At 60.8% G+C, this 111609-nt stretch carries 120 protein-coding genes and 4 pseudogenes (2 of these 124 only partly in view); 30 read left to right on the top strand and 94 right to left on the bottom strand.

Annotated elements, in window-relative coordinates:
- The 4 genes from OEG84_RS01180 to OEG84_RS01165 form a co-directional block, all read right to left on the bottom strand.
- Window positions 1-428, bottom strand: partial view of a methyl-accepting chemotaxis protein gene (locus OEG84_RS01180; protein WP_267652040.1) — the start only. The gene continues 1390 nt to the left of window position 1, outside the view; 428 of the gene's 1818 nt are visible here — the first part of the coding sequence; its start codon is at window positions 426-428; its stop codon lies off the left edge, out of view.
- A 217-nt stretch (window positions 429-645) separates the two neighbouring features.
- Window positions 646-1014 carry a SpoIIAA family protein gene (locus OEG84_RS01175; protein WP_267652039.1) on the bottom strand — a complete coding sequence of 123 codons (369 nt, stop codon included), beginning with the start codon at window positions 1012-1014 and terminating at the stop codon, window positions 646-648.
- Entirely contained in the window at window positions 1014-2183 is a 1170-nt protein-coding gene (locus tag OEG84_RS01170; RefSeq protein ID WP_267652038.1) for an alpha/beta fold hydrolase, read from the bottom strand. Before OEG84_RS01170 ends, OEG84_RS01175 begins: the two co-directional genes overlap by 1 nt.
- 269 nt (window positions 2184-2452) lie before the next feature.
- Complete coding sequence (locus OEG84_RS01165) at window positions 2453-2812, bottom strand: response regulator (protein WP_267652037.1); 360 nt, start codon at window positions 2810-2812, stop codon at window positions 2453-2455.
- 257 nt (window positions 2813-3069) lie between these two features.
- On the opposite strand from OEG84_RS01165, the gene OEG84_RS01160 reads away from it, so the two are divergent.
- Window positions 3070-4158 carry an ATP-binding protein gene (locus OEG84_RS01160; RefSeq protein ID WP_267652036.1) on the top strand — a complete coding sequence of 363 codons (1089 nt, stop codon included), beginning with the start codon at window positions 3070-3072 and terminating at the stop codon, window positions 4156-4158.
- A gap of 27 nt (window positions 4159-4185) precedes the next feature.
- On the opposite strand, the gene OEG84_RS01155 is transcribed toward OEG84_RS01160, so the two are convergent.
- The 34 genes and pseudogenes from OEG84_RS01155 to OEG84_RS00990 all read right to left on the bottom strand — a co-directional run bounded on the left by OEG84_RS01155 (window position 4186) and on the right by OEG84_RS00990 (window position 38464).
- The gene (locus OEG84_RS01155) at window positions 4186-4584 is read right to left on the bottom strand and encodes a response regulator (protein WP_267652035.1); all 399 of its coding nucleotides are present in this window, start codon (window positions 4582-4584) and stop codon (window positions 4186-4188) included.
- A gap of 286 nt (window positions 4585-4870) precedes the next feature.
- Window positions 4871-7921 carry a bifunctional [glutamine synthetase] adenylyltransferase/[glutamine synthetase]-adenylyl-L-tyrosine phosphorylase gene (locus OEG84_RS01150; RefSeq protein ID WP_267652034.1) on the bottom strand — a complete coding sequence of 1017 codons (3051 nt, stop codon included), beginning with the start codon at window positions 7919-7921 and terminating at the stop codon, window positions 4871-4873.
- A complete protein-coding gene (locus OEG84_RS01145) occupies window positions 7918-9321 on the bottom strand; it encodes a sensor histidine kinase (protein WP_267656044.1) in 1404 nt (467 codons plus the stop codon). The genes OEG84_RS01150 and OEG84_RS01145 overlap by 4 nt, the downstream gene beginning before the upstream one ends.
- A gap of 9 nt (window positions 9322-9330) precedes the next feature.
- Window positions 9331-10004 (bottom strand): annotated as a pseudogene (locus OEG84_RS01140) (response regulator transcription factor); the annotation flags it as partial.
- Between the two features lie 206 nt (window positions 10005-10210).
- On the bottom strand, window positions 10211-11776 hold the full coding sequence (locus OEG84_RS01135; RefSeq protein ID WP_267652033.1) for a Do family serine endopeptidase: 1566 nt from the start codon (window positions 11774-11776) through the stop codon (window positions 10211-10213).
- Window positions 11777-12019: 243 nt separating this feature from the next.
- Entirely contained in the window at window positions 12020-13249 is a 1230-nt protein-coding gene (locus tag OEG84_RS01130; RefSeq protein WP_267652032.1) for a bifunctional alpha/beta hydrolase/OsmC family protein, read from the bottom strand.
- A gap of 35 nt (window positions 13250-13284) precedes the next feature.
- Window positions 13285-13773: a cytochrome c-type biogenesis protein gene (locus OEG84_RS01125; protein ID WP_267652031.1), complete on the bottom strand. Its 489-nt coding sequence runs from the start codon at window positions 13771-13773 to the stop codon at window positions 13285-13287.
- Window positions 13770-15752, bottom strand: coding sequence for a heme lyase CcmF/NrfE family subunit (locus OEG84_RS01120; protein WP_267652030.1), 1983 nt, complete (start codon window positions 15750-15752; stop codon window positions 13770-13772). Before OEG84_RS01120 ends, OEG84_RS01125 begins: the two co-directional genes overlap by 4 nt.
- Before the next feature lie 36 nt (window positions 15753-15788).
- Window positions 15789-16268 (bottom strand): cytochrome c maturation protein CcmE, encoded by a 480-nt coding sequence (gene ccmE, locus OEG84_RS01115; protein WP_267652029.1) that lies wholly within the window; start codon window positions 16266-16268, stop codon window positions 15789-15791.
- Entirely contained in the window at window positions 16265-17857 is a 1593-nt protein-coding gene (gene ccmI / locus OEG84_RS01110) for a c-type cytochrome biogenesis protein CcmI (RefSeq protein ID WP_267652028.1), read from the bottom strand. Before ccmI ends, ccmE begins: the two co-directional genes overlap by 4 nt.
- Window positions 17858-18000: 143 nt before the next feature.
- The gene (locus OEG84_RS01105) at window positions 18001-18480 is read right to left on the bottom strand and encodes a hypothetical protein (RefSeq protein ID WP_267652027.1); all 480 of its coding nucleotides are present in this window, start codon (window positions 18478-18480) and stop codon (window positions 18001-18003) included.
- A gap of 153 nt (window positions 18481-18633) precedes the next feature.
- Window positions 18634-20014 (bottom strand): annotated as a pseudogene (locus tag OEG84_RS01100) (sensor histidine kinase).
- Window positions 20011-20697 carry a response regulator transcription factor gene (locus tag OEG84_RS01095; RefSeq protein ID WP_267652026.1) on the bottom strand — a complete coding sequence of 229 codons (687 nt, stop codon included), beginning with the start codon at window positions 20695-20697 and terminating at the stop codon, window positions 20011-20013. Before OEG84_RS01095 ends, OEG84_RS01100 begins: the two are co-directional and overlap by 4 nt.
- 140 nt (window positions 20698-20837) lie before the next feature.
- Window positions 20838-21131: a hypothetical protein gene (locus OEG84_RS01090; RefSeq protein WP_425602808.1), complete on the bottom strand. Its 294-nt coding sequence runs from the start codon at window positions 21129-21131 to the stop codon at window positions 20838-20840.
- Between the two features lie 103 nt (window positions 21132-21234).
- Window positions 21235-21441 carry a hypothetical protein gene (locus OEG84_RS01085; RefSeq protein ID WP_267652025.1) on the bottom strand — a complete coding sequence of 69 codons (207 nt, stop codon included), beginning with the start codon at window positions 21439-21441 and terminating at the stop codon, window positions 21235-21237.
- 29 nt (window positions 21442-21470) lie between these two features.
- Window positions 21471-25319 carry a baseplate multidomain protein megatron gene (locus tag OEG84_RS01080; protein WP_267652024.1) on the bottom strand — a complete coding sequence of 1283 codons (3849 nt, stop codon included), beginning with the start codon at window positions 25317-25319 and terminating at the stop codon, window positions 21471-21473.
- A gap of 39 nt (window positions 25320-25358) precedes the next feature.
- Window positions 25359-25802 (bottom strand): NlpC/P60 family protein, encoded by a 444-nt coding sequence (locus OEG84_RS01075; RefSeq protein ID WP_267652023.1) that lies wholly within the window; start codon window positions 25800-25802, stop codon window positions 25359-25361.
- Window positions 25799-26689, bottom strand: coding sequence for a DUF2163 domain-containing protein (locus OEG84_RS01070; protein WP_267652022.1), 891 nt, complete (start codon window positions 26687-26689; stop codon window positions 25799-25801). The genes OEG84_RS01075 and OEG84_RS01070 overlap by 4 nt, the downstream gene beginning before the upstream one ends.
- Window positions 26686-27327: a DUF2460 domain-containing protein gene (locus OEG84_RS01065; protein ID WP_267652021.1), complete on the bottom strand. Its 642-nt coding sequence runs from the start codon at window positions 27325-27327 to the stop codon at window positions 26686-26688. The genes OEG84_RS01070 and OEG84_RS01065 overlap by 4 nt, the downstream gene beginning before the upstream one ends.
- Before the next feature lie 15 nt (window positions 27328-27342).
- A complete protein-coding gene (locus OEG84_RS01060; RefSeq protein ID WP_267656043.1) occupies window positions 27343-27921 on the bottom strand; it encodes a phage tail tape measure protein in 579 nt (192 codons plus the stop codon).
- The gene (locus tag OEG84_RS01055) at window positions 27914-28141 is read right to left on the bottom strand and encodes a rcc01693 family protein (RefSeq protein ID WP_267652020.1); all 228 of its coding nucleotides are present in this window, start codon (window positions 28139-28141) and stop codon (window positions 27914-27916) included. Before OEG84_RS01055 ends, OEG84_RS01060 begins: the two co-directional genes overlap by 8 nt.
- The gene (locus OEG84_RS01050; protein ID WP_425602807.1) at window positions 28135-28563 is read right to left on the bottom strand and encodes a gene transfer agent family protein; all 429 of its coding nucleotides are present in this window, start codon (window positions 28561-28563) and stop codon (window positions 28135-28137) included. Before OEG84_RS01050 ends, OEG84_RS01055 begins: the two co-directional genes overlap by 7 nt.
- A gap of 7 nt (window positions 28564-28570) precedes the next feature.
- Complete coding sequence (locus OEG84_RS01045) at window positions 28571-28978, bottom strand: phage major tail protein, TP901-1 family (protein WP_267652019.1); 408 nt, start codon at window positions 28976-28978, stop codon at window positions 28571-28573.
- A gap of 62 nt (window positions 28979-29040) precedes the next feature.
- Entirely contained in the window at window positions 29041-29439 is a 399-nt protein-coding gene (locus OEG84_RS01040) for a DUF3168 domain-containing protein (protein WP_267652018.1), read from the bottom strand.
- Window positions 29436-29771 (bottom strand): phage head closure protein, encoded by a 336-nt coding sequence (locus tag OEG84_RS01035; protein WP_267652017.1) that lies wholly within the window; start codon window positions 29769-29771, stop codon window positions 29436-29438. Before OEG84_RS01035 ends, OEG84_RS01040 begins: the two co-directional genes overlap by 4 nt.
- On the bottom strand, window positions 29771-30337 hold the full coding sequence (locus OEG84_RS01030; RefSeq protein WP_267652016.1) for a head-tail connector protein: 567 nt from the start codon (window positions 30335-30337) through the stop codon (window positions 29771-29773). The genes OEG84_RS01035 and OEG84_RS01030 overlap by 1 nt, the downstream gene beginning before the upstream one ends.
- Window positions 30338-30424: 87 nt before the next feature.
- On the bottom strand, window positions 30425-31666 hold the full coding sequence (locus tag OEG84_RS01025; RefSeq protein WP_267652015.1) for a phage major capsid protein: 1242 nt from the start codon (window positions 31664-31666) through the stop codon (window positions 30425-30427).
- An 11-nt stretch (window positions 31667-31677) separates the two neighbouring features.
- Complete coding sequence (locus tag OEG84_RS01020; protein WP_267652014.1) at window positions 31678-32382, bottom strand: HK97 family phage prohead protease; 705 nt, start codon at window positions 32380-32382, stop codon at window positions 31678-31680.
- Window positions 32383-32456: 74 nt separating this feature from the next.
- Complete coding sequence (locus OEG84_RS01015) at window positions 32457-32783, bottom strand: DUF6107 family protein (protein WP_267652013.1); 327 nt, start codon at window positions 32781-32783, stop codon at window positions 32457-32459.
- Window positions 32784-32856: 73 nt separating this feature from the next.
- Window positions 32857-34035 carry a phage portal protein gene (locus OEG84_RS01010; RefSeq protein ID WP_267652012.1) on the bottom strand — a complete coding sequence of 393 codons (1179 nt, stop codon included), beginning with the start codon at window positions 34033-34035 and terminating at the stop codon, window positions 32857-32859.
- Between the two features lie 119 nt (window positions 34036-34154).
- The gene (locus tag OEG84_RS01005; protein ID WP_267652011.1) at window positions 34155-34460 is read right to left on the bottom strand and encodes a Dabb family protein; all 306 of its coding nucleotides are present in this window, start codon (window positions 34458-34460) and stop codon (window positions 34155-34157) included.
- A gap of 80 nt (window positions 34461-34540) precedes the next feature.
- Window positions 34541-35813: pseudogene (locus tag OEG84_RS01000) on the bottom strand (DNA-packaging protein).
- Between the two features lie 946 nt (window positions 35814-36759).
- Window positions 36760-37392, bottom strand: a complete 633-nt coding sequence (locus OEG84_RS00995) for a hypothetical protein (RefSeq protein ID WP_267652010.1) — start codon at window positions 37390-37392, stop codon at window positions 36760-36762.
- A 412-nt stretch (window positions 37393-37804) separates the two neighbouring features.
- Entirely contained in the window at window positions 37805-38464 is a 660-nt protein-coding gene (locus OEG84_RS00990; RefSeq protein ID WP_267652009.1) for a hypothetical protein, read from the bottom strand.
- On the opposite strand from OEG84_RS00990, the gene OEG84_RS00985 reads away from it, so the two are divergent.
- Window positions 38463-38597: a hypothetical protein gene (locus OEG84_RS00985; protein ID WP_267652008.1), complete on the top strand. Its 135-nt coding sequence runs from the start codon at window positions 38463-38465 to the stop codon at window positions 38595-38597. The genes OEG84_RS00990 and OEG84_RS00985 overlap by 2 nt on opposite strands.
- A 113-nt stretch (window positions 38598-38710) precedes the next feature.
- Here the strand turns inward: OEG84_RS00985 and OEG84_RS00980 are convergent, their stop codons facing one another.
- Complete coding sequence (locus OEG84_RS00980) at window positions 38711-38905, bottom strand: DUF3892 domain-containing protein (protein WP_267652007.1); 195 nt, start codon at window positions 38903-38905, stop codon at window positions 38711-38713.
- A 333-nt stretch (window positions 38906-39238) separates the two neighbouring features.
- Entirely contained in the window at window positions 39239-40222 is a 984-nt protein-coding gene (locus tag OEG84_RS00975) for an IS1595 family transposase (protein ID WP_267652006.1), read from the bottom strand.
- Between the two features lie 268 nt (window positions 40223-40490).
- On the opposite strand from OEG84_RS00975, the gene OEG84_RS00970 reads away from it, so the two are divergent.
- The 3 genes from OEG84_RS00970 (at window position 40491) to OEG84_RS00960 (ending at window position 41557) form a co-directional block, all read left to right on the top strand.
- Window positions 40491-40745, top strand: a complete 255-nt coding sequence (locus OEG84_RS00970; RefSeq protein ID WP_267652005.1) for a type II toxin-antitoxin system ParD family antitoxin — start codon at window positions 40491-40493, stop codon at window positions 40743-40745.
- On the top strand, window positions 40738-41025 hold the full coding sequence (locus OEG84_RS00965) for a type II toxin-antitoxin system RelE/ParE family toxin (RefSeq protein ID WP_267652004.1): 288 nt from the start codon (window positions 40738-40740) through the stop codon (window positions 41023-41025). Before OEG84_RS00970 ends, OEG84_RS00965 begins: the two co-directional genes overlap by 8 nt.
- 139 nt (window positions 41026-41164) lie before the next feature.
- Window positions 41165-41557, top strand: a complete 393-nt coding sequence (locus tag OEG84_RS00960; protein ID WP_267652003.1) for a GFA family protein — start codon at window positions 41165-41167, stop codon at window positions 41555-41557.
- A 109-nt stretch (window positions 41558-41666) separates the two neighbouring features.
- Here the strand turns inward: OEG84_RS00960 and OEG84_RS00955 are convergent, their stop codons facing one another.
- Both OEG84_RS00955 and OEG84_RS00950 read right to left on the bottom strand, forming a co-directional pair.
- The gene (locus OEG84_RS00955; protein ID WP_267652002.1) at window positions 41667-41828 is read right to left on the bottom strand and encodes a DUF1328 family protein; all 162 of its coding nucleotides are present in this window, start codon (window positions 41826-41828) and stop codon (window positions 41667-41669) included.
- Between the two features lie 349 nt (window positions 41829-42177).
- Window positions 42178-42630, bottom strand: a complete 453-nt coding sequence (locus OEG84_RS00950) for a YcgN family cysteine cluster protein (RefSeq protein ID WP_267652001.1) — start codon at window positions 42628-42630, stop codon at window positions 42178-42180.
- Between the two features lie 173 nt (window positions 42631-42803).
- Here OEG84_RS00950 and OEG84_RS00945 point away from each other — a divergent pair, with 173 nt between their 5' ends.
- The 6 genes from OEG84_RS00945 to OEG84_RS00920 all read left to right on the top strand — a co-directional run bounded on the left by OEG84_RS00945 (window position 42804) and on the right by OEG84_RS00920 (window position 48651).
- A complete protein-coding gene (locus OEG84_RS00945; protein WP_267652000.1) occupies window positions 42804-44990 on the top strand; it encodes a transglycosylase domain-containing protein in 2187 nt (728 codons plus the stop codon).
- A gap of 138 nt (window positions 44991-45128) precedes the next feature.
- Window positions 45129-45716, top strand: coding sequence for a DUF1214 domain-containing protein (locus OEG84_RS00940; RefSeq protein WP_267651999.1), 588 nt, complete (start codon window positions 45129-45131; stop codon window positions 45714-45716).
- Window positions 45709-46263: a DUF1254 domain-containing protein gene (locus tag OEG84_RS00935; protein WP_267651998.1), complete on the top strand. Its 555-nt coding sequence runs from the start codon at window positions 45709-45711 to the stop codon at window positions 46261-46263. The genes OEG84_RS00940 and OEG84_RS00935 overlap by 8 nt, the downstream gene beginning before the upstream one ends.
- A gap of 242 nt (window positions 46264-46505) precedes the next feature.
- Window positions 46506-47039 carry a type 2 periplasmic-binding domain-containing protein gene (locus OEG84_RS00930; protein WP_267651997.1) on the top strand — a complete coding sequence of 178 codons (534 nt, stop codon included), beginning with the start codon at window positions 46506-46508 and terminating at the stop codon, window positions 47037-47039.
- A 73-nt stretch (window positions 47040-47112) separates the two neighbouring features.
- Window positions 47113-47280, top strand: coding sequence for a hypothetical protein (locus OEG84_RS00925; RefSeq protein WP_267651996.1), 168 nt, complete (start codon window positions 47113-47115; stop codon window positions 47278-47280).
- Between the two features lie 96 nt (window positions 47281-47376).
- On the top strand, window positions 47377-48651 hold the full coding sequence (locus tag OEG84_RS00920; protein WP_267651995.1) for an NAD(P)/FAD-dependent oxidoreductase: 1275 nt from the start codon (window positions 47377-47379) through the stop codon (window positions 48649-48651).
- A 244-nt stretch (window positions 48652-48895) separates the two neighbouring features.
- Here the strand turns inward: OEG84_RS00920 and OEG84_RS00915 are convergent, their stop codons facing one another.
- Complete coding sequence (locus tag OEG84_RS00915) at window positions 48896-49081, bottom strand: hypothetical protein (RefSeq protein WP_267651994.1); 186 nt, start codon at window positions 49079-49081, stop codon at window positions 48896-48898.
- A 198-nt stretch (window positions 49082-49279) separates the two neighbouring features.
- On the opposite strand from OEG84_RS00915, the gene OEG84_RS00910 reads away from it, so the two are divergent.
- Window positions 49280-50416: a hypothetical protein gene (locus OEG84_RS00910; RefSeq protein ID WP_267651993.1), complete on the top strand. Its 1137-nt coding sequence runs from the start codon at window positions 49280-49282 to the stop codon at window positions 50414-50416.
- Window positions 50417-50513: 97 nt separating this feature from the next.
- Here the strand turns inward: OEG84_RS00910 and OEG84_RS00905 are convergent, their stop codons facing one another.
- The 4 genes from OEG84_RS00905 to OEG84_RS00890 form a co-directional block, all read right to left on the bottom strand.
- Window positions 50514-50795: a sunset domain-containing protein gene (locus OEG84_RS00905; protein WP_267651992.1), complete on the bottom strand. Its 282-nt coding sequence runs from the start codon at window positions 50793-50795 to the stop codon at window positions 50514-50516.
- Between the two features lie 87 nt (window positions 50796-50882).
- The gene (locus OEG84_RS00900; protein WP_267651991.1) at window positions 50883-51224 is read right to left on the bottom strand and encodes a DUF1491 family protein; all 342 of its coding nucleotides are present in this window, start codon (window positions 51222-51224) and stop codon (window positions 50883-50885) included.
- Window positions 51221-52150 (bottom strand): peptidoglycan-binding domain-containing protein, encoded by a 930-nt coding sequence (locus OEG84_RS00895; protein ID WP_267651990.1) that lies wholly within the window; start codon window positions 52148-52150, stop codon window positions 51221-51223. The genes OEG84_RS00900 and OEG84_RS00895 overlap by 4 nt, the downstream gene beginning before the upstream one ends.
- Window positions 52125-53975, bottom strand: coding sequence for a sensor histidine kinase (locus OEG84_RS00890; protein ID WP_267651989.1), 1851 nt, complete (start codon window positions 53973-53975; stop codon window positions 52125-52127). Before OEG84_RS00890 ends, OEG84_RS00895 begins: the two co-directional genes overlap by 26 nt.
- A 323-nt stretch (window positions 53976-54298) precedes the next feature.
- Between OEG84_RS00890 and OEG84_RS00885 the strand changes: the two genes are divergently transcribed.
- Window positions 54299-54673: a DUF5330 domain-containing protein gene (locus OEG84_RS00885; protein ID WP_267651988.1), complete on the top strand. Its 375-nt coding sequence runs from the start codon at window positions 54299-54301 to the stop codon at window positions 54671-54673.
- 414 nt (window positions 54674-55087) lie between these two features.
- Window positions 55088-55516, top strand: a complete 429-nt coding sequence (locus OEG84_RS00880) for a SufE family protein (RefSeq protein ID WP_267651987.1) — start codon at window positions 55088-55090, stop codon at window positions 55514-55516.
- 29 nt (window positions 55517-55545) lie between these two features.
- Here OEG84_RS00880 and OEG84_RS00875 read toward each other — a convergent pair whose 3' ends face one another.
- The 10 genes from OEG84_RS00875 to OEG84_RS00830 form a co-directional block, all read right to left on the bottom strand.
- The gene (locus OEG84_RS00875) at window positions 55546-56319 is read right to left on the bottom strand and encodes a DUF6456 domain-containing protein (RefSeq protein WP_267651986.1); all 774 of its coding nucleotides are present in this window, start codon (window positions 56317-56319) and stop codon (window positions 55546-55548) included.
- Entirely contained in the window at window positions 56306-56761 is a 456-nt protein-coding gene (locus tag OEG84_RS00870; RefSeq protein ID WP_267651985.1) for a helix-turn-helix domain-containing protein, read from the bottom strand. The genes OEG84_RS00875 and OEG84_RS00870 overlap by 14 nt, the downstream gene beginning before the upstream one ends.
- A 633-nt stretch (window positions 56762-57394) precedes the next feature.
- Window positions 57395-57820 carry a Ros/MucR family transcriptional regulator gene (locus OEG84_RS00865; protein ID WP_267651984.1) on the bottom strand — a complete coding sequence of 142 codons (426 nt, stop codon included), beginning with the start codon at window positions 57818-57820 and terminating at the stop codon, window positions 57395-57397.
- A gap of 260 nt (window positions 57821-58080) precedes the next feature.
- Window positions 58081-58419, bottom strand: a complete 339-nt coding sequence (gene mnhG / locus OEG84_RS00860; protein WP_267651983.1) for a monovalent cation/H(+) antiporter subunit G — start codon at window positions 58417-58419, stop codon at window positions 58081-58083.
- Window positions 58412-58846, bottom strand: a complete 435-nt coding sequence (locus OEG84_RS00855) for a cation:proton antiporter (protein WP_267651982.1) — start codon at window positions 58844-58846, stop codon at window positions 58412-58414. The genes mnhG and OEG84_RS00855 overlap by 8 nt, the downstream gene beginning before the upstream one ends.
- On the bottom strand, window positions 58843-59316 hold the full coding sequence (locus tag OEG84_RS00850) for a Na+/H+ antiporter subunit E (protein ID WP_267651981.1): 474 nt from the start codon (window positions 59314-59316) through the stop codon (window positions 58843-58845). The genes OEG84_RS00855 and OEG84_RS00850 overlap by 4 nt, the downstream gene beginning before the upstream one ends.
- Window positions 59313-60881, bottom strand: a complete 1569-nt coding sequence (locus OEG84_RS00845) for a Na+/H+ antiporter subunit D (protein WP_267651980.1) — start codon at window positions 60879-60881, stop codon at window positions 59313-59315. The genes OEG84_RS00850 and OEG84_RS00845 overlap by 4 nt, the downstream gene beginning before the upstream one ends.
- A 12-nt stretch (window positions 60882-60893) precedes the next feature.
- On the bottom strand, window positions 60894-61271 hold the full coding sequence (locus OEG84_RS00840) for a Na+/H+ antiporter subunit C (RefSeq protein WP_267651979.1): 378 nt from the start codon (window positions 61269-61271) through the stop codon (window positions 60894-60896).
- The gene (locus tag OEG84_RS00835; RefSeq protein WP_267651978.1) at window positions 61271-61690 is read right to left on the bottom strand and encodes a Na(+)/H(+) antiporter subunit B; all 420 of its coding nucleotides are present in this window, start codon (window positions 61688-61690) and stop codon (window positions 61271-61273) included. Before OEG84_RS00835 ends, OEG84_RS00840 begins: the two co-directional genes overlap by 1 nt.
- Window position 61691: 1 nt before the next feature.
- Complete coding sequence (locus tag OEG84_RS00830) at window positions 61692-64058, bottom strand: putative monovalent cation/H+ antiporter subunit A (protein ID WP_267651977.1); 2367 nt, start codon at window positions 64056-64058, stop codon at window positions 61692-61694.
- A 376-nt stretch (window positions 64059-64434) separates the two neighbouring features.
- Here OEG84_RS00830 and OEG84_RS00825 point away from each other — a divergent pair, with 376 nt between their 5' ends.
- Window positions 64435-65673: an aminotransferase-like domain-containing protein gene (locus tag OEG84_RS00825; RefSeq protein WP_267656042.1), complete on the top strand. Its 1239-nt coding sequence runs from the start codon at window positions 64435-64437 to the stop codon at window positions 65671-65673.
- On the opposite strand, the gene OEG84_RS00820 is transcribed toward OEG84_RS00825, so the two are convergent.
- The gene (locus OEG84_RS00820) at window positions 65670-66551 is read right to left on the bottom strand and encodes a LysR substrate-binding domain-containing protein (RefSeq protein WP_267651976.1); all 882 of its coding nucleotides are present in this window, start codon (window positions 66549-66551) and stop codon (window positions 65670-65672) included. The genes OEG84_RS00825 and OEG84_RS00820 overlap by 4 nt on opposite strands.
- 109 nt (window positions 66552-66660) lie before the next feature.
- Between OEG84_RS00820 and OEG84_RS00815 the strand changes: the two genes are divergently transcribed.
- Window positions 66661-67365, top strand: coding sequence for an SDR family oxidoreductase (locus tag OEG84_RS00815; RefSeq protein WP_267651975.1), 705 nt, complete (start codon window positions 66661-66663; stop codon window positions 67363-67365).
- Between the two features lie 75 nt (window positions 67366-67440).
- Window positions 67441-67701, top strand: coding sequence for a DUF6552 family protein (locus tag OEG84_RS00810; RefSeq protein ID WP_267651974.1), 261 nt, complete (start codon window positions 67441-67443; stop codon window positions 67699-67701).
- A gap of 19 nt (window positions 67702-67720) precedes the next feature.
- On the opposite strand, the gene OEG84_RS00805 is transcribed toward OEG84_RS00810, so the two are convergent.
- The 6 genes from OEG84_RS00805 to OEG84_RS00780 all read right to left on the bottom strand — a co-directional run bounded on the left by OEG84_RS00805 (window position 67721) and on the right by OEG84_RS00780 (window position 72225).
- Window positions 67721-68938: an acyltransferase family protein gene (locus OEG84_RS00805; RefSeq protein WP_267651973.1), complete on the bottom strand. Its 1218-nt coding sequence runs from the start codon at window positions 68936-68938 to the stop codon at window positions 67721-67723.
- Window positions 68939-69218: 280 nt separating this feature from the next.
- Entirely contained in the window at window positions 69219-69524 is a 306-nt protein-coding gene (locus tag OEG84_RS00800) for a hypothetical protein (protein ID WP_267651972.1), read from the bottom strand.
- 235 nt (window positions 69525-69759) lie between these two features.
- Window positions 69760-70779, bottom strand: coding sequence for a ketol-acid reductoisomerase (gene ilvC, locus OEG84_RS00795; RefSeq protein WP_267651971.1), 1020 nt, complete (start codon window positions 70777-70779; stop codon window positions 69760-69762).
- Window positions 70780-70856: 77 nt separating this feature from the next.
- Complete coding sequence (locus OEG84_RS00790) at window positions 70857-71534, bottom strand: TetR/AcrR family transcriptional regulator C-terminal domain-containing protein (RefSeq protein WP_425602806.1); 678 nt, start codon at window positions 71532-71534, stop codon at window positions 70857-70859.
- Window positions 71535-71646: 112 nt separating this feature from the next.
- Window positions 71647-71937 carry a type II toxin-antitoxin system RelE/ParE family toxin gene (locus OEG84_RS00785; RefSeq protein ID WP_267651969.1) on the bottom strand — a complete coding sequence of 97 codons (291 nt, stop codon included), beginning with the start codon at window positions 71935-71937 and terminating at the stop codon, window positions 71647-71649.
- A 3-nt stretch (window positions 71938-71940) separates the two neighbouring features.
- The gene (locus OEG84_RS00780) at window positions 71941-72225 is read right to left on the bottom strand and encodes a CopG family ribbon-helix-helix protein (RefSeq protein ID WP_267651968.1); all 285 of its coding nucleotides are present in this window, start codon (window positions 72223-72225) and stop codon (window positions 71941-71943) included.
- A gap of 221 nt (window positions 72226-72446) precedes the next feature.
- Between OEG84_RS00780 and OEG84_RS00775 the strand changes: the two genes are divergently transcribed.
- Window positions 72447-73250, top strand: a complete 804-nt coding sequence (locus tag OEG84_RS00775) for a lipid II flippase Amj family protein (protein ID WP_267651967.1) — start codon at window positions 72447-72449, stop codon at window positions 73248-73250.
- Window positions 73251-73263: 13 nt separating this feature from the next.
- Here OEG84_RS00775 and OEG84_RS00770 read toward each other — a convergent pair whose 3' ends face one another.
- Together OEG84_RS00770 and OEG84_RS00765 are read right to left on the bottom strand one after the other, a co-directional pair.
- Window positions 73264-73758: a hypothetical protein gene (locus OEG84_RS00770; protein WP_267651966.1), complete on the bottom strand. Its 495-nt coding sequence runs from the start codon at window positions 73756-73758 to the stop codon at window positions 73264-73266.
- 150 nt (window positions 73759-73908) lie between these two features.
- Window positions 73909-74310, bottom strand: coding sequence for a winged helix-turn-helix transcriptional regulator (locus OEG84_RS00765; RefSeq protein ID WP_267651965.1), 402 nt, complete (start codon window positions 74308-74310; stop codon window positions 73909-73911).
- Window positions 74311-74456: 146 nt separating this feature from the next.
- Here OEG84_RS00765 and OEG84_RS00760 point away from each other — a divergent pair, with 146 nt between their 5' ends.
- A complete protein-coding gene (locus tag OEG84_RS00760; protein WP_267651964.1) occupies window positions 74457-75344 on the top strand; it encodes an SDR family oxidoreductase in 888 nt (295 codons plus the stop codon).
- 70 nt (window positions 75345-75414) lie between these two features.
- Here OEG84_RS00760 and OEG84_RS00755 read toward each other — a convergent pair whose 3' ends face one another.
- Window positions 75415-76158 carry a pyridoxine 5'-phosphate synthase gene (locus OEG84_RS00755; RefSeq protein WP_267651963.1) on the bottom strand — a complete coding sequence of 248 codons (744 nt, stop codon included), beginning with the start codon at window positions 76156-76158 and terminating at the stop codon, window positions 75415-75417.
- Window positions 76159-76245: 87 nt separating this feature from the next.
- A complete protein-coding gene (locus OEG84_RS00750; protein ID WP_267651962.1) occupies window positions 76246-76524 on the bottom strand; it encodes a hypothetical protein in 279 nt (92 codons plus the stop codon).
- Window positions 76525-76854: 330 nt separating this feature from the next.
- Here OEG84_RS00750 and OEG84_RS00745 point away from each other — a divergent pair, with 330 nt between their 5' ends.
- Together OEG84_RS00745 and OEG84_RS00740 are read left to right on the top strand one after the other, a co-directional pair.
- Complete coding sequence (locus tag OEG84_RS00745; RefSeq protein WP_267651961.1) at window positions 76855-78240, top strand: diguanylate cyclase; 1386 nt, start codon at window positions 76855-76857, stop codon at window positions 78238-78240.
- Between the two features lie 140 nt (window positions 78241-78380).
- The gene (locus tag OEG84_RS00740) at window positions 78381-79568 is read left to right on the top strand and encodes an alkane 1-monooxygenase (protein ID WP_267651960.1); all 1188 of its coding nucleotides are present in this window, start codon (window positions 78381-78383) and stop codon (window positions 79566-79568) included.
- Window positions 79569-79675: 107 nt separating this feature from the next.
- On the opposite strand, the gene OEG84_RS00735 is transcribed toward OEG84_RS00740, so the two are convergent.
- The 7 genes from OEG84_RS00735 to OEG84_RS00705 form a co-directional block, all read right to left on the bottom strand.
- On the bottom strand, window positions 79676-81184 hold the full coding sequence (locus tag OEG84_RS00735; protein WP_267651959.1) for a methyl-accepting chemotaxis protein: 1509 nt from the start codon (window positions 81182-81184) through the stop codon (window positions 79676-79678).
- 256 nt (window positions 81185-81440) lie between these two features.
- Window positions 81441-81830, bottom strand: a complete 390-nt coding sequence (locus OEG84_RS00730) for a hypothetical protein (RefSeq protein ID WP_267651958.1) — start codon at window positions 81828-81830, stop codon at window positions 81441-81443.
- Entirely contained in the window at window positions 81827-82903 is a 1077-nt protein-coding gene (locus OEG84_RS00725) for a tellurite resistance/C4-dicarboxylate transporter family protein (protein ID WP_267651957.1), read from the bottom strand. The genes OEG84_RS00730 and OEG84_RS00725 overlap by 4 nt, the downstream gene beginning before the upstream one ends.
- A 344-nt stretch (window positions 82904-83247) precedes the next feature.
- Complete coding sequence (locus OEG84_RS00720; protein ID WP_267651956.1) at window positions 83248-83880, bottom strand: LysE family translocator; 633 nt, start codon at window positions 83878-83880, stop codon at window positions 83248-83250.
- 35 nt (window positions 83881-83915) lie between these two features.
- A complete protein-coding gene (locus OEG84_RS00715) occupies window positions 83916-84581 on the bottom strand; it encodes a DNA-3-methyladenine glycosylase I (RefSeq protein ID WP_267651955.1) in 666 nt (221 codons plus the stop codon).
- Between the two features lie 112 nt (window positions 84582-84693).
- Window positions 84694-85368 (bottom strand): spermidine synthase, encoded by a 675-nt coding sequence (locus OEG84_RS00710; protein WP_267651954.1) that lies wholly within the window; start codon window positions 85366-85368, stop codon window positions 84694-84696.
- A gap of 290 nt (window positions 85369-85658) precedes the next feature.
- The gene (locus OEG84_RS00705; protein ID WP_267651953.1) at window positions 85659-86351 is read right to left on the bottom strand and encodes a hemerythrin domain-containing protein; all 693 of its coding nucleotides are present in this window, start codon (window positions 86349-86351) and stop codon (window positions 85659-85661) included.
- 122 nt (window positions 86352-86473) lie between these two features.
- Here OEG84_RS00705 and OEG84_RS00700 point away from each other — a divergent pair, with 122 nt between their 5' ends.
- The gene (locus tag OEG84_RS00700) at window positions 86474-87397 is read left to right on the top strand and encodes a LysR family transcriptional regulator (RefSeq protein ID WP_267651952.1); all 924 of its coding nucleotides are present in this window, start codon (window positions 86474-86476) and stop codon (window positions 87395-87397) included.
- 175 nt (window positions 87398-87572) lie between these two features.
- The gene (locus tag OEG84_RS00695) at window positions 87573-88979 is read left to right on the top strand and encodes a putative bifunctional diguanylate cyclase/phosphodiesterase (protein WP_267651951.1); all 1407 of its coding nucleotides are present in this window, start codon (window positions 87573-87575) and stop codon (window positions 88977-88979) included.
- On the opposite strand, the gene OEG84_RS00690 is transcribed toward OEG84_RS00695, so the two are convergent.
- The 3 genes from OEG84_RS00690 to OEG84_RS00680 are packed head-to-tail and all read right to left on the bottom strand — an operon-like array spanning window position 88980 to window position 90805.
- Window positions 88980-89840 (bottom strand): SDR family oxidoreductase, encoded by an 861-nt coding sequence (locus tag OEG84_RS00690; protein ID WP_267651950.1) that lies wholly within the window; start codon window positions 89838-89840, stop codon window positions 88980-88982.
- A gap of 22 nt (window positions 89841-89862) precedes the next feature.
- Window positions 89863-90474: a protein-methionine-sulfoxide reductase heme-binding subunit MsrQ gene (locus tag OEG84_RS00685; RefSeq protein ID WP_267651949.1), complete on the bottom strand. Its 612-nt coding sequence runs from the start codon at window positions 90472-90474 to the stop codon at window positions 89863-89865.
- A gap of 46 nt (window positions 90475-90520) precedes the next feature.
- A complete protein-coding gene (locus OEG84_RS00680) occupies window positions 90521-90805 on the bottom strand; it encodes a DUF2218 domain-containing protein (RefSeq protein ID WP_267651948.1) in 285 nt (94 codons plus the stop codon).
- Window positions 90806-90908: 103 nt separating this feature from the next.
- Here OEG84_RS00680 and OEG84_RS00675 point away from each other — a divergent pair, with 103 nt between their 5' ends.
- Together OEG84_RS00675 and OEG84_RS00670 are read left to right on the top strand one after the other, a co-directional pair.
- Window positions 90909-91784 carry a LysR family transcriptional regulator gene (locus tag OEG84_RS00675; RefSeq protein WP_267651947.1) on the top strand — a complete coding sequence of 292 codons (876 nt, stop codon included), beginning with the start codon at window positions 90909-90911 and terminating at the stop codon, window positions 91782-91784.
- A 197-nt stretch (window positions 91785-91981) separates the two neighbouring features.
- Window positions 91982-93226: a cation:proton antiporter gene (locus OEG84_RS00670; protein ID WP_267651946.1), complete on the top strand. Its 1245-nt coding sequence runs from the start codon at window positions 91982-91984 to the stop codon at window positions 93224-93226.
- Window positions 93227-93248: 22 nt separating this feature from the next.
- Here OEG84_RS00670 and OEG84_RS00665 read toward each other — a convergent pair whose 3' ends face one another.
- Together OEG84_RS00665 and OEG84_RS00660 are read right to left on the bottom strand one after the other, a co-directional pair.
- A complete protein-coding gene (locus tag OEG84_RS00665) occupies window positions 93249-94376 on the bottom strand; it encodes an ATP-dependent DNA helicase (protein WP_267651945.1) in 1128 nt (375 codons plus the stop codon).
- A gap of 79 nt (window positions 94377-94455) precedes the next feature.
- A complete protein-coding gene (locus OEG84_RS00660; protein WP_267651944.1) occupies window positions 94456-94845 on the bottom strand; it encodes an Rrf2 family transcriptional regulator in 390 nt (129 codons plus the stop codon).
- Between the two features lie 86 nt (window positions 94846-94931).
- Here OEG84_RS00660 and OEG84_RS00655 point away from each other — a divergent pair, with 86 nt between their 5' ends.
- On the top strand, window positions 94932-95087 hold the full coding sequence (locus OEG84_RS00655; protein WP_267651943.1) for a hypothetical protein: 156 nt from the start codon (window positions 94932-94934) through the stop codon (window positions 95085-95087).
- Window positions 95080-95529, top strand: coding sequence for a group III truncated hemoglobin (locus tag OEG84_RS00650; RefSeq protein WP_267651942.1), 450 nt, complete (start codon window positions 95080-95082; stop codon window positions 95527-95529). Before OEG84_RS00655 ends, OEG84_RS00650 begins: the two co-directional genes overlap by 8 nt.
- Window positions 95530-95632: 103 nt before the next feature.
- On the opposite strand, the pseudogene OEG84_RS00645 reads toward OEG84_RS00650, so the two are convergent.
- The 6 genes and pseudogenes from OEG84_RS00645 to OEG84_RS00620 form a co-directional block, all read right to left on the bottom strand.
- Window positions 95633-96023, bottom strand: a pseudogene (locus OEG84_RS00645) (nitrile hydratase accessory protein).
- Complete coding sequence (gene nthB, locus OEG84_RS00640; protein ID WP_267651941.1) at window positions 95992-96651, bottom strand: nitrile hydratase subunit beta; 660 nt, start codon at window positions 96649-96651, stop codon at window positions 95992-95994. The pseudogene OEG84_RS00645 and the gene nthB overlap by 32 nt, the downstream one beginning before the upstream one ends.
- Complete coding sequence (gene nthA, locus OEG84_RS00635; protein ID WP_267651940.1) at window positions 96651-97271, bottom strand: nitrile hydratase subunit alpha; 621 nt, start codon at window positions 97269-97271, stop codon at window positions 96651-96653. Before nthA ends, nthB begins: the two co-directional genes overlap by 1 nt.
- Before the next feature lie 61 nt (window positions 97272-97332).
- The gene (locus OEG84_RS00630; RefSeq protein ID WP_267651939.1) at window positions 97333-97926 is read right to left on the bottom strand and encodes a LysE family translocator; all 594 of its coding nucleotides are present in this window, start codon (window positions 97924-97926) and stop codon (window positions 97333-97335) included.
- A 104-nt stretch (window positions 97927-98030) separates the two neighbouring features.
- Window positions 98031-98603 carry an acetolactate synthase small subunit gene (gene ilvN / locus OEG84_RS00625; RefSeq protein ID WP_267651938.1) on the bottom strand — a complete coding sequence of 191 codons (573 nt, stop codon included), beginning with the start codon at window positions 98601-98603 and terminating at the stop codon, window positions 98031-98033.
- A gap of 27 nt (window positions 98604-98630) precedes the next feature.
- On the bottom strand, window positions 98631-100406 hold the full coding sequence (locus OEG84_RS00620) for an acetolactate synthase 3 large subunit (RefSeq protein WP_267651937.1): 1776 nt from the start codon (window positions 100404-100406) through the stop codon (window positions 98631-98633).
- 310 nt (window positions 100407-100716) lie between these two features.
- Between OEG84_RS00620 and OEG84_RS00615 the strand changes: the two genes are divergently transcribed.
- The gene (locus tag OEG84_RS00615; protein ID WP_267651936.1) at window positions 100717-102786 is read left to right on the top strand and encodes a helicase HerA domain-containing protein; all 2070 of its coding nucleotides are present in this window, start codon (window positions 100717-100719) and stop codon (window positions 102784-102786) included.
- Window positions 102787-103003: 217 nt separating this feature from the next.
- Here the strand turns inward: OEG84_RS00615 and OEG84_RS00610 are convergent, their stop codons facing one another.
- Entirely contained in the window at window positions 103004-103777 is a 774-nt protein-coding gene (locus tag OEG84_RS00610) for a GGDEF domain-containing protein (protein WP_267651935.1), read from the bottom strand.
- Between the two features lie 107 nt (window positions 103778-103884).
- Window positions 103885-104784: a tRNA (adenosine(37)-N6)-dimethylallyltransferase MiaA gene (gene miaA, locus OEG84_RS00605; protein WP_267651934.1), complete on the bottom strand. Its 900-nt coding sequence runs from the start codon at window positions 104782-104784 to the stop codon at window positions 103885-103887.
- Here miaA and serB point away from each other — a divergent pair.
- Together serB and OEG84_RS00595 are read left to right on the top strand one after the other, a co-directional pair.
- Entirely contained in the window at window positions 104783-105673 is an 891-nt protein-coding gene (serB, locus tag OEG84_RS00600) for a phosphoserine phosphatase SerB (protein WP_267651933.1), read from the top strand. The genes miaA and serB overlap by 2 nt on opposite strands.
- Complete coding sequence (locus OEG84_RS00595) at window positions 105670-106236, top strand: GNAT family N-acetyltransferase (protein ID WP_267651932.1); 567 nt, start codon at window positions 105670-105672, stop codon at window positions 106234-106236. Before serB ends, OEG84_RS00595 begins: the two co-directional genes overlap by 4 nt.
- Before the next feature lie 81 nt (window positions 106237-106317).
- On the opposite strand, the gene OEG84_RS00590 is transcribed toward OEG84_RS00595, so the two are convergent.
- The 6 genes from OEG84_RS00590 to OEG84_RS00565 form a co-directional block, all read right to left on the bottom strand.
- A complete protein-coding gene (locus tag OEG84_RS00590) occupies window positions 106318-107796 on the bottom strand; it encodes a DegQ family serine endoprotease (RefSeq protein ID WP_425602805.1) in 1479 nt (492 codons plus the stop codon).
- 104 nt (window positions 107797-107900) lie between these two features.
- A complete protein-coding gene (locus tag OEG84_RS00585) occupies window positions 107901-108089 on the bottom strand; it encodes a DUF2065 domain-containing protein (protein ID WP_267651931.1) in 189 nt (62 codons plus the stop codon).
- Window positions 108090-108106: 17 nt separating this feature from the next.
- Window positions 108107-109042: a protease modulator HflC gene (gene hflC, locus OEG84_RS00580; protein ID WP_267651930.1), complete on the bottom strand. Its 936-nt coding sequence runs from the start codon at window positions 109040-109042 to the stop codon at window positions 108107-108109.
- Window positions 109042-110148 carry an FtsH protease activity modulator HflK gene (hflK, locus tag OEG84_RS00575; RefSeq protein WP_267651929.1) on the bottom strand — a complete coding sequence of 369 codons (1107 nt, stop codon included), beginning with the start codon at window positions 110146-110148 and terminating at the stop codon, window positions 109042-109044. Before hflK ends, hflC begins: the two co-directional genes overlap by 1 nt.
- Window positions 110149-110292: 144 nt before the next feature.
- Window positions 110293-110820 (bottom strand): dihydrofolate reductase, encoded by a 528-nt coding sequence (locus OEG84_RS00570; protein ID WP_267651928.1) that lies wholly within the window; start codon window positions 110818-110820, stop codon window positions 110293-110295.
- A gap of 8 nt (window positions 110821-110828) precedes the next feature.
- A protein-coding gene (locus tag OEG84_RS00565) for a thymidylate synthase (protein WP_267651927.1) crosses the window boundary here: on the bottom strand, window positions 110829-111609 show its 3' portion. Its footprint extends 14 nt past the window's final position; only the last 781 of its 795 coding nucleotides appear in the window; its start codon lies off the right edge, out of view; its stop codon occupies window positions 110829-110831.

The following is a 111609-nucleotide window of genomic DNA, read 5'->3' as shown; positions in this document are numbered from 1 at the left end:
TAGTCGACGAAGCCCTGGCCGTCGGCCTTGACCACCTTGATGAATTCGCGGAAGAAATACTTGCCGGTCGGGTCTTTGAAACCAGCCAGATCGGTGCCCTCGAGTTCGGGCTTGATCGGATGCATGACCATGAAATTGGCCATGTTGTTGATCCAGAAATAACCGTTGCCCTCATAGCGGATCGGCCGAACCGCATCGAGCGCGCGGGTTTGGGCCTCTTCGCGGGTCAACTCGCCGGAGGTTTCCATGGCATAAAAATGCTCTAGCATGGTGGTGACATTCTCATTGAGCGCGCTCAGCTTGGCCTTGCGCTCGGTCACCATCGAATCGTGGGAATCGTAAAGCTTGTAAACTGCTGCGGTGGTGAACACCGCCAAGGCTAGACCGACAAGCACGTAAAGTCTCGTCGATATCCTGAAATTGCTCATCATAGTACTGGCCCAACCCATTCTGGATGTGTTTCTTGTTGGGACGGTTATCGTAAGGCAGAATTAAATTTTGCATAAACCTGATAGGCGAGAATTGACGCATGAGCCGAATTGACACACTTGTCTCTGCCCCCTCAGGCACCTAGTTGGATGCCGGGTTTTTGCCCCAAAAACCTGGCGCGTGCAGCTCCATCCGTGAGGCCAGCGTGATGAAAGGCTACTTGCCTTCCAGCACCCAGGCGCGGGCTTGCGCAAACTCGGCATTGGCAAATGTGCGCACTGGATAGTGCAGGACCGGCGCAAAGATCATGATCGCATCGCGCAACCAGCCGACGTCGCTGACAAAAGCCAGCCGTTCGAAATCCGACCAGCGCGACAGGCCGAGCTTGGTATCTGACCACATAGCACCAGGCGCCATCGCTTCAAATTCCGGACCCATCTGGCAAAGCAGGCGGATGGTGCCATGTTGGTCGACGCGCCAGCGGGTCTCCGGAACCAGCACGGTTTCATAATCGCTGGCCGTCACCGTGCCGCTAAACGAAACCGCCAGCACGTCATCGGGATAGCCTTCAAGAACCGCAATCATCAGTTCGCTGCTCCTCTGTGCTGGCCCTCATTCGCCGCTGTGGTGGTCCGTTCCCCCTTGGTGAGAATCCACTCAGCGATGCCGGGCCACACGTCCTTGAGCGTGCGCGATCCCATGAACAAGCCGATATGGCCACCAGGCACCAGTTGCTTGACAATGTCGGTCTGCGGCGTGCCCAAGAGATCGGCAGCAGCAAACACCTGTTCCCGCGTGGTGATGTCGTCCTCCGCTCCCGCCAGCAGATAAGCAGGGCATGTCACGTCCTTCAAATTGAGCTTGCGGCCAAGTCCGGTGAATTCCCCCTTTGCAAAGCGATTCTGCTTGAACAGAAGCTCGATAGCCTGAAGATAATAGACACCCGGCAGGTCGAGTGGATTTTCGTACCAGCGCTCGAACCGTTCGGTGCGGTTGATATAGCTTCGGCTTTCGATATGGGCATAGAGATCGAGGAACTTGCCCAGATACTGCTCACCCGGATGCATGTTCTTCCACCCCGCCAGCATGTATTTTCCGAGCATCCGGCCATGTCCAGCCGCAACCATCTCCTGATAGAGGCTGAGCGGCATGGCATGCGCCAGTTTCTTGATCGGGCCGTCGCCGGCATCGGTGTCAATCGGCGCCCCAGCCAGCACCAGTGACGCGACCTTGCCTGGGAATCGGCAGGCATACATCGCCGACAGCCAGCCACCCTGGCACAGGCCGACAAGCGCGACCCGACCGCCGAGGTGATCGACGGCCCGGTCGAGATCGGCCAGATAGGTATCGATATCATAATCACTCATCGCCTCGGTGGCCGCTTTCCAGTCGGTGACCAACACCCGTGACAATCCCGATTGCATCAGGGTTTCGACCAGGCTCTGCCCCTTGGCATAGTCAGCTATGGTGGCGGAATGACCGGCATAGGGGGCGTCGATGATCACCGGCAGCGTATCGCTGTCGCCGGTGGAAAAATCGCGAATCCGCATCGTATCCAGTTCCAGCGCGATCCGGTTTTCAGAGGCCCATTCCGGCGGCTGCGGGGATTGTATCTTCTCTGCTTCGGCCACAAAGCGAAGATTGTCACGAAACAGCTTCATGCCCGCCTGTTCCATTTCGATGGCGGCGGCCATCGGCCAGAACCACGGTACGGAGTGCTCATGGCGCGGGGCGGTGCAGGACTGGTCGGACATGCTTTTTTCCTTGTCAGTATATGTAAACCAGCGTCATCGGGTTTGCCGATCACACCGTCGATAAGACAGAAGATTCATAGACCTGCATTGTGCATCAAATTTGACATACGGCAGACCACTGTCGCAATTGCGATTGCGGAGCACTGCCCGCTTGCCGCGCTATCCCAGGATCGGAACCGGTTGGCGGGTCAAGCATCACCACCCATTCGCAGCACCGAGCGTTATCACTGGGCAGCGCTGACTGCGCGAAGCGCAATCCAGATCGTAGTTTAACTCAGCAGGCCGTTGGAAATCGATTCTCGAAGCTCGAACTTGTCAATCACACCGAGAATGCCGCGCGTTTGGTAGTCACCGAATTTTTCGTGGTCGCGCGCGGCCGAAATCAGATAGATCAAGCTGTCGCGGCTGACAGCTTTGATCCTGTCGATGGTATGGGTGTAGTCCTTGTAGGGAGCCAGACGGTTGTCGAGAAAGATCACGTCAAAAGACTGCTGCTCAAGATGATCGATCGCTTCTTCGAGATCGAACGCAGACGTGAAATCGGAATCTTCACCGAAACTCGATTTGAGAAAAAACGACAGAATCTTGTGCTGGACGGGATCGTCGTCGATCAGCAAAACACTTTTCATGGAACCCCCTGCATGCTCTGTCAGCGCGCTGGCTTATTCGAACACGCGGTTACCTGAGTCGGGCCCACACGGCTCCGATGGTGAGCAACATGTCAGTACCGACTTGCTCGAAACTTGTGTGAACCGATTGATGAATTTGTCCGTATAACTATCATTGAGCAATTCCCCACCCTTTCGAATAACCCATGACCGTTGTATTAATTGATACTTGGATCTTCTCCGCAAGACTTGTCCACCAGGATCCGAAATGAGGACCCATGACCGACATCAGACTGCAATTCGAGCAATTGATGGATCATTTGCAGGTGCCGGCCTTCATCCTTGACGTCGAAACGGATGGCAGTTTCATTTTCCGGGGTGTCAACGCGCTTCTCGCCTCGGCTATCGGCATGAGCAACAATCAACTCAAGGCCCAGAACGTCTACGACGTGCTGCCAAAACGGTTTGCCGACACCGTGACGGCGAACTACGCCAGATGCGTAGAGCTTCGAGCGGCCCATAAATATGAAGAGGTGCTCGGCTTTGAAACCGGCGAAATCTGGTGGCTGACAACACTGTCCCCGCTGTTCGACCACGAAGACCGGGTGATAGGCATCGTCGGCCTGGCGGAAAATATCACCGAATACAAGCACCGCCAGTTCGAAGCCCTCGAGTCGCTGGTCGAAATGCAGAAACTGAGTGAGAAGGTCAGCGCCTTTACCGGTCTGGCGGCCCATGACCTGCGCGGTCCGCTCAGACAGATCCGTCTGGTCACCGAAATAGCAGAAGACGGCTTCATCGATCAGGGAGACGGCAAAAAGGAACTGCTGACGATGATCAAGGATGTGGCTGCTCGCGCCCTTGAGAAGGTCGACGAGGTGCTACTGCATGCGCAATCGTTCATCGATGAGACCGACAACACCAGCGAAGTCGATTTCGCGCATCTGTGTGCCGATCTGATGGCATTGCTCGATCCAATGTCACGTTTCGAAGTGAGCTACCCGGCACTGACGCTCAAGACAGAACCTGTGGCCTTGCAACTGGTCTTGCGCAACCTGATGGACAATGCGCTCAAGCACGCAACATCCAGAGTGGAGATCGAAGTGGAGCGATCGAAGGAAAGCGACGAACTGGTTGAGATACGTGTTTCCGACGACGGTCCGGGCTTTGCTGACCCCAAAACCGCGCTAGAGCAGATCAAGGATCTGGCTTCCAATAATAAAAGAGGTTTCGGCCTGTCGACGGTCGCGCGACTGGTTGCCTCACGGGGCGGTCATCTTTGGATTGGCGAACCGAAACTCCACCCCGGTGCCACCATTTGCTGGACCGCCAATGCCCGGCTGCTGATCAGTCCGGACGCTTCGTAGGCAAGACGCCAAGCCAGAACGGCCGATCTATTCCAGGCGCGGTGCGGCGGCGGCAAACTCACTTATTTCTGCAGCCAACAAGCGATAGCCGTGGAGTGTTTCAGGCTTGACCCTGTACCAGTTCGCGCCAAGCTGATGAGCCTTCCGCTCGTCATGAACGCTGGTCGAACCAGACAGAATCAGCGCCTTAATATGCGAAATATGAACATCCGCGCGAACTTCGGCCAGTACGACAAAGCCGTTCGGGTGCGGCATGCTGAGGTCAACAACGGCAAGATCGGGATTTTCGTCTCGAATCACGCGCACTGCGCTGCGACTATCGATGACAGAGACCACGTCGATCTCGATCTCAGCAGCCTCCAATCCGCGCCGCAGCATGGAAATGTCAAACTGGTCGTCATCAATCACGACGATCTTCTTGTTCATGTCAGCTCCGATGGCTGGTGCAGGCAATTGAGCACTGTCACTCCCCGATCTTGTCGCCACCGCGCACTTCACTGTTTGATGCCACGATGCCCAACCAAAAACCAGATCCGCTTTACGCGATTCCTTCATATAACAGGATCACGGATTCGCACGGAAACATCAGCAAGACAAGGACGCGGACGTCGAATCCGACGCCCGCCAAACGCGAACCCAGCCCCTGCAGGGCCCGGCATGACCGGCCGGGCCGCGAATGGCCGAGAACTCGGTGCAACGCCTGACGCGGCTACTATCCGGTGATCTTCCTGAACAAAGCACGCACGCGTTTGGAAGTGGTCTTGAAATCGGCCTCCAGGCTGGCAATATCCGGCGCCTCGCCGGTTCGGGTGACGAGCTCGATCAGGCCGGCAGGTGCTTCGCTGGGTGCAAACGCGCCCTCTGTGCACAACCGCACGATCTGTGCATGGCCGCTCCATAACGCCAACGCCCGGCGTAGATCTTCGGTTGTTTCCTGCCCAAGTGCCTGCGGCCCAAGAGTCTTTAGAGTTATGTCAGTGCCGGTGCACTCGCCGGGATCAGGTCTGGGGGCTGCCTGCCCGGTGGCGGGATCGACAGCGGCAACGACCTCATTGCCGGCCTGATCGTCAGGCAGCCAGCCGCTGGCGCGCGCGTGCAAAGAGAGATATTGGGCGATGAACTCGATGTCGATCAACCCGCCGGGAATCAGCTTGACGTCCCAGATATCGCGTGGTGGTTTTTCCTGCTCGATCAGTTCGCGCATTTCAACAAGATCCGACTTGAGCTTGCGCTCCTCGCGCGGTCGCGCCAGCGCCTCGTCGATCAGCGCCCGCGCCTGGTCGCACAGACTGGTCTCGCCAGCCACCGTGCGCGCGCGGGTGAGCGCCATGTGCTCCCAGGTCCATGCCTCCTCGGCCTGATATTTGGCAAAGGCGCGGATCGAGGTCGCCACAGGGCCCTTGTTGCCCGAAGGCCGCAGCCTGAGGTCCACCTCATAAAGAATGCCCTCCGCGGTCGGCGCCGAAAGCGCGGCCACCAGCCGCTGTGTCAGACGGGTGTAATAGCGCACAGGATCAAGCGGCTTGGGGCCGTCGGATTCATCGGCATCCGGATCGTGGTCATAGAGCAGGATGATGTCGATGTCGGAGCCGGCCGTCAGTTCACGGCTGCCGAGCTTGCCCATGCCGATCACCGCGGCACGGCCGCCGGGCACACGGCCATGGGCTTCCTCCATGCCCTGGTGGACAGCATCAAGCGCCGCTCCAATGATCAGATCGGCCAGGTGGGAAAAGGCGCGTGCAGCCCGCTCCGGTGTAATCGCTCCGGTCAGCAGCCGCACCCCGATCAGGAATTTCTGTTCGAGCGCAACGATTCTGAGTCGATCGAGAATGTCCTCATAAACGCTGGCGCCTTGCAGGAACGCTTCCAACCGCTCTGCCAGATAGTCCCGGGTTGGCAGTTCCGCCATCAACCCCGGATCGAGCATGCCGTCAAACACATGCGGTTTGCGGGCGATTACCTCGGCCAACCGCGGCGCCGACGCCATAATCGTCACCATCAGCGACATCAGCGCCGGATTACTGCCGATCAGCGAGAACAACTGAATGCCCGCCGGCAGCCCGGCGATGAAGGCGTCAAACCGCAGCAGCGCCTCGTCGGCGCGCTTGGTGGCGCCGAACACCCTGAGTAGTTCAGGTGTCAGTTCGGTCAGCCGCTCGCGCGCCTCGACCGATTGCGTGGCACGATAGCGGCCATAATGCCAGGTGCGGATGGTGCGGGCGATGTCGGCAGGACGTTCAAACCCCAGTTCAGCCAGCGTCTTGAGCGTGCCGGGGTCGTCATCCTCGCCTGTAAACACCAGATTGCCGACCGCCCCCGACAGCCCCGCCTCCTTCTCGAACAGCGCCGCGTAGCATTCCTCGACGCGCTTGAGGACCGCGACATAGGTCTGGCCGAATGCCGCGGTATCAGCCTCACCCATCATCAGCGCAATGCGGGCAAGTTCAGCCTCGGTTTCAGGCAAAGTATGGCTCTGCTCATCATGCACCATCTGGATGCGATGTTCGACGTCGCGCAGGTACCAATAGCTTTCGGCCAGCGTGCGTGCGGTGACTGTGTCGATCCACCGGGCGCGGGCCAGCGCCACCAGCATCTCGTCGGTGCGGCGGCGTCTGAGCTTGGGCATGCGGCCGCCAGCGATCAGCTGCTGGGTCTGGACAAAAAACTCGATTTCGCGAATGCCGCCACGGCCGAGTTTGACATTATGGCCCTTGACCGCAATGTCGCCAAAGCCGCGATGGGCGTGGATCTGCCGCTTGATCGAATGAATGTCGGAAATGGCGGCAAAATCGAGATATTTGCGAAACACGAACGGCACAAGTTCGTCCAGGAACCGTTCGCCGGCGGACTGGTCGCCTGCCACGGCACGGGCCTTGATGAAGGCTGCACGCTCCCAGTTCTGGCCGCGGCTTTCATAGTAATTGAGCGCCGCTTCCATCGGGAACGCCAGCGGCGTCGAACCCGGATCAGGCCGCAGCCGCAGGTCGGTGCGGAAGACGTAACCGTCGCCGGTGCGCTCCTGCATGATTCGCACGAGCCGCCGGACAAGGCGGGCAAAAGTGTCGGTTGCCTCTTCGCGGTCGACGACGATTCCGGCATCCGGATCGAAGAAGATGACAATATCGATATCGGAGGAATAGTTGAGCTCACCGGCACCATGCTTGCCCATGCCGAGCACGATCAGGCCAGAATCGGTGCTGGGGCGATCCGGGTCCGGAAGCTTGAGCTTGCCAGAATTGTGAGCGCCGCGCAGCAGGTGGTCGAACGCAGCCCCCAGCGCCGCATCCGCAAGCATGCTCAGCGACAAGGTGGTCATGCGGCAATCGATCAGCCGCGCCAGATCATTGAGCGCCAATGTGAACGCAACCCGACGCTTGGCGCGGCGCAAATCGCGCATCAGTTCGGATTCGCTGGCCAGCCTTCCGTCGCTGTTGCGCCAGCAGTCCCTGGCGCCGGCAATGGTTTCGGAGACAAGTTCCGCCGCGGGTTGGGTCAGCGCCAGGCTCAGTGTTTGCGGGTCGGCAAGCGCGAGTTCGCGCAGATAGGGCGACAGAGCCAAGGCCGCCAGCACAAACTCGCGCGCGGCACCATTAGCGGCAAGCAACTCGGCAATCGCGGGATGTTCGGCGCCCAGCGATTTGAGATCGGCAGCCACGGATTTGGCGGCAGTGGCCGATTGCGCCCGGATCGGGCTTTCGGCGAGATCGATCAATCGGTCCTGAGCGCTGTCCTGGTGTCGGTCTTGGGCTTGCGGTTCGGTCATGTTTTCCCTGGCAAGGCCATGGTCGCGGCCAGGCCGGGGTTGATCTCGGCACCGGGCGTTGCGTCAGTGAGTTCCAATGACCCACCATGCAGCGCGGCCACCGCCTGGACAAGGCTCAATCCAAGTCCGGTGCCTGGTTTTGAACGGCTTTCATCGAGCCGCACAAAGCGCTTGACCACATCCTCACGGCGGTCGGCGGGGATCCCGGGACCATTGTCGATCACCGAAAGCCGCAGCATTCCCTTTTCCCGCGCCAGCCTGATGTTGATGGTTGGAGCATCGCCATCACCCACATACTTGATGGCGTTGTCGATCAGGTTCGACAAAGCCTGTGCCAGCAATTCGCGGTTGCCGGAAATCGTCAGCCCCGATGCGATATCCGAGGTCAGGCTGATCCCCTCTTCTTCGGCCACCGGCTCGTAAAGTTCGGCGGCGTCAGATGCCAGGCCCGACAGATCCACCTGGCTCATCCGCGCGGTGGAAGATCCGGCCTCCACCCGGCTGATCATCAGCAATGCATTGAAGGTGCGGATCAACTGGTCACTGTCGGCTATCATCTGTTCGAGCGCCTGCTGCTGGGCTTCCGGCCCACCATCGCTGGCAAGCGCTGCCTCGGCACGGTTTCTGAGCCTAGTCAGCGGGGTCTTGAGATCGTGGGCAATGTTGTCGGAGACCTGGCGCAGCCCTTCATTGAGCCGTTCGATCCGGCCCAGCATGGTGTTGAGCGAAAGGCTCAGACGGTCAAACTCATCGCCCGACCCGTTCACCGGCAGCCTTTGCGACAGATCGCCGGCCAGAATTTTCTTGCTTGCTTCGGACATGTGATCGATGCGCTTGAGCGCGCGGCGGCCGACAAAAAACCAGATCCCCAGTGCGCCGGCAAACATGATCGCCAGCGCGGTGACGAGCGCCTGGCGAACCAATCCGCGCGCTTGTTCACGTTCGCCGATGTCGCGGCCCACCATGAGCCTCATGCCGTTGGGCAAAAACACCACCTGGGCCAGCGCCTGGTGGTCGTCGCTGGCAGTATCCCCAAGCCGCTCGTAGCGAAACGGCGATGCCGTCCAGCCCTCGGCGTCAAGCACTCCCGGGGCAATGGCGGCAATGTTGCCGGCAATCAGTTCGCCGGTTGGTGAAGCGATTGCGTAGAGATTGCCACCGGGCTGGCGGGCGCGACGCTCAATCGAACGCACCAGTCCGGCGATGCCGTTGGAGCGGTAGGCGCCGCCAATAATGCGCAGTTCGCTGCCGATTACCGCCTGGATCCGCTCGTGCTGCATGCCGACCGAGATCGAGGTAACGTAAAACACCAGCGCCACCGCGCAGAGCGCGAACAGGCCGAGGTAAAGCGCCGAAAGCTGCACCGCAGTGGTGCTGAGCATGGCGCGCAGACGGATCATCGAACCATCACCCCCGGCTTTCATCATGTACCCGGCGCCGCGCACGGTTCTGAGCAGCGATTCGTCAAAATCTTTTTCGATTTTTGATCTCAAACGGGAAATATGCACGTCGATGACATTGGTCTGCGGGTCGAAATGATAATCCCAGACATGCTCGAGCAACATGGTGCGGGTGACCACCTGCCCTGCGTTTTTCATCAGATACTCGAGCAACCGGTATTCGCGCGGCTGCAGCGGAATTTGCTGGCCGGCGCGGCGCACCTCGTGGCTCAAACGGTCAAGCTCGAGATCCCCCACCCGGTAGACGGTTTCCTGGTCGCGTCCGCCCTTGCGGCGGCCAAGAATTTCGACCCGGGCGAGCAGTTCGGAAAAGGCATAAGGCTTGGTGAGATAGTCGTCGCCGCCGGCGCGCAGGCCGGTAACCCGGTCATCCACCTGGCCGAGTGCGGACAGAATCAACGCTGGCGTGTCGTCGCCCTTGCTGCGCAGTTCACTGATAATCGAAAGACCGTCGCGCTTGGGCAGCATGCGGTCGACCACGAGCACGTCGTAATCGTTTTCCGACGCGAGAAAAAACCGGACTCACCATCGCTCGCGTGATCGATGGTGATCCCCGCCTCGCGGAATGCCTTGGAGAGATAGGCCGCCGTTTCCAGATCGTCTTCGATGATGAGAATCTTCATGAGAATGATCCTAGCGACTGCCGCGCCAGCCGCAAGCTCGGCGCCTGGGGATCAAGGCTGTCGACCGAAAGGCGCGGGCATCGCCTGGCGAGAAGGCGTGGGGAAATATCGTGCGGAAAATGACAGGCGCGGCGGGCCAATAGGGGGCAGCCCGCCGCGTGTCGGCTTTCGGTGCGCGCAATGCGTCACCGAAAGCCGGGGGGACATCAGCCCTGTTCGATCGGCAACGCGACGAAGCGCGAGCGGTTGTCATTTTCGACATGGAACAGTGCTGCCTTGCGGCCATTCTTGGCAGCCGCATCGATGATCGACACTATGTCGCTGGCCTTGGAGACATCCTGGTTGTTGACGCCCAAAATAAGATCTCCGGCGCGAAGTCCGCGTTCGTCGGCGACGCTATCGGGCTCAACCGACGTGATGACCAGACCGCCACCGGTTTCTGCCGGCACCACGGTCAGGCCAAAGCTGTCGAGTGTCGCCTCAGCCTGCGGGGCCGAAGGTGCATTGTCCTCGTCAGGCGACAATGACGCCATGTCCGTGGGCAGTTCACCCAGTTCAACCTTGACACTTTCGGACTTGCCGTTGCGCCAGATGGTGATGTCGACGCTCTTGCCCGGATCCATCGCGGCGATTTTTTTGGCCAGTTCGCGCGGATCCTTGACCGCGTCACCATTGACCGCGGTCACCACATCGCCAGATTCGATACCTGCCTTGGCGGCGGGTGCACCATCCTGCGGCTGGGTTACCAGTGCGCCCTTGGCTTCGGCCAGGCCGAGTGATTCAGCGATATCGTCAGTGACCGGCTGGATCTGCACGCCAAGCCAGCCGCGTTCGACCGATCCGTCCTTGATCAGATCATTGACCACTGCGCGGGCGGTGGAGGCAGGAATTGCAAAGGCGATGCCGACATTGCCACCCGACGGCGAGAAGATGGCGGTGTTGATACCGATTACCTCACCGTTGAGATTGAAAGTCGGGCCACCGGAATTGCCGCGGTTGACGGCGGCATCAACCTGGATGAAGTCATCATAAGGGCCTGCACCGATGTCACGGCCTCGGGCCGAAACGATGCCGGCGGTGACTGTGCCACCAAGGCCAAACGGGTTACCGACTGCGACCACCCATTCACCGACGCGGATCTTTGAATCATCGGCAAAATCAACATAGGTGAACTTGCGGGCATCCTCGACCTTGAGCACGGCAAGGTCGGTACGCTTGTCGCGGCCGATCAGCTTGGCATCAAGTTCGGTGCCGTCATCCATGATAACGGTAAACGCGGAGCCATCTTCAACAACATGATTATTGGTCACCAACAATCCGTCTTCCGAGATGAAGAAGCCCGAACCCTGGCTTACCGGGCGTACACGTCCGGGACGGTTCTTGCCCTTGGGGCCGCGGTGATCACGCTCGGCACGGCGGTCTCCGTCACCCGGTTCATCGCCGAAGCCACGACGGAATTCCTTGAAGAACCGCTTCATCGGATGATCGTCAGGCAGGTCGTCAAAACCCTTGCCATTGAAATCAAACCCGAAAGCACTGTCATCGGAAACCTGCTTGACCTTTGCCTGAACCCGGACGGAAACCACGGCCGGCGATACCGCTTCAACCACATCGGCAAAGCTCGGGGCCTGAGGAGCTTCGACGCGCACCGCATCGGCGAGCGCAGTGCCGGTCGGCGCGGGAACGCCGGTAGCCAGCATCGCGGCGGCAATACCGGCAATGGCTGTGGTGGTCAGGAAGGTCCTGGAAATCTTGCGGGGGGATTGCGACATGGCTCAACCTCTTTGTTATCTGCAAAGCCGAGTTTCGGCTCTTGTCAGTTACACATAGGTCTCCTTCACTTACGACAAGCTTTCCAGATCATTAAACCTTTGTAATGTTTGCCCCGCGCCAGTGCCATAATCTGCGCAACTGCGCACGACGTCCGTTAGCCGGGCGCCACCAATTGTCGACAGCGCCCCCTGTCAAGCCGGTCAGTGCCACGAGCCACCCCACAACACTCTGGCCCGGAGCAGTTATTCGAGGCGGGTGACGACCTTTGCACCATGTTCGAGCGTGCGGTGGACCGGACATTTGTTGGCGATCTCGATGATCTTGTCCGCCAGTTCCGCCGGCGCACCGCCATCAATCGAGATCATCCGTTCGAAACGGTCGATCTTGCCGCCTTTGGCGCGTTCGTTTTCGCTACACTCAAGGCAATCGGCAGCATGCACCTTGTTGTGGCTCACCGTGACGGTGACAAGACCAAGGTCGATCTTCTTGAACCGGGCATACATGCGCAGGGTCATTGCCGTGCAGGCGCCGAGCCCGGCGGCGACCAAATCATAAGGTGTGGGCCCGGTGTCTGAGCCGCCGACGTCGGCCGGTTCATCGGCCAGAAACCGGTGCGGTCCGGCCTGAACCGAAACCTGAAACTTGCCCTGCCCGGTTTCGCCGACCACTACATCCTCGACGGGTGCATTTGCAGTCCGAGGGACTTCGCTGGCCAGATAGCGCGCCGCCCAGGAAGCAATTACCCCGGCAACATAATTGGCGTCCGCCGGGTTGGTGAGAAGATGATCGGCGCCATCAAGCGAGACAAAGCTCTTGGGATGCTTGGCGGCGGTGAAGATAGCGCCGGCATTGTCGATGCCCACCACCGCGTCGCGCGGGGCGTGCAGCACCAATAACGCTTTTTTCATGCTACCGATGCGTTCGGCCAGGCTGGTGGCGTTGAGATCCTCGATGAACTGGTTCTGAATGGTGAAGGTACGTCCGCCGAGATTGACCTCGGCTTCGCCCTTGGCGGCGATTTCATCGACACGGCTGCCGAAATTGTGGATCACATGGCTCGCTTCCGACGGTGCTCCAAGCGTCACCACCGCCTTGACCGACGGCAAGTTCCCAGCGAGCGCCAGCACTGCGGCACCACCCAGCGAATGGCCAACCAGAATTTCCGGCGCATCATAATGCTTGGCCAACCAATCGGCGGCTGCGCGCAGGTCGGCGACATTGGAGGAAAAATTGGTGGAGGCGAATTCGCCATCGCTCGAACCCAGGCCGGTAAAATCGAACCGCATCACGGCAATGCCAGCGCGCGCCAGTTCACCGGAAATCCGGCGAGCGGCAAGCGTGTCCTTGGAACAGGTGAAACAATGCGCAAACAAAGCCCAGGCTCGAATCGCACCGGCGGGCAGATCGAGCCGCGCCGCCAGCTTGGCGCCGGAATGGCCTTCGAAATCCGCGCGAATGGTGTGTGCCGTCATATCGTGCCCCTTTGTCTGATCAAAGGACTTCTCTATCAGGCTTGCTGATCACGGTCTGTCAACAGTTTCGCGAGCTCGACTTGTTCAGCCTCGCTGAGCCCGGCAGCGCCGGTGGCGCTTGCCGCCCGCGATCGACCTCGGCTGAGGACCAGCATCGCGATGCCGCCAATCAGCAGGATTAGCGCCGGACCGCCCCACAACATCAGTGTCTGCAGGGTAAACCGAGGCTTGAGCAGTACGAATTCACCGTACCGCGAGACGACGTAGTCGAGCACCGCCTCGTCGCTGTCACCAGCCACCAATCGATCACGCACCAGAACCCGCAGATCACGCGCCAGTTCGGCATTGGAATCGTCGATCGACTGGTTCTGGCAAACCATGCACCGCAACTCTTTCGAGAGCGTTCGGGCGCGGGCCTCCAGCACCGGATTGTCGAGCACTTCATCGGGATTGACCGCCCATGAAGGCGACGCCAACGCAATTGTCAGCAGCAATAGAGCCAGCGCCTGGCGCAGCAGGTTCATGCCGTTACCCCGGCTGTCTTCTTGGCACGGGCACGGTTCGGAGCGCCGATGCGCAATCGCCGGTCGGAAAGCGAGAACAGCCCCCCAATCATCATCAGGATCGGGCCGAACCAGACCAGCGTCACCAGCGATTTCCACCAGATCCGCACCACCATTCCACCATTCGGGTCGAGTTCACCAAGCGCGATGTAAAGCTGGCTGGCGCCGAATGTTAGGATTCCCGATTCGGTAGTGGGCATGCCGCGGGCCGGGTAAAACCGCTTCGCTGCGCTGATGTTGTCCACGGCCACGCCACCACGCAACACGGTGAACTCACCCTGTTGCGCAGTGTAATTGGGTCCGGCGATCTCGCGCAGACCGTCAAACCGCAGTTCATAGCCAGCCACTTGCGCGGTGTCGCCGGGATTCATGGCGACCACCGATTCGGTGGACATCGTGCTGGCCGCAACGATGCCGATGACAGCAACGCCAAGCCCCATATGCGCAAAGGCTGCGCCAAAGGCCGAGCGCGGCAGACCGATCAGGCGGCCCCAGGCCACGCCTGAGCTGAGCCGGCCAACGCCCGAGCGCAAGGCCAGGTCGGTGAAAGCACCAAGGATCAGGAAGACACCAAGCGCAATGCCCAGCCCCGCCAGCACCGGTGCACCCGTGCGCAGGAAGACCATGCCGAGGCCCACCAGCAGCGCAATGCCGGCGGCGAAATAGAGTCGTTGCGCAGCACCTGCCAAGTCGGCACGCTTCCACGCCAACAGCGGCCCGAATGGCACCGCCAGCAGCAGCGGCACCATCAGCGGACCAAACGTCAGGTTGAAGAACGGCGGGCCGACTGAAATCTTGGTTCCGGTCGTGGCTTCCAGCAACAGCGGGTAAAGCGTGCCGATCAAAACGGTGGCAGCCGCCGTTGTCAAAAACAGGTTGTTGAGCACCAGCGCCCCTTCGCGCGATATCGGAGCAAAAATGCCGCCCGCCTTCAAAGAGCCGGCGCGCAGGCCGAACAGCGCCAGGGCGCCGCCAATAAATACCACCAGAATAAGTAGGATGAATACGCCGCGAACCGGATCGGAAGCAAAGGAATGCACCGAGGTCAGCACGCCCGAACGGACCAGGAACGCGCCCAGCAGCGAAAACGAAAACGTCAGGATCGCCAGCAGTACGGTCCAGATCTTCAGCGCTTCACGCTTTTCCATCACCAGCGCCGAATGCAGCAGCGCGGTGCCGACCAGCCAGGGCATGAAGGAGGAGTTTTCCACCGGATCCCAGAACCACCAGCCACCCCAGCCAAGCTCATAATAGGCCCAGTAGCTGCCCATGGCGATGCCCGCGGTCAGGAAGACCCACGCCGCCAATGTCCAGGGCCGGACCCAGCGCGCCCAGGCCGCATCGATGCGACCCTCGATCAGCGCGGCGATGGCAAAGGCAAAGGAGATCGAGAAGCCGACATAGCCGAGATAGAGCAACGGCGGGTGGATCGCCAGCCCAACATCCTGAAGGATCGGGTTGAGGTCATTGCCTTCTATCGGCGGCAGATCAACCCGCGCGAACGGGTTCGAAGTCAGCAGCACGAACAGCAGAAACGCCACGGTGATCCAGGCCTGAACCGAAAGCACATTGGCTTTGAGCGTATCAGGCAGGTTGCGGCCAAACACCGCCACCAGCCCCGAAAACAGCGCCAGAATCAGCAGCCACAGCAACATCGAGCCTTCGTGATTGCCCCACACGCCGGTGATCTTGTAGAGCATCGGCTTGAGCGAATGCGAGTTCTCGATGACATTCTGGACCGAAAAATCCGATGTCACATAGGCATTGGTGAGCGCCACATAGGAGATCGCCACCAGCATCAGCGTGGTCAGCGCCGCCTTTGGGCCAACGGCCATCAGGCTTGCATCCCTGCGGCGCGCACCGATCAGCGGCACCAGCGACTGGACCACCGACGTCGCCAGGGCAAGAACAAGTGCGAAATGGCCGATCTCGGTTATCATGGCTTTTCTCCTTTGCCGCAGCGGCGTCAGTGACGCTCAATTGCCGGATGTGGGTTGATCCCCGACGCCCGGCGTCGGGTCGCCTTCCTGCCAGACGCCCTGTGCCTTGAGTGCGTCTGCAACTTCCTTGGGCATGTAATTCTCGTCATGCTTGGCCAGCACCATGTCGGCTTCGAAGATGCCCAGCTCGGGCGAGAACGTTCCTTCTGTCACCACTCCCTGCCCCTCGCGGAACAGGTCGGGGAGAATACCGACATAGTGCACCTTCACCGATGCGTTGGTATCGGTGACGGCAAAGGTTACCGTTGAATTCTCGCCGCGCTCTACCGAGCCTTCCTCGACAAGTCCGCCTAGCCGCACCCGCGTGCCCGGCGCCAGCGGTTGCGCCAGCACGTCGGTGGGCGAATTGAAAAACACGATCTGCTCGCGCAGCGCCGAGGTTACCAGTGCGGCCGCGCCCACCAGAAATACCGCACCTGCGGCAATGATAATCAATCTCTTCTGCTTGCGGTTCATCGGCTTTCCATCGCAATATTGAGACCCAGTTCAGTGGCGAGTTCGGCCAGTGCCCGGCCACCTTCGCTGTCTCCGGGGAATGTCAGCGATGCCTTTTGCAACGCCGCGCCCGCGGCGCCGGGATCGCCAAGCACCGCGTAGGAGCGCACCAGCCGCAGCCAGCCTTCCATATTGTCCGGGTTTTCGTTGAGCTTGGAATCGAGCGATTCCACCATGCCGCGGATCATTGCCATGCGGTCCTCGACCGGCATGCTGTCGGCGGCGGCAATATCGGCCTGGCTAGGCCCGCCCGGCGCAGCGCCGTTGACCGTATCCGGATTGACCCCCGGCAGAATAAACGGCGTCTTGATCGCCGCGGCCGGTTTACCCGGAGCGGACTGCAAGGCCGGCTTGGCCGGCGCCATCGGCACGCCGCCGAGCGTGGCCGTGGCAACCAGATCAAGTTCATCGGCAATGGCGACCAACCGCTGATTGTCAGCGCCTGGAGTGGCAAACACGGCAAATGCGCGATCGAGCGCGGTCTGCGCCCGGGCCTCTTCGCCGATCACGACAAGCGACCGCACCAGCCGCAGCCAGCCTTCAATGTTATCGGGATTTTCGCCAAGCCGGGATTCCAGCCCGCTGATCATCGTGCCAATCATCTCCTGGCGCTCTTGCGGGCTCATGTCCTGGGCGGCGACAACATCGGCAGCCGATGGTCCACGCGGCGTCGATCCCGCACCAGACAACGGGCCGGGAACCAGGCCGGAGCCCGCCTGCAACTCGGCAATATGAGTGCGCACGGCGGGAAGCCATGGCGCTTCGGCCGGTGCGCTCTCGGCCATGGCGGAAAAGGCCGACAACGCCGCCTCGCGCTTGCCCGATTGTGACAAACCCAGTGCCAGAAAGAACTGCGGCTTGGGATCGTTGGGATCAAGCTCGCGAGCGGTCTGGAAAGCTAGCCCCGCTTCTTCGGTGACAATGCCTCCGGCCTGCGAATACAGGGCTTCACCGAGATTGGACAACCGGCCCGCCGATGGCCCGAGGAGGGCGACCGCCTTGCGGAACGCAGTGACTGATTCCGCGAACTGTCCGGTCCTGAGATAAATCGGACCGAGCACTTCCCAGCCCCTGCCATCATCGGGGTTGGTGGCCAGATGCTGCTCGGCGCGGCTGACCAGCATGGCGATGTCGACATTTTCGGGATCGGCCTGGAGGCGCGCGGCCAACGGCAATTGCGGCAGGTCAGGCCGTCCGAGTTCCAGATAGACGGTGAGAGCCGCCAACGGCATGAACAGGGCGACAACAATGATCGCCGCACGGCGCAGACCACGGTTGTTGTGGCGGCCAACGCCGGCTTCGGCAGCATCGCTCTTGCGCGCTGCGGCCAGCAGTCTGCGCGAGATTTCGGTGCGCGCGACCTCCGCCTGCGCCGGTTCGACGAGGCCGCCGGCGAGATCGCGGTCAACCTCGGCCAATTGGTCACGATAGACTTCCACGTCATGGAGTTCCGGCACGTCCGACGATTGCGAACGAGATCGCGCCAATGGTCCCAACAGAACCAGAGTCGCAACGGCGGTCATGACGGCTGCAATTACCCAAAATAACATGTGGCTTCAATATCCGAGCATGGTTCAATTTCCAACAGCAAACGGCGCTCTGCACAACAATGGGGCGTTTGGTCGCGTTCGTAACCGGCCTCATTGGCACTCACCGAGTTCATCGCCCGGTCGCGGGCATCAACAGGTGATGCTCAACTGAGCGGCGTCCAGCTGCCATCGGGGTTGCGGCAAGCCGCCCCCTGACCGGTCACCGGCGCGCCCCTGATGGTGGCGGTGTGGGTGTACTGGCGGCAATTCTGCTGGCCGACCTGATAGGGTGTGCCCGCCGTCACCTCGCCCGATGCACCGCCGACCGGGCTTGCCCAAGCGACCTTCTGGCCCAACGGGGTCTTTTCAAGCGCCTGGTACTCGGCTTCCAGCGCCCGTAGCTTTTCAGGCTTCGACAGACCGTTGACGGCGCTTTGCGGCAGAATGCCGTCGTTGAGCGCCCCCAGAATGGTATCGCTGCTGGCAACTGCGGGACGGGTGATCGATGCAAATGCCAGCGGCTTGGGACCATTGGCGCTGATACAGCCCGCAACCACCGCGGAAAGCGCAGCAATACAGGCAAACTTTGCCAGTCTCGTCACTGAATAGGCCATGCCGTCATCATCCTTGTCCTTGCGCGGCATTTCTGCCGATCGTAGCCGCGCTTGATCTTATTGCCGCCTTGCTGTGGCCGCATTGTGACGTCGTCGATCTGCCGCGCTTGCGTTCACCTATTTCATGTTACCTCAACGCCCTACGGAAATCGGCGCAATTTCAGTCACTTTGGTGTCATGCACTCAATTATCCAGTTTTAACCCAGGCAATGTCAGCCGCGCCGACAGCCCGCCCGATGCGGTGCTCGCCAGCGTGAAACTGCCCTTGTATTCGGCGGCAATCTCGTCAACGATAGACAGGCCAAGGCCGGTGCCGGGCTTGGTTTCGTCAAGCCTGCGCCCGCGCTTGACCGCCTCGCTCATTTGCGTCTCGTCGAGCCCCGGACCGTCATCGTCGATATCGATCCTGAACATTGCCGCCTGCCCTTCCGATACCGGCACCGGACGCAGCCGGACGACAACATTGGTGCGGGCAAATTTGGCGGCGTTTTCCACCAGGTTACCGAGTGCTTCTTCCAGATCCTGGGTCTCCATGGCAAGCACGGCCTCGCGCGGTTCAATATCGGTGGAGAAACTGAGGTCGCGGTTGAGCTTGGCCATCACCCGCACCAATCGCTCGATGACCGGGGCCGCTTCGGTTCGCGCCAGTACACTGCCGCGCTGGGCGGCGATGCGGGCGCGGTCGAGATAAGTCTGAACCTGCGCCTGCATGGTTTCGGCCTGGGCGCGCACCAGCTTGGCATGCGCCGGCATCATATCGCGCGATTCATTGAGAAGCACGGCAATCGGCGTTTTGAGCGAATGCGCCAGATTGCCTACCTGCATGCGGGCGCGCTCGATCACCCGGTGATTGGCGTCGATCAGCGCATTGATCTCGCCCGCCAGCGGCGCGATTTCCTCGGGAATGAACCGTTGAGCCGGTCCGCCTCGCCTGCCCTGATCCGCCCCAACGCCTGGCGCGCGCCATCAAGCGGCCTGAGGCCGTAGAGGATCGCCACCGCATTGATCAGCAGGCTGCCGATCCCGAACAGGGCCAGCGCCAGATAAAGATTGGTTGAAAACGCAGCGATTTCCGCTTCAAGCACGTCACGATTGGCCGCCACCCTAAACCGTGCGGCGCCCCCTGATTGTCCAGTTCGACCTCGGTTTCGACCACCTCGAGCTGATTGCCGAAACTGTCGGTAGTCACATAGAAGCGCAAATAGCGGCTATCGAAGGGAACCTTGGCAATCGGCGGTGATTGCAGCGTCTCATCACCGATCGAGATCGAGGCCAAACGCGGACTGCTGACGCCGCCCAGCGGTTCGACCAGCCAGACCCAGCCGCTGCCGGGTTGATCAAACACCAGATCTCCCAGTTGCGGACGGCCCGAAAGATGGCCGGCTGAATCGATCGACACCGCATTGATGACGCTGTTGAGGTGCGCCCGCAGCAGATCGCCAAAGGCGCGCTCGCTGCCTGAGCGGTACAGTTGGGAAATGACAATGGCAATAACAACAAGGGCGACAGCCACCCAGATCGAGGCAAACAGCAAGACGCGCGCGGTAAGTGATCCACGCTTCATCCGGTCTTGCCCGTACCTGCCCCCTCGGGCGGTGTCATGCGGTAGCCGAGCCCGCGCACCGTCTCGATCAGCTCAACGCCGATCTTCTTGCGCAGACGCCCGACAAACACTTCGATGGTGTTGGAATCGCGGTCGAAATCCTGATCGTACATGTGTTCGACCAGTTCGGTGCGCGACACCACCTCGCCCATGTGGTGCATGAGATAGGAAAGCAGCCGGAACTCATGGCTGGTGAGCTTCAGCGTCACCCCGTCGACACTCGCCTTGGAGGCCTTGGTGTCGAGCCGCACCGAACCGCAGGCGATTTCGGAACTGGCGTGCCCCGAAGCGCGGCGGATCAAGGCGCGGATTCGCGCCAGCACTTCCTCGACATGAAACGGTTTGGTGACGTAGTCGTCGGCCCCCGCATCGATGCCGGCAACCTTGTCGCTCCAGCGATCGCGAGCGGTCAGAATCAGCACCGGCATTATCCGGCCGTCAGCGCGCCATTTTTCCAGCACCGTCACGCCGTCCATTTCCGGCAAGCCGATATCGAGGATCACCGCGTCATACGGCTCGGTATCGCCAAGAAAATGGCCTTCCTCGCCGTCATGGGCGCGGTCGACCACATAGGCCTGCTCCTCCAGCGCCTCGGCAAGCTGGCGATTGAGATCCTTGTCATCCTCAACGATTAGAATGCGCACCTGAACTTGCTCCCGCTTTATTGCCTAATTGGCCTGCCAAAACCGCTCTCGCGGTGGCGTCCGGCATAATGCACCGACTCGCGCATTGTGCCCAAGCCTATCCGCTGCACCGGAAGGTGCGCGGACCGTTCGCATCTGACTTACTGGGGGACCGACACCGTAACCTTCTTGGGACGCTCCGAGCCGCTGCCGGGCACCAGCACGGTGATCACGCAGACCACCTTGCCGCCTTGCGTCTTGGCCGAGGCGGACAGCAATTGCCCGCCGGTCTGGCCCACCACCTGCGCGGCGGCGCCCGAACAATCCGCCGCCACGCGCACGATGGCGGTTCCGTCAGGAGCAGTGCCGACAGGCGCACGCATATCGGCTGCCAGCGGCGTTGCCATGGCGGCCTGCGCGACAATTAAACCAACACTGAGAATATTCGCGATCATGATCAGCCCTAAAGCGGTTCGTGTTTGTACTTGAGGCGATTGATACAATATCCCGCCTGAACCGCAAATGAATGGATCAGGCGGGCGGTTCACGGATTACACCTTAGCCGATCCGATGTTTGGCGGAAATCCGGCCAGCCACGGCGATGAGACCGCCGACCGCCGCCCCCAACGAGGTCAACAATTCGATCAGGGCTTCACGGTCGCCGGCGCCGAATTCCATACCGGCAAGCCCGAGCGCCGCTGAGCCGAGCGTTACAATGGCGCCCCACAAGGTTCGTGATTGCCACCAGGGTTTTGTCTCTGACATCACACATATCCTTTCATGTTGTTGAAATTTCAAGGTCGGACCGTGGCGGTCCGGGCCACGCCCCAAGGCAGGAACTTGCCTGCCTGGGCCACCCGCAGCGTCAATTCGGTCTGCGGTGCGCCGAAATCGGTGAGTTCGTCGGCATCGGGATAGAACCATTGCGCGCTATCCACCTCGATGCTGCGCAGCACTGCCCCTGCCTCAAGCAGTTCCACCCGGTAGCGCTCGCTGTTCTCATCATTGGCAATTTCGGCAGGCGTCCAGTTGTCGGCGCCGATCCTGCCGCGCCGGATCCAGTCAAACAGCACGCCACCGGGCTGACGGCAGGCCCTCAGATGCACCGGCGACAGCGGAATCAACGCGCGCTCACCGCCGGCAAACAGCTGCGGCGTCGCGCCACGGGCGGCAGCACCGGCAGGTTCGGCAATCCAGTTGAGATCGCGCCCCGCTTCCTCCGGCAACAGGCCCAGCGGCCTGACCGCGGTATCGAGCAACACGAAAGTGGCGTCGGCCTCCGCGCCGGCACGCATGGCATCGTCGGTTCCGGCCTGCCCGCGCAACAGATTTTCGAGCCGCCAGCGGTCGGACGAGATTTCCTCGGCGACCTCGAATTGCAGCACTTCCCAGATACCTGTGACCGAGCGCACCGCAGCCGCATTGGCACCGTTGAGAAGCGCCAGTCGGCTCACCGTTGCCAGTCCGCTAAAAGCCAGATCGACCTCCACTGCCCTGCTCCGATCGAGTCTCCCCTCCGCAAACCCCGGCAGCAACGGCGTTGCCAGTTGCCCGATCCGGGCTGGCGCATCCAGCGTCGCGCGCAGCCGATAGCCCTCTTCTTCCACCGAACTCGACAGCGCCACCCGGCGCCATGGCCGCGACAGGCCGGCTGCCCGCGCCCAAGCCGTTACCTCCGTTCCGGAGAGTACCGGCAGGTCGAGAAAGACAATTTCGGGGGCAAAAAAGGCGTTGGCGTCGTCCGCCGCACGGTCCTGCAAGCTTTCCACCGCCGCCGCAGTCGCTGCCCCTGCATGCGACACCGCCTCGATCCGACGCAGATCACCGTCCTCGATACGGGTGACGCGGAACAGGCCACGCGGCGCCGTGTCGGGCAACAGACGGATCGTATCGCCGGGCTGAAGTGCGACCGCTTGCGGCGGCAGCGCAAACCGCAACCGCCGGCGCTGCATCCGGTGATCGTGCAGCCAGCGATCGGCAGTCATGCGCGCAAGCCCCGGATCGATTGCAATGCTCAGCTGCAGGTCACGCTGGCGCAGCGGCTCGCCTTCAAGCCTGCGCGATCGTGCCGAGGCGGGGGCGTGATCGGCCAGCGGATCGACAAACTGCAGAACCGCCTCATTGGCAAATTCGCTGATTTCGCCGCGGATTTCCTCAAACAGCGGCCCCTCGTCGGTTTCGGCGACAACATCAACCCCGCGCGCCGCAGTGCCTATGCGCAAGCTCGAGGAAAACTCCAGCCCCGTCGGCCCTTCCCGCACATCGATGGCAAATGCCTCCATCAATGGCTCCAGTGCGGCGCGCGGCGACAGCGGGCTCGACAGCACATGCCCGGTGATCATTCCATCCACCCGATCGACATCAAACGCGTCAAACTCGGCCTCAATCAGGAGGGCGGCGATCAGGTCCTTGAGCGCCACCGTCCCGAGCCTGCCATTGAGCCAGTGACCGGTGCGCCAATTGTCGCCATCCGACCAGACTTCGCGCGACAGCGGAAACGCCGGAAACGGCCGCGCATCCCAGCTCCACAGATGGATATGACGGGGATCAACCATGCCATCGGCATTGTCCGACCCCGCCCAATGCGCCAGATGGGCTTCAAGAAAGCTGCGCTGGGAAAGGTCGTCGCGGCCACCATTGGAAAACCATGGCAGGGCTGCTTCCGAGGACTTCGGGTCCGGAAACAGATTGGGTTGCCCCGCGCCCTTGTCGACCGCCCGACAGCCAAGTTCGGTGAACCAGAACGGCTTTGATTCGGGAACCCAGGCACTGGGCGTCGAGGCGTCACTGCCGCCGATGCGGTCGAAATGCTGGTTTTCCCACCAGCCGCGCAGATCCTTGACCCGGTAGAGCCAATGCTTGCCCGCCAGTCCGTCGCTGATCGGCAGGCGCTCGCGGGCATTACGCCCGGCCTCGTCCTGATAGTACCAGTCAAATCCCTCGCCGCCGGCAATCACCGCTTCCATGGCGGCAGCATCATTGGCATGGCGGGCGCCATCGGGGTTGCCCGCAGTGAGATCGCTGTCGCGCCAGTCACTAAGCGGCATGTAATTGTCGATGCCGACAGCACCAATCGCCGGATGCGCCCACAGCGGATCGAGGTTGAAGATCACATCGCCACTGCCATCAGCGGGTCGATAGCCTGAATATTCGCTCCAGTCGGCTGCATAGGTCAGCCTGGTCTCCCCTCCCAGCATCGCCCGGACCTCGGTTGCCAGCCCGATCAATTGATCGACAAAGGGAAACCCGCCGCTTCCATCCCGCAAACGCGTCAGCCCGATCATTTCGGAGCCGACGATGAACCCGTCAACACCGCCGGCAGCTTCAGCCAGTGCCGCATGGTGCAGCACGAAGCGCCGGTAGCCCTCGTCGCCGCCAAGCCAGCTCACGATACCGCCGGCAATCGCGAAATCGGCGGCACTCGTCTCACTACACAGGCTATCGATGTGGTCTCGCATCGCCGCCGAGCCATTGGGGCTGCCGGGCTCGCGCGGCGCCGGCGCTGCCGTCATCCGTCCGCGCCAGGGATAGGCAGGTTGGCCGATGCCACCATACGGGTCGGGCAGCGCGTTGTCCGCTGCAATGTCCATCAGCACAAAGGGATAGAGCACCACTTCGAGCCCGCGCGCCTTGAGATCCCGGATCGCCTCGATCACCGCGCTGTCGTCAGGGGTTCCGCCATAGGCGGGGCCGCCGTCATTGCGGCTGATCAGATGCGCGGTGGCGCGGCTCAGCCCGCCGACCTTCCAGGGACGGGTCTCGCCTGCCCGTGCCGCCACTTCGACACCAGGCCGGAACCGGCAGCGATCGGCGCGCAGGTCATCGCCGAACCAGGCCGAAACCAGCGCCACCGATTTCAAATTGGGGCACAGCGCCTGCAACTCATCGATCGACTGCGCCCAATCGGTCGATGCCTGGCGCATGTTGCGGTTGATCAGCCGTTGCGCGCCGACGCCCAGGCTTTCGCGCACCGGCGTCGTCGCATAGCCGTGCTCGGTCGAGCCCGGAATCAGCGCCACCGCCTCGATCGCCGTTTCCAGCTTTCCCACCGGCCGCACCACCTCGAACTGGAAGGCGGGAATGCGATTGCCGAAATCATCAAGCGGCAGCCGCTCGAACACCACATAGGCGAGCCCACGCCAGGCCGGCGCCCGGCCCGCGCCCTGCTTGGCCTCGATCAGCGGATCGGGCAATTGCTGAGCCGTGCCCCGGTAGATCCGCATCTCCAGGGTCTCGAGATCGAGTTCGCGGCCGTCGGCCCAGACTCGACGGATCGAGGCGATTGGCCCTTCGCACAATCCCAGTGCAAAATTGGCATGATAGGCGTAGTTTTCTACCTTGGGGCCACGGCCCTTGCCACCCTGACGCTCGCGGGTGACGGTTTCCTCAAACCGCGTCGCCCAGATCAGCGTGCCGGCAATCCGCATGGTGCCGGGCACCCTGAGCACCGGCGATCCCTCGTCGGCGGCGGGAATGCGGGCGCCGGTAAGTCCGCGGCCATGAATGGTGCGAGTGGACTTGATCAGGCTGGTGTCGAGCATGCCGCCAATGGTGGCGCCAATCGCCGACCCGATGGCGGATCCGACCGGTCCGAAGGCACTGCCTAGCGCTGCGCCGGCAACCTGCAACAAGAGTGTCGACATGAAATTATCTCGCTTTTTCGGTCTTGAAGCGGCTGCGGATCACCCCTTGCGGGGAATCCGGAAAACACCGGCGACACGCCGCCGCCATGAGCCAACCAGCGCGCTTTCGATGACGCCCGCCGGCTCGTAGGAATGGATGAAATGGTCAGGTCCCGAGAGAATGCCGGCATGCTTGGCAGCCACGCCGTCGCGCCAGCGAAACACCAAAATGTCGCCCGGCCATGCCGCCAAGAGCGGCAGCGGGTCGCCGCAATGGCGGTTGGCGGCCTCAAGCAACCGCTCGGCGCCGCTGCGCTCGGCCCAGTCAGGCGCGTAGGCACCGGGCTGCTCCGTGGCCATGCCGGTGATCTCGGCATAGACGCCGCGCACCAGGCCCAGGCAATCGCAGCCCACGCCCTTGCGCGATGCCTGATGACGGTAGGGCGTACCGATCCAGCCGCGCGCCGCGGCCACCACCCGCCGGGCTTGAGCATCCTCGCTCATGGCACAATCGGCCGTCCGTCATGGACGGTGTCGCCATCGGCATAGCCATAGGCAAAATCGCTGCCGGGCAGGTAGGGAAAACCCTGATAATTGAGCGTGTTGGCAAATTTTGCTGCACAGGTTTCAAACGACTTGTCACAACCGGCAACGACCGTGATCTGATCGCCCAGCGTTGGCATCCGCGCCAACGGCTGCCACAGGGTGAGCCGTGCCCCGTCCGGCACCAATTTGTGCTCGGAGACGTCGGCGGAAAGCCCCGCAAGCAATCCAGACTTGAAGGCGAGATGGCCCTGGCTGAACCAGCCGGCGGGCCGATCGCCAAGCCCGGCCACGAGTATCGTCATTTCGTCGATCACCTCGGCGATCGTCGCTTCCATCGTAAACGGCGGCGCGGCAATGTTGGCGGTGCAGCGGCTGTCGCCCAGATCGGCATCGCAGCGCCGCCCATAAAGCCGCCCGCGTGGCTGGTCGAGCCTTGCCGCCAGGCTGCGCAGTTCGACGCTGAAGGCAGGCCCGGCGCTGCGCACCTCGCCCAGTTGCCGGGTTGAAAGCAGCAAATAGTCAGCCGGGCATTGCCAATTGACCAGAAAGGTCTCCACCTGTGCGCCATCATAGCGGCCAAGCGCCAGATCGTCGGCACTGATCTGAGCAGCCGAGAAGGCGCCGGCCACATTGGCGGCGTCGGCTTCCAGCCCAAGACCGGTTTCGACCTCTGAGGCGCGAAACCCGGTCGCGGCCGAAAACACTGTCCCGTCGAATTCGAGATCATGGTCGTGCTCGGTAAAGCCCAGCACCAGCCCGTCAGTACGGGTCAGCCGCCAGGCATGGCAGGTCGTGGTGGCAGTCTGGGCCAGATGCACCGCAAGGCGCGCGGAAATGTCTCTCATGGCCTGATCTCCACCAGCGGAACCGAGGGCACCGACCCAGCCTTGAACGCAGCCAGGCTGATCTCGATCCTGTCGGTGTCAAAACGCACCGGAATGTCGAATTCATAGCCGGCGGTCACCTCTGCACCCGGCGCTGGCGTGAACTCCGGCATGATCGACACCTGCCCCGTCGTCGGGTCCACAGTGAACGCGCCCGGGTTCAGGGGCGTCCCGTCGATTGTCACCACAACGCTGCCCTCGACCGGTTTTTCGATCCGCCGCGCGGTAGCGCCACCAGCATCTTTATAGGTCTTGATCAGCTCAAACAGCGTGGTGGTTCCGTCGCCACTGCCGATCACCTGGTCGATGGCGCTCACCGCCTGCCCGTAGGCTGCCGACGTATGATCGACGGGATCGCGGAAACGAAAGCCGTAAAGCTGGCCACGCCGCGCTTCGAAAAATGCGGTCAGCTCATAAAGATCATCCAGTCCGCGAAGCCCGGTACCGACATCGTAGCGCCTTCGCGCATCGGCCCAGCGGGCATTACGGGTTTCACCACCATTCGATAGCGCCACGATCTCGGTGCGCCGCCCGGGTCCGCCGCTGGCACCCAGCGAAAGCCGCAACGGCAGGCGGACTTCGTGAAATCCATCACTCATCACCTTGCTCCTTGGTTACAACCCGCGCCGGCCGCGACCAACGGCGCGCGCCAGCATGGCGGTGATCTGGGCTTCTGATTTGGCAAAGCTTGCCGCATCCGGCGTGGTCACATTGAAGGTGACCTGCACCGGCGCGGCGCTGCCCGACGCCACGCCAAGCCTGCCGTCAGGCCCCCGCTGCAACGGCAGGATCGCTTCGGCGCCGGCCTCCCCCATCAGCCCGGTATCGCCACCAGGCATGGAAAAATAGGACGGGCCGCCAACCACACCTCCATCGGCAAAGGCGGTCATCCGCCCCGGCACGCCACCCTTGGCAAACGGCAGCAACCGGCCGAGATTGCTGCTCAGACCGGCGATCGAGCTGCTCACCACCTGCTCGAGCGGCTTCATGCCTGCATCCAGCGCAATGCCGACCATCCGGTTGCCCAACCCCCGCAGCACCTCGTCAAGACTGCGGCCGTCAACGGTCGCCTGCTTGAGCGCCGAGGACAGCGCACCGCCGAAACTGTCAGCCTTCTGCCTGAGTTCATCGAGCGCCCGGTCGGCGCCATTGAGGTCCAGTTCAACATCCACATTCACGCTTGGTTCATCCATCATGGCCTGGCTCCTTTGTGCTTCTGTCATCAGGAAACTGCGCCATCAGCGCATTGAGGCTTTGCCGGGTGGCGGGCCCAGGCCCCGCCTCCGAACCGATCAGCGCTACCAATTCCGGCAGGCTCAGCCGCCAGAACGTCTCCGGGGAAAGCCGCAGGCGGCCGAGGCCAAAGCGGATCACAGACGCCCAGGGGAAAAACGTCCGATCCGTCTTCACCACCGCGTCTCCGCCTGCGGCACGGAAGGGTTTTTCGCACTCTCCCGATGGGAATTGTCGGTTTTTTGTGTGTCTGCTCGGGCCAGGTCGGGCGGCTCCATCTCGTCCCCGCCAAAGGTCGTCCACAGCAATTCGGTGGCGATACGGGCAAACCCGGCCGCACCGCCCTCGGCCGACATTTCGGCTACGTCCGCGTCGCTGAAGCGGTTGCCGGCGCCACGCAGGCCGGCGCCAACGATACGCAGAATATCGGCAGCCGACAGCCGGCCGCTTTCAAACCGTTCGGCCAGTTCCGCCAGATTGGCGACGCCAAAGGCGCTTTCAAGTTCGGCCAGCGCGCCCAGCGTCAGGCACAGGAGCCGGCTCTCACCGTCAAAGCACGCGGCAATCTCGCCGCGGCGACGGTTGGGATGAATACGCACCATCTTCGCCTCACGCGGCCGCAAAGCTCAGCGCACCGGCCGATTCCAGCGCGATCTCAAACGTCATTTCACCGTCATGCCGACCGGCATATTCAAGCGCCGTGATCTGGAACGGCCCGCTGACGGTACCGAAGTCCGGTATCGCCACTTGCCAGTCACGGATTTCGCTTGCGAAAAACACCGCCCTGGTCAGCGCATCACTGGCCTGATCCTTGAACAACCCGCCGCCCGACAGTGAGGCGCGCTGCACCCCGGCCCCGCCCAGCAGTTCGCGCCAGCGCCCGGCGGATTCGGCGTCGGTGATATCGACACTCTCGGCATTGAACGCCAACCGTCTGGCGCGCAGGCCGGCGATGGTGACAAACCCGCCGCCATCGTCGATCTTGATGAGCAGGTCCTTGCCCTTTTGAGCACTCATGTCTTGGTCCTTTCATGGTCAAGCGAGGGTTCCGCTTGGTTCGGATGTGGATTCGGCAACCCTCAGGGTTCGGTCACCGCCCGGAACCGGATCCGGGCCACATGCAGGTCGCTGCGCGGCGCGCGGCGACTGACTGTGCGTTCGTGACGCAAATTGATCAGCACCGCGCTTTCAAGCGCCAGATCGGCCTCGTGAAGGGCCGCGCGGACGGCGTCGGCCAATTCGGCGGCCTGCTTGCGGCCGTTGTGCTTGGTCCAGGCTTCGATGTCGAAACGATGCTCGCTGGCGGCCTCGTCCCCGGTTGAAAAATCCGTCACAGTGGACTCGCCAAACACCAGATAGGGCGGTTCGGCGCGGGTGACCCGGCGATCAAAAATCCGCCCAGGACCGGTGATGGCAATAATCGCCGGCATGGCGGCGAGATGTTCCAGCACCGCCTTCTGCAGCGCATTGGCGCTCATGGTGCAGCCTCCTCACATTCGCAGACCAGGTAGCGCCGGCGCTCGTCCGGATCGCGCAGCGCCCGGATCAACAGCTGCCGATTGCCAGAGACAAAGCGCATGGCGTGGCGGATATCGGCGCGATACCGCACGGTCACGCGGTGGCTGATCGGCGCCGTCAATGCACCTGCCTCTTCCCCCGGCTTGGCGCGCAACGGTTCCACCCGCCCCCACAGCTCTGCCACTTCGTTCCAGCCCTCGGTGACACCGCCCTGGCCATCGGGCGCCTCGGCGGGTGTTTCCAGCCGCAGCCGCGTCTTCAGTTCCCCCGGGTCAACAAATGTGAGCCGCATCACAGTGCCCTCCGTACGCAGGGTGCGATCAACCGGCGATAACCTTCGGGCACCGCCGCCGGCTGCATCTCCGGCGACACCGCACCGCGAAATTCGTAAAGATGGGCGGCGTGCATCAGGATCGCCCGCACCAGTTCGGGCGGCACGTCGCTGGCTGTGGCATAGCCCGCAGTAAACTCGATCTCGATGCCGTTGATCGGCCGCGCCGGGCTTGGCCGGGTCTTCAGCACCAGCCGTGCCGGGCGCGCCGTGCCATCGAGCAGCATGCCGGTCAGCGGCAGATCCTGCGCCACGCCGTCGCCGTCATAAACCAGAATCGCATCAATGGTTTGAACCGGGGTTCTCATCAACTGAATCACATCACCGCAGGGCCAGTCATCAAGCAGAAGACGAAAACCCTGGCTCATCAGCGCAACACCGGTGACGGCTTCGAGATGGGCGCGGGCGACGCGGATCAGATCGGCGAGCAAAGCGTCCTCATCGCTTAAATCAATGCGCAGATGCGCCTTCAAATCGGCAAGCGTCACCGGCTCCGCTAAGGGCGGATCGGTCTGGATCAGGGGCATGGTGATCTCCGGAGTGAGGTGCGTTGGAGTTCAAGTCCCTCCCCCGGATGCCGGGAGAGGTTTTGCTCGTGAGGAACAGAGTGCCCGTCAGGCAGTAAATTTCAAAAGCTTGATCGCCTCGAAATTCTGCACTCCGCCGCCGACTCGCTTGGTGGTGTAAAACAGCACATACGGCTTGGCCGAATAGGGATCCCGCAGCACCCGCACCCCGGTCCGGTCGACCACCAGGTAACCGCGACGGAAATCTCCAAACGCAATCGACACCGAGTCGGCGGCGATGTCGGGCATGTCTTCTGCCTCGACCACGGAAAAGCCCATCAGCGAGGCCGACTGGCCGGCGCCCGCCGGTGGCATCCACAGGTAGTTGCCGTCGGCATCCTTGAACTTGCGGATCTGGGCCTGCGTCTTGCGGTTCATGACGAAACGGCCGTTCTGCCGGTGCCCTGCTTTCAGCGCATAGATCAGTTCGACCAACCGGTCGGAAGGATCGGTGCCAAAAGCGCCGGCGCTACCCGTGGCGATATGGCCGAGCTTGCCCCAGCTCCAGCTGTCATCGTCAACACTGGGATAGTCGAGAAAACCGCGCGGCTTGTTGGCACCGTCGCCCGAGACAAAGGCCGCCCCTTCCTGCTCGGCAAAGGCAGCTTCCACTTCGGCAGCCACCCACTCCTCGATGTCGAGCGCGCTGTCGTCGATCAGCGATGCGGTCGCCGCAGGCATGGCATAAAGCTCCATGGTCGGAAACTGCAACTCCGCCAGTTGCGGCGTTGCCGTCTGCGGCCGGGCGTCGGTTTCGCCGACCCATCCGGTGGCCATGCCGTCAAGCGCGAAGGGTTTCTTCAGCACCGCGCCCGAGACCTGCCGCACCGTGGCAATCGAGCGGATCGGCGAGAGTTCCGACAGCCGCCTGCCGATCTCGCTGTCGAGTTCATCAGGCACGAGATAGCCGCCATCGGGATCGCTGCCGGTCTGCATTGCCTTGCGCTCGCTCTGGCGCAGCCCGGCCTCGTCGCCGCGCCGGACATAGGCCTCGAAGGCCTGACGCACGGCGCTTGGTTCCCGGCCATCACCTCGGCCGAGATCGGGACGGGCGCGCTTGACCAGCAAGCGGTCGAGGGTGCGTTTCTGCTCATCAAGCGCGGTATCAATCCGGGCGAGCTTTTCCTCCGCCAGAATATCGCCGCCACGGCGCTCGATCTCGGCCAGCCGCTGGTCGTTGGATTGCCGATAGTCCTCGAAGGTGGAGAGAAATTCCTCGAACGCCTGGGCGACATCGGCGTCGAGGCTCTTGGTTTCGGGAGCGCGGGGCATTTGCAAATGAATGTTCATCGGTCGTCCTTTCAAAAGTTCGGTTCAGGTTTGGAGCCGGCTGGCCGCAACGTCCGGGACAGGGTGCGCAGCCGTATCTCCAGCTGTTTGAGATGTTCCGGGCCAGCGTCCTGCCTGTCCGAAAGTGCGTCGTAGCCGCGGGCAATCAGCCCGCGCGCCTGGCGTCTCGTCAGCCCCGCATCCCGCGTGAGCCGGCGTTCGAGTTCGCGCCGTGTGGGTGGCTGCATTCCGGCCGCCTTGACCGCGGTCACCCGCGCGCCCGGCTGCATCGGAAATGTCACCACTGAAATCTCCCAGAGATCGGCGCTCAAGATCCGGCGTACGCCAGCCTTGGCCTCGTTGCGGGCGCGCAGCGTCTGGAAACCTATCGACAGCCCGTCGAGCGCGCCGGATTTCATAAGCTCATGGACCTCGCGGGCACGCGCCACGCCGAGCGCCAGCCTGCCCTCGACATGCAGCCCGCGCGCATCCTCGCGGATCGACAGCCAGCGGCCGATCGGCTGCTCCGGGTCGTGCTGGTAGAGCATGCGCACATCGCCTGGCCCGCGGCGTTTGAGCGAGGCGGCAAAAGCCCCCGGTTCGATCACGTCGCGGCCAAGGTCGACCGCGCCGAACAGGCTGGCATAGCCCGAAAAGCGGCCATCGCCGCTGACATCCTCCAGGGCCAGATCGACACGCTTGTGCTGCCGTCCGGATACGCTCCAGTCCGCTTTCATGGCTTTGTCCTTCAAGTTGTCAGAATTCTTGCGCTGGCCAGATCGGGCCCGATTACGCCGAATGAAACCGGGGCTTATTGTTTCCCGCCGGGGCCGCGACCGACCCGATCGGCGATCCGGGTCAACGCACCGAGCACCCACCAGGCGCCGAGGCTTGCCGCCGCCGAGCCCATCAGCAGGGTCTCGCCAGGCAACAGCATCGCGCTCACGCCCATCCATTCGGCCAGCGCCAGTCCGGCCGGCGCGCCGAACACCAGGCCGGAGACAATGCCGGCAACCGCGCGGGCTCCGGCCTCACGCGCGCCCCTGGGCATCATGTAGGCAAACGAGACCAGCGCGCCGCAGACAGCGCCGATGATCCGGGCTGTCAGCATCGATTGTTCGGGAACGATGTCCTGCATGCGATTCCCTCCTTGCCAGGTAGCTATCTGCCGTTCACAGTTTGATTCAGGAGCTTGCGGATGTGATTCCGCTTCAGCCTGCAACACGTTGATATCCAACGGCTTCCCGCTTTTCCTCGTCAGTCAGGAAATCGGCGTTGCCAACTCGTTGCCACAGCGCGTCGCGCTCGGCGGAAAGCCCCGGCAGGCGGTCGGCGTCGTAATCAACCTTCAGCCCCGAACCATGAATTGGCTGCAGCCAGGTGGTGAGGGCTTGCGCCGTGCGCGCCACCAGCGGCAGCACCGTAAGGCGGCAGAAAGCCCGGTTGGCCTCCTGGTAATTGGCGTAGGTGAGATCCCCGGGAATACCCAACAGCATCGGCGGAACACCCAGCGCCAGCGCGATATCACGCGCCGCGCCATTGCGGGCCTCGATGAAATCCATGTCGCGCGGCGTCAGCCCCATCGCCTTCCAGTCGAGCCCGCCCTCAAGCAGCATTGGCCGTCCGGCGCGACGGGTGCCCTGATAACCATTCTCGAGTTCAGCCTTTAACCGCTGGTACTGCTCGTCGGTCAAATTGCCGCCATCGCGGGGCTGGTAGACCAGCGCGCCCGAGGGCCGGGCTGAATTATCCAATAGCGCCTTGTTCCAGCCCATTGCCGCATTGTGCAGATCGAGCGCCATCATCGCCGCCTCTAGCGGCGCGAATCCCAGATGATCATCAAGCGGATGAAACAGCTTGAGATGGAGCAGCCCCGGTCCCTCTTCCGGCGTTGCCGGAAAGCGCTGGCGCCGGCCGCCCGCCTGATGCTCATAGGCCACCGGCCATCCGTCTGGCCCGGCGATCACCCGCATCCGGTCGGGCCTGAGCAATTGCAGCCCGGCAATCCGGTCAGCCGTACCCACCGGGTTGATCCAGGCATTGCCGGAGAGAACCAGGTGACCGTAGAGCGTTTCGAAAAAGCCATCGCCGGCGCCGTTCCGGTAGGGACGATTAAGCAGGTCCAGCACCGGGTGTCGCTCCTGTTCGCGGCCACCGTCAAATACCAGCCAGGGCACTGAGGCGGCGGCTTCGGCGATCATCCGTGTGGCGCGGTGGGCGACCGGGTTGCGCATGAAGCCTTCGCGCGCAATCGCCGCGTAGCTGCGACCGCTCCAGCGCGCACCGGCCTCACCCGAAAGGGCCGCCATCGCCCCGCTGGCCCAGCTTTTCACCGATGACGGCGCCGGTTGCTGTCGCCGCGTCCAGGGAAGCCTCAGTCCGAATGCCATGTCCTCACCCTTTTGCTGATTGCGGAAACGAAAAACCCCGCCGAGGCTACCCGGGCGGGGTCAAAAATCACATCACGATGGTCACTCTGGCGGCGCGGTTTTGAACGCCGGCGTCAGTCTCAGTTCCGGGCGGCGCCCTCGCCGCTCACGAAATCGGCGGCAATGCGCAATTCCCTCAGTGGCCTGACAACCTCGATCGCGTGCTGGTAAAGCGGATCAGCCTTGTAGGCTGAAAGTGCTGCCTCATCGTCAAACTCGGCATAGACAACGAAATCCACCGGCTCGGAAATCGCATCGTGGCCGATATTGCGGCCAACCTCGAAAGTCCGAGCATGCGGTGTTCGCGCCAGCAAGTTCAGACCCTTTTCGACGCGGTCGCGATCCTTGGGGTTCCTCACACTGAAAAACACGATATGGCGGATCATGGGCATCTTCCTGTCAATTCTGGCAATAACCCGGTGATCCACCGATCGGCGCCAATTGGCAACATCATTCGCACAACCGCTCACAAATGCCGCACCTGCGGCGCGCCTCGGCGCGTCAGCATCAGCTCGGTCAGCGCCCACACCAGCGCATCGAGCCGGTCGGGCGAGCGGCCAGACGATAACCCGTCGGGGCCGAAATCGCACATCTGGTCTTCGAGCGCCGCAAAATGCCCGGCATGGGCAACCCGTCCCTGCTCGTAAAGCGCTGCCACCGGTTCGGCGCGCAGATATTTGCCGCGCGTCGCTCGCACTGTCTTGACCGGCAGCGTCGGCTCGACGGTCGTCAAAACACTGGTCACCATGTCGCCGCCCTGGTTGATCTCGGCCACAACGCAATCGGCATCAAACCGGCGGTAGAGCCGCGCCACGGCCTGCGCCCAGCGGGTGGGGCTCGCCCCCTCCACCGAGCCGTCGGCCAGCACCATTGCCCGGCCACCTTCTTCCAATCCGGCGGCAACAATCCCGCAACACGAATATCTGGCCGCGCCATTGGCCGGCGGGTCGACGGCAATCACGATACGGCTGAGCGGGCCATGCTTGCGCAGCACCAGCGCCTCGATCTGGTCGCGCCGCCACAACCCGTCCTCGCGGTCGGCGATCAACTCGCCGTCGAGTTCCTGCCGCCCCAGCCGGGTGCCGCCATAGCGAGCGCGAGATCGCCGCCAGAAAACCGCTGGCGAGGTTGGCCTGATTGTCCTCGGTGCGAATCCGCGTAACCCGCGTGGCCGTGTCCTTGACCAGCGCCAGCATCAACGGTGTCGCCCGTGGCGTGGTCGTCACCAGTTGCCGTGGCCGCGCCCCCAGCCGGAGCGTAAATTGCAGCATGTCCCAGGTGTCGCGGGCGTGGCGCCATTTGCCCAGTTCATCGGCCCAGGCGAGATCGAATTGCGGACCGCGCAGGCTTTCGGGGTCTTCCGACGAGAACATCTGCGCCACCGCGCCCGAGGGCCACAGCAACCGCCGCCGGGTCGCCTCAAAGGCTGGCCGCTCGGCCCGCGCCACACCCAGAATGCCCGACACGCCGTCAACCATCACCTCGCGCGCATCGGCAAAGCTTTCCGCCACCAGCGCGATGCGCCCCTCGCCCGAAAGCCCCGGCATCAGACCCGAAGCCAGTCCATGCACCCATTCGGCGCCTGCGCGGGTTTTTCCGGAGCCGCGCCCGCCCATCAAGAGCCAGGTGCGCCAGTCGCCCTCGGGCGGCAATTGCTCGGGCCGGGCCAAGAGCCGCCAGTCCACGGCATTAGCCCGCAACGCCCGATCGTCAAACCGCAACACATGCGCCGCGACCAGCGCTTCGGCGTCGACTGCCTCATGCGGATCATTCGCCCCCGGAATATTACCATCCAGATCAAGTGTCCCCAGATCAGAGGCAACCAGGTCAGGAGCTTGCGAAATTGAGTCACCAATCCGCTCTATCACGTTGTTATTCCATCCAACCTTACCGTCGTCAGCTTGCCGCTTTGCGCAGGTTAGCTCCGATAGTTCCGACACACTTGGACGCTCCAACGCGCTCGCGCTTTCGAGCTCCTCCGGTGTTTCGGACGCTTCCGGCACACAGCCTTCCCCGATCCCCTGCAGTGCTGGCGTATCAAGCCGTTCCTGTTTGCTATTGTCTTCCGGCGTCTGCGCCGTGTCGGGCACACCGCCCTTCCGGATCCTGTCCAGGTCTGATTGCGCATCTGGCAATTCCAGCCCACTTGCGCCTTCCGAGATTTCGGGGGCGTCGCCCGGCCCTGCGCTGTGCCGTGCGTTGCATCCATTCAACTTTGCCTGCGTCGTACAGAGCAGCAGGTTGCCAACCAGTCTGGCGCGGTCTGACACGGGGTTCCCCCACACGCCGCCTCGCAACGCTGCCGCCATCGACCGGACCGTCATGCGCCTGCTCCTGCCACCAGTGCATGTCGCGTTCAAATGGACTCATTTGAGCGACAACGTACATGCATCATTTCAAGAAGTTTCAACGTCCTTTGCGCATCCAATTGGATACGCGGCGCTTAAATGACCGAGACCGATTTCCGACTTCGGGGCGCTCACGCCCCAGCCTCCGTAGATCCCGCCTTGAGCCGGACAAGCGAAGCAACGTTGTGGCCTGCGAAGGCCAGCACCTTCGTACCTGCCCGGCAAAGAGGGACCACTCCGCCCGGGGGGCGATGCCAGCCAGATGCCGCATCTGGGTCCGCTTTCTGCACCGGTTCGACAACTACCAACACCGCCGTTGTGGCGTCGCACCCTACCATCAGCCACTGCAAACGTCTTCATCCCCAGCGCTATCCGAAATGCTCTGCCCTGCAGGCTCGTCCGTGTCAGAGTCAATCTCGCTCTCCCCGGCCACAGCCTCCTGGGTACCGGTCTGCATCCCGTCCCGCTTACCTGCCTGCTCAGCCGCCATCCGCGCGGCGGCGGCGAGGATCAGTTGCCTTACGGTCTGCCTGAGTTGCTCGCGCTCCTCGCCCGACAGGGTCGTGCCGGCGGCGCGCGCTTCATCCTCGGCAATCAGCCGTTCCAGCTGATCGATCTTTTCGAGCGTCCGGGCGATCAGCGCCACCTGGTCCACCGCCGCCTTGCCCTCGAGCCCGTCGTCGCCAAGCCGAGCCGCCTCGCGGTCGAGCACGGCGCGCATCCTCCTGAGCATCGCCCGGGTACTCCGCGACGACAGCCCGGCGCCCCTACCCGCCATCTCAGCACCGTCCTCAACGGCGTCAGTCCGAGTCGAACCGGGTGCGCCCGAAGGCTCCCCCTGCTTGATCTCGAACGGCTCGAGCGACAGCACCAGATCGATCAACTGGTCGATCAGTACCGCCTCGCCCGCCGCCATCGGCTTGGCACCTGACAACCGGCTCGGCCCGACACCCGCAAAGCTCTCGATCATGGCAAACCTCTCAAATTCCCTGCAATCCTGGCCTGATGCATGCCGCGTTCATATGGATTCAGTTAACTGATAACGTCGATGCACACTTTCACGGAGTTACGGCGTCCTTTGCCCATCCGATCGGATGCGCGGCGCTGTAAACCAGCCAACAAAAAAGCGCCCCGGACGAACCAGAGGCGCTTGACGCACATATCAATCTTGTCACTCGACGTCCACCAAACCCGGCGGACCCAACCGCCGTTCCCGGCGCAAATCCGTGACGATGACATCAACCTATCAGAGCACCGTCACACCGTCAAGGATTATTTTCACAATTATATACTTTACGTACCAAGGTGCAAAATGCAGGATGATTCGCGACAGGCCGGTACAAGCGCTGAGAAAATTGAGGGAATGAAGATGGCCGTGGCGGCTATTTTGAAGGCTGAGATTGGTCTGGCGAAGCCGGAAGATTTAGGATTTCTCGAATCTCAGGTGCCATACATAGCAGCTCAAGTGGTTGAAACGATTCTGGCATATCAGGCGGGCGAGACACCACGCTGATAAAACATCCCGCCATGGCCGCGAGACGCTTGTTACCCTCAATGATTTTTTTGAAGTCTTTTGCGGTGTAAACGAAAACGTCACGGCGGTCTGGGTACCCGGAGTGCATGTTTTTTGGGTTCGCCAAAAGTATGTCATCTGGCAATTCGAAACAGATGCCCCAAACCCAGTGAGCAAGTTTATCACGGTGCTTCTGATTTGTTTTTGCTAGACGTAAAATTGCATTCAGGACCTTGACTTCGGTTTCCTCCAAGAAGGTCTTTGCAACAGCTGCGATGCTATTTGATTTGGCGCTTTGGGTTTCAAGAGACAGGTAGGCCACGGCGGCTCTATCGTCCTTACCCCCCATTAGCTGAATGTAGGCGCTGAGGAGTTCGGCCTCCACATTTGACCATGAGGCTATCGCTTCCATGGCCAGCGCGGCAAGTTCGGGCCGGGAAGATAGGGTGGGTTCACCAGTCGCGCCGATGCTGTATGATCCATTGGGGCAAACCCTAGACAAAGGTTGTGGCATGTCGGATTCATCCATGAGCAAAGACCAGGAAAAGGGCGACGAGGTTTTGCGTCGCCTGTTGAAAACCCCTCCCGATCCGAAGACCGGGAAGGGAGACAAGAAACCCACAAAGGACAAGCCCAATGAGTTTCATTCAAAGGGAGATTGATAGGGCTAGGTCAGCACTCGTCTCTGACCCGTCCGACCGTGAAATGCTCGCCGCCCAGCAAGCCCTTTGCTGGGCGCTTGACCCGATCGGGGTGCAATCTCCGTTCGAAATGATCAAGGGCAGCGGGGGAGAGCCAAAAGGTTGTTTGGCTCAAACCCGTCCGCCGTTGTCTTCAGGTACTTTCGACCATTCGCCCGCTTTGCAACGACGACGTTAGCTCGTTGCCCCTGAACAAGAGTCCAAAAAGTCCATTCGCTAGATTCAATCCCAGCTATGGCGCGGTCGATTAAGAGTTTCCAGCCCCCCACTGGCTGTACCTCCTATCGCATCAATTCTTTGATCGGAATCAGCCCCGTCTGGAGTGATGCAAGTTACTTGGTGGTCAGTTGTCATTTCAAAGTTTCCTGTGTGAGGCCACAGGACGCTTGACGAGAATCACGGGAGGATTCAAAGTCTGCTTGGTAATCATTCGGGCCGTCCTATGGCTCGGTTGAACAAAGGCGGAGGTTGTGAAGAACCTCCGCCTTCCACGTTGAAGTGAGTCGAGCGAGTGACGCAAGGGTTGAAACTCGGTCCTCCCCGCAATTCACAATTTGCGCTTGTTCTTCTTTCGTTTCGCGAGAATTTTGCGAGCCTTCTGCTTAGGCGTGACGGGCTTCGTCAATCCGCCGATAGGTCAGGCGCTTGCCGCGAATGGCTTCTAACAGCATGTCGGCGCGTTCGCGGTCCGACACCTTAAGGGCGGTACGGCGGTTATAGCGGAAATCAAACTCAGCCAGATAGCGGTGCAGATGGGCTTCGCCGCAATGCTGATAGACACCGATCATGCCGCGCTTGAAGACTGAGAAGACGCCTTCAATCGTATTCGAGTGGATCACGGCATCGCCCTCATAACGAACGTACTCCTTGGCGGAATGCTTCGTTGTCTTATGGGTAGCGTATTCCTTGCCAGTCTCAGTGTAGAGGCGGGACTCATCGGTATAGAGGTTGGACTTGCGGTCAGCGTTGCGGACCAGCACATCACGCAAGATATCTTTGGTAGCGTTCTGGACAAGGAACATGCGGGACTTGCCGCCACGCTCGACCAGACCGACCACGATACGCTTTTCAGCGCCACCGGCCTTGCCTGACTTGGTAGGCTTGGCAATGCGGCCACGGGAAAGCTGGCGAGGGGTTTCGCGCTTGCCGATATAGGTTTCGTCGGCTTCGACGGTTTTGCCTTCACCGCCAAGAGGGCCAGACGTTTTAACGTCCTCTTTCATGGCTTCGCGGATACGGTGGGCCATAAACCAAGCGGTTTTGTAGGTGACACCAAGCATACGGTGCAACTGGTGCGCGGACATGCCCTTTTTTGACGAAGCCATGAGGTGCGTTGCCAAGATCCACTTGTGCAGCCCGATTTTCGAGCGTTCGAACACGGTGCCGACAGTGACCGAGAAGGGCTTGCGGCAATCGTTGCACTTGTAGACGCCGGGACGTGTGGATTTGCCTTCAAGCTTGGTAATGCGGGTTTGATCGCAGTTACCGCAATGAGGGCAGATCGCACCATCTGGCCACTGGATGGCTTCCAGATGTTCGCGGGCCTTGTTGGCGTCGTGGTAAATCTCGTTGGTCAGGTCGAACATTGGCTTAACTCCTTGAGTCCTTTATGCCAAATACGATATGGTACGTCAAGTATATAATTAGGATTATTTTCTTATCGCTGTCAAAAATATCCCTACGCGCGTCTCGCGAATTGAAGCCGTCCTGGACGGCTCTAGCCCCTCCCCTGTTGGCGAGGGGTATGTGCAGCCTTCAATTCCCGTTCTGAACTTAAACTCCGTCGCCCAATTTCTCATAGTTCTTGTTAGTTCCTGTTAGCCTTGCTATATTTTCATCATGAAGCACGAACCGATGAAAACGCTTACCATCTCCTTGTCCTCACAGCAGATTGCACGGTTGCAAAAGGCTGTGGCGTCCGGTGCCTATGCGTCCAACAGCGAGGTAATGCGGGATGCGCTGCGGCTGTGGGAACAGCATCAGCAGTTGCGCGAGATTGAAATCAATCGCCTCAAGCGCGCCTATGACGAAGGCATCGCCAGTGGCGAAGGCCGCGTGGTAGACGCCAAGTCGCTGCTCACAGAATTGAAAGCCGAACGCCGTGGCTGAAGCCCGGCTCAGTCCTCGGGCCGAGCAGGACATACGCGACATCTGGCGCAATATCGCCGTCGACAATGAACCCGCTGCCGACGCCCTGTTGCGGCGCATGCTGGAAAAGGCTGATCTCGCCGCTACCCAACCCGATATGGGCGCGGCGCGCCCCGAGCTGAGCCCCACAGCGCGCACTCTGATCGAGGGTAATTATATCCTCATCTACGAACCTATGGCTTACGGCAGTCTGGTCGTGGCCATCGTCCATGGCGGACGAAACCCGCAAAACTGGCTGTAACTTTGAGAATGGCGCGACCGAACCAATCAGGCGTCCTCCTTCTCGGCTTTTTGCGCACGCCTCAAATCTGGCTTTACCTGTCATGAAAACGCCGTCGACTATAGCCATTCCTCCCGCTTGATCTCGAAGGAGTCCCATCATGGACCAATTTACCGGCGGGTGCCTTTGCGGCAATGTGCGGCTGGTGGCGTCGGGGCGGCCCTACCGGGTTGGCTTGTGTCATTGCCTGAGTTGCCGCAAGCATCACGGAGCGCTGTTTCATGCCTCAGCGATATTTCCCGAGGATGCGGTCACCATCGAGGGCGAAACCGGCAGCTATGCCGGGCGGCATTTCTGCCCGGCTTGCGGCTCGTCGGTTTTTTCCCGCAGCGACGATGAGATCGAAATCAATCTGGGCTCGCTCGATGCGCCCGACCAGTTGCAGCCAAGCTACGAACTCTGGACCGTTCGCCGTGAATCCTGGCTGCCCTCATTTCCCCTCGCACACAGCTACGACCGCGACCGCGACGAGACGACCCGCTACGAAGACTAACGCCGTGTGCCGGTTGCCGTCCACAAACGCAAAACGGCCGCCGGGAGCGGGGACCGGCGGCCGTTTCGATGCGCGCATACTCAGGGGGTAAGGAGTCGCGCAAACCAGGCTAGGCGATGGCGATAATTCCGAGCACCGCGAGCAGGAACAGAACCAGCACGATCGCAATCAGGAATTTTGCGCCCGTCAGCGCCGCACCCGACAGCCGGCCAAAGCCCAGCAGACCGGCAACAGCGGCGACAATAAGCAAGATCAGAATCCATTTGATCATCAGGCAACCCTCCATTGGCAATACAAGGCGTTAACACCGAAACCTGGAATTGGTTCCCGTCGCCTGGCACAATTTTTCACGGAAGGGCGTAGATTGCCGCGGCTCGCAAAAGCCGGGAACCTGCTGATGAGACGGACCGCCGCCGGCAAGCAAAATCAAGCTGGCGGCGGCAAGCGCCCATGGATTTTCCACGCAGTGTGCGCACCGATCACCACCGGTAAAACCGCTCGCGGCTAAGGCCTACCACGCCGCACATCCTGGTTGATGGGCAAAGGGCGCAGTAAGAACCTGCATTACATTTACGCAGATGCGGTGCCGGTCACATGAAGCCATTTGAACGCGATGCGTATCAGGCCTCCTCGCCCGGCCATTCGACCAGGTAGTCTTCGAAATTTTCGACCTCGACGTCGGTTTCACTGATGGTGCGATCCCGCACCGAAACGCCGGCCTCGTGCACGGTGTCGGCATCGCCCGACACCAGCGGATGCCACCAGTAGAGATCACGGCCCTCGGCCACCAGCCGGTAGCCGCAGGTCGGCGGCAGCCAGGGAATGGTTTCAACCTGGTCCGGCGTCAGCCCGATGCAATCGGGCACGATAGCCTGGCGGTTGGGATAATCCTTGCAGCGGCAGGTGTGGCCGTCGAGCAGCCGGCAGGCAATATTGGTCCAGGCAATCTCGCCGGTATCCCAGTCCTCCAGCTTGTTCAAACAGCAACGGCCGCAGCCATCGCACAGGCTTTCCCATTCGGCGGCGTTCATCTCGTCCAGGGTCTTGGTTTTCCAGAAGGGCTTGGGGCCCATTATATGCGTCCTTTTTTATTTTCCGGCAGGAGTCGGTTTGCTTATCCGACTTGTTCTTTGACTGAAAATCGGCCAAAAGCATAGGTCGTAGGGGCAATATAGGCAGCGGTTTTTCCGCAGTCGCAAAAGCAACAGGCGGGGCCACAAGCCCACGCCGTGATGGATCGAGACCCGTGCAAGACCCGTTCAACCAGGAAAACCGGCCGCGCAAGCGGTCCAATATCCTGCTCCGGATCGATTCCTGGATCGATTCCAGCATCTGGAACGCAGGCTTCGGCGTCGGCGAATTATGGGAAGAAATCACCATCTTTTTCCGCCGGTTCCGCACCCGTGGATTTTGGAAAGCCTTCTTTGAAATCGCCGGCGAAGGCATGAATGTCGGCACTGCCGGCTTCGTGCTGCTGTTGGCGTTGGCGCTTCCGGCGTTCGAGGAGACCGCCGGCAACTGGCGCGCGCAGGATGACTTCGCCGTCACTTTCCTCGACCGCTACGGCAATGAAATTGGCCATCGCGGCATCATCCACGAGGATTCAGCCCCCGTCGACCAACTGCCCGATCATTTCGTCAAGGCGGTGCTGGCCACCGAGGACCGGCGCTTTTTCGATCATTTCGGCATCGATTTTTTAGGCCTGGTCCGCGCCATGACCGAAAACGTCAAGGCCAACTCGGTGGTTCAGGGCGGCTCGACCATTACCCAGCAGTTGGCCAAGAACCTGTTTTTGACCAATGAACGGACCATTGAGCGCAAGATCAAGGAAGCCTTTCTGGCGTTCTGGCTCGAGGCCAATCTGCCGAAGAAGGAAATCCTCAGACTCTATCTCGACCGCGCCTATATGGGCGGCGGCACCTTTGGCGCAGCCGCAGCCGCGCAGTTCTATTTTGGCAAGGACATCACCGAGGTTTCGCTTGCGGAAGCCGCGATGCTGGCCGGGCTATTCAAGGCCCCTGCCCGCTATGCTCCGCACATCAACCTGCCTGCCGCCCGGGCGCGCGCCAACGAGGTGCTGTCAAACATGGTGCAGGGCAACCTGATGACCGAGGGCCAGGTGATCGGCGCGCGGCGCAATCCGGCCAGCGTCATCGACCGCGGTGACCACGACGCACCGGACTATTTCCTCGACTGGGCGTTCGAAGAGGTCAAGCGCATCGCCGCCCGGTTCGACACGCACTCGCTGATCGTCCGCACCACCATCGATATCGGCATGCAGGAAGCCGCCGAAGCTTCGCTGGAAACCAGCCTGCGCCAGTATGGCGAACAATACAGGGCCAGCCAGGGCGCACTGGTGCTCATTGAAAATGGCGGCGCCGTGCGGGCCATGGTCGGCGGTCGCGACTACGGCGAAAGCCAGTTCAACCGCGCCACAAGGGCGCTCAGGCAGCCGGGATCGTCGTTCAAGATCTACACCTATTCGCTGGCCATGGAAAAAGGCATGACGCCCGACAGCCCGATCATCGATGCGCCGATTCACTGGGGTAACTGGAACCCGAAGAATTACGGCAACAGCTACCGTGGGCGCACCGACATCAAGACCGCACTGGCAAAATCGATCAACACCATTCCGGTGCGGCTCGCCAAGGAAAAACTCGGCCCCAACCCGATCGAGCAGATCATGGCCCAGGCCAAGAAATTCGGGGTGCAGACGCCAATCCGCAAGGACGTCACCATCCCCATCGGCACTTCGGAAGTCACGGTGCTCGACCAGGCCACCGCCTTTGCAGTGTTTCCCGCTGGCGGCATGGAATCGCGGCGCCACGGCATCACCCAGATCATGAATTACAAGGGCGATGTGCTGTATGATTTCAACCGCGACGAACCGCCCGCCAAACGGGTACTGTCGGAGACGGCCGAGGCCTACATGACGCAGATGCTGACCCGGGTGCCCTATGTCGGCACCGCCCGGCGTGCAGCGGTCGACGGGGTGCTGACGGGTGGCAAGACCGGTACCACGCAAGCCTATCGCGATGCCTGGTTCTGCGGCTTTACCGGCAATTTTGCCGCAGCCGTCTGGTTCGGCAACGACGATTACACCTCGTCCAACCGAATGACCGGCGGCTCGCTGCCGGCGATGACCTTCAAGCGGCTGATGGATTACGCCCACCAGGGCATCGAGCTCCGAGCCATTCCCGGCGTCGAAAATCCGCTTCCGACGCCACGTGCCGCGCCGCTGGTTGCCAGTTCTTCGGGCGACGGCAACGGGTTGGCGCCGCCACAGCGGCCGCGCACGCTCAACCGTCAGACCACCGACATCCTGCGCGCGCTGTCCGAACAGTTCGAAAAGGCCAAGCCCTTGGGGGTGCCCGAGCGGCTCGCCGCGGCCGACAACCTACCTGCGCTGGTTCCCATCACCGCCGAACGATGATATTCGATATCGCTCTCTCGCGGGTTCTCCAAAACGGTGTGGTCAATGTATGATTTCAAGACATTAGACTACCCCGCCCGCTTCCATATACGCGCCGTGCCCGCCACGCCGCTGGCTTGACGAAGGAAAACCCGGTCCGTGTTACGTCTGCCTGTTCTGGTTCTGCTCACGCTGGCTGTCGCCTTCGGCATCGGCGGTTGGTCCGCCGCCTGGACGCTCAAGGCCACATCCGGCTTTGGCGCCATCAAGCTGGGGCCGTGGAGCGCCTATCCGGAATTGCAGACCGCCAGTGCCGACCCCTTCGCCAAGGCCCACCGCGCCGGTGACGGACGGGTCCTGCTCGGACGCGCCGAGGGACTGGTGTTTACCGCACGGACCGATCAGGACGGAAAACCGCTGTCGGGGAACTGTAGCTACACGGTTTCGGGAACAACACCGCCTTCACGATTCTGGACGCTGCGCATCACCGATAGCGGAGGCGTGCCGGTGGTAGCGCCGTCGCAATTTCCTTCAAGCATCAATTCCTGGAACACCTTGCGCAACAGCGATGGCGCATTCAGCATCCGGATCTCCACTGACGCCAAACCGGGCAACTGGATCCGGCTCGATCAACCTGGCGATGTTGCGCTGGTGCTGACCCTCATCGATACGCCGACAGCGGGCTCCACGGGACTGGTGGAACTCGACATGCCCAAAATAGCGATGACGGATTGTGACCATGCGTAGCGGTTTGCTGGCCATCGCCATCGGACTGGTCGGCGCGGCGCTGATCCACATCATCATCATTTTGGCGATGCCGAAATGGACCGGGACCGACACCTGGACCCGGGTGGTGGCGCTGGGTGACGAAAACCGGTTCTTCACGCTTGCAAACGAGCCCAATACCTCGGGGCTGTATAATGACGATCCCTACATCCGGACCGCGGTCTGCCGATTTGACATCGACAACGGGCCGGTGCGGGTAATGGCGTCGGGTGATGTGCCACTGTGGACCGTATCGGTCTATGATTCCGCGTCGAATGAAACCTATTCGATGAATGACCGCTCTTCGATCGGCGAAAGTGTCGACATCGCCTTCGTCACACCGACACAGATGCTTCAGTTGCGGCGCGCCATGCCGCGTGCGCTGGAGCGCGCGGTGCTGGTCGAATTGCCGGCAACGCAAGGGTATGTGGCATTGCGCGCGATCGCCCCGGCGCCAAGCCAGGAACCAGCGGCACGGGCGTTTCTTGCCGATGCTATCTGCGCGCGGTTCAAGATCGATCCCGCCTGAGTTTGCCGCGCAATCTCGATTACGGCGTGTGACTGGCGCACACGGCCAAAACCAACTATTATCTCAGTATCGTATTTATAACCGACCATCAGATACGCTTATTGGAGGAATGAAACTTCCGATCGACAATTTGCAACGCATATCGCGATATGCCTTCCAGTATTGTCTGAATCGGATGGCGTGAATAATCATTTCCAAATCCCGCCTATGATGCGATCTGCTGCGTCTATGCCCGCTTTGTTTTGAACAAAAATCCTGAACTCAACCCATTTGTATTTTCTTTTTTGGAGGTTCTTGCATTGATCATCAGACATCTCTTGGCCGCAGCCATCGGCCATTCTGCAGCAACCACATTCGCGCAGCCGGCTGTGAGCCAGGATAATTCAGCCACAAATCCCGGTTCCGGTCTCAACCGCCTCAAACGGCTCAAACCCAAAAGCGATGTCAAACCGGTCGTCCCAGCCGTGCCCAAGTCAGCAGACGGTGTCGCTTTGATCACAACCAGAAATCTCGGCGTCACATCGGCAATGGACCTCACCGGAGCCTTCGTATGCTTTGAATACAATACGCCCGCGGAACGGAAATGGACTGACTTCTTTCAGCGCAACAAGATCGTTATCGAACCCTATGTCGTGGAAACACGCGAAGAGGTACTGTCTGCATACGATGCTGTGAAATGTGATGTCCTTGCGATCGCGCACGTGGACGCGACCACGGCGATTTCAAATTTAACGACCCCTGCTAACCACATCATCATGGACGAAATCATCAATTAGCGCGGATAAAGGTGAGTTCACCCGCGCGGCTGTGATCCGGTGCAGTCCTCTGGCCGGTGAGCCGCCTGCAAGCGTGAGAAATCGACCCAGCGCGCTCTCGGCGCGCAACTATTCGGCCACCTGGCAGACATGGAACCAGATCCGCGCGCTCGCCTGCACTGCGGCAGTGCTTCTGACCGGGGTTGGTCTGATCAAGATCGGTTCGATTTCCCCGACACAAAAGTGCCCCCACGCGAATTGACTTCGATCAATGAGTTCCTCGACTGATGCGCTATATATCAATGATGATTTATATTTGACCGGCCGCATACTTGCCGGCGCACCAGAGGATAAGCGCATGAAAAAGGCTGATATTGTCGTCCTTGGAGCAGGCCTTGGTGGAATCTCCATGGTCTTCGATCTCAAGGCGGAGCTCGGGAAGGACCACCGTATCGTTCTGGTCAACAAGACCGAAAGCTTTCAGTTCACCCCATCCAATCCCTGGGTTGGCGTCGGCTGGCGCCAGAAAGGCGATATCACCATTGAGCTGGCGCCGTTGATGGCCAAGCACGGTATCGATTTCATCCAGGCCTCGGCCAAAAAACTCGTCCCGGAAGCCAACAAGATCGAGATGGAGGACGGCGGTTCAGTCGACTATGACTACCTGATCATCGCTACCGGCCCGGAACTGGCGTTCGACGAGATCGAGGGCTTCGGCCCTGACGGATACACCCAATCGGTCTGCACCGTCGACCATGCCGTGCAGGCCAATGCGGCGTTTGAAGCCTTCTGCGCCGACCCCGGTCCGATTGTCGTCGGCGCGGCACAAGGCGCGTCGTGCTACGGCCCTGCCTATGAATACGCGATGATCCTCGACAAGGAACTGCGCAACCGAAAGATCCGCGACAAGGTGCCGATGACATTTGTTACGGCCGAACCCTATATCGGCCATCTCGGCCTCGGCGGCGTCGGCGACACCAAGGGCATGCTCGAGCACGAGATGCGCCAGCGCAGCGTCCGCTGGATCACCAATGCCAAGGTGGAAAAGGTCGAAGCAGGCATCATGAGCGTTTCCGAGCTCAATGACGATGGCTCGGAAAAGACCAAGCATCAACTCGATTTCAAATATTCGATGATGCTGCCGGCATTCCGCGGCATTGCCGCCGTGCGCGACATCGAGGGTCTGGTCAATCCGCGCGGGTTCATCATTGTCGACAAGCACCAGCGCAATCCGAAGTACCCCAATATCTTCGGCATCGGTGTTGCCATTGCTATTGCGCCGATGGAAAAGACCCCGGTTCCCACCGGTGTGCCGAAAACCGGCTACATGATCGAAAGCATGGTTCTGGCCACAGCAAAGAACATCAAGGCGCTATTGGCCGGAAGCGAACCCGAAGAGGAAGCCACCTGGAACGCCTTCTGTCTGGCCGATTTCGGCGATCGCGGCGTGGCCTTCCTGGCGCAACCGCAAAACCCGCCACGCAACATCAACTGGGCAGCAGAAGGCATGTGGGTGCATCTGGCCAAGGTGGCGTTCGAGAAGTATTTTCTGCACAAGGTCCGAAAGGGCATCACCGAGACCTATTACGAGAATGCAGTGATGAAATTGCTGGCCATGCACAAGCTGAAATAGACGGGCGTCAGACCATCTTCCCTGTCGGGGTGCCCGCTTTCAGGCATCCCGGCTTCTATTCGGCGTCGGCAGACGGGGGCGACTTGCCGGGTTGGCGCATTGGTAGGGCAATTCGCGGCGGTCGCCGGTAATTCAGAAATATTTTCGCGTATGTTACGCCGGACAGTGAGCCCGGCGGCCACGCCGCGCGCAGCGTCTGGCGCGCTCATCAGCGCAACCGTCTCGCATCAGACCCGCTCAAATATCAGGCGCGCTTGCCGCGCCTCGGTTTCTTGCCGCGGGGTTTGCCCGGCGCAGGGTCTTCAAACATAGGCTCGTGTTGAGCCGGTGCGTAGAGATCTGGTGTGGCTTTGATCACTTCACGACGCACGCCGGTAAACATCAGAACCTGACCAGTTGTCGCCCCGGCTTTACCTGGTGGATGGGCCACCGAATCTCGCCGGCATCTTGACTGGTCAAAGGATAATATCGTCGTCATTTCTGGCCTCCAAATGCATGGAACAGGAAATACGCTGGACATCCTTCTCCTTCCTCGCTGCCCATCAAGCCAGTACTTGGTTAACAGCTTGCTAACGGTTTTCCAATAGTTTGAGACAATTGTTTCGTAGCGTTCCAGTCAGGTGTGCCCGTGTCCAACAGTTTCCGCGATCTCGAACGGCTCGATTCCGCCCACCGCAAGGATGCGGTGCTGATGGCGACAATCAGCGGCCTTGAATATCTCGAACGTCCCTCGCGCCAGGACATGGCGCGGTTTTCACGGCTTTTCATGCCGCTTTTTGACGCTTCAGATCCGCAAACCCGCCGTACCGCGTCGGCGGCACTTTCGCGGCTGTCACGGGTGCCCGACGACGTCGCGGAAATGATCATCAACCAGCCGATCGACATTGCTGCCCCCTTCATCGCTCATTTTGTCGGTCTCAAGGAAAGCGCCCTGGCCCGTGCCGTGGCGCGGATGGGTGCCCCGCACGCACGCGCGGCCGCACGCCGCTCGGATCTGTCGCCACAGGCCATCAGGACGTTACGCGGGCTCAACGACCCGTCGGTGGAAGGGCTTCTGATATTGCGCGGGCTGATCCCCGACCCGGCCAAGCAACCAGCAGGCAAACCCGACGCGTCGAACGAACGTCCGAAAATCGATACGCCGCCGCTCGATCCGAGCGAGAAGCTGCGCGATGAGCTGCGTGCGCTGGCACAGCGCAGTCCCACCCCGAAATCGCCACTCAACCGGCCGACCAGCACCCGCAAACCGCGCACCGAGCATGGAACACCAGCCACTGCGCCATCCGAACAACAGGTATCGCCGGCAACCCGACGCCGGATCGCAGACGCCAGGCTCAATCAGCTCGCGCGCCACGCCAAACGCGACCACGAAGCCTGGTTTGCCACAGCCCTTGCGGACGCCATGGAGACCAGTTTCGCGTTGTCCGAGCGCATCATGATGGATCTGTCCGGGCGCCAACTGGCGACCGCGCTGATCGGGCTCAACGCACCCGCCGACACCGTCAAGACTGCGCTGGAATGCTTCTTTCCGCATCTGGCCGAGCCCTCTGCCCGCCGGACACTGGCCAACGACCTGATCGACGATCTCGACCCGGAAAGCTGCGCTGCACGCCTATCCACCTGGCAACGCGCCGACAGCTACACTTCCGGCGGCCCGCTGCATGTTCCGGCGCTGGCCGACAGCAATCCGGTGCGCCCTGCCCCGGTTTCCCGTCCGGCAGCACAGGACAATCACCGCGCGGCACCAAACCGCAAGACCGGCTAAGGCGACCGCATCATGTAAGAAATCGCTGGCGCAGCTCTGCCTGACAGTTCCGGATCTCGCTCAAACCGTGGTGTTAGACCAGACACGGAAATGAGACCTATCGCCGGGCTTTTCGCCAGCCTGCGGCGCGGGCTTCGGCTTCAGAGCAGAACCAGCGCTCGCCATAGCGGGCACTGATTTTGGTCGGAGTATAAAACTCCTGCCCCGGCACATGGTAGATGCGCTCGCCGGTGTTGATGCTGACATTTCCCTTGATCAGGCACTGTTTCGTGAGTTCGGACAGCTCGTCCGAAAACGATACACCAATCCGGCTGATCGCGCTTGGCGCGATGAAAGCAGCGGCTGAACAGACAATTACCAATGTTGCAAATCTGGGCATGACAATCCGGGAACGCTCTTCGGAGCTTCCAGCATGCACGCGTCGGATTAATTATTGCCGCGCCTAATCGTTAAAATTGCTTGCGCGCTAATCCTGGCTGAAATCCAGATACGTTTCCGGCGTATCGGTTTCGATTTCCAGCACCCAGATATCTGGATCGTACCGATATTCGCGGGCGATCGTTTCGGAAACCTCGGTCTCCGGCACCCGGGTTTTCCGAAACTCGAACAACCGGTCGTCGGGATGATCGCTGTCAAATGCCGTCTGTGGCGCAGGTGCGGCCAGGCTTTCCGATCCATCGCGGTGGCGGATGCGGACGAAGATTGCGCCTGCCTCTTCCGCGCCGCGCCGTTCGATCGCCGCCATGCCGCCATCGGCAAAAACCCGGCGGACAATGGCTGAGACGAAAATCCCGGCCTTCAGTCTCACAGCGCGCCGATTTCGAGCAATTTCTTGAGCACCGTCTGATTGGGCTGGCCAGTAACCGGCAGCCGGTAATGCTTTTCGAACGCGCTGATGGCATTTCTGGTTTCAGTCCCGGCAACGCCATCAACGGCGATATCGGCGTAGGCGATGTTGGAAAGCCCGGACTGGATCTGCCGCACCAGTTCGCTCACCGCAGGCACTTCGGCCGCGGCTTCGGTGACAGGTTCGCCGGCACGCTGATCGGCGGCAACTGTCGGCTCCGGACGTGGTTTGGGGCGAACTACCTTGTCGAGGCTGACCATCTTGACCGGCGCGGCGGTCTTGGCGGGCGTTTCCATCACCGCCAGGAGACCGGGCGTGGCTTCGCCGGTCTGGACATAGCCGTTGGCGTTTTCCCAAGCGCGGATGGCGGCGGCCGATTTCGGCCCCATCAGGCCGTCGACCTCACCGTCATAAAGCCCGTTGGCTGAGAGAATCTGCTGCATCCGGCTCAACACCGGGTCAGTCTTGGAGACTGCCTGCGCCGGCGTCGGTGCTTGTTGCACGGCAGTCTGAACCCGTGCAGGTGCGGCATTGGGGACCGGGATCGATGCGGTCTGGGTGTTGTCGCTGTGCTCGATCCGGTAGGTGGTCACCGAGCGCGTCGGCGCGCCTTCAGCCAGCGCCATGCGGCTTTCAGGCGTTGCCGCCGTCGCAGGCATCATCGATGTCGCGACTTCGCGGGTCTTGAGAATCGGCGCGGGGTGACGGCCGGGCTGGGCCCACAAAGCGTTGGCGGCGACAAAGCTGAATATCACCGTGAACGCAACGGTTCCCCCGGCAAGCGAGGGATGCGCCGAGACGACGCGTCCCAGCGTGGCCAGGGCGCCCCGGCCAAAACCGCCTTCATCCTCATCGAACAAGTCAGGCGCTACGCGCTGTCTCGGCATGGTCTTCATTCCTGATTCTATCTTGGTTTCGGGCTGCCCTTGGCAACACCGGCGGAAACGCAACCGGCGCGGCTGCGGTGGTTTCGGCGTCATGGCGATTGGCGCCTGAGCCGTCGGCGGGCAGGTCGATGGTTACCACGGTGCCCTCGCCCTCGCGGCTGTCGATCGAAAAGGTACCGCCGTGAAGATCAACCAGGCCCTTGACCAGCGAGAGGCCAAGTCCGGTGCCTTCATATTGGCGCGCAAGCCCGTTCTGCACCTGCACGAAGGGATCGCCGATACAGGCAAGCTTGTCTGCTGGAATACCGATGCCGGTATCGCTGACCACCAGCTTGAGCCGACCGTCCTGAATCGCGGCGTCGACATTGATGACACCGCCAGCCTCGGTAAACTTGATGGCATTGCCAACCAGATTGATGAGGATCTGCTGCACTGCGCGCCGATCGGCGACAACATCGCCAATGCCAGGTGTCAAACGCCGGGTCAGCGTCACGCCACGGTCGGCGGCCTGCAGGCGCAGCATGGCGTCGCATCCCTCGACCACCTCGCCGATGGCGAATGGTTCGACAAATACCTCGTAGCGGCCGGCCTCGATCTTCGACATGTCGAGCATGGTGTTGACCAGCCCGAGCAAATGCTCGCCCGACTGGTGGATCAGGCCGACATATTCACGCTGGCGCTCGTCATTGAAGGTGCCGAAATACTCACGCGCCAGCACATCGGAAAAGCCGATAATGGCGTTGAGCGGGGTGCGCAATTCATGGCTCACGGCGGCCAGGAACCGGGTCTTGGCGGCGTTGGCTGTCTCGGCCTCCTCGGCGTCGGCGTCGGCGCGCATGCGCTCGTTGACCATCTGCGAAATGTCATGGCTCTGGGCCAATGCGCCGGTGAAACTGCCGTCAGCCGCGCGTTCCGCGGTCAGCGAAATGGCAACGTGGACAAATTGCGCGACCTCGTCGAGGCGCTCGAAGCGCACTTCGAGATCGCGGCGACTGTCGCCACGGCGCAGCGCGTCAAAGGCGTCGAGAAAGACGATCCGGTCGGCGACATGGATGCGTTTGACAAAGCCCTTGCCGCTGACGTCGCCAAGCCTGGCCCGATAGTCGGCCTGATCGTGGCCTGCGGTATAGATGACGTCGCCGCGCGCATCGTGCAGCGTGATCAGGCCCGGCAAGCGATCGAGAAGCTCGGCAGTAACATCGCGTTCAGGAATGACTTCGGGCGCTGGCGCAAGCTGCTCGACGGGCTTTAAAACCTGTGCTGCGCCGCGCAACAGCGCGTAAAGTCCAAAAGAAAGGCTGATGGCAAATCCCCCCGCCTGCGGCGTTTGACCGACCAGGCCGGCGCCGCTGAGCGCGGCATTGCAAACCAGCGCCAGCCCAGCGGCCGACAGGCCAAGCAACAGGCCGGAACGTGAATTGGACCTGATCGCAGCCTCGAGCGGCAACAACGCCAGCAAAGGCAGAAACGGCGAAGCCAGCCCGCCGCTCAGTGCGGCCAAACCGCCCAGCGCCAGCGCGGCAGCTGCAAGTGCCGCACGCCCGGTGAGTTTCGGTGAGCCGGAAGAGGAGAGCACCCCGGCCATTGCAATCGGCAATGCTGCAAGCGCCAGTGCGCCGGCCAGCGCCTGGGGCCAGGCAAACACTGAAAGCAGAACCGGAACGGTGACCAACGGGGCCACAACCGCACCATAAAGACACGTCGCCATGATGCCGACCCGACGCTGGTAATCAGCGGGGTCCAAATCCGAGGGCGCAAGCCAGGATTCGGCGATTTGCCGTCCCGCAATGGTTACCCTGTCTATGATAATATCAAATCCTGTCACTGCCGAATCCGTACACGCCGCAGTTTCTTGTTGTTGAGCCGACTGTCTCATTGCCAACTTAAGGAATGAATAAAGCAGGCCCGGCAAGGGCGGGAAAGGCGGTCAAAGCCCGTAACCCCCAGGGGTTTGGGGCGAGCTTTGACGAACATGGTTAACCAGTGGTTTTCGTGCCAATGCCGCGGGCTGGGTGTCTGATCGGGGACAATTGCTAAAATTTTCTACAAATTTGTCTCAAAACCGCATGCCTGTCTCAAACCGGCTTTGAAGAATTTGAGCCAAGGTGGTGTTCAAGTTCGGGACAACCCGGACATTTCCACCCAAAGATGGCGGATAACAGGAAGGGCGTATCCATGTGGTTCTTGATCAAGGGAAGTTTCTGGTTTTCACTTGTGCTGATTGCCTTGCCGTTTCTCGACAGCAGTTCGGACAAGGAACTCGAAGCCGCGCCGCCGCTGGAAGTCGGCCATAGCATGGCCGCGGCGATGGAAGCGTTCGAGGACATCAAGCAGATCTGCGTTCGCAAACCCGATATTTGCGAAACCGGCAGCGAAACCTTTGCCGCACTCGGCAGCCGCGCCAAACAGGGTGCCCGCATCGCCTATGAATTTCTGGACGCCAAATTTGCCGATGGCGAGCCGGACCTGACAACTGCATCACTGCCACCCGAAGCCACCGAGGCGGAGACGGCCAGCAACTAGCCGCAAGCAATTCGAATCTCCGGTCGCGCGGCGTCACCGCGGATTGGACCCACCATGGGGCGATCCCCATCCATCCTGTCATGATGCAGGACACTGCCAACTCGAGCCACGTCTGACGTGCCGCCGCCGGGACCAGCCCTTCCTCCCGGCGGCGCTTCTTTTTGTGCGGGTGCCAGGACCGGCTATTCGTCGGGGCGGCGTTTCTGTTTGTACGGGCGCCGGGACCAGCCCTTCCTCCCGGCGGCGCTTCTTTTTGTGCGGGTGCCAGGACCAGCTATTCGTCGGGGCGGCGTTTTTTGTCATGCAGGCCCCCGGCAACGGATTGCCCGGCATGGAATTCCGTCGGATATCGTCACAACCGGGGTGCCCTGAGCGCAAATATTGCCTATATGGAACCAGGCAAAGGAGCCCGGCATGGCGACGATTGAAACCATCATTGAAGACTTCGAATATCTGGACGACTGGGAAGACCGCTACCGCTATCTCATCGAGATCGGCAAGGCGTTGCCGGAGATGCCCGAAAGCGAACAGATCGACGCCAACAAGGTCAGAGGCTGCGCCAGTCAGGTGTGGCTGGTGGCCGAGACCGTGCCGGGAGAGCCCGGCGATCCCGTCATGATGTACCGGGGTGATTCCGATGCGCATATCGTGCGCGGGTTGGTTGCCGTGGTACTGGCGGCGAATTCCGGCAAGAAGGCATCCGAAGTCGAACAGCTTGATGAAACCGAGCTGCTCTCCCGGCTTGGGCTCGCCGAACATCTCTCGGCGCAACGCGCCAACGGGTTGCGCTCGATGATCCTGCGCATCAAGGCGCACGCGGCAGCGGCGCGGGCCGCGGCCTGACACCCGACCAGGCGCCGCGCGCCTGATGTTCAGCGTTTTGGTACAGCGTAATGCCTGGCCAGTGCGGCAAGCGCGGTGCGCAACATCAGCTTGGCCGACCGCGCCGGCCACTGCCGTTCGCGTTCGACCTCGGTCAGCAGCTTGAGAAAACAGCACACATCCAGAAGCACGCCGGAGAGCTCCGGACCAACCGCCGCGATTGCCGCTTCGACACGCTGGCGCGCCGACAGCGCCGCCTCGGTGAGATCACCTGCTCCACCCGCAGCACCAGTGGTGCGTCCGGCGCGCAGCGGCTCCCAGTTTTGCGTCACCGACGGCGTCAACTGACCACGGGTAAAATCGACGCGCAGCCTTTCGCCGGCCTCGACCAGATCGGTGCCGAGAAATGCTGCGCCATCCCTGCCCTTGAGCCGCGCCAGCACCGCAAGCGGCGATTCGGAATCATTGATCGTCATTCGCCCGTGATCGGGATCGGTGCGGGAGGAAAGCCGCCGGTGCTGGTCCTGGAACGCGTGCTCCGGATCGCACAGCCAACGCTTGAGCGCCGCCCTGCCCTCGGGCGTTGAGATATACCCCTGCCTTCCGGTATCCGCGCAATGGCGCTCGGCAATCAGCCCCCGGCGCAACGCCACGGAAACCACTTGCGCTTGGACCGTGCGGCAAGCGCCGTCAGCACGCGCCAGCGCAACCTTGCCTCCGGCCACCGTATCCTGCTCGGCAATCCCCCGCTCCGCTCCGTGCGCCAGAAAACCGATCAGGCCGGCAAGCGCCTTGCGGGCGGCGCGGGTTTCAGCGGCCGGCATGGGGCTGACCGAAGGGTTGGAACACGGCCATGATGCATCGCTCGCAACGTTCGATGAAGCGGTCGTAGCCGCGATCGTCGCGACGGTCCTCGATCACCGCACAGGAATGCATGACGGTGGTGCGGTCGCGGCCAAACGCGGCGGCGATGGTCTGGTAGGACAGCGACAGCACGACGTGGCTGAGATACATGGCAATCTGGCGCATGTGGCAACGCGGCCTGCGGCGGGCCATCGCTTCGGGCAGTTCATAACCGCAGGCTGCAACAAACAATTCGGTCACCAGCCGCCAGATCACCCGGCAGCGCAGCAGATCAACTGGATTGACCCGGAGCGGCGCCAGCCCGGGTCGACCACCAGCGGGCTTGCCCACGGGCAACCCCACTGGCGCAGCGATGCCACCCAGCATCTCGCTCGCCCAGGCATTGTTGGTCAACGAAGCCACGGCCAGTCCGGTTTCAGCGGTCAACGGCGTGGATGGATCGGCCAGCGGCAGGGGCTTCCGAGGGCGGTACGGGCGTGTCGCCGTTGCAACGGCCGGGGTTGGGGTGGGGGTTGGGACTTGGGATCGGGGTGGGGAATTGCGGGATGGTCTAGTCATGATGAAAAACTCCTTTGATAGGAATATTTTCTTACATGATATGCAGATAATGCGGACGTGTGGCCACCCACCTTCTACACTCTATCGTTGTTTTTACAGAATTTTCCGGGAATTTGCACTCTATTTCGAGGATTTTTTTCCTCACCCTCTTGTCGAATTACCGACTTCGGGATTCCCGTTATCGTGCACCGATCCCGACTGGTCAGCAAATCAGCAGGCAGGCGTGCGCTTGACCGGCCGCCCAAGCAAAGGCGCGGGTGTATGGTTTCAAACGCGGGTTCAGTTGAACCGACAACCACGGGAGGAAGCCGAAAGACCGGTTCAGTCCCCCTGAAAACCAAAAGACCGCGGCGCGAGGCCACGGTCTTGCAAACTGGCTGCGGCGCCCAGGCAGGCGCGGCAATATTCTGGCTATCAAGGTCAGTCCCACGGTCCCGGGTTGACGACTGAACCGCAGTCCACCTTGCCTGCCAGGTGTTACTTGGCGGCGCGCTTGCGCTTCTGACCCAGGCCCATTTCCTTGGCAAGGCGCGAACGCGCTTCTGCATAGGATGGAGCAACCATCGGATAATCGGCCGGGAGTTCCCACTTTTCGCGGTACTGTTCCGGGGTCAGACCATAATGGGTCATCAGGTGACGCTTAAGAGACTTGAACTTCTGACCGTCTTCGAGACAGATCAGGTAATCGTTTTGCACCGAACGGCGCACAGGAACTGCCGGCTTGGGCTTTTCGACAACTTCCTCGACCGGAGTAGTCGCCCCGCCAAGTGCAGCGTGAACCTGCGAAATCACGTTGGGAAGATCATTTGCGGCAACAGAGTTGTTGCTTACATAGGCAGCGACAATTTCGGCAGTGAGTTCAATGAGAATATCGGAACCGCTGTCATTGATTGCTTCAGTCATAGTGTGGTCCTAACTTTTGTGAATAAGCAGGCGCCGATCTAGCAGAAATAAATGTTGCTTATTTCAGGCCGTATTCGCGCAGCATGCCTTGATCACATCCCTCACATGAAAGCTGAATAATGACAAGTACTAATTTTTGTAGTGTGGATCACTATTTACGTGTTCCATGAAACTAAACTGCGACAATTTGTCAACTTAATGTGGTATTTTCAAAATTGAAGTCTCAGGTTGCGCTCTTAACATTCGCAACTTCTAAAGTATTATTGCTGATCTTGCGAGGCCATTTCGTCCGTTACGGAAGTTGGATGAAGTCGATACCCTACCGTGTAGGCCGCCTTTGCCAGCAAATGCGAGGAGACGGGGGCCGTGAGCAGGAAGAACACGACACCGGCCAGCGCCCGCGACATGGTGCCGACATCGGTGGTGTGAATTGCCAGTGCGATCAACATCAGGCAAGAGCCCATCGTGCCCGCCTTGGAGGCGGCGTGCATGCGCGTATAGAGGTCGGGTAACCGCAACAGGCCGATCGAGGCGACCAGCGCAAAGGCAGATCCGATCAGCAGAAAGGCCGCCGAGACCAATGTGATGATATCATTCATGATGATCTCCTGACCGGCTGGCGGCGGCATCAATATTTCGCGCCTGATTGCCAGCGTCGCGGCGCAGTTGCTCCTTTGCCGCCGCCCTGTCTTCGCGGCGCGCATCGGATGCCGCCTGCTGTGCTTCGGCAAGAATGTCGTCCTCGGTCTTGCCGCGCGACAATACAAAGCGCGCAAAGGCAACCGTTGCCAGGAATCCGACGAGACCAAGCGCAATGGCCACATCAACATAGAGTGTGTAACCGGTCTTGATGCCGATCACGGTGATGAAGCCGATGGCAATCGCCACCAGCATGTCGAGACCGAGGATCCGGTCCGGCAAGGTCGGTCCCTTGACGATGCGGTAGATGGTGATCAGGAACGACAGGCACAGGATTGCCAGTGCCGCCAGCACCGCGTGATCGAATATCGACTGAACGCTGATCATCGGAACGCCTCCATGATCTTGCGCTCAAACCCTTCGGCGATGTCGCGCCTGGTGGCGTCGGGGTCGGAAGCGTCAAGCGCGTGCACATAAAGTATGCGCCGGTCGTCGGAGACATCCACCGACAAGGTTCCCGGGGTCAGCGTGATCAGGTTGGCGAGCATGGTAATTTCGAAATCGCGATCGACCCTGAGCGGATAGGCGATGATGCCCGGCTTCAAATCCATTTTCGGCGTCAGCACCAGCACCGCCACCCGCCAGGCCGACAACACCAATTCGTAGCTGAACAGCAGCGCCAGCGAGATTATCCGGCGGGCGCGCGAGAAATATCCGGTCGAGCCCACCTGTTCGCGGATCAGCGACAGGGCAAAAATCGCAAGCACGAAACCAAAGGCAAAATTGAAGAACGAGAACGACCCGGTGACCGCCGACCAGGCCAAAGCCAACAACACATTGACCAGAAACAGGCTCATTGCGCAGCCTCCCCGGGAAACACCGATAATATGTAGCTCGAGGGATCGATCAGGCCACGCGCCGCATCCTGGGCCAGAACCACAAGCGGTTCCGGCCAGACCCCGGCAGCCGTGGTCAGCGCCACCAACCCGACCAGGGCCACGACCGCGCCGACTGCCGGCGGCGCCACTATGGCGGTCTCTTCGGCTTCCGATTTTGCCGGACGCCAATAGGCCAGCACCCAGATGCGGGCAACGGTAATGGTGGTCAGGAAGCCGGTCAGCAGCATCGCAGCAGCAAGCCACCAGGCGCCGATATCGAGCGACGCCTTGACCAGCATCACCTTGGGCCAGAATCCGGAAAACGGCGGCAGGCCTGCGACCGAGAAAAACAGCATCAGCGTCAGGGCGGAAATTGCCGCGCTGCGGGCATAAAGCCCGCCAGATGCCGTCAGCCTGAAATCGCCGCCAAGCTGGGCGCCGATGCCGACGGCAAAATAAAGTGCCGTCATCACCACCATCGAATGGGCGGCGTAGAAGATCGCGCCGGAAAGTCCGGCCGGGCTGCCAAGCGCAAGGCCGGCCATCATCATGCCGATACCGGAAATCACCAGATAGCCCATCGCGCGACGCATGTCATTCTGGGCCATCGCCCCCAACACCCCGAGAACCATGGTCAAGGCCGCGGCGACAGCGATGATGAACGACAATTCCTCGCGCTCGACCGGAAACAGCATGCCGAGAATCCGCAGCAGCGCGTAAACGCCGACCTTGGTAAGCAATCCGGCAAAGATGCCGCCAACAGCCAGCCGCGGCGTGTGATAGGAAGCAGGCAGCCAGAAATTGACCGGAAACGCCGCAGCCTTCATGGCAAACGCCAGCAGGTAGAGCGCGACCAGCGTCATCAGCGGCGCAGTGCCGCGCAGCTCGGACGCCTTGACGGCGATGTCGGCCATGTTGAGCGTGCCGAACAGCCCGTAGAGATAACCGGTGGCAACCAGGAACAAGGTGGTGGCGATCAGGTTGAGGAAGGCATACTTGATGCCGCCGTCAAGCTGGAGCCGCTCGGAGCCCAGCACCAGCAGTCCGAACGAGGAGATCAGCAGCACCTCGAACCAGACATAGAGGTTGAAGATGTCGCCGGTCAGAAACGCGCCGATAATGCCGGCCATCATCAGCATCAGGAACGGGTAGAAGCCGTAGCGCCGTCCTGAATCGTCAACATCGCTGCGGCCGTAAATGCCAGTGGCGAGCGCTACCAGCGACGAGGTGGCGGCAAAAAACGCACCCAGTAAATCGGCGGTAAAGGAGATCCCAAACGGCGGCAGCCAGCGCCCCATGGTCATTGTCACCGTGCCACTGGTGAGCACATGGGCGAGCAGTCCCAGGGTCATCAGCGCCAGTACCACCAGCGCCGGGATGGCGATCAGCGGCTGCAGATCGGTGCGCTTGCGCAGCATCAACAGCACGGCGCCCATCAGGATGCACCAGACCACCGGCGCGACGACCAGCCAGTCGGCGGCAGCCACTGGCTGCAGCACATAAACGGCGGAAAAATCCTGGAGGCCAGCGCCCTCTACAGCCATTCGCACATTCTCCTAATAACCAAGCGGCGGCACCGGCTCGCCCACCGGTTCGGCCACACGCATCTCGTCGCTGTCATCGGTCTTCAATTCATGAAAAGTCCGGTAACTCAGCACCAGGAGAAACGCGAAGAATGAAAACGAAATCACGATCGCCGTCAGGATCAGCGCCTGCGGCAGCGGGTTGGCGGCCGCACCGGTTAGCGTGTCGGCACCATGGGGAATGATCGGCGGCACCTCACGGGTGACCCGGCCAGCCGTGAAAATCAGCAAATTGACACCATTGCTGAGGATGGCCGCGCCCATCAGCACACGGATGATGTGCTTGGAAAGGAACAGGTAGATGGCGACGGTAAACAGCGCACCCACCAGCAAGGCAAAGATCGGTTCCATCAGTCGCGGTCCCTTTCCTCGAGCGCCAATGCGATCGAACTGATGGCGCCGACGACAACCAGATAGACGCCGATATCGAAGGTCAGCACGGTCGACAGCGGCACTTCCACGCCAAACAGTTTCGGATAGATCCAAAGCCCGGTCATGTATGGCACGCCGGCAAGCATCGACAGCACACCTGACATGGCCGACATGAACAGACCGAAGGCGGCGATACCCATCGGGTGGAAATAGATCGCCCGGCGCACCGGGGCGACGCCACAGGCAATGCCGTAGATGGCCAGCGCGGAGGCTGCGATCAGGCCGCCGATGAAGCCGCCGCCGGGCTCATTATGGCCGCGCAGCAGCACGAAGATCGAAAACAACACCATCAGGCTGGTGAGATAAGGGGCGATCGAACGGAAGATTACGGTGCGCATGTCAGCCAGCCTCCTCGCGCCGGTCGGGATCATTATCAGCGACCACCACACGCGGTGTGCGGATGCGGATCAGCGACAGGATCGCCAGGCCGGTGACCATGACCACAGCGATCTCGCCCAAAGTATCCGTGCCGCGGAAATCAACGATGATGACGTTGACGACATTGGCGCCGTGGGCGACGACCTTCGAATAGGCCGAGAAGAAATCGCTCAGATAGGAGTTGAAGGGTTGCTGGGTGACGGCCAGCAGATAAAGCGCGAAGCCTGTCCCGCAGGCCAGAGCCACGCTCATGTCGCTCACCTTCTCCCGGGTCGGACGATGATCTACCGCCGTCAGTTTCAGCCGGGTCATGACCAGAGCGAGGATGACAACGGCCAGGGTCTCAACCATGAACTGGGTGAACGACAGGTCGGGCGCTCCGAACAGCATGAAGATCAGCGCCACGGCAAAGCCCTGAATACCCAGCGAGACGATCGCCGTGAGCCGGTCCCTGGCGTTTATCACGGCGAGAATCCCGATGAAGGCGATGGCGATGACCACCAGTTCGTGGAACTGCGCGTCCTTTGGCCAGACCGGCATTGACGGCCATTCGCCATACCAGGCCATCGGGCCGAGGAAAGCGATGGCAATCATGATGAAGGTCATGGTCATGTAAATATCGAGCCGGCCCGGCTGAAGCACACGGGTAATGGACGACGAAAGCCGGACCAGACCGAAAATAAACTGGTCAAAGCCGCGGTCCGGCCCCCAGCCGATGGCGGCAAGCACGCGGGCGACCATGTCGCGGGCGCGGTCAAACAGCCGGTAGACGACAATGCCGAAGACGATGGTGACAAGCGACAGCGCCAGCGGCACACCGATATGCGGGATCAGCGAGATCGTCACCATTTCCGGCTCGCCGACAACCGCGCTGGTCATGGGCGACGTGAACAAGCGATGGGCATATGGCGACGCAATCGCTCCGATCAAGCCCACGGCGCCCAGCGTCAGCGGCCCGAGCCACAGCAGGATTGGACCCTCATGGGCATGTTTCGGGGTTTTGACCTCCGGGCCGAAGAACGGCTTGATGGCGACCACGAAGCCGGCCACGAACATCAACCCGTTGCCAACCACGGCGACCGCAACGAAGAACAGCGACCAGGCATCAGCCGCCCACAGCGCGGCATAGACTTCTTCCTTGGCGAGGAAGCCGAACATCGGCGGCAGACCGCCCATCGACACGGCCGCGACCATGGCGGCGACAAAGGTGATCGGCATCGCCTTGCGCAATCCGCCAAGCCGGGTGACGTCGCGCGTGCCGGTTCCATGGTCGATCAGGCCAGCGACCATGAACAGTGCGCCCTTGAACAGCGAATGGGCCAGCAAATAGAGCACGGCGGCGGCGATCGCATGTTCGGAGCCGAAACCGGTCAGCATCACCATCAGCCCCAGCGAGGCGACGGTGGTATAGGCCAGCATGATCTTGAGGTCAGTCTGGCGGATGGCGAGCAGCGATCCGACAATCAGGGTGGTGCCGCCAAACACCGGGAGGATGGTTTCCCACCAGACAGTGTCGCCCAACACCGGATTGAGCCGCATCAACAGATAGACACCGGCTTTGACCATGGTGGCGGAATGCAGATAGGCCGACACCGGGGTCGGCGCCTCCATGGCGTTGGGCAACCAAAAATGCAGCGGGAACTGCGCCGATTTCGAAAACGCGCCGCCGAGCACCAGGATCAGCGCAGCCAGATAGAACGGGCTGTCGCGCAGATCATCGCCGAGCACCAGCAACAGTGAAATCTGGCTGACACCGGTGATGTTCCAGATCACCAGCAGCCCTGCCAGCAAGGCCAGACCGCCACCGCCGGTAACCACCAGCGCCTGCAGTGCGGCGCGGCGCGAGGCTTCGCGGGTGTGATCAAAACCGATCAGCAGAAACGAGGTGATGGAGGTCAGTTCCCAATAGACAAACAGCATCAGGAAACTGTCGGAAATGACGACGCCGAGCATCGCTCCCATGAACAAAAGCATGAAGGAGAAGAACCGACCCAGTTGATCGTTGCCTTTGAGATAGCCGCCGGAATAGAGCATGATCAGCGCGCCGATGCCGGAGATCAACAGCGCGAATGTCATCGACAGGCCGTCGATCAGCCAGGAGAAACTGACATTGTAGGACGGCACCCATTTGAAGCCGCCGGTGACAATCTCGCCATTGGCTATCTCTGCAGAAAAACCGAGAAAGTGAATGAAAATCGCCAATGGCGCCAGCGCCAGCAACCAGGCTGCATTATGCCCCAGACGCCGGGTCAGCCACGGAGCCACAAGCGCCGCGAGAAACGGCAACATCAACACAATAAAAGTCGTACCTGGCGCGGCGGCGCTCATTCAATTTCCCCGGGAGAGGCATCTGGAAAAACCACTTGGCGCGGTTTTGTTGTTAACGTCACTTAATCGCGACCAAGGGTCACGACAAGACAATGATTACCTTTACTGGGGGAAAAGCAGCCGAATGGGAATGCAAAATTTCAAATTGAGCAGAAACTGTGATGATTTGGCGCATAACTGCCTCTTCATAGGCTCGTTTTTCGAGGGTGTCGGCGGGAATCAAATTGATACGGAATGGTCTGATTGGCGGCCACGGCAATAGGTCAGCATTATTGACACAATTGAGCGTTCGTGATCATGCTTTCGTCTAAGCTTCCAGGGAGATCAGGGCATGGCCGCCGACAGCAGCACCGCATCGCATAATCAGGCAGGCACAATGGACATCGCGCCGGGGCTCGATTGGCCACACCTGTTCGCCACGCGGGCCGAACGGATGAAGGCTTCCGAAATCCGCGAGCTTCTCAAGCTGCTGGACCAGCCGGACGTGATTTCGTTTGCCGGCGGCATCCCCGACCCGGCGCTGTTTCCGGCGCAAGCGTTTGGTGCGGCACTGACATCGGCGCTTTCGGGCGACAGCAAGGGCGCTGCGCTGCAATATTCGGTCAGCGAAGGCTATAGGCCGTTGCGCGACTGGCTGGTCACCCGGATGGCCTCGCTCGGGGTGCCCTGCACCGCCGACAACATTCTCATCACCTCGGGCTCGCAACAGGCGCTGGATTATTTAGGTAAGTTATTTCTTACCAAAGGCGACACCGCGCTGGTCGGCTGGCCGACCTATCTTGGCGCACTGCAGGCGTTCAATGCCTATGAGCCTTATTACGACCGTCTCACGCCGCTCGGCAACCGCTCGGCTGCCGATTACCGCGAGACCGCGCGTGCCAATGGCGGTCAGGTGAAATTCGCCTATGCCTCGGCCGATTTCGCCAACCCCACCGGCGAGACCCTCCCCGCCCCTGCACGGGAGCGGATACTCGATCTTGCCACCGAACTCGACATCGCCGTGATCGAGGATGCCGCCTACCAGTCGCTGCGCTACGAGGGCGACGAGGTGCCGCCGCTGCTGGCGCTCGACATTGCCCGGTCAGGCTCGATCAATACCACACGGACGATCTATTGCGGCAGCTTTTCCAAGACACTGGCGCCGGGCCTGCGCGTCGGCTGGGTCTGCGCCGCTGAGCCCGTGATTTCCAAACTGGTGCTGATGAAACAGGCGGCCGATCTGCATTCGGCAACACTCAACCAGATGGCGATCCACACAGTGGCCTCCGATGGCTTCGAGGCCCAGGTCGCCAAGATCCGCGAGACCTACCGGGGACGCCGCGACGCGATGCTGTCGGCGCTGCGCACCTACATGCCCGAGGGCGTGAGCTGGACCAAGCCCGATGGCGGCATGTTCATCTGGGTCACCCTGCCCGAACACATGGATGGCGCGGCACTGCTCGCTGAAAGCCTGAAAGCCGAGCGCGTCGCGTTTGTTCCGGGCAAGGCGTTTTTCGCCGACGGCTCCGGCGCCAACACGCTTAGACTGTCGTTCTCCTGCGCCAATGAGACGATGATCGACGAGGGCATCAAGCGGCTGGGACGAGTGATCAGGGGTGGCAAAACGCCCGCCTAACCCCACTCCACCCCGAACTGTTCGCAGAGCCAGCGTGCCAGGCGATCGCGGTCTCTGATGGCGTGACCGGGGCGGATCAGCCCCACGGCGTAAAAGCCGTTGGGTGATTTTGTTTCGTCGCGCCATTGCACCTTGAGCCCGCCCGAACCGATTTCCGGCTCGATCAGCGCCCGGGGGGCGATTGCCACACCGCGGCCGGCGCGGGCGGCGGAGATGGCCAGCGCCGTCTGGTTGAAGCGGGACACGCGTGCGGCCGGTCCAGCCACCTCGTCGGCGCCGAGCAGGCGCAGCCAGTGACGGTGTCCATCCTCGAGCAGGCGATGAGCTCGGAAAGCTTCCAGATCATCAGTCGGTGGTGCCGTCTCCAGATAGGCGGGACTGGCGACTGCGACCAGAGCGAGTGGCGCGAGCCGGACCGACTTGAGCCCGGCGGCAAAGGGCGGAGCCGCCTGACGGACCACAAGATCAACGCCATCGCCGCCAAAATCGGCTAGTTTTTCAGAGGCCAGCACCTGCAGGTCAATGTCGGGATAGCGGACCTCGAAATCGGCCAGCCGTGGCATCAGCCACATGCTGGCAAATGAGGGCGGCACGCTCAGCACCACGCTGCGCGAAGCGGGCATCAGTTGTTCAGTGGCGGTGCTGATGAGGCCCAGCGCCTGGTGTACGGCGTTGGCGAAGAGTTTCCCCCTTTCGGTCAGTTCCAGCCCGCGCGCCTTGCGCACAAACAGTTTTTGACCGAGCGAACCCTCGAGCTTGCGTACCTGCTGGGCGACGGCGCCTTGCGTCAGGTTGAGCTCGTCGGCAGCAAGGCGGAAATTGAGATGGCGGGCGGCACATTCGAAGGCGCGCACGCCATTGAGATTGGGCAGACGCATGGGGCGCACCGAATGACAGTAGATTTTCTACAGTCTGGGCGAGAAAACATGATTGGTCAACGTCCCTGCCCGGCAGTACCACTAGGGCAGATTTTCAAGGAGAGATAACATGAGCGAACAGAAAATTGCATTGATCACCGCCGGCGGCAGCGGCATGGGCGCGGACGCGGCACGGCGCTTGGCAGCCGATGGTTTCAAGGTCGCCATCCTGTCCTCCTCGGGCAAGGGCGAGGCGCTGGCCGAAGAACTCGGCGGCATCGGCCACACCGGTTCCAACCTCGATGCGGACGCGCTCAAGGCTTTTGTCGACAAGGCCGTTGCGGCCTGGGGGCGTGTCGATGTGCTGGTCAATTCCGCCGGCCACGGCCCCAAGGGCGATGTTCTGACCATCAACGACGAGGACTGGCACAAGGGCATGGAGGTCTATCTGATGAACGTGATCCGCCCTACCCGGCTGGTCACACCGCACATGGAAAGCCAGGGCGGCGGTACGATCATCAACATCTCCACTTTTGCGACGTTTGAACCCGATCAGCTGTTTCCGACTTCCGGTGTGTTCCGCGCAGGTCTCGCGGCCTTTACCAAGCTCTATACTGATCGTTATGCGGCCAACAACATCCGCATGAACAATGTGCTGCCGGGCTTCATCGACTCGCTGCCTGAAACCGAGGACCGCAAGGCACGGATTCCGATGGGCCGCTATGGCCACGCCCGCGAGGTGTCTTCGCTGATTTCCTATCTGGCATCCGATGACGCCGCCTACATTACCGGCCAGAATTTGCGCATCGATGGCGGACTCACCCGATCGGTGTGATCGGCAGCCAGAACGCCTTTAACTGATTGACCCATCTGCCGGGCCGGATCTGATCCGGCCGGCTTTGGCACGCCTATGCACCAGGAACACCAGACCATGACCATCGCGATGGTATCGAATGATCGAATTGCTTTTGCTGTCAAATGGGCCGCGTCGATCATCCAGATTCTCGGTTACACGGCGACCGGCTTCGGCTTTACGCCGTGGAACCTGTATCTGTTCGTGGTCGGTGTGTTCGGCTGGTTTGCCGTGGGCGTGTTGTGGAACGACAAGGCGATCATGCTGATCCACATCGTGGCGCTGGCGGCGATGATCGCCGGCATGTCGGCAAGCTGAGGGACTGTGGGGCGGTGTTTCAGCCCATCGAACTTTGGCGTAACGGGTACAGCCCGGATACGCCCTGAGCCGCAGCCTGCCCTGTTGCCGCCGTTACCCTGCCCGGAGCCGGCTTGATGCCGTTGAACATCAGCATGGCCAGCGGACTGCGGCTGATCACCAGATGGATCCCGTAGGAAATGAAGGCCGCACCCGTAGCGATGAGCGCAAACTCGATCACCGGCGGCAGATCGATCAGCAGCAACAATGTTGCCAGCACATAGACCACCGGATGGTGAAACAGATAGATGGTGAAAGAGGCATCGACCAGTTTGCGCACGCGCGGGCTCTGGCTGGCGCAGCGGTCGAACGCCATACGGCTGATTGCGCCAACGATAAACAGCGCACCGGCAATGCCGGCCATCACCTTGAAGGTGTGGGTCGTCATGTCCGTGCCTGGCATTTGCGCCAACGTGACCAGCCCTGCCCCCACGAACAATGACAATGGCCCCTGGCGCAGGAACCAGTCATGGGTTCGGCGGCTTTTGTAGATCAGCACGCCAAAGCCGAAATAGATGACGTATTGATTGTAGTTGATCACGGCGTTGCCATAATAGGGGCTTGCCGCGACAATCTTCGTCTGGAGATAGGCGCCAACCGCACATGCCGCCACAAACAACATGAGAGCAGCAAGACGATTGGCGCCACACCAGCAGGCAGAAGCCTGCAGAGCACGCTGCCAGCGGAAACCGCCGACCAGCGCATAGACGAAAGCAAGAGCCACGCAATAGGCAATCAGGCTCCACAGGAACCACAGATGCGAGATCCACGGCTCGCCGAAGCTGGTAAGCTGACCGATCATGTAGGCAGGCAGATCGGCCGTCGGCACCACGCCAAGCAGGTTCTGCGCCAACGACTGAACGACAATCTGAAAAGGCAGGATCAGCAACGTCGCCGACAACAACGGCAGACCAAGACGGAACAACCGAGACTTCAGCCAGCGGCCGGCGCCGCGGCGGTCGAGCAGCATCATCGAGAACAGGCCGGCGAGAATGAAAAAGCCTGGCATGCGGAACATATGAATGAAATTGGCAAGCCAGGTCAGCACCTGGCTCTTGTCGGGCGAACTGATCGACCATTCATGCGACAACGAATAGACAACCGCGGCGTGAAACGGGATTCCGAGCATCAGATAGAACGCGCGGGAAAAATCCCAGTGGTGAAGGCGTTCTGCGCCCTTGCCCGGTTCTGCGCTCATGTCAAACCCCCGTCGTCTCGCCTGCCGAAGTCACAGCAACAATAGACGCAGGGCGTTAAAACTGTTCAAATTTGGATCGTAAAATTCTAATTGAATGCAATACGTTAACCACGCTTTCCGGGCGATCCCGCCAAAATCGGGAAGACAGCCCCACAGCGGGACACATCCTGTTGCGTCAAGGTCGGGGCTGACTGCCTGGCAAGCAAACGCCAAAGAGCCAGCCGACGGGAGGAAGTCGGCTGGCTCGACTGATCTTACATGTGATCAGCTATCTTGGATGTCAGTTACCGGTTGCAGTCTTGCAACGGCTGGCAACCATGTCGGAAAACTTGGCCTGAGCTTCCTGGGCCGCGGTGCAGGCGTCCTTCAGAGCGGCCTGCTGTTCAGGTGTGGCGCCATCCCAGCGAGCCTGAAAGTCCGCATCGTCGCGGTCCATGCCGTTTTCATCCATCATCATGTCCCAGACGGCGGTGTCGCCGTTGGCAAAAGCGTCAAGTTCAGTGCGGGTGTTGTTGGCATTGGTCTGGGCCATTGCACCGGCGGCAAAGAACATGGTCATGGCGGTGGCAGCAAGAATCTTTTTCATTTTGATCTCCTCAAGGAAGGCGTGAGCCTTGGGTTGTTGATTACGGAGAGACAATGTCTTGCGCCGGAATTGGTTCCAGCCCGCAGCCAATTAACCTTCACTGTTTTTTGCCAGCGACTACGGCGGTTACACCGCAAACCACCAGGCGCCCCGTTCTGCGGCCCTCCGGTAAGAGAAGACAAAAAAGCCGGGGATTGCGCCCCGGCCTTTCTCATTGGTTCAAACCTTGCGAGGCTTAGTTCTTTTCCTTGTCGACCAGGGCATTGCCCTTGATCCACGGCATCATACCGCGCAGCTTTTCGCCGACTTCCTCGATCTGGTGACGATCGTTCATGCGGCGGATACCCTTGAAGCGCGAGGCACCGGCCTTGTATTCCTGCATCCAGTCGGAGGTGAACTTGCCGCTCTGGATGTCGGCGAGAACGCGCTTCATTTCAGCCTTGGTTTCCGAGGTGATGATGCGCGGGCCGGAGACATATTCGCCCCATTCTGCGGTGTTGGAGATCGAGTAGTTCATGTTGGCGATACCGCCTTCATAAATCAGGTCGACGATCAGCTTGACCTCGTGCAGGCACTCGAAATAAGCCATTTCCGGCGCGTAACCGGCTTCCACCAGGGTTTCGAAACCGGCGCGGATCAGCTCGACCAAACCACCGCAGAGAACAACCTGCTCGCCGAACAGATCGGTTTCGCATTCTTCGCGGAAGTTGGTTTCGATGATGCCGGAACGGCCGCCGCCAACGCCACAGGCGTAGGAAAGAGCCAGTTCATGGGCGTTGCCCGATGCATCGTGATGGACAGCGATCAGGCACGGCACGCCGCCGCCCTTCTGGTATTCGCCGCGCACGGTGTGGCCGGGGCCCTTGGGGGCGATCATGACGACGTCGACGGTCGACTTCGGCTCGATCAGGCCAAAATGCACGTTCAGGCCGTGGGCGAATGCAATGGCTGCGCCATCACGGATGTTAGCGGCGATGTGGTCCTTGTAGATGTCGGCCTGCAGCTCGTCGGGAGCGGCCATCATCATCAGGTCGGCCCAGCTTGCTGCTTCGGCGACGCTCATCACCTTGAAGCCATCGGCTTCAGCCTTCTTGGCCGTGGCCGAGCCTTCGCGCAGGGCGACGGCGACGTTGTTTGCGCCCGAATCCTTGAGGTTGAGCGCATGCGCCCGGCCCTGTGAACCGTAGCCGATGATGGCTACCTTTTTCGACTTGATCAGATTGAGATCGGCGTCACGATCATAATATACGCGCATGGTAGGCTCCCATTTGTTTCTGTTTGTCGTTGTTCTCTTCGCGCCGGGGAACTACCCGCCGCCGAATTCCTGATGTGTTATCCCTGCCCGTAAAGGCCGAGGAATTGTTGTGCCGCCCTGGCGGAGATGGTGTCGATCTCCGTGGCGTCTGGGCGGTTGTCTTCGCCAAGCAGCGCACGGATCTGCGTATCCGCCACAGCCAGCCCGAAAAAGGCGCGAAAGGCCTCGCCCGCGTCTTCGAAGCTGAGCAGTCCGGCCGCCCTGCCCGCCAGGAACAATGGCTCAAGCCGCTGTTTCATCGCAATCGGGCCGTTGGTCAAGACGATTTCGCCGAGCCGGCTCTTGCCCGAGCCTGCATGAGAGACCGCGGCGCGGTTGAGTGCGATCGACAGGTCACTGGTAATCACCGTCAGCCAGCTCGTCGCAAAGCCGGTGAGTGCGGCCTTGAGGCTTTCGCGCGTCAGCTGGTCCTGCGGCAGTTTCGGCGTCCGCACCTTGGAGGCCTGCCAGCGTACCGTGGCCGTGAGCAGACCATCGCGGTCGCCAAACCATTTGTACAGGGTTTCCTTGGAGCAGCTGGCGGCGCGGGCCACGGCAGCCACAGAAAACCCGTCGCCCTCGGCCACCATCAGCTTGAGCACCGCGTCGAGCACTTCCTGCTGACGCTCGGACAGTCCCTCGCCCGCTGAGCCGCCGGAGGCGGTCTCAGCAGGCGCCGCGGTCTGCTTGGGAGCAGTGTCTGAGTGCAGTGACATGTTCATGAACGACATGTACCGTACCGTACGGTTCGGTGTCAACTCGAAACGAAACGAGCTTGGTGAGCACCCTCGCCCAGCATGACAACCGTTTGATCATCAGGGCGATGCTCTATTCTTCGCCAGCACTCCACTGCGCACGTGCATCGAAAACACGCAACACTTCAATACGGTCTTCCCTGACCCGGTAGACGAATGTGAATGGCGTTTTGAGCATGTGGTGCTCTCGCGCTCCATTCCCTTTATCCGAAGGGTGTCCGATTAAAGGATTTGCCTTCAGGAGCGCTTGAATCGCAAGAAATTGCCTGCCCGCCCTGGCTTTGCCGTCGGAAACCACGTTGACGTAAAAGGCCTTGAACCAGCGTAGATCCGGCACCGTGCTGGGCAGAAAAACAAGTTTCATGGCCTAGGCCGGCTTTATCAGAACATCAGGCTCCGGCTCGGGTAATTCGTTGTCCGTGCCGAGTGATTGAAACCAAGCGTTCATTTTCTCGTCCGAGACAAATTCGCCCTTGTCCGCTTCTGCCATCGCTTCCTCGACAAGGCTGCGCTTCGCCGCCTTGGCTTCGAGCATCATCCTGATCGCGCGGGTTGCAAGGTATGAGGCGGATCGATCCTCGCGCGCGGCTTCAGCTTCGAGGCTCGACTTGAGGTCTTCCTCCAGGCGCATGGTAAAAGGTACGGTACCCATTATGTCTCATCCACATGTCGGTGTGTGATTGATTGTCATACAGTGTATGCGTCTCGCGTACCACGTCAAATGCGAGAGTGAAAGCAGCGCTGCAACCATAAAGCCCATTGCGCCTGCGAGCGATAAAATCAAATCCATCCACCCTCCCTTCCCCGCCGCAAATAAACCTGAAAACAAACGATAGCTCCGCCCCGGCATTCAAGCTTCGGGCACGTATCGGCATGGACATTCAACTCTCAGCCATCATCATCTTGACCTTCGTCATCCACCTGATCGGCACGCTGGCTTACGCGTTCCGGATTGCCGGGATCCGCACCGGGCACATCGCGATTGCGTTTGCGCTGTTCAACGCGATGGTGCTGGTTTCGCGGACATCGAACTCGTTTCAGGCGCCGCTTTTGGCCAAGCGGGTGGAAAGCTCGATCCTGGATGCGTCTTCAACCCATCTGCATTGGGATTTTGCACTGATCCTGGCGGCAGCGTCGGTTGCGACCATTGTTGGCGGGCTGATGATCCCCACAGTGCAGCGCATTGCCACGGGCGCTGTGGCGAGCTTCAAGAAGCGGCGTAACCTGGCACGGCTGATGCTCAAGGCGCTGACGCCGCGCGGGGCCAGCGTGGTGATGCAATCGGTAGCGCTGCCGCGCTACCAGAACCTGACGACGCTCAAGGTCTCGAGCGGTTTTCCGGCCATCTATATTGGCATGAATTTCGCGGCCACGGCGTTGTGGACGGTAGGCGTGCTGTCGGCCATCTATGCCGGCTCGCTTGATCCGGATTTCCGGGTGACGGCAAGCTCGCTGTCAGCGGTGATCAACGGCGTGGCGACGATCCTGATGTTCATCCTGATCGATCCCTATCTGGCTGGACTGACCGACGATGTGGTGGACGGCAGTGTCAGCCAAAGCCACTACCGGCAGGTGCTGGTGTGGATGGTGCTGAGCCGGCTGGCGGGAACCATCCTTGCCCAGATCCTGTTGGTTCCGGGGGCAAAACTGATCGTGCTGGTGGCGCGGTGGATCTAGATTTCGCTACCTGTCAGTGCTGCAGATGGCAGCGGATCATTTTCGTGCCGGGACCGTCGGCGTCGTTTGAAAGCACCAGGCTCTGGCTGTTGAGCATCTCGAGCAGGATTGGCCGTTGCGAGGTCTTGCGGTTCCGCTTGCAGCTTGCCTCCACGCGAACGCTGCCTTCGCCGGGCGCGCCGGGCTCGAAGCTGCAGGTTTCGCCCGGCTGGCGCAGGCTGTCGGGGGTGATTACAGCAAATCCCTCGAAACGGGTCTGATCCATCATCGCGCAATGGTCGGCATCCACGGCCCAGACCCCGACATAGGCCAGCCGGCTCTGGCTACGGTTGTGGGTGAGTGCGGTAACCGTATCCTCGCGCAACAGCACCTGCGGCGGCAGTACCGCGTCGGGATCGACCAGCGGGACCCGCGCGGCTGTCGCGGGACGGCCGCCGGAACCGGGTTGGGCAGCACAGCCTGCCAAGGCAAGCAGTGCAGCAAGCGCGATGTTTTTATTCCGACTCATTCTGTCCCCGGCCAAAGCAATGACGCTTTTCTGACCGAGCGTTGCCGCGATTTCAAGCCTGATAGACGGTGTGCGTCGCGCCGCCCCAGCCTTGCGCAAGGCACACCCTGCCGGGCCGGGTCGGGGCTGATCGCGAACGTTGACTACGGCTTAGGCCTTGCCGGCGATGTCGAAACGTTTTCTTGCCGCGTCAACCTGGGTGAAATTGTCGCTCGCCCAGCGCACCAGTTCGCCCAGTGGCCCGAGCATCGATTTGCCGAGATCGGTCAAGCCATATTCGACGCTGGGTGGTTTGGTGGCGTAGACCTTGCGGTAGATATAGCCGTCGCGTTCGAGATCGCGCAGCGTCTGGGTGAGCATGCGCTGGGAAATATCGGGCAGCAGACGGCGCAGTTCACCGAACCGGTAGGGTCGCTCGCCCAGTGCCTGCAGCAGCAAGGTGCTCCATTTGCCGAAGATGCCCTGCATCACCTGCCGCACAGGGCAATTGCCCATCGCATGTTCTCCCTGCATCGCCCGCAGCTGATCTTCCAGCGTGATCCGTGCGTCCATGGTGGTTCCTTCCAGGTAACCATTGGCAGAAAAACTGCCTTCTTTCGCCGCGCTCGCCAAACGCCTAAGTCTGCAACTCTCATTTTGAGAGCACGTCTATAATTGAGACCTGCACTCATATCATATCCATAGAGAAAGGGAACATCATGACTGGAAAACTGCTTATTACCGGCGCATCCGGCCATCTGGGCGGCCTGGTGATCCGGCATCTGCTTGACAGTCACAAGCTGCCGGCGAGCACCCTGATTGCCGGGTCGCGTGATCCGGCCAAACTCGATAATCTCGCCAAGCTCGGCGTCGAGGCCCGCCGGGTCGATTTCGATGACGCGGCGTCGCTCGCCGACAGCTTCGCCGGTGTGGAGCGCCTGCTGATCGTCTCGACCGATGCGCTGGATGGCGCCGGCACCCGGTTGCGACAACACCAGGCGGCGGTCAAAGCGGCCAAGCAGGCGGGCGTCAGCCATATCGCCTACACCTCGATGCCGAGCGCCGAAGATACCCTCATCAGCTTCGGGCCGGACCACCTCAACACCGAAGCGGCGATCAAGCAGACCGGTCTCGACTACACCATCTTCCGCAATGGCTGGTACATGGAAAACCTACTGATGGGCCTGCCGCAAGCGCTCGCCAGCGGCCAGTGGTACAGCGCCGCCAGCGACGGCAAGCTGGCGCACATAGCCCGCGAAGACATCGCGCGGGCCATTGCCGGGGGACTGGCCGCCAAAAAGAACGGCAAGGCCACCTACACGCTTACCTGCGACACCGCCCGCACCACCGGCGAAATCGCGAACCTGGTGCGCGAAATCACCGGCAAGCCGCTGGAGGTGGTTTCCGTCAGCGACGGGCAACTGGCCAAGGGACTGGAAACGGCGGGCGTTCCCTCCGGCTTCGTGCCGACGCTGGTGTCGTTTGATGCCAACACCCGCGAAGGCAAGATCGCCATGGTGACAGAAGATGCAGCCAAGCTCTCGGGCGTCAAGCTCACATCGCTGAAAGCGTTTCTCGAAGCCAACAAGGCAGCACTCGGCGTCTGATCGGCGTGTTTCGCAACCACCGTCCCCCGCCTTTGCCGGCGGGGGCATCGAGCTTATCTTCGGGGGTTGGCTAGCCGCAGGCCTTGATGAAACGCTGCACAGTTGCGGCCATTCCATATTCCAATGCGTTTGCAGTCAGACCGTGACCGATCGAAACTTCCATCAGGTTGGGGAGGACGCGGGCAAGCGCCGGCAGGTTTTCCACCGTCAGATCGTGGCCGGCATTGACGCCGAGGCCTAATTCGGCGGCGATCTGGCCTGCGGTCTCAAGCTTGGCCAGTTCTTCGGTGGCGCGCGCCGGATCGTCATAGGTTCCGCCATAGGGGCCGGTGTAGAATTCGACACGGTCGGCACCGGTGGCCTTGGCTGCTTCCAGCGCCGTTCGATTGGCGTCGGGATCGCAAAACAGCGAGACCCGGATGCCACGTTTTTTCAACCGCTGGACCACGGAGCGCAGGAAATTGCCCTTGCCCTCGAAATCCCAACCGTGATCGGAAGTCGCCTGCGCCGGATCGTCTGGCACCAGGGTCACCTGCTCGGGCTCGCTGGCCTCGGCAAGATCAAGAAACGCGTCGGTCGGATAGCCCTCGATGTTGAACTCAGCGTTGGGAAACTCGTCATCGATCAGTGCGCGGATGGCCGGCAGATCGGAAAAGCGGATGTGGCGCTGGTCAGGCCGGGGGTGCACGGTGAGCCCATGGGCGCCATTCTCCAGTGCTATCCGCCCGAGAGCCGTAACGCTCGGCCACGGCAGGTCTCGGCGATTTCTGAGCATGGCGACGGCGTTGAGATTGACGGAGAGCTTGGCGGACATGACACAACCGGTTCGGTGGAATAATGATTCTTCTCTAGCACCGAAGTGTGCACCCCGAAACCCGGCACGACGACACGCCGGACCGATCTATAAGCGATGACCGCGCTTGAGCCGGGTGGAATAATCCTGAAGCTGTCCGTTGTAGTTTTCGATCATGCGCTGCTGCCGGCGCTTGCCGATCCGCAGGGCATTCCAGAAGAAGAGCACGGCCACGACTGCGAGCAGGACAAAGAACGGCAAGGCCAGGTCCTTGAGATCGGAAGAGCCGAAAACCTGTTTGAGCATCTGATCGACATCAAACGCGTGCGCCGGTGCTGCCATTGTCACGGCAGCCAGCATCGCGGCGAGGGGCAGGAAGTTGCGCATGGCTGGATCCTTGTTCAGCTTGTCCAGACCTATGATGCGCTCACAGTCTTAAAAAAGTAGCCACCTGGCGAAGGTTTCAGCCCGCCAGGCTTTTCTTGGCCTTTCCGGGTAGGCCTTTCTTAGGGGTTTATATGCAAATTCGTATACTTGAGGGCAATCTCGGGTTCGGGGTTGCCAGGGAGACGGCTGCAAAGCGGGTTTTCACGGGCTGCGCTGGTCTAGCGCTCGCATGGCGGAAACCGGTCTTGAGGGCCGAAGCGAAATCGCACTTGAACAGCGTTGCGTACTCGGCAGGCTGATTGTGCGAGAAAGGCCCAGACGGGAGCAACCATGCCAGGCTATCCCCTACCCGACCGTGAAACCGAGCGATTGGCCAAGCTGCAAAAATACACGATTCTGGACAGCTTGCCGGAAGCCGCTTACGACCGGATCACCCGGCTTGCCTCGCACATGCTCAAAGTCCCAATCGCGCTGGTGACGCTGGTCGATAGTGACCGGCAATGGTTCAAATCCAAGGTCGGAATTGATGTGCAGGAAACCCCGCGCGACATCTCCATGTGCGCCCATACGATCTGTCGGCCGGATGTCTTCGTGGTCGAAGATACAACGCTCGACGAAAGGTTCCGCGACAACCCGATGGTTATCGGCGAACCCGGCGTGAGATTTTACGCAGGCGCGCCTTTGAATGCCAGCGACGGGCTGATCCTGGGGACATTGTGCGTCGCGGATCGCGTGCCGCGGACCCTTAGCGAAATGGAGAAATCGCTTCTTGTCGATCTCGCCGCCATCATCGCCGACGCGTTGGAAACCCGGCTGCTGCTGGAACGGGCCGAGAAAGCCGAGAACCGGCTCTCAGATGCCATGGAATGCCTGCCCAGCGGCTTCGTGCTGTTTGACAAGGAAGACCGGCTGGTGCTGTGCAACAGCCGTTACCGCGAAATCTATTCGAGAAGCGCCGATGTGATCAAACCCGGCGCTCTTTTTGAAGACATGGTTCGCACCGGCGTTGAGCGCGGACAATACCCGCAGGCTGCAGGCAAGGAAGACGCTTGGATCGCCAGCCACGTGCAAGTTCACCAGAACCCGGGTGAACCGACCGAGCAATATCTTCCCGACGACCGCTACATCCAGGTTCACAACCGGCGCACTGGCGAGGGCGGACTGGTAGGCTTCCGGATCGATATCAGCGAGAAGAAACGCCAGGAACAGGCATTGGCATTGATGGCCTGGACCGACGGCCTAACCGGTGCCCTGAACCGCCGCCGCTTCTTCGAACTTGCCACCATCGAAATCGGGCGGGCGCGGCGCGAAGAAGCGCCGATGTCGCTGTTGTTGCTCGATGCTGATCACTTCAAGAAGATCAATGACCGCGACGGCCACGCGGCGGGCGACCGGGTGCTTGAAGGCCTGGTGGCGCGCTGGGAAGCGGAGCTGCGCCCGCATGACATGATCGGCCGCGTCGGCGGCGAGGAATTTTGCGTGTTGCTGCCCGGCATGGGCGAAGCCGAGGCGCTGCGTGCCGCCGAACGACTACGCGCAGCAATCGCCGATCTGCCGTTCGCCGTCGAGGGGCAGTTGATCCGGGTCACGGTAAGCGCCGGTATCGCAACGTTAAACGCCGACGACACCCTTGAGACGCTGATGAAGCGTGCCGATATGGGCCTGTATGAAGCCAAGGAAGCAGGGCGCAACCGCTTCGCCGTCTACGCTGCATAACCGCGCCGGCCTGGCCGCCGGTTAAGGCGGTCGCGAAGCCGGTAATTGGCCGCTACCACCTCCATCTTATGCGCGCGCCTCTGGCTTGCGTTGGCACAATCGTCGGCATACCATTCGGTTTTTCGGGGGAGTGTTGACAGATGATCTTCGTTTCCACCACGAAAAACGGCAATCGCATCGAATATCGTGACAACAAGCGCTGGCTGTGGATCTTGTCAGTGCTGGCACCTTCGCTGTCCGGTTTTGCTGCACTCGCCTATCAGGTGAGCGGCAATGCCTGGTGGGTACTGGTTCCTGTCGTCTCCTACTACGGCCTGTTCGTCGCCGCCGATCACCTGATCGGCGTTGCCCCGAACAATCCGCCCGAGGAAATCGTCGAGGAACTGGCTGGCGACTCCTATTACAGGATACTGCTGTTCCTCTCGGTTCCGGTGTTCTGGTTTTCGTTTCTCACCTGCGCGATCGCCGCCGGGCAGCCCGACACGCCGATCTGGGCCTGGCTGGGACTGGCGCTGAGTGCCGGGATCAGTTCCGGCACGGCGATCACGGTTGGTCACGAACTCGGCCACAAGCTCAACCGGCTCGATCAATGGGGTGCCAAACTCGCCAACGCCGTGTCAGGCTACGGACATTTCTGCATCGAACACAATCGCGGCCATCACGTTCATGTCGCCACCCCGGAAGATCCGGCCTCGGCACGGCTTGGTGAAAGCCTGTGGCGGTTTGCCTTGCGGGAATTCCCCGGAACTGCGGTGCGCGGCTGGCGCATCGAACGCGCCCGGCTGGCGCGCAAGGGCTTGTCTTTCTGGCACTGGCGCAACGACATCCTGCAGGGCTACGCGATCACGCTGATCGCCGATGTGACGCTGATCATTGCCTTTGGCTGGACCATGATCCCGTTCCTGCTCCTGCATAATCTGGTCGGTTGGATGCAACTGACGTTCGCCAATTATGTCGAGCATTACGGGCTCAGGCGAATGCAGGGACCGGATGGTCGTTACGAGCCGTGCGAGCCGCGCCATTCCTGGAACACCAACCACATCGTCACCAACCTGATGCTGTTTCACCTGCAGCGACATTCCGACCATCACGCCAACCCCTTGAGGCCCTATCAGGCGCTGCGCTCATTTGCGGAATTGCCGACATTGCCGTCGGGCTATCCGGGAACGTTTCTGCTGGCGTCAATCCCGCCGTTGTGGTTCCGGGTGATGGATCCCAAGGTGATGGAATGGGCAGGCGACGATCTTGGCAAAACCAATCTCGACCCGGCGCGGGCGACGGAATACAAAGCACGCGGGGCTACGCAGGCCGCACCAGCCAGCCAATAGGCTCGAGACCCGGCGCCTGAACACCCCGGTCGACACAACCAATCGGCACGAAGCCGTGGCGGCGCGGGGCCCTCCGGCCCCACACCCCAATCCGGCTGCGGGACCGCTCAGGCCGCCCTGTCGCCGCGGTCCCACCCGGCCGATGCACTGGCTTGACCGGACACTGTGAAACGCCCGGTCAGTTCGGCCAGATTCTGATTGATCAGCAACAGGTTGTGTGTGGCGGCATTGGTTTGCTCGACCATACTGGCATTTTGTTGGGTGATCAGATCCATCGAATTGACCGCCTGGTTGATCTCGGCAATGCCGGCGGCCTGTTCCTGGGCGGATTGCGAGATCGATGCGAAGTGATCGTTGATGACCTGCACCTGACCGCCGATGCTGTCTAGTGCTTCGCCGGTCTTGTGGACCAATGAAACGCCATGCACGACATCATTGTAGGAGGTCTCGATCAACTCCTTGATCTCCTTGGCGGCAGCGGCCGAGCGTTGCGCAAGTTCGCGGACCTCCCGAGCAACCACGGCAAACCCACGTCCGGCCTCACCCGCCCGCGCCGCCTCGACACCGGCATTGAGCGCCAGCAGATTGGTCTGGAAGGAAATCTCGTCGATCACGGTAATGATCTGCGTGATCTTTTCGGAGGACTGCTCGATCTTGCCCATCGCCGCGACCGCCTGCTCAACCGTCCTGACCGAAGCGGCCGCCTGTTCGGATGTCTGCTCGACGACATGACGCGCCTCGCTGGTGCGATCGGCCGATTGGCTCGAAATCGTGGTGATTTGTTCGATCGCAGCGGCAGTCTGCTCAAGCGCCGCGGCCTGCTGTTCGGTTCGCCGGGCCATGTCGTCGGTGGCACCCGACAATTCACGGGTATCGGTGACAGCCTGGCGAGTGGCGCCGATGATCTCGGCAAAGGTCTCACTCAGCTTGGCGATGGAGCCGTTGTAATTATCCTTGAGTCCGTCAAAGTCAGCGGCCAGAGGCTCGGTAATGCTGGCGCTCAGATCGCCTTCGGCCATCCGCAGCAGTGCTTGCTCGAGCGCGCCCAGCGCGGCATCCTGTTCTTGCTTGATCCTGGCCTTTTCCACCTCGACCTCAGCACGCTCCTGGGCCAGCGACTCGAGATAGACGGAGATGGCGTAGTCCATGTCGATCAGCGCAGCCTTGACCACCGCCGACAATCCCTGACTGACCGCTTGCACTTTCTTGTTGCGGCCGAAGCCACCAAGTTCGCTGGTGATGATGTCGGTCATCAGCGCGTCGACAATGTAGGTATAACCACCAATATACCAGCTCGGCTCAAGCCCGATCTTGGCGTGTACCCTGCCGATCCGGGTGACGGCATCCACATAATTCTGATCGAACTCGGCCGAGGCAATCAATGACCAGTGCGCCTGCTGCATGGTCTTGGCATGTTTGATTTGCGCATCATCGCGGAAAAGCCGGGCGGTTTCCGGCGTGGCGCGAACCTTGTTGTAAAATTTGTCGAGAGCTGGACCAACGGTCTCGTCAATGGTTGGCTTGAGGCCCGACAGCGCCTGACGCTGCGCTTCATCCAGGCCTACGAACTGGAGTTTTCGGGCGATATCGATGTTTTCGGCGGTGTCTCGGCTCATTGCTGCACGATCTTGGATTGTTGCCTTGAGCTGCGCGAACCATCCGCTTTTTCAAGGCCTGTTGGCGAGCCCTCATGGCTCCCGGCCTTGATATTAAGTGTGTGGTAAACCCATGGTAAACATGAATTATTTCTTCTTTAGAAGACCCGATTTTCGACCTTTTGGCGGTCGAGACGACGGCACCTCAACCGCTAGAGGAATATCCTGACGACACACGTCAGCCACCGTTCGAATCAAGGGATTTGTTGGGCTGGATTTACCCGTTGCCAGTCACGCCCGCGAAGATCGACAGAAGTTCGATCTGCCGGAAGGTAAGTACCAGTGCGATGTTGCCGGCCCAGGCCACGGTAAGGAATCGCGCGAATTGCGCCCAGACGCTGTCCTCGGCCAGCGAACAGCGCCAGATAGAAATCAGGATCCAGACCGTATAGAGCCCCAGCAAGAGCAGCAGCACCTGTTCTGCACCGATCAGTCGCAAATAGATCAAGCGTGCATAAAACAGGATCATGATGGAACTGGTGAAAACGCCATAGAACCAGAATGCAGTGGCGAGCGTTGCCTTGCCGTGCCAGGCGCGAATCTCCGGCGCGAAAATATATGCAAGCACCGGCCAGAAGGTGCCCTCCGGTTGCGGATGGCGGTTCATGCGGCTTTCCCGTCGCGCAACAATGTCACCAGATAGGCGCCGAAGGTCAGCAGCCAGGCCGCCAGCGCGATCCAGGCGAAGGCCAGCGGCAGCGTATCCAGGAAATCAAATTCCAGCGCCCGGGCCATCTGAAAGGTGCTGACTGAATACATGCCGAGCGGGAACACCGCTCCCCAGTAGAGCGGATCGTAGGTCAGCGGAAAGCGCTTGTAGCCGTGGCGCCAGACGCCGAGGATCAGCAGCATCGGGATCCACCAGGTGCCGGTGGCCCAGTAAAACACCGTAAATCCCTTCATGAACGGCACGATGGAATGCAAGAACGGCGCATCCTGCGAGTTTATGATCAACAGCGATCCGGCCAGTGTCGAGATCGCCATCGCTCCCATGTTGATCCAGTAGGGCGGCGACAGATCACCCGGCGAAAACTTGAAAAACGTATAGCGGTAGAAGATCAGCGACATCATCCAGATGTAGAGCATGCCGCCCCACAGCCACATCGACAGCGCCAGGAAATTCAGATCGAGCCGGTAGGGTTGCTCAACCTCGACGGCCAGCAACGATGATAACACGGCAATCGACTGGGTGGCCACCACCGCCAGCAGCCAGGCGCCGCTGATGCCCTGGTCGAGTGACGGCTTTTCCTCCTTGACGGTAAACGCGGTGAAGATCGTGTAGGTGAGCCCGAACCACAGGATCACAGCTACCCACCAGAAGGCGAAACCAATGGTGGCGTTGTGGTCGAGGATAACGAATTCGCTGCCGAGAATGCTGGAGGCTGCAACCATGGTAAAAAAGCCGGGACCACGCAGATGGTCGATCATGTCCATGAAGAAGCTCACGCGGTGGCGGATGATGCGCAGGATGGTCAGTCCCCACAACACCAGATAGGCCACGAACGCAATCGCGAACAGAACCCAGGCCACCACCGGCAAGCCGATCCGGTTGGCGGCGAGCGAAACGATTCCCGTTGCCATCACCATACCGAAATAGGCTGGCGACAACATCCCCAGGTCCGGGTGCCGCATGCGGCTGAGCGCCGACGGCCATTGCTGCTTGTGGGGCGCGATGGCCAAGACAGTTACCTCGCGGCTGTGTGTCGTTCATTTTATGCGCTATGTGACGGCATGAGCAAGATGCCGACACGACCGGTCAAGGCCGCCGCCGGGCTTCAGCGGAGCGGCGCAATCGGGATGACCCGGCAGCACCTCGGGCCCTGATTGCGGCCGCATTGACCAACCATATCAATGATTAAGCGATGTGGGCGAGGGAATCTCCTGCCGACACTGCGAGCTGAAATGCCCGATCATCGGCTGTTGCGAGCAGATGGGGCTGATTGACGCGCCGGGGGCATCCGGGGAAACCAGCGGTTTGAAAATCAGTGCAGTCACACCGGTGCAATACCGGGCTCCTGCTCCATTCATGGAGTGAGCGGATTACGACTGTCTGCCAGGATCTTGCCGCCGATGGCGATGAAGCAGACGCCGGCGGCCCGTTCGACCCAGTGGCGGGCGTTTTGAAACCGCACAATCACCGGCCTCGAGGACATGAACAGCGTAACAACCGAATACCAGACAGCAGCGCTCGTCATTACCAGCGCGATCATGGCGCCCATCACCCAGAGCGGCATGGCGTCGGTGACGGCGGTGGCAAATACACTGGTGAACAGCACAATCGCCTTGGGGGTGGTGAGCGTGACCAGAAACCCGAACAGCAGCGGATTGCCGAGCCGGGTCTCCATCTCGCCGTCAAGCTCGATGGCCGCCGGTTTTGTCAGCAGCAGCCTGATCCCGAGATAGCCAAGATAAAACCCGCCACAGATCCGCACCGCCCAGGCGAGCCATTGGTATTGGACCAGAATGGCGGAAAGTCCGAGCAGGCTGAGACCGGCGTAGAAGCCTAACCCGAAGGTGACACCAAGCGTGGTCAGCAGACCGGCGCGCGTCCCCCGCCCCATGGCGGAACGGACCACGGCGATAAAATCCGGTCCCGGCAGCATCAGCGCCGGAATGAAAATCGCAAACACACTGACAAAGACGATAGTCCATTGCATGGACGTCTCCCTTCATAGTCGAACGGCGCGGCTCGCTACAAGCTCATGGCCAGCACCCGGCTGATGTCGGTCAGCGATCGACCGGATTGCTGCATCCAGACATTAAAGGCCGATTGCACATCAGCGAGCGCCTTCTTCGAGGTCGGCTGACGGTCGACCACGCCCTCGGCGATCAGGCGGGCGACAACACTTTGCGACAGGATAAAACTGTCCTTGCCGATGAAGCGAAGACAATATTGGCCTGAGGTGCCGCCGAGCCGACTGCCGCGTTTCTTCAACAGTTCGAGCAGGCCGATGAAGTCGGTTGAAGGCCAGTCCGCGATGGCCTTGCCGGCACTTCCGGCTTGCGCCGCAAGCGTCTGAACAAAGACTGCATTCTCCTGCACAGAGCGGATCTTGGCGCCATTGCGGATGATCCGCGTGTCGGAGACCAGCCGCTCGAAATCCTCGTCGGTGAGCATGGCGCAATGGCCGATGTCGAACCCATTGAAGGCGGCCTCGAAGCCGGGCCACATGTTTTCGACCACCTTCCAGTTGAAGCCCGCCTGGAACACGCAGCGGGTCATGGTTGCCAGCCAGCGGTCGTCGGGGATCGCTGCCAGCTCGGCGGCGGGCTTGGGCGGCGTCAGCATCGCGTTGAGCGCCTCGGCGCCGCCCTTGCGGCTGGCTGCAATCTCGAAAATCTCGTCGAACGCGCGCATGCTGCCTCACCTGTCTGTCTTGCATCGCTGCGAGATTATCCCGGCCGCTGCGGGTTGGCGAGAGCGCCACGTCCCGATCCGCACCCGCAGCAATGTCCAGACGCCTGGCGCGTCAGCCAGGCCTGTCGGCGACCCAGATCATGTGCCGTGCGCCGCGCTTTTTGGTTCTGGCGCGGGTCGGCACTTCGGTGACGGAAAAGCCCGCTTGCTTGAGCCGCCGGGTGAAGGCGGCATCGGGCGCCGAAGACCAGACCGAGAAGACCCCGCCCGGCTTGAGCGCCAGATAGGCGCTCGCCAGACCTTGGGCCGAGTAGAGCGCATCGTTGCCCTGGCGGGTGAGACCATCGGGGCCGTTGTCGACATCGAGCAGGATGGCGTCCCACGCACCCCTGTCGGCACGGATCAGTTCGCCGACATCGCCTTCATGTAGATTGACGCGGGGGTCAGCGAGGCAATTGCCAAACACCGGCGCCATCGGACCGTGCGCCCATTCAATGACGGCAGGCACCAGTTCAGCGACGGTGATACGCGCACCCTGATCCAGAGCCTTGAGCGCGGCGCGCAGGGTAAAGCCCATTCCGAGCCCGCCGATCAGCAGGCGTGGCTGCGCCCTGCCCTCAAGCTTGGCCGCAGCCAGATTGGCGAGCGCCTCCTCCGAGCCGCTCAGCCGGCTGTTCATCAGTTCGTTTGAGCCAAGCATGATCGAGAATTCATGGCCGCGCTGCATCAACCGCAGCTCCACACCATCATCGAGTTTTACCGCGTCAAGCCGGAGCCAGGGGATCATGGGGCGTCCTCCTGGAGCGCTCGGGGTTCAAGTGAGGCCGTGTGATGACGGGAAATTGGCCAAGTGGCAAGGGCTGGAGTTGGCGCGCGTTGACCAGTCCACGCAAACACGTATGACCGGAGCGGCATTGGCCGTTCCGGTCATTCATTCTTGTCAGCTCTACCACCCGGACTGCTTGCCGTTTTTGGTGTTGCCCATTTTTCCGGTGCGGATGCAGTTTGGACAACCGAGGCATTTTCCCGTTGAAATCCGCGTGCAGGTTGCAACGGGCGTAGGTTCAGCGGCCCGTCTCAACATAACGCGGCCTCCAGCGATTCCCACTCGCCATACTTCCACGGGTTGCCAACCACGGCCGCCATGAAGTCCGGGAAGACCTCGTTCGGCATGCCGGCCTTCATGCCGGTCACCATTTCAGCGCGCTCGGGCCGACTGGCCGCGCCGAGCATGGCGCGCATGAACAGCACCATTGTTTCGGGCGGAATCGATGCGACAATCCGCTCGCGGATCGTGGTGATCTCTGGTGCCGAGAAGTGCTCTTCGATCTGCGGCTGGATCACGGTTTCTTCCTCGTTCATGTGCTTGAAATCGTCGGCCACAAACAGCGCGAACCGCTGGTAGAGCTTGCGCAACAGCGCCGGGCGGCCGGTTTTCGCGACAACCAGGGCATCGGCCAGCCGGCGCAGCTCACCAAAGGCCTCTTCATGGTGCTCGTGATCTTCGCCGGCATGATCGGCCGCCCCCGGCAGACGCTGGTCGAGAACGGTATGAATCTCGCTGTTCTCGTCGGCCAGGTGACACAGGCCCATTTCGATATGGTCGGAGAGTCGCCTCAATGTTGCGGCGACTGCTGAATCGTCAAACGGATCGAGCTGACCGAGCGCAATCAGCATGCGGGCATTGGCGAGCCGCAGTCCCTTGTGAACGGCATAATAGAGGTCTTCTTTCTCGTCGTGAGCGGCGAGGGTTTCTGTCTGGGCATTCATGTCTCGAACTCCACGTAATACCAGGCGTGCCGGCGGTTGAATGGGGCGCGGAATAGCCAATAGGTTTCGCTTGAAAAACAGCCTGAACTCGGATTGAGTATCGAAAATTTCTGGACAATCCGATGGACCAGATCAAGGCGATGAAGGTGTTTCTGCGGGTTGCCGAACGCGGCAGCCTGACGGCAGCCAGCTTTGACCTGGGGCTTTCGCGTGGCGGCGCCAGCGCGATTGTCACCGAGCTGGAAAGATATCTCGGCGTACAGCTGATCGAGCGAACCACCCGTAGCCTGCGGCTGACCGAAGAGGGGCAGTATTATCTCGACAAGGCACGCGCCATAACCGAGGCGGTGGAAAATCTGGAAGACGAAGTCGGCTCCGCCGAGCGCCAGCCACGTGGGCGGCTCAGGGTGCAGATCCCGCCGGGACTGACTACGCTTGCCTTGGCGCCGGCCTTGCCAGCGTTTCTTGCCGCCTGTCCGCAGGTCGATCTTGAAATCCTGTCGCGCGATGGCGTACCGAATTTCGTCGCCGAGCAGATCGACGCCGCGGTGCTGATCGGCGTCCCCCCGGCGATCGACATCGTCGCCCGACCGCTCGGCCGCATTCCGCTGATGACGGTGGCCTCCCCCCGCTATCTCGAGCAGCATGGCATGCCGGCCTCGGTGGCCGATCTGGCGCAACACGAATGCATTCCGATCATCTCGTCGATCAGCGGACGGACGGTGCCGTGGCGGTTCCGGATAGGAGACGAAGAGACAACCGTGCCGGTGCATGGAAGGGTGGCGTTCGAGACCGCGGCCGCAGCGGTGGTCACAGCCAAACGCGGCGCGGGCATCATTCAGCTCGCCAGTTATCTGGTCTTCAGCGAGGTGCGCGCCGGACAGCTTGTGCCGGTGCTCGACGAGATCCGCCCGGACAGCAGCGAGATGTTCCTGGTCCACCCGAGACATCGGTTGAAGCCCAGAAAACTCAGGGTGTTCGAAAAATTCCTGATCGAGCTGAACCCGAGGACCCGGCAGAAATGGGGTGTGCGGCTGGTGCCGTGAGGGAGCCGACACGGCCGTGCCCTTCGCCAACTACATTGTACCGGCCATTTCTTACGCCCGGCCCGACCCACATCCTTAAACCCTGCAATGCCAATAAGTCTTTGAACGGATGCAAGACCGCCTCACTCAAGCTGGCGCTCGAACTTGTGAGATGATGTTGGCAGGACCCCTTCAGATGACGGCCCACAATCCAAGTTCCGAAAAGCACTCGCAGCGGCTGATTTTGGCTTACCAGACTGCGTCCGTGCTGATAATCGCCATAGGCTTGGCGTGGGCCGCATTTTTCACCTGGAGCCAACAATGGTCGTTGGTCACCGCCGACCTGGTGCTTGTTTCGGTGGCCGCGGCAGGCTGGTGGCTGCTTTCATCCGGCCGGCTGAATGCCGCATTGATCGTCACACAGCTGTCGCTGCTGGTCTTCATCATCTTCTACGCCTTGATGTTCGACATTCCGTCCGAGAGCTATCCGAGAAACACGCATCTCTATTTGCTGGACATCGCCCTGCTCGGCTTTATCAACCATCTGCGCGATACATCGAAAATTCAGCTTGCGATCATCGCCGCCTGCATCTGCGCATTTATTGTGTTGGCGAGCACTCATTATGCGCTTCCCTTTGCCCAGCCTATTTCCGACGACATTCGTGCCAATGGCATATGGGTAAACAGCATCCTGACAGCGGGCATATTGTGTGGCGGCATCTACGCCCTCCAGCGGGAATTCACCCGCCCCAAGGGCCTGGCGCTGGAATTGTGCAATGCTGTTCATCGCGGGGAAATGCAGCTGTATTTCCAACCGCAGATCGACGATGTCGGCACGATCCACGGCGCCGAAGCACTGTTGCGCTGGCAACACCCGCAGCGCGGCCAAATTCCGCCCGGTGACTTCATCCCGGTGGCCGAAGAAGCCGGTCTGATGCCGTTGCTCGGCGGCTGGGTGCTCAAGGAAGCTTGCCGCACGCTGGCGATATGGAGCGATGATCCGGTGTTGAGCAAATTGACGCTTGCCGTCAATGTCAGCGCCAGCCAGTTCCAGATCGAGGGTTTCGAAAGCTCTGTGCTGGAATATGTCGGCTTCTATCGCATTGATCCCACATTGCTCCAACTGGAGCTGACCGAAAGCGTGCTTGTCCATGACCTGGCACCGACGGTGGCCAAGATGGAACGCCTGCGCGCCACCGGCATCAGCATCGCGCTGGATGATTTCGGCACCGGGTACTCGTCGCTGAGCTATCTGCGCCGGTTGCCGCTTGACCAGCTCAAGATCGACCGCAGCTTTGTCAAGGAATCGCTGGAAAGCGAACGTGGCGCGGCACTGGTCAAAAGCATCGTCCAGTTGGGCATCGATCTCGGCTTCGTGGTCCTGGCTGAAGGCATTGAGACCCCGGCCCAGCACGCATTCCTGCTCGACTGCGGCTGCCACGAATTCCAGGGCTACCTGTTCGGTCGCCCGATGCGCGAAACTGACTTCGCCGCGCATGTACAACAGGCCACAGGGGCCGCCGCCCAGCCAGCTCCGGTGCGCTCGCGCCCGATCGCGACCGAGCCGACAATCGGGGCCAGTCTGGTGACAGCGCCAGCGTGATCAGGCCTTCGCGCCGGCCCTGATCGCCGAGAAGTAATCCTCCCAGGTTTGATGAGGACGCCCGGCTGCATCAGCATAATTGCTGGGGTTGTCAAAGGCGCCATCACGGATGCCGGAATAGATACCGGTGATCACAGTGCCGATGAATTCGCCGAGTTCGGCAATGCGGTCCTGCTTGTATTCCTCGACGCTCATGGGGCGATATACCAGAGAGGTTCCAAAGGCCTGGTTGAAGCATTCGGCCAGTTCCGCTTGGTTCAGACTCTGGCCATGCAGATTATAAGTATGGCCGTTGTGGGCATCGCTGCCGAGCATTTGCGCATAGGCATAGGCCAGTTCGTCACGGGTGGTGTAGCCGCACTTGCCGTCGCCGGCACAATTGGCGATCTCACCCGAAACCTTGTAGGTTTCGATATAGTCGATGTCCGGCTCGATATAGATGCCGTTGCGGCCGATGACCCAATCCAGCCCGCTTTCGCGCACATCCTGCTCGGTCTGACGGTTGCTCTTTACAACCGCCGAGAAGCTCGAGCCTTCATCCGGCCCCTGCACGCTGGTATAGACGATCTTGCGCACCCCGGCGGTTTTCGCGGCTTCAATCACATTGCGGTGCTGGCCAATACGTTTACCGGGTTCATCCATGCCGGAGACCAGCAGTACGACATCCACGCCGTGGAGGGAACGCTCGAGACCGGCACGGTCGCCGTAATCCCCCTTTCGGACTTCGCCCCCCAGATCCCCGGCCTTCTCTGGAGTTCGGGCAAGGCCGATGACGGTACCGGCGCCGGCACGTGCCGTGAGCGCCCTAACGATTGCACGGCCAAGCTGGCCGCTGGCGGCAGTAACAGCGATTGTGGTCATGGTGGTTTTCCTCGTTTTTGTGTCAGGACGCGATCTTGGGAGCGGCAGCCAGTGAACGCTTGGCGCCTGCGGTTTTCCAGATGCGGTAGATTTCCAGGGCGGCCAGCGGCACAAAATGCACCGGAGCCGGAGCGAAATTGTCGTGAATGAATATCCAGTGCAGCAGGGTGGCGACGGCTGCCGGATAGACAAAGCGTTGCAGCGTCTTCCAAGTGCGGCGAAGCCGGCGGACGGAAGCATCATTGGACGTCAGCGCAAGCGGCACGAAAATGACGAATGCCACCCAGCCCGTCCAGATGCCGAACTTGGCGATATCCGCCGCAACCGCTGACAAAGACCCAAGGTCAATCACGTAATAGAGCGTATGCAAGGCTGCATAGAAGAAGGCGGCCACGCCAAGGTAACGGCGACGGCGCATCAGCCACGGCACCACGCCGGATTTTGGAAACAACATCCGCAACGGCGTGAGCATCATGGCGATGATCATGAACCGGGCAGAAAATTCCCCGGTGGGATGCAGCAACGGCTCGAGATCTCCGCCAGACAATGCGCCGTTGACCAGGGCAATGGACGGCAGGGCAAGAAGCACCCAGAAAGCATAGGGTGAGTTGAAAAAGGTTTTCAGGGTTTTCATAGTGTCGTCTCCGGGTATCGTGATCTTGCCCAAGCGCATCAGATAGTCATGGTTGGTTTGTTGAGTCCCAAGTCACATTGAGGGATTCACGAAAGGCGAAACGCTCAAGATGACCTCCGATCACCTGTTCGAGCTTGCCGATATCGTCGCCCGCAACCGTCAGCACCAGTTCCTCGTCCTGGGCGAATAGAATGCAGGTACCGAAAGGCAAGGTGATGGATCCGTTCAGAGTATCGAACTCAACCGGTACCTTGTGGCCAAAATGCTTGCAGAGCTGTTGCAGATACTGGCTCGCCTTCGGCGTTTGAACATGGCTGATAGATTGGTTCATGGGGATCTCCTTTTCTACTTTTCATAGAATAGGGACGTTCTCATCGTTTGACTTGATGGGATAAATTTGAATTACTATCTCATCCAGTCGAAAGATGTGATCGATGATTGATGATCTGCGTGCACTTGCCATTTTCGCCAAGGTTGCCGAGGCGGGCAGTTTCAGCGCCGCGGGTCGCGCGCTTCGGCTGTCGACTTCCGTGGTCAGCCACCATGTAAAAGCGCTGGAGACTCGGCACGGCGTGACCCTGTTACACCGCTCGACCCGGGCGCTATCGCTGACGGGCGATGGGCATCGATTGCTGGAAGCCGCCATGCGCATGGTCGAAGCGGCCGAGGAAGGCCTCGACACCATCGCCGATATCAGCGACGGGCCTGCTGGCGCCTTGCGGTTGACCATGCCTGCATTCCTGACAAACAGCCCGCAGGAAAACGCGATCTGGCAGTTTGCGCGCCGCTATCCCAATGTAGCGGTTACCCTTCACGGCAGCGATAAACAGATCAATCTGATTGCCGAGGGGTTTGACATGGCCATCCGCCTGGGGGCGATGTCTGACAGCTCTTTAAAGAGCCGCAAGATCGGCACCTTCGAACGCTGCCTTGTCGCTGCCCCCGCTTACCTCGAGACCATCGAAAAGCCTCTGGTTCCTCAAGATCTCGCACGTTGCGATTTCGTGCTCATGGATATGCTGCCCGACAAGTTTGTTCTCACCCGGGGAAAAGAAGAAGTCACATTCCTGCCGGAACAATCGCGGGTTCTGATCAATTCGATCAGCGCCGCCCGATCCGCGGTTCTGGCCGGGCTGGGCGTGCAGAAGTTGCCGCTGAGCGAAATAGGTCAGGATCTCGCCGCCGGGCGTCTGGTGCGGGTTCTGCCGGACTGGTCGATGCCGACGCTCAACATCCACGCCGTCTGGCCTGGATCAAGCCGCCGCGGTAGCCTGGTCCGGTTGCTGCTGGAGTTCCTAGGCGACGCATAGATCAAGCGGCAAGCCTCCTTGGAAACGAACGACAGCGCCCCTTAAGCGAAAAGCACGTGGAACTTTCACGGCTCTGCGTCAGTTTAGGATTATCGGGTATGTTGGAGTATCCGTGGCGGCAGTCGCTTGTCTAACTGTCCGTCTGGCGTTTTTCAATGTAGAACAACGATTGCCGGATTTCGGCGCGGGATCAGATTTTGCAGCACGAACCATTCTTCGGACTGAATTCCTATCACGTGGCCCTGGCCGTGATCGGCATCATCGTGATCGTTGCGCGATGGCTGCCGCGCCTGATTTCCAAACGCGAACCGGCGTCAGCGCCGCTGATGATCCTGTTTGGCGCCGGAGCCGCATTGCTGATACCGGGACTGCCGACGCTCCCCGACCCACGTCAGGTGCCGCTGCCTTGGGAACTGGTGAGCGAACTGACCGTGATCGTGGCCTTATTCGGCGCCGGGATGCGCATCGACAGCCTGCGTCCGTGGAAACGCTGGAAACCAACATTTCGGATGCTTGCAATCGCGATGCCACTGACCATTCTGGCCGTTGCGCTGCTGGGCGTCGGTCTTGCCGGGCTGACGGCGGCCGGTGCGATATTGCTGGGCGCAGTGCTGGCGCCGACCGATCCTGTGCTGGCAGCCGATGTTCAGGTCGGGCCGCCGCATGAAGGGGCGGAACACCCGGTGCGCTTCACCCTGACCACCGAGGCGGGCCTGAACGACGGGCTGGCATTTCCCTTCGTCTATCTCGGTTTGATCGTTGCTGCCGAGGGCCTCAATCCCGGCACTTGGGCCGTCGACTGGTTCCTGCGCGATATCGTCTACCGGATCGCGCTGGGAGTCGGTATGGGCTGGGTCGGCGGCTGGGTGTTGGGTTACATCCTTTTCAAGGTGCCAAAGGGTGCGGTTCTGGCTGAAACCGGGTCCGGAGTCATCGCACTGGCGGGTGTGCTGCTGTGTTATGGCTCGACCGAGCTGATCGAAGGCTATGGCTTCATCGCGGTTGCGGTGCTCGGGCTAACATTGCGGCGGATCAACGAAGAGCACCGGTTCCACCGGCAATTGCACGATTTTTCGGAATCCATTGAACATGCGCTGACCGCACTGCTGCTGATCGCGCTCGGTAGCGTTTTGCCGATCCTGTTTGCCGATCTGACCTGGACGCATTTTGTCGTGGCCATCCTGCTGATTCTGGTGATCCGTCCGCTGTCGGGCTGGATTGCCCTATCGAGGTCAAATCTCGACAGTCGCAGCAAAGCAGTGGTTTCCGTCTACGGCGTTCGCGGCATCGGCTCGATCTATTACCTGTGCTACGCGGGCAGCCATATCGAGTTCACCAACGAAGCCCAGCTCTGGTCGCTGATCGCTCTCGTCATTCTGATGTCAACAATCCTGCACGGGTTCACCGTCGGCTGGGCCATGGACCGTCTCAAAGAAGAGTGAGCTGAAGGCGCCAGAATGACGTTTACCTGACAATCACCAGCCGTTCAGCGGCCCGTGTGATCGCGGTATAAAGCCAGCGCTCGCGGCTTTCGCGAAAGGCGTAACTTTCGTCAAACAGCACTACCGAGTCCCATTGCGAACCTTGCGCCTTGTGGACGGTGAGCGCGTAGCCGTAGTCGAAATCATCATAGCGCTTCTTGGTCTGCCAGGGCACTTCGAGGTCGGGAGCGTCGAAAGCGCTTTTGAGCAGCTTGATCTTGGCAGAGCCGCGATCCATATCGTCGTCTTCGGGACGCACCAGCAGGTTGATGCCGGGCTTGACGGTTTCCTTGGACGAGGTCATCACCTGCCAGAGCGAGCCGTTGAGCAGGCCCTTGGAGGGATCGTTCCTAAGACACACCAACTTGTCGCCGGACTGTGGGAAGGCTTGCGTAAAACCCTTCAGCTCGCGCAGACGCTGATTGTAGCGCCGCCGCGTGCGGTTGGTGCCGACCAACACCTGATCGGCTTCGAGCACCATGTCGCGGTCGACGTCGTTCTTGCCGATCACCTGGGCGGTGCCATAATCACCATGCATGATTTCGCGGCCTTCGCGGACCTGCATGGCGAGATCAATGATCGGGTTATCGCGGGCCTGGCGATGGATCTCGGTGAGCAGGATATCGGGCTCGTGCTCGGTGAAATAACCGCCGCCGGAAATCGGTGGCAACTGCCCCGGGTCGCCCAGAACCAGAATCGGCGTGCCAAAGCTCATCAGATCCTTGCCCAGCGCCTCGTCAACCATCGAGCATTCATCGATGATGATCAGCGCAGCCTGGGCCAGCGGACTTTGCCGGTTGATCGAAAACAACGGAGATACAGTGGTCTTGCCGGTTTCTTCGTCGGAGACCTCTTCCTCACCCTTGGGCCGGTAGATCAGCGAATGGATGGTACGGGCGTTCTTGGCGCCACGGGCGCGCAGCACTTGCGCCGCCTTGCCGGTAAAGGCGGCAAACAGCACTTCGCCATCGACATTATCGGCAAAATATTTGGCCAGCGTGGTCTTGCCGGTGCCGGCATAGCCGAACAGCCGGAAGATCGGAGTGCGCCCATCCTTGAGCCAACGCGAGACGGCTTTCAGCGCCTCATCCTGTTGCGGAGAGAATTTCATGCCCTCTCATGGCAGATTCGCCCGTGCCTGTCGTGGCAAATTGGCGGCTTCATGCACGGCTATTTTCAACCCGACAGCATCAAATGATCGATTGCAGGTTGTGGCCTTCCAACGATTGCAGGAAGGCAAATCTTGCCTGCCCGAGCACGCCCTTGAGACGGCAACGTGGCAAGAACGTGCAATTCTGATTGGCAAAACACTCGGCGATGTTGAAATCCGGCTCCATGTGCAGCGCCACCGCCTTGAGGTTGATTTCACTTGCCGGCATCGCCAGCCGGACGCCGCCATTGCGTCCGCGCACGGTGGAAACAAACCCGCCGGCAGCAAGATTGCGCGCCACCTTCATCAAGTGGTTCTTGGACACGCCAAACTGCCGCGACAGGTCGTCAACCGACTTGATCTGATCTGGCGCCTGGCCCAGCGCCATCAGGATGCGAAACGCATAGTCGGTGTGCAACGTCAGGTGCATGAGAAACCTCTTGTATCGGCTTTTATATATTGCATTTGCTGACTATTTCAAATAGTGGTAATTCAAATACCAATTAAGAGGCTCGGATGAAAAGTTTGATTTGGCTGTTCTTATTGCCCGGCGATCTGGTCCGCCGCAAGCTGGGCATTACCGTTGAGCAGGATGGCGGGTTGATTCGCTCGTTCATCAACATGTGCTTCTGGGGGGCCATCACACTGATGATCGCATTGCGCTATGTCTGACAGACCCGATCCGGTTTACATCCCGGCGCGCGCCGCGCCTCCGCGAACACCGACTGTGTCGATCACGCCGGAACAGATCGCCGAAATGGTGGATCAGTTCTATTCGGCGATCCGTGCCCACCCGCGGCTGGGGCCGCTTTTCGAGCAGAAGCTTGCCGGCAAATGGCACCCACATCTGCAGCGCATGAACTTCTTCTGGCGCTCGGTGCTGCTGCATTCGGGCGAGTATTCGGGCCAACCGGTGGTCAAGCACAATGCGCTACCTGACCTCGAGGAAGGTGACTACCTGCTCTGGCTCGAGTTGTTTGAGACCACTACCGACCGGCTGTTTGAATCATGGGAATCGGAAGCCATCCTGACCGTCGCCCGGCGCATTGCCCGCAGCCTGTGGCTGGCCCGTTTCGGCACGCCGTTCAACAAACCGCCGGCCTGGTTGAGCTGAGGCACCGCCCGCCCGCGACGGGAAATTGATGCACGCGGCAAATCAGACCATCACCTGCGGTGGCGCGCAATAAAATATATGGTCTCCTGAGACAGAAGCCGTGTCAGCCGCGATGCGGGTCGTTTTCCAAAAGAATCGGGCTGCCATGCGGCGTGGCCTGGGCAGCACGGCGCCAGGAAGCGGCAAGCGAGATCGACAATATCTTTGCCGGCCACGCCCTTTTCCGACAGCAGCGCCTCAAGGGCTGCAACCCAGTGCTGGTAATAGTCGGCGCCGTCGGCTGCGGCATCCGGGCTTCTGACCTCATGCGACAGATGGGCGGCCCATTCGCCCCAGCTGAAAACTCCACGCTCGTGCAACGCCACCGCCAACGCAAACGCCTGCGCCTGCCAGGGTTCGGCAAAAACCGGCGCATCAGCATCGGATCCAGATGGCAGGCGGAACGGTGTAGACGACAACGGGTCAGGCGCGCTCAAGATAACTCTCCCAGGCATCAATCGAGACACTGAGCGACGGATCGGCCCCCTGCCCCCACAATTCATGGCCGCCGAAGTTGACGGTGTAGACGTGTTGCGGCTGCTCGCCATTGCCATGAGCGTTGGTATCGGGGAAGACGAAGGCCTCGCGCACCGCCTCGATCACGCCCATCTTGCCGCGAGCATAGCGCGGCAACCTGGTGTGGCCGACGGGGTGGGCGTTGATCGTCCGCACCCGGTCGCCGACAGCGAATTTCGGCGTGGCCTCAACCGTGCGGTTACACGGCCCACCGCGGGCCAGCGTGGCGGCGACATCGCAAGCCTGGAGAACACGCGCGGGCTCGGCCCCCTTGCCGAGACGGTGGCCGGCCTCAAGTTCGTCAGGCGTGAGAAAACCGTGACGCACGAGCAGCGTCTCCAGCGCCCGGGTCCAGATTTCGTAATAGCTCGAGGAATAATATGTTGCCGGATGCAGGCTTTCGCGGGCATGGCGGCTTTCGTCGATGTTCCAGGCGCCGAAGGCGCCGGTGGCCAGCGTGATTCCCAGCGCCCGGCGTTCCCACTCGGCGTGAAACACCGGTTCGTCCGGTTCCGGTGCGACCGGGCCAAAGCCCATCTGTCCACCAAGATCTTGCGGGCCGTTCATCAGGCTGCTCCCGGAGCGAGCGGCAGACCGGTGCCGATCATCGAATCGCGGGTGACAAGCACTGCAAGTTCCGCCTCGCTCATGCCGTCGGTCCCCTCGGGGCGCATCGGCACCACCATGTAGCGCAGCTCGGCGGTTGAATCCCACACCCGGATGCGGGTGGATTGCGGCAGTTCGAGCCCGAATTCGGCCAGCACGCCGCGCGGATTGATGACCGCCTGGCTGCGATAGGATGGCGCCTTGTACCACACCGGCGGCACCCCGAGCACTGTCCAGGGATAGCAGGAGCAGAGCGTGCAGACGATCATGTTGTGGGTGTCGGGCGTGTTGAATGCCGCCTGCATGTGCTCGCCCTGGCGCCCCATATAACCAAGCGAGGCGATTGCCGCAGTGGCGTCGCGCTTGAGCCAGTCAGCATACTCTGGATCGGTCCAGGCCTTGGCCACCACACGGGCGCCGTTGCGCGGCCCCACTTTGGTTTCATAGGTCTCGACAATGGCGTCGATCGCGGCCGGATCGATCAGCCCCTTTTGGGTGAGAATAGTTTCCAGTGCCTTCACCCTTGCTGCGAAGGGATCGAGGTCATTGTCGTGATGGTGGTCGTGGTGATCGTGTGACATGACGGGAGATTATGCCCGGTTGCACCAGATCGCAATATCGAATGGCTGGCCGTGATGGCCGTTACCGCAACATCGGCCAGAGGCTGGCCACCAGCAGCAGGGCCATGGTGATGTTGAACCATTTCAACCGCACAGGATCGGACAGCCATTGCCGCATCACCGAGCCGAAGCCGGCCCAGGTCGATACACTCGGCATGTTGGTCAGCGTGAAGGCAAAGCCGACAAGCGTCACCGAGAGCGGATAGCGGTCCGGATCGGTGTAGAGCGTCATCGCGGTCACCGCCATCACCCAGGCCTTCGGGTTGACCCACTGAAACGCCGCCGCTTCGAGAAAAGTCATCGGCCTGGCGCCAACCTTGCCGTCGGGCAGCGCCCGCGACGTGCCGATCTTCCAGGCTATATAGAGCAGATAGCCGCCACCGAGCAATTTCAGCGCCAGATACAGCGTCGGCACGGTTTCCAGCAACGCGCCCAGGCCGAACCCGACGCCGAGCAGCAAGGACAGGAACCCGCAGCCGATGCCGATCATGTGCGGCAAGGTCCGCCGAAAGCCGAAATTCACACCTGAGGCAAACAGCATCATATTGTTGGGGCCCGACGTCACAGAGGTGACGAAGGCAAACAGCACAAGCGCGGCGAACGTTTCGGCAGTCATCGGAAATCCGTCTTCAAACGCGTGCCGGCCAGGCCGGATCGACTGTTACGGCTGCGAGACCGCTGCCAGGGGACTGCTGTATGTTTCTCGTGCTGGTTCTTGCCTTACATCCCCTGCGGGCCGCGGTTCATGGCGGCAATGCCGGTGCGGCAGATTTCGACCAGGCCGAGCGGTTTCATGATCGAGATGAACTGCTCGATCTTGGAAACACGGCCGGTGATTTCGAAGATGAAGTGCTCGGTGTTGGCGTCGATCACCTGGGCGCGGAAGGCGTCGGCAAGCCTAAGCGCCTCGACCCGATCTTCGCCGGTGCCGGTGACCTTGACCAGCGCCAGCTCGCGTTCCAGCGGCTTTTCGTGACCAAGTTCGGCCGAGCGTACGGTGAGGTCAACCACACGGTGGACCGGAACAATGCGCTCAAGTTGCGCCTTGACCTGTTCAAGCACATTCGGGGTTGCGGTGGTGACGATGGTGATGCGCGAAAGATGCGCCTCATGCTCGGTTTCGGAGACCGTCAGGCTTTCGATGTTGTAGCCACGGCCGGAAAACAAGCCGATAACACGGGCAAGAACGCCCGGCTCGTTGTCGACCAGAACCGAGAGCGTGTGGGTTTCCGGAAGGGCGGTTTCGGCGGTCATGAAATAGGCCGAACCTGTGGGTTGATGCTGAGCGTTCATGAGATCAGTTCCTGTTGCAGGCGCGGCTCAAACGAGCGCGCGACCTTTTGCATCAATGGCGTTGGCGACAGCTTCGTCGGTGGCTTCATCAGGCAGCAGCATATCGTTATGCGCCTTGCCCGACGGGATCATCGGGAAGCAGTTTGCGAGTGACGCCACACGGCAATCGAAGATCACTGGCTGCGGCGTATCGATCATTTTTGTGATCGCATCGTCGAGGTCGCCTGGCTTGTCGCAGCGAATGCCGACGCCGCCATAGGCTTCAGCCAGCTTGACGAAATCCGGCATAGATTCAGTGTAGGAATGCGACAGCCGGTTACCATGCAGCAATTGCTGCCATTGCCGCACCATGCCCATGTACTGGTTGTTGAGAATGAAGATCTTGACCGGCAACTGGTGTTGAACCGCGCACGACATTTCCTGGATGCACATCTGGATCGAGGCGTCGCCGGCAATATCGATGACCAGGCTATCACGGTGGGCAACCTGGGCGCCGATGGCGGCCGGAAAGCCATAGCCCATGGTGCCAAGTCCGCCCGATGTCATCCAGCGGTTGGGTTCCTCAAAGCCATAAAACTGCGCCGCCCACATCTGGTGCTGGCCAACTTCGGTGGTGATGTAGGTGTCGCGGTCCTTGGTCAGCTCATAGAGCCGCTGGATCGCGTATTGCGGCATGATCACGTCCTTGTTGGACGGATAGGCCAGCGAATTACGCCCCCTCCACTTGGAGATCTGGGTCCACCAGTCAGCCAACTGGCTGCGGTCGGTTTTCTTCGACGCGCGCCACAACCGGACCATGTCCTCGAGCACATGGCCGATATCGCCGACAATACCGACTTCGGTTCTGACGATCTTGTTGATCGAGGAGGGGTCGATATCGATATGGATCTTCTTCGAATTCGGCGAGAACGCATCCAGACGTCCGGTGATGCGGTCATCGAAGCGGGCGCCAATGCAGACCATGACATCGCAATCATGCATCGCCATGTTGGCTTCATAGGTGCCATGCATGCCAAGCATGCCCATCCAGTTCTTGCCCGAAGCCGGATAGGCACCCAGACCCATCAGGGTGGAGGTGATCGGAAAGCCGGTGAGTTCGACCAGTTCGCGCAGCAACTGGCTGGCTTCGCGGCCGGAATTTACCACGCCACCGCCGGAATAGATGATCGGGCGCTTGGCCCCGGCCATCAGCTCGATCGCGGCACGGATCTTGTCTAGGTCGCCCGAGACTTTCGGCTGGTAGCTCTTCTGCTCGATTACCGGCGATGGCGGGGTGTAGATGCCGGTAGCGAACTGAACGTCCTTGGGGATATCGACAACGACTGGTCCGGGGCGGCCGGTTGTGGCGATGCGGAAGGCTTCATGAATGACGCGGGAGAGCTGGTTGACGTCCTTGACCAGCCAGTTGTGCTTGGTGCACGGCCGGGTGATGCCGACGGTGTCGCATTCCTGGAAGGCATCCGAGCCGATCAGCGAGGTCGGGACCTGACCGGTAAGGCAGACCAGCGGGATCGAATCCATCAGCGCGTCCTGCAGCGCGGTGACGACATTGGTGGCGCCGGGGCCAGAAGTGACGAGCACAACACCGGGCTTGCCGGTGGAACGGGCATAGCCCTCGGCCATGTGGCCGGCGCCCTGTTCGTGACGCACCAGAATGTGCTGGATCGTGTCCTGCTGATGCAGTTCATCGTAGATCGGCAGAACCGCGCCGCCGGGATAGCCGAAGATGTGTTCGACGCCGTTGTCGCGCAGCGCCTGCAAGACCATTTCAGCGCCTGTCATTTCCATTTCATTGCCGGCCATATCGCCTGACCCCTTGTGTCATCTGTTTGTCGGGCTCAATAACCCGGTTTAAGCCATAAAAAAAGGCTCCGGAAGGAGCCTCGTGTCGCGCATGGGTGCTTTCGCCGGGTAGCTACGCCACCCTGCCCATGCGCCTTCTTACTACAATAATGTTTGCCATCGGTATCATGGCTACTGTCGTACCGCCTTGGATAGCCAGCGTCAACGGCAAAAATCGGCAAAAATCTCTGATATTTGCCGATACGCGACAGTCCTAAAGACCCCGTTAACCCAGCGGTGCCATGGTTGGGAAAATGTAGAAAGATCTGTTTTGGACACTGGCACGACTTCAACTTTCGACGATTCCGAGGAAGGCCGCAATCGTCGCGACAAGGCTGCACCGGGAAACCGTTTACTGGGCCGCGTCATTGGCTGTTCCGGTTCCAAGGCCACAGTCAGCGCCATTGCCGGCAGCGACGGCGGTGGACTGGCCGAACTCTGGTCCGTCGGGCGGCTGATTTCGATCAGCGTCGGCAAGAACCGGGTGGTAGCCCTGGTCTGTTCGATGAAGACCAACATGGTTGCCTGGTCGGAAAACGACGACAACGTCATGCATATCGAAGTGGAACTGGTCGGTGAAATCCGGACCGGCATCGAGGGCAAGGTCGAATTCAGCGCAGGCATCTCGCATTACCCTTATCTCGGCGCCGTGGTTCACCGGATGCGCTCGTCGGACCTTGCGGTCATTTATGATCCGGGTGTCAGCGAAACCGCTGTCATCGGCAAGCTGACGCAGGACCCTTCGCTGGACGCACTGATCCATGTCCCGGCGCTGTTGTCGCGGCACTTTGCCGTGGTCGGCACCACCGGTGTCGGCAAGACCACAGCGGTTGCGCTGCTATTGCACAAGGCGTTGAAGGCGGACCCCGCGCTCAGGATTCTCATCCTCGACCCGCATAATGAATTTGCTGCGGCGTTTCCGACCGAATCCGTGGTGATCGATACCGACACGCTGGATCTGCCGTTCTGGCTGTTCCGTCTGGAAGAATTTACGGAGGTGCTGTTTCGCGGCCGCCCGGCGATTGCCGAGGAAATCGATGTGCTGCGCGACCTCATCCCCGAGGCCAAGCGAATGTTCAAGGGCGGCAACCACGACAGTCCTCTGGTGCGCCGCACCCAGGAACGCTCTTCAGTGACCGCCGATACGCCGGTGCCCTACCGGGTCGCAGATCTTCTGGCGTTGATCGATGAGCGGATCGGAAAGCTCGAAGGCCGCAGTGAAAAGCCACATCTCAGATCGCTCAAGGTTCGAGTGCAGGCAGCAATCAACGATCCGCGCTACGAGTTCATGTTCTCGTCCAACACCATCCACGACACCATTCTGACCACCATCAGCCATATTTTCCGGATTCCCGGCGATGGCAAGCCGGTGACCACGTTCCAGTTGGCCGGCATTCCTTCCGAGGTGGTCAATTCGGTCGCGTCGATCCTGTGCCGCATGGCTTTCGAGATCGCCTTGTGGAGCGCTGGCGGCGTGCGCATTCTGGTGGTCTGCGAAGAGGCTCACCGCTACGTTCCGGCAGATCCGAAGCTGGGCTTCTTTCCAACTCGGCAGGCAATCTCGCGGATTGCCAAGGAAGGCCGGAAATACGGCGTCAGTCTTGGCGTCATCACTCAGCGGCCCGGCGAACTCGATCCGACCATCCTGTCACAGTGCTCGACCGTATTTGCGATGCGCCTGTCCAATGACCACGACCAGGACATCATCCGTTCGGCAATCCCGGATTCATCCGCCTCGACCATGAGTTTTCTCTCGTCAATCGGCAATGGCGAGGCGATCGCCTTTGGCGAAGCAGTGGCCGTGCCGATGCGCATGGTATTCGAGCGGGTTCCCGAGCACATCCTGCCAAAGGCCAATTCCGGCCTGCAGCCAGTCCACCGCAACGAGAGCAACAACGTCGACCTGCGCAAGATCGTCATGCGGATGCGCCATATCGACGATGCCGAGAAGCCGGCCGTTGCATTCTCCGAAGGGGTCGAGCAGTCACCATCAATCGATCCGACCGCGACAATGCCGGGTATGGCGACACGCTCCGGCGAGATCGCCGCCCCACGGGCACCTGCCTACCAGCCCGGCGAGACAGTGCGTCCGGCTCAAGAGCCGCGCGCGCAAAACCACTACGGCGAAGCCACGCGTCCAGCCGCAGAGCCTCAGACACAGAACCTTCATGGCGAGACCATTCGACCTGCTCCCGAGCCGCGTTCGCAGACCCATTACGGCGAGACCCTGCGGCCAGCCACCGAGCCGCGTGAGCAGGACCCGCAAGCGCCGCGCCACGAACTGCGCTCGATCCGCTCGAGCCTGCTCAAAAAGCCGCTGTCATCGCTGCTCAAGCCGTGATGCTTCGTCAGTGCCCGTGAAATGCACTGCCTTCCGGGTTACCGGCGCTGCGTGACAAGCATCGAGGGCTACTCAGGTCTCAACTTTCCACGCCGCCATCGAGCAAGTGAGTCCCTGCATTTTTGCCGATACTCGCCCTGCCCCGCATTACCGGGGTCTGCGAAGCCAGCCGCTTCCTTCTTGATTTCAGTTCCTGCCGATAGCTGCGCCCGAAAAATCAGGCGGCGCAAACCCGGTTGCGGCCCAGCCGCTTCGCCTCATAGAGCTGCTTGTCGGTGCGGCGGTAGAGCTCCTCGCCGCTTTCGCTGCCATCCCAGATCGCCAGGCCGGCGCTTGTCGTCACCTTCAGGGTGACATTGCCGGTCTTGATTCTGAGCTGCGAGATGGCCTGGCGGATGCGGTCGGCCAGTTGGTAAAGCTGCTGCTCGTTGATGTTGGGCGACAGGATCGCAAATTCCTCGCCCCCCAGCCGCGCCAGCACATCATGATAGCGGGTAAAGACACGCAGGCACTCGGCGACCTGCCGCAGCACCTCGTCGCCGACATCATGGCCATGGGTATCGTTGATCTTCTTGAAATGGTCGAGGTCGAGGATGACCATGCCGATCGGTTTGCGGATGCGCCGGAAGGCGTCGAGATACTCGTTCAATGCATCGTCAAAATAACGCCGGTTGTACATGCCGGTCAGCCCGTCGGTGACGGCGGCATGCTCGAGCGACTGCGAGCGGACGGACAGCGATTCGGTCATTTTCTGCAGCTTGCCGCGTTCGCGAAGTCCGGACGACATGATCGGAAAGATCAACGTCACGCCACAGACCACCGACAGACCGGCCAGCACGGCGCTCATGAAGGCGAAATGGGCAGCGGTATCGACGCCCCCGACAACGACGCCGTTGGTTGCGGCAGAAAATGCCGCCCATGCGAAAGCGCCCCCGAAGCCAACGAGACCGATCAGCAAGAAAAAGAACAATTCGGCTTTGTGAAAACGCATTGTCGCGACAACATCCAAAACTTAGCTTCGTCAGGGTAGGCATAACCCGTTAGCTTTGCTTTAACGCGCACCCCAATTGCAGGTAAATTTATAATTGATTTTTCTACTCAGGATTGAATTCTCTGCCAATCGGAATCAAACTGGTTTCGGAACCAGGTCATTTGCCGTTTGGCATATTGCCGAGTTGCCGCGCTCGAGAGTTCAATTACCTTTTCCAGAGGTAACTCTCCCTTGAGATAACCTGCCAGATGATTGACCCCGATGGCTTTCATGGCCGGGTGCTGCGGTGGAATATCCAGCGACATCAATTGCCTGACTTCATCAACAGCGCCCTCATCGAGCATTGTTTCAAACCGCGCATTGATCCGCGCATGCAGAACGGCGCGGTCGGGCTCAAGCACCAGGCAACGGGCCGTCGCAGGATCGACGACCATGGCGCCACCGCGCCCCTGAAACTCGGCAATGGAACGGCCGGTGGCGAGAACTACTTCCAACGCCCGGAGAATTCGCTGGCGATCGGCGGGCAGCAACCGCGCCGCCATCTCCGGATCGAGATCCGCGAGTTGCTGGTGCAGCACCTCGATGCCTTCGGATTGCAGCCGCGCGCGCAAATTGTCGCGAATGTCGGCCGGAATCGGCGGCATCTCTGACAATCCGCCGGTGAGCGCACGGAAATACAGCCCGGTACCGCCAACCACGACCGGAAGCGCGCCACGGGCGCGGATGTCGGCAATCACCCAGCTGGCCTCGCTGAGCCAGATACCGGTGGAATAGGCGGTCTCAGGCGAGACATGGCCATAAAGGTGGTGGGGAACCTGCGCCAGATCCGCAGCCCCGGGGCGTGCGGTCAACCTCTCCAGCACGCCATAGACCTGCATCGAATCGGCGTTGACGATCTCGCCACCAAGTTCGCGCGCCAGCTCGATCGCCAGCGCGGACTTGCCGCTTGCGGTTGGCCCGGCTATCAGAAGCGCCGTGATATCCTGTCGCCGGAGTTTTTCAATCATGGCCCTCGTTGCCACGCTTATCGCTAATCCGTCAAATCCGGTCCTGTCGGCCGCCATGGGCGAAGCCGCCTGCCACGCGGTGGATGGCGCGGGGCTCTACTGGCTTGCCGATGGCGTGGCCTGCGACATCGCGCTGAAAGATGGTGCCGATCCGGCCGCCGCACTTTCCAGTCTACGCACAGTGATCGGCGACCTGCCGGTCGACTCGGCGGTGCAGGAAGCCGAGACGCGGCGCAAGAAGATCCTGATCGCCGATATGGATTCGACCATGATCGGACAGGAATGCATCGATGAACTGGCCGCCGAAGTCGGGCTCAAGGAAAAGGTCGCGGGCATCACGGCGCGGGCAATGAATGGTGAAATCGCCTTCGAACCGGCGCTCCGCGAGCGCGTGGCGCTGCTGGCCGGTCTGCCGGTCAGCGTCATCGAGCAGGTGATTGCAAGCCGCATCACGCTGACCTCAGGCGGAACGGCACTGGTTGCCACCATGCGCGCCCGTGGCGGCTATTGCGCGCTGGTTTCGGGCGGGTTTACCGCTTTCACAGCGGTGGTCGCCGGCAAGATCGGGTTTGACGAGAACCGCGCCAACATCCTTGAAGAAGCGGATGGCAAGCTCAGCGGCACCGTGCGCGAACCAATTCTCGGCAAGCAGGCCAAGGTGGATGCGCTTGAGGAGATCGCCGCACGCCTGGGGCTTGATCCGTCCGATGCCATTGCGGTGGGCGACGGCGCCAATGATCTGGGCATGCTCGACCGGGCCGGGACCGGCGTGGCGCTGCACGCCAAGCCTTCCGTTGCCGCACAGGCCGGAATTCGCATCGATCATGGTGACCTGACCGCGCTGCTCTATCTGCAGGGCTACCGGCTGACCGATTTTGTGCCGGCGTGAAAATCGGCCGGACAATTCTGACCGAGCGGCAACGCATCCGGGGCTGGGAAGACACCGACACCGATCGTGCATTCTTCCATCGGGTCAACAGCGACGACGCGATACAGCGCTACTTCCCGTGGCGCTGGAGCCGCGCCGAAGCGGACGAGAATTTCGATCAGATGCAGGCCCGTACGGCTGAAAACGGATTTGGCTGGGCAGTCGCTGAAGATCTGGAAACCGGCGTACCGATCGGCTTTGTCGGGCTGGGCCAGATGCGCCATACGCAAGTTACCGGACCGGGCGTCGAAATCGGCTGGCGCTACGTCCCCGAAGCCTGGGGCAAGGGCCTGGCCACAGAGGCCGCACGGGCGCTGCTGGTCCACGGATTCGAGGATCTCGGGCTGGAACGTATCGTCGCCTATGCGGTGGCCAGCAACCGACCCTCGCTTGCGGTGATGGCGCGGATCGGCATGCGCGAACGGCCGGATCTGAGTTTCGATCACCCGATGGTTCCCGACGATATGCCACATCTCAAGCGCCATGCCTTCTGGGAGAAATTCTCACCCGTCGCACGCGGCTGAGATCGCTGCCTGGGCCAATTCCCGAAATAGAAAGGGCGACCCGAAGACCGCCCTTTTATCATTGATTTGGTAGCGCGCCGGTCAGTCCATGCGCACGGTGACGAAACGCAATTCACCGGTCTTGCCCGACAGCATCAGAAGCGCGTTGCGGCGTCCGTCCTGCTTCAGGGCGGCGATACGTTTTTCGACATCGGCTGGCGTCGCCACCTCCTCCTGGGCGATCTCGACAATGACGTCACCTGCATCGATGCGCTTGTCGGCGGCAGCGGAATCCGGATCCACTTCGGAAATCAGCACACCCTCGACTTCGTCGGCAATGCCAAAATCGCGGCGATTGTCAGTGGTCAGCTCAGCCAGCGACATGCCCAGCACCATCACGTCTTTCTGCGTTGGCGCGGGCTCTGAGCCGGTCTTGTCCGGATCCTCGGCGCTGGCAAGTTGATCGCTGTCCTCAAGCCGGCCAAGCGTCACCTTGACCGTCTGTTCCTCGCCCTTGCGGATAACGGTGACATCGACGGCCTTGCCGACCGGGCTTTCGGCGACAACGCGCGGCAGGTCGCGCATGGTGTCGACATCCTTGCCATCAAACCGGGTAATCACGTCGCCGGGCTCGATCGAGCCGTCATCGACCGGTCCACCGCGAATAATGCCGGCCACCAGCGCGCCCATAGCCTTGTCCATGCCGAGGCTTTCGGCAATTTCATCGGTAACCGGCTGAATCCGCACGCCGAGCCAACCGCGCCTGGTTTCGCCGAATTCCTTGAGCTGGTTGATGACATTGACGGCGAGTTCGGTCGGCACCGCAAAGCCTATGCCGATGGAGCCGCCTGACGGCGAGATGATTGCCGTGTTGATGCCGATGACCTCGCCGTTCATGTTGAACAGCGGCCCGCCGGAATTGCCGCGGTTGATGGCGGCGTCGGTCTGGATGAAATTATCATAGGGGCCGGAATTGATATCCCGTCCGCGCGCAGAAATGATGCCGACCGTCACCGTTCCGCCAAGGCCGAACGGGTTGCCGATCGCCATCACCCAGTCGCCGATGCGCATGTCGTCGGAATCGCCAAACGGCACTTCGGTCAGCGGCTTGACGGGTGTGACCTTTAGCACGGCAAGATCGGTCTTCGGATCAGCGCCGACCAGCTCGGCCTTGAGCTTGGAGCCATCGGCAAAAATCACCTCGATATCGTCAGCGCCGTCAATCACATGATTGTTGGTGACGATCACACCGTTCTTGGCGTCGATGACAAAGCCCGAACCGAGCGACGAGACCTTGCGATTGCGTTGGCCATCGCCATCGCGATCCTTGAAGAACTCGTCAAAAAAATCCTGGAACGGCGAGCCGTCCGGGGCCTGCATGCGCGGCGGCGCGACGCTGCCGCCGCCAACGCTTTGCGAAGTCGAGATATTGACCACCGCGTCGAGCAGGCCTTCGGCTAGATCGGCCACCGAGGCCGGACCCTGCTGGGTTTCCGCGCTGGCCGGTGCAGTTGCCGGGGACGCCATCATCATGGCCGCGGCAAATGCCATTCCAACAGGACGGAAGCGGAAATTCCTCATCTGGGCGGTCTCCTTGTGCAACGATGCATCAGTATGATTGAGCTTAGAAATAGGGCGTTATTCCGGCGAAACCAATCACTCCGACGGCATTTAAATGTGAACGGTCACAAATGCCGGGCCAGATAAACCAGGCCGACGCCGATCGCCAACGCCACGACGCCGAAAGTTCGCAAATGCTCGTCGCCGAGCTTGGGCAGTTCCTCGGCCATGCGCCGGATGAACGAAGGGGCCAGCGCATAGGCCAGCCCCTCCACGACAAGTACCAGTCCAACTGCCAGAAAGAACGTGCTCACCGGCGGTCAATCCTGTTTCAGTTGGCCGGCGCGGCCGGAGCCGCATTTGCCGGAGCAGCAGCCGCAGGTGCATTTGCACCCTTGGCACTGCCGAAGTAGCGGAAGAACTCCGACGTCGGCGACAACACCATGGTGGTGCCGGAATCCGACAGCGCTTCAGCATAGGCATTCATCGAGCGGTAAAACTCGAAGAATTCCGGATCGCGCTGGAACGCTTCGGCGAAGATGCGGTTACGTTCGCCATCACCCTCACCTCGGATGATTTCCGAATCACGGGTGGCCTCGGAGACGATCTCGACGACCTGGCGGTCGGCGATGGCGCGAATACGCTGCGCCGCCTCGTTACCACGTGCGCGGATCAATTCGGCTTCAGCAAGACGCTCGGCCTTCATCCGTTCGAAAGTCTGCTGCGAGACTTCCTGGGTCAGGTCGGTGCGGCGGATGCGAACATCGTCGATCCGCAAACCCAGCGCTTCGGCTTCTGGACGAAGCTGATCGCGGACTTCACGCATCATTGAAGTGCGTTCTTCCGACAATGCCGCCTCGAAGCCGCGCAGACCGTAAACGGTACGCAGGGCCGAGTTCAGGCGGGTACGCAACCGGGATTCGGCCGAAGCCAGATCGCCGGAAACGGTCTGGCGGAACAGCCGCGCATTGGTGATCTTGTAGAGCACGAACGCATCGACTTCGTAGAACTTGCCGCCCGAAACCTGGACACGCATATTTTCGAGATCGAAGCGCAACGCACGATCCTCGATATACTGCACGGTATCAGCATCGACAAAGCCGAAGGGCAGCTTGAAATACAGCCCCGGCTCGGTCTTGACGTCCTGGATCTCACCAAAGCGCGTGACGATTGCCTGCTGGCGTTCGTTGACCACGAAAATCGACGACCAGACGATGAAGGCGACGACGGCCAGAAGGCCGAGAATAAGGGGAAGACGATTGCCCATTAGTTGGTGCCTCCGGCATTTTTCTTGATTTCAGGCAGGGGCAGATAAGGCACCACGCCAGAACCGCTACCATCCTGGCCGATGATCACCTTGTCGGATCCGCCGAGGACCTTTTCCAGGGTCTCGAGATAGAGCCGCGAACGGGTCACTTCAGGCGCCTTGGCGTATTCTTCATAGACCGAGAGGAAACGACCGGCTTCACCGGACGCCTCATTGACGACACGGTCCTTGTAAGCCGACGCTTCTTCGCGCTTCTGAGCGGCCTGACCGCGCGCCTGACCAAGCTTTTGGTTGGCGTACTGATTGCCTTCCTCGACGAACCGGTCTTCATCCTGCTCGGCACGCTGCACCTCGTCAAAGGCATCAGCAACCTCGCGCGGCGGCGCCGCGTCTTCGATCGAGACCTGGTTGATGGCGATGCCTGCGGGGAAACTGTCCATCACGTTTTGCATGATGGTCTGAACCTCAACCGCAATGGCTTCACGATTATCACGGAAAATGTCCTGTGCCGGCCTGCGGCCAACCACCTCACGCATGGCGCTTTCAGCTACCTGACGCAATGTGTCTTCCGGACGGGCGACGTTGAACAGGAACGCCTTCGGATCGGAGACCCCGTAAAGCACCTTGAACTCGACATCGACAATGTTCTGGTCACCCGACAGCATCAGGCCGTCGCTGGAACCGGTACGCGAACTGCCACCGGTGCTCATTTCGCGTTCGACGATACTGGTCAGTTCCACCGTCTCAAACGGCCAGAACACCATGTGCAGACCTGGCTGCGAGATTTCGTCCTTGGGCACGCCAAAGCGCAGTTCGACGCCACGTTCATCCTGCTGGACGGTGTAGACCGACTGCATCAACCAAAGGCCGACCAGACCGAGAACCACGAGCAAAGCGATCAGCTTGCCGCTACCCGAGCCGCCACCGCCGCCGGGCAAAGCCTGACGCAGCTTGTCCTGGCCGCGCCGGATCAATTCCTCAAGATCGGGCGGGTTGCCGCCGCCGCGTGGCGGTTGCGGACCCTTGCCCCAGGGACCCTGATTATTGCCGCCACCGCCGCCGCCCCATGGACCGCCGCCTCCTCCATTTTGATTACTCCAGGGCATCAAGACCTCTTTTCAAACTGTGTTATGCCGCTCGCCGTCGAAAACCAACGGTTCGCGCACGCTGTCCTCGTTATAGGTATGGCGACGGACGCTTTCAACGCGGCATCGCGTTTCCGATGCCAAATTGGGCCGATTAGGCTCGAATTATGCTGCGCGGCGACGCCAGAGGGCGAAGCGCACGGAATGACTGTCGTTTTCACCCCGAACGGGATCGGACAGAGTAGCCCTCTCCCAGTCTTGCGAATCGATAGCGGGAAAAATTGTGTCGCCCTCGATGACGGCATCGACTTCGGTGACATGAAGCTGGTCGGCAAGCGCCATTGCCTGGGCGTAGATTTGACCGCCGCCGATGATCGACACCTTGTCCGCACCCGATTGCCTGGCCAGATCACAGCCGCGGGCGATGGCAGCTTTCAGATCGGGGGCTGTTTCCACGCCATCGGCAATAAATCCGGAGCGGGAGACGACGATGTTGGCGCGGCCCGGCAAAGATCGGCCGATCGATTGATATGTCTTGCGCCCCATGATCACTGGCGCACCGAGCGTTACCGCCTTGAAGTGCTTGAGGTCGGACGGCAGTCGCCAGGGCATGTCGCCATCACGACCGATCACCCCGTTTTGGGCACGGGCGACAACCAGCGCGATGCTGATATCGGGTTGATCGTCGGACATCTGACGCCTCACACCGCGATCGGCGCGGAAATCGCCGGATCGGGGGTGTAGTTTTCCAGAGTGAAATCCTCGTAACTGAAACCGAACAGATCGTTGATATCGGGGTTGAGTCGCATCGTCGGCAATGGCTTCGGGGTACGCGACAATTGCAGCCGGGCCTGATCGAAATGGTTGTTGTACAGATGCGTGTCACCCAGCGTGTGGACGAAATCGCCGGGCTTGAGCCCGGTGACCTGGGCCACCATCATGGTCAGCAACGCATAGGAGGCGATGTTGAACGGCACGCCCAAAAAGATGTCGGCGGAGCGCTGATAGAGCTGGCAGGACAACTTGCCATCGGCGACATAGAACTGGAACAGGCAATGGCACGGCGGCAGCGCCATGTCATCGACCTCGGCAGGATTCCAGGCCGAGACGATGTGCCGGCGCGAAGCCGGATTGTTCCGGATCTGGCTGACGACACCGGCGATCTGGTCGATGGTCTTGCCGCCTGGCGCCGGCCAGGAACGCCATTGCGCGCCATAGACCGGGCCGAGATCGCCGTTATCATCGGCCCATTCATCCCAGATCGAGACACCATTGGCCTTGAGATAGGCAATATTGGTTTCGCCTTTGAGAAACCACAGCAACTCGTGGATGATCGAGCGCAGATGCAGTTTCTTGGTGGTCAGTGCTGGAAACCCCTCCGCCAGGTCAAACCGCATCTGATGGCCGAACAGGCTGCGCGTGCCGGTGCCGGTGCGGTCGTCCCTGTCGGTGCCCTGTTCAAGCACCAGGCGAAGTAGATCG

Origin of the sequence: Hoeflea algicola (assembly GCF_026619415.1) — a bacterium.
GTDB classification, from domain to species: Bacteria; Pseudomonadota; Alphaproteobacteria; order Rhizobiales; family Rhizobiaceae; genus Hoeflea; species Hoeflea algicola.
This window is presented reverse-complemented; position numbering and strand designations above follow the sequence as displayed.

Bases quoted from the DNA above. Each gene is read 5' to 3' on its own strand.
- OEG84_RS00700 (WP_267651952.1), top strand. From the start codon at position 86,474: ATGGACCAGATCAAGGCGATGAAGGTGTTTCTGCGGGTTGCCGAACGC.
- OEG84_RS01025 (WP_267652015.1), bottom strand. From the start codon at position 31,666: ATGAACATTCATTTGCAAATGCCCCGCGCTCCCGAAACCAAGAGCCTC.
- OEG84_RS00970 (WP_267652005.1), top strand. From the start codon at position 40,491: ATGAAAACGCTTACCATCTCCTTGTCCTCACAGCAGATTGCACGGTTG.
- nthA (WP_267651940.1), bottom strand. From the start codon at position 97,271: ATGTCACACGATCACCACGACCACCATCACGACAATGACCTCGATCCC.
- OEG84_RS00950 (WP_267652001.1), bottom strand. From the start codon at position 42,630: ATGGGCCCCAAGCCCTTCTGGAAAACCAAGACCCTGGACGAGATGAAC.
- hflC (WP_267651930.1), bottom strand. From the start codon at position 109,042: ATGGGCAATCGTCTTCCCCTTATTCTCGGCCTTCTGGCCGTCGTCGCC.
- ilvN (WP_267651938.1), bottom strand. From the start codon at position 98,603: ATGAACGCTCAGCATCAACCCACAGGTTCGGCCTATTTCATGACCGCC.
- OEG84_RS00740 (WP_267651960.1), top strand. From the start codon at position 78,381: ATGATCTTCGTTTCCACCACGAAAAACGGCAATCGCATCGAATATCGT.
- OEG84_RS00920 (WP_267651995.1), top strand. From the start codon at position 47,377: ATGAAAAAGGCTGATATTGTCGTCCTTGGAGCAGGCCTTGGTGGAATC.
- OEG84_RS00695 (WP_267651951.1), top strand. From the start codon at position 87,573: ATGACGGCCCACAATCCAAGTTCCGAAAAGCACTCGCAGCGGCTGATT.
- ilvC (WP_267651971.1), bottom strand. From the start codon at position 70,779: ATGCGCGTATATTATGATCGTGACGCCGATCTCAATCTGATCAAGTCG.
- serB (WP_267651933.1), top strand. From the start codon at position 104,783: ATGGCCCTCGTTGCCACGCTTATCGCTAATCCGTCAAATCCGGTCCTG.
- hflK (WP_267651929.1), bottom strand. From the start codon at position 110,148: ATGCCCTGGAGTAATCAAAATGGAGGAGGCGGCGGTCCATGGGGCGGC.
- OEG84_RS00825 (WP_267656042.1), top strand. From the start codon at position 64,435: ATGGACATCGCGCCGGGGCTCGATTGGCCACACCTGTTCGCCACGCGG.
- OEG84_RS01135 (WP_267652033.1), bottom strand. From the start codon at position 11,776: ATGTCGCAATCCCCCCGCAAGATTTCCAGGACCTTCCTGACCACCACA.
- OEG84_RS00650 (WP_267651942.1), top strand. From the start codon at position 95,080: ATGTCTGACAGACCCGATCCGGTTTACATCCCGGCGCGCGCCGCGCCT.
- OEG84_RS00570 (WP_267651928.1), bottom strand. From the start codon at position 110,820: ATGTCCGACGATCAACCCGATATCAGCATCGCGCTGGTTGTCGCCCGT.
- OEG84_RS01020 (WP_267652014.1), bottom strand. From the start codon at position 32,382: ATGAAAGCGGACTGGAGCGTATCCGGACGGCAGCACAAGCGTGTCGAT.
- OEG84_RS01030 (WP_267652016.1), bottom strand. From the start codon at position 30,337: ATGCCCCTGATCCAGACCGATCCGCCCTTAGCGGAGCCGGTGACGCTT.
- ccmE (WP_267652029.1), bottom strand. From the start codon at position 16,268: ATGAACCGCAAGCAGAAGAGATTGATTATCATTGCCGCAGGTGCGGTA.
- OEG84_RS00780 (WP_267651968.1), bottom strand. From the start codon at position 72,225: ATGGGTACCGTACCTTTTACCATGCGCCTGGAGGAAGACCTCAAGTCG.
- OEG84_RS00995 (WP_267652010.1), bottom strand. From the start codon at position 37,392: ATGATCGAGAGCTTTGCGGGTGTCGGGCCGAGCCGGTTGTCAGGTGCC.
- OEG84_RS00620 (WP_267651937.1), bottom strand. From the start codon at position 100,406: ATGGCCGGCAATGAAATGGAAATGACAGGCGCTGAAATGGTCTTGCAG.
- nthB (WP_267651941.1), bottom strand. From the start codon at position 96,651: ATGAACGGCCCGCAAGATCTTGGTGGACAGATGGGCTTTGGCCCGGTC.
- OEG84_RS00960 (WP_267652003.1), top strand. From the start codon at position 41,165: ATGGACCAATTTACCGGCGGGTGCCTTTGCGGCAATGTGCGGCTGGTG.
- OEG84_RS00850 (WP_267651981.1), bottom strand. From the start codon at position 59,316: ATGAGCCTGTTTCTGGTCAATGTGTTGTTGGCTTTGGCCTGGTCGGCG.
- OEG84_RS00790 (WP_425602806.1), bottom strand. From the start codon at position 71,534: ATGTCACTGCACTCAGACACTGCTCCCAAGCAGACCGCGGCGCCTGCT.
- OEG84_RS01035 (WP_267652017.1), bottom strand. From the start codon at position 29,771: ATGCGGCTCACATTTGTTGACCCGGGGGAACTGAAGACGCGGCTGCGG.
- OEG84_RS00675 (WP_267651947.1), top strand. From the start codon at position 90,909: ATGATTGATGATCTGCGTGCACTTGCCATTTTCGCCAAGGTTGCCGAG.
- OEG84_RS00720 (WP_267651956.1), bottom strand. From the start codon at position 83,880: ATGCAATGGACTATCGTCTTTGTCAGTGTGTTTGCGATTTTCATTCCG.
- ccmI (WP_267652028.1), bottom strand. From the start codon at position 17,857: ATGTTATTTTGGGTAATTGCAGCCGTCATGACCGCCGTTGCGACTCTG.
- OEG84_RS00680 (WP_267651948.1), bottom strand. From the start codon at position 90,805: ATGAACCAATCTATCAGCCATGTTCAAACGCCGAAGGCGAGCCAGTAT.
- OEG84_RS01105 (WP_267652027.1), bottom strand. From the start codon at position 18,480: ATGCCGCGCAAGGACAAGGATGATGACGGCATGGCCTATTCAGTGACG.
- OEG84_RS00750 (WP_267651962.1), bottom strand. From the start codon at position 76,524: ATGCGCAACTTCCTGCCCCTCGCCGCGATGCTGGCTGCCGTGACAATG.
- OEG84_RS01160 (WP_267652036.1), top strand. From the start codon at position 3,070: ATGACCGACATCAGACTGCAATTCGAGCAATTGATGGATCATTTGCAG.
- OEG84_RS00975 (WP_267652006.1), bottom strand. From the start codon at position 40,222: ATGTTCGACCTGACCAACGAGATTTACCACGACGCCAACAAGGCCCGC.
- OEG84_RS01045 (WP_267652019.1), bottom strand. From the start codon at position 28,978: ATGAGTGCTCAAAAGGGCAAGGACCTGCTCATCAAGATCGACGATGGC.
- OEG84_RS00935 (WP_267651998.1), top strand. From the start codon at position 45,709: ATGCGTAGCGGTTTGCTGGCCATCGCCATCGGACTGGTCGGCGCGGCG.
- OEG84_RS00765 (WP_267651965.1), bottom strand. From the start codon at position 74,310: ATGGACGCACGGATCACGCTGGAAGATCAGCTGCGGGCGATGCAGGGA.
- OEG84_RS01125 (WP_267652031.1), bottom strand. From the start codon at position 13,773: ATGAACCTGCTGCGCCAGGCGCTGGCTCTATTGCTGCTGACAATTGCG.
- OEG84_RS00955 (WP_267652002.1), bottom strand. From the start codon at position 41,828: ATGATCAAATGGATTCTGATCTTGCTTATTGTCGCCGCTGTTGCCGGT.
- OEG84_RS00590 (WP_425602805.1), bottom strand. From the start codon at position 107,796: ATGAGGAATTTCCGCTTCCGTCCTGTTGGAATGGCATTTGCCGCGGCC.
- OEG84_RS00840 (WP_267651979.1), bottom strand. From the start codon at position 61,271: ATGGAACCGATCTTTGCCTTGCTGGTGGGTGCGCTGTTTACCGTCGCC.
- OEG84_RS01175 (WP_267652039.1), bottom strand. From the start codon at position 1,014: ATGATTGCGGTTCTTGAAGGCTATCCCGATGACGTGCTGGCGGTTTCG.
- mnhG (WP_267651983.1), bottom strand. From the start codon at position 58,419: ATGAATGATATCATCACATTGGTCTCGGCGGCCTTTCTGCTGATCGGA.
- OEG84_RS00800 (WP_267651972.1), bottom strand. From the start codon at position 69,524: ATGAAAAAGATTCTTGCTGCCACCGCCATGACCATGTTCTTTGCCGCC.
- OEG84_RS00895 (WP_267651990.1), bottom strand. From the start codon at position 52,150: ATGCCGAGACAGCGCGTAGCGCCTGACTTGTTCGATGAGGATGAAGGC.
- OEG84_RS00745 (WP_267651961.1), top strand. From the start codon at position 76,855: ATGCCAGGCTATCCCCTACCCGACCGTGAAACCGAGCGATTGGCCAAG.
- OEG84_RS00805 (WP_267651973.1), bottom strand. From the start codon at position 68,938: ATGAGCGCAGAACCGGGCAAGGGCGCAGAACGCCTTCACCACTGGGAT.
- OEG84_RS00855 (WP_267651982.1), bottom strand. From the start codon at position 58,846: ATGATCAGCGTTCAGTCGATATTCGATCACGCGGTGCTGGCGGCACTG.
- OEG84_RS01050 (WP_425602807.1), bottom strand. From the start codon at position 28,563: ATGGTGCGTATTCATCCCAACCGTCGCCGCGGCGAGATTGCCGCGTGC.
- OEG84_RS00775 (WP_267651967.1), top strand. From the start codon at position 72,447: ATGGACATTCAACTCTCAGCCATCATCATCTTGACCTTCGTCATCCAC.
- OEG84_RS00715 (WP_267651955.1), bottom strand. From the start codon at position 84,581: ATGCGCGCGTTCGACGAGATTTTCGAGATTGCAGCCAGCCGCAAGGGC.
- OEG84_RS00665 (WP_267651945.1), bottom strand. From the start codon at position 94,376: ATGAAATTCTCTCCGCAACAGGATGAGGCGCTGAAAGCCGTCTCGCGT.
- OEG84_RS00875 (WP_267651986.1), bottom strand. From the start codon at position 56,319: ATGCCGGCCGCTGAAACCCGCGCCGCCCGCAAGGCGCTTGCCGGCCTG.
- OEG84_RS00730 (WP_267651958.1), bottom strand. From the start codon at position 81,830: ATGAACCGCCATCCGCAACCGGAGGGCACCTTCTGGCCGGTGCTTGCA.
- OEG84_RS01075 (WP_267652023.1), bottom strand. From the start codon at position 25,802: ATGAGCGAGGATGCTCAAGCCCGGCGGGTGGTGGCCGCGGCGCGCGGC.
- OEG84_RS00835 (WP_267651978.1), bottom strand. From the start codon at position 61,690: ATGCGCACCGTAATCTTCCGTTCGATCGCCCCTTATCTCACCAGCCTG.
- OEG84_RS01155 (WP_267652035.1), bottom strand. From the start codon at position 4,584: ATGAACAAGAAGATCGTCGTGATTGATGACGACCAGTTTGACATTTCC.
- OEG84_RS00690 (WP_267651950.1), bottom strand. From the start codon at position 89,840: ATGACCACAATCGCTGTTACTGCCGCCAGCGGCCAGCTTGGCCGTGCA.
- OEG84_RS00865 (WP_267651984.1), bottom strand. From the start codon at position 57,820: ATGACTGAAGCAATCAATGACAGCGGTTCCGATATTCTCATTGAACTC.
- OEG84_RS00885 (WP_267651988.1), top strand. From the start codon at position 54,299: ATGGCGGATAACAGGAAGGGCGTATCCATGTGGTTCTTGATCAAGGGA.
- OEG84_RS00735 (WP_267651959.1), bottom strand. From the start codon at position 81,184: ATGAGCCGAGACACCGCCGAAAACATCGATATCGCCCGAAAACTCCAG.
- OEG84_RS01165 (WP_267652037.1), bottom strand. From the start codon at position 2,812: ATGAAAAGTGTTTTGCTGATCGACGACGATCCCGTCCAGCACAAGATT.
- OEG84_RS00755 (WP_267651963.1), bottom strand. From the start codon at position 76,158: ATGTCCGCCAAGCTCTCCGTCAATCTCAACGCCGTCGCCATGCTCAGA.
- OEG84_RS01015 (WP_267652013.1), bottom strand. From the start codon at position 32,783: ATGCAGGACATCGTTCCCGAACAATCGATGCTGACAGCCCGGATCATC.
- OEG84_RS00660 (WP_267651944.1), bottom strand. From the start codon at position 94,845: ATGCACCTGACGTTGCACACCGACTATGCGTTTCGCATCCTGATGGCG.
- OEG84_RS01120 (WP_267652030.1), bottom strand. From the start codon at position 15,752: ATGATAACCGAGATCGGCCATTTCGCACTTGTTCTTGCCCTGGCGACG.
- OEG84_RS00655 (WP_267651943.1), top strand. From the start codon at position 94,932: ATGAAAAGTTTGATTTGGCTGTTCTTATTGCCCGGCGATCTGGTCCGC.
- OEG84_RS01070 (WP_267652022.1), bottom strand. From the start codon at position 26,689: ATGAGAGACATTTCCGCGCGCCTTGCGGTGCATCTGGCCCAGACTGCC.
- OEG84_RS01010 (WP_267652012.1), bottom strand. From the start codon at position 34,035: ATGGCATTCGGACTGAGGCTTCCCTGGACGCGGCGACAGCAACCGGCG.
- OEG84_RS01150 (WP_267652034.1), bottom strand. From the start codon at position 7,921: ATGACCGAACCGCAAGCCCAAGACCGACACCAGGACAGCGCTCAGGAC.
- OEG84_RS00830 (WP_267651977.1), bottom strand. From the start codon at position 64,058: ATGAGCGCCGCCGCGCCAGGTACGACTTTTATTGTGTTGATGTTGCCG.
- OEG84_RS00785 (WP_267651969.1), bottom strand. From the start codon at position 71,937: ATGAAACTTGTTTTTCTGCCCAGCACGGTGCCGGATCTACGCTGGTTC.
- OEG84_RS01005 (WP_267652011.1), bottom strand. From the start codon at position 34,460: ATGATCCGCCATATCGTGTTTTTCAGTGTGAGGAACCCCAAGGATCGC.
- OEG84_RS00760 (WP_267651964.1), top strand. From the start codon at position 74,457: ATGACTGGAAAACTGCTTATTACCGGCGCATCCGGCCATCTGGGCGGC.
- OEG84_RS01040 (WP_267652018.1), bottom strand. From the start codon at position 29,439: ATGAGCGCCAATGCGCTGCAGAAGGCGGTGCTGGAACATCTCGCCGCC.
- miaA (WP_267651934.1), bottom strand. From the start codon at position 104,784: ATGATTGAAAAACTCCGGCGACAGGATATCACGGCGCTTCTGATAGCC.
- OEG84_RS01170 (WP_267652038.1), bottom strand. From the start codon at position 2,183: ATGTCCGACCAGTCCTGCACCGCCCCGCGCCATGAGCACTCCGTACCG.
- OEG84_RS00985 (WP_267652008.1), top strand. From the start codon at position 38,463: ATGAGCAAAGACCAGGAAAAGGGCGACGAGGTTTTGCGTCGCCTGTTG.
- OEG84_RS00770 (WP_267651966.1), bottom strand. From the start codon at position 73,758: ATGAGTCGGAATAAAAACATCGCGCTTGCTGCACTGCTTGCCTTGGCA.
- OEG84_RS00630 (WP_267651939.1), bottom strand. From the start codon at position 97,926: ATGACTGCCGAAACGTTCGCCGCGCTTGTGCTGTTTGCCTTCGTCACC.
- OEG84_RS01130 (WP_267652032.1), bottom strand. From the start codon at position 13,249: ATGACGGCACACACCATTCGCGCGGATTTCGAAGGCCATTCCGGCGCC.
- OEG84_RS00880 (WP_267651987.1), top strand. From the start codon at position 55,088: ATGGCGACGATTGAAACCATCATTGAAGACTTCGAATATCTGGACGAC.
- OEG84_RS00905 (WP_267651992.1), bottom strand. From the start codon at position 50,795: ATGCCCAGATTTGCAACATTGGTAATTGTCTGTTCAGCCGCTGCTTTC.
- OEG84_RS01145 (WP_267656044.1), bottom strand. From the start codon at position 9,321: ATGATCCGTCTGCGCGCCATGCTCAGCACCACTGCGGTGCAGCTTTCG.
- OEG84_RS00810 (WP_267651974.1), top strand. From the start codon at position 67,441: ATGCACCAGGAACACCAGACCATGACCATCGCGATGGTATCGAATGAT.
- OEG84_RS01080 (WP_267652024.1), bottom strand. From the start codon at position 25,319: ATGTCGACACTCTTGTTGCAGGTTGCCGGCGCAGCGCTAGGCAGTGCC.
- OEG84_RS00710 (WP_267651954.1), bottom strand. From the start codon at position 85,368: ATGATCCCCTGGCTCCGGCTTGACGCGGTAAAACTCGATGATGGTGTG.
- OEG84_RS01085 (WP_267652025.1), bottom strand. From the start codon at position 21,441: ATGTCAGAGACAAAACCCTGGTGGCAATCACGAACCTTGTGGGGCGCC.
- OEG84_RS00820 (WP_267651976.1), bottom strand. From the start codon at position 66,551: ATGCGTCTGCCCAATCTCAATGGCGTGCGCGCCTTCGAATGTGCCGCC.
- OEG84_RS00685 (WP_267651949.1), bottom strand. From the start codon at position 90,474: ATGAAAACCCTGAAAACCTTTTTCAACTCACCCTATGCTTTCTGGGTG.
- OEG84_RS00815 (WP_267651975.1), top strand. From the start codon at position 66,661: ATGAGCGAACAGAAAATTGCATTGATCACCGCCGGCGGCAGCGGCATG.
- OEG84_RS00845 (WP_267651980.1), bottom strand. From the start codon at position 60,881: ATGGCTGTAGAGGGCGCTGGCCTCCAGGATTTTTCCGCCGTTTATGTG.
- OEG84_RS01065 (WP_267652021.1), bottom strand. From the start codon at position 27,327: ATGAGTGATGGATTTCACGAAGTCCGCCTGCCGTTGCGGCTTTCGCTG.
- OEG84_RS01060 (WP_267656043.1), bottom strand. From the start codon at position 27,921: ATGGATGAACCAAGCGTGAATGTGGATGTTGAACTGGACCTCAATGGC.
- OEG84_RS00705 (WP_267651953.1), bottom strand. From the start codon at position 86,351: ATGAATGCCCAGACAGAAACCCTCGCCGCTCACGACGAGAAAGAAGAC.
- OEG84_RS00610 (WP_267651935.1), bottom strand. From the start codon at position 103,777: ATGCGTTTTCACAAAGCCGAATTGTTCTTTTTCTTGCTGATCGGTCTC.
- OEG84_RS01090 (WP_425602808.1), bottom strand. From the start codon at position 21,131: ATGATCGCGAATATTCTCAGTGTTGGTTTAATTGTCGCGCAGGCCGCC.
- OEG84_RS00990 (WP_267652009.1), bottom strand. From the start codon at position 38,464: ATGGATGAATCCGACATGCCACAACCTTTGTCTAGGGTTTGCCCCAAT.